This is a genomic window from Comamonas sp. MYb69, assembly GCF_037479315.1.
In the GTDB taxonomy this organism is placed as follows: Bacteria; Pseudomonadota; Gammaproteobacteria; order Burkholderiales; family Burkholderiaceae_C; genus Comamonas.
In genome coordinates this window covers 113,025-224,988 of the sequence record NZ_JBBGZG010000006.1, presented here as the reverse complement: position 1 = coordinate 224,988, position 111,964 = coordinate 113,025, and the positions used below count along the sequence as shown (strand labels likewise).

Annotated in this window: 101 protein-coding genes and 3 tRNA genes (1 of these 104 running past the window's edge); 39 read left to right on the top strand and 65 right to left on the bottom strand. The window is 65.3% G+C overall.

Annotated features, from left to right (window positions below):
• Positions 1-63 precede the first annotated feature (63 nt).
• The 7 genes from WH303_RS10870 to WH303_RS10840 all read left to right on the top strand — a co-directional run bounded on the left by WH303_RS10870 (position 64) and on the right by WH303_RS10840 (position 5,861).
• On the top strand, positions 64-897 hold the full coding sequence (locus WH303_RS10870; protein WP_339518425.1) for a CsgG/HfaB family protein: 834 nt from the start codon (positions 64-66) through the stop codon (positions 895-897).
• A gap of 2 nt (positions 898-899) precedes the next feature.
• Complete coding sequence (gene nudB / locus WH303_RS10865) at positions 900-1,385, top strand: dihydroneopterin triphosphate diphosphatase (RefSeq protein ID WP_339518423.1); 486 nt, start codon at positions 900-902, stop codon at positions 1,383-1,385.
• Entirely contained in the window at positions 1,382-2,137 is a 756-nt protein-coding gene (locus WH303_RS10860; RefSeq protein ID WP_021027846.1) for an endonuclease/exonuclease/phosphatase family protein, read from the top strand. The genes nudB and WH303_RS10860 overlap by 4 nt, the downstream gene beginning before the upstream one ends.
• A gap of 416 nt (positions 2,138-2,553) precedes the next feature.
• Complete coding sequence (gene folE / locus WH303_RS10855) at positions 2,554-3,285, top strand: GTP cyclohydrolase I (RefSeq protein WP_021027847.1); 732 nt, start codon at positions 2,554-2,556, stop codon at positions 3,283-3,285.
• A 77-nt stretch (positions 3,286-3,362) separates the two neighbouring features.
• Positions 3,363-4,253 (top strand): DMT family transporter, encoded by an 891-nt coding sequence (locus WH303_RS10850; RefSeq protein WP_339518421.1) that lies wholly within the window; start codon positions 3,363-3,365, stop codon positions 4,251-4,253.
• Between the two features lie 3 nt (positions 4,254-4,256).
• Positions 4,257-5,114 carry a DUF429 domain-containing protein gene (locus tag WH303_RS10845; protein WP_339518419.1) on the top strand — a complete coding sequence of 286 codons (858 nt, stop codon included), beginning with the start codon at positions 4,257-4,259 and terminating at the stop codon, positions 5,112-5,114.
• 87 nt (positions 5,115-5,201) lie between these two features.
• Positions 5,202-5,861 (top strand): LysE family translocator, encoded by a 660-nt coding sequence (locus tag WH303_RS10840; RefSeq protein WP_339518417.1) that lies wholly within the window; start codon positions 5,202-5,204, stop codon positions 5,859-5,861.
• A gap of 41 nt (positions 5,862-5,902) precedes the next feature.
• Here WH303_RS10840 and WH303_RS10835 read toward each other — a convergent pair whose 3' ends face one another.
• The gene (locus WH303_RS10835) at positions 5,903-6,295 is read right to left on the bottom strand and encodes a tautomerase family protein (RefSeq protein ID WP_339518415.1); all 393 of its coding nucleotides are present in this window, start codon (positions 6,293-6,295) and stop codon (positions 5,903-5,905) included.
• Positions 6,296-6,399: 104 nt separating this feature from the next.
• Here WH303_RS10835 and WH303_RS10830 point away from each other — a divergent pair, with 104 nt between their 5' ends.
• Positions 6,400-7,257: a LysR substrate-binding domain-containing protein gene (locus tag WH303_RS10830; protein ID WP_339518413.1), complete on the top strand. Its 858-nt coding sequence runs from the start codon at positions 6,400-6,402 to the stop codon at positions 7,255-7,257.
• Positions 7,258-7,260: 3 nt separating this feature from the next.
• Here the strand turns inward: WH303_RS10830 and WH303_RS10825 are convergent, their stop codons facing one another.
• The 7 genes from WH303_RS10825 to WH303_RS10795 form a co-directional block, all read right to left on the bottom strand.
• The gene (locus tag WH303_RS10825) at positions 7,261-8,601 is read right to left on the bottom strand and encodes a tetratricopeptide repeat protein (protein WP_339518412.1); all 1,341 of its coding nucleotides are present in this window, start codon (positions 8,599-8,601) and stop codon (positions 7,261-7,263) included.
• Between the two features lie 17 nt (positions 8,602-8,618).
• The gene (locus WH303_RS10820) at positions 8,619-10,025 is read right to left on the bottom strand and encodes an amidase (RefSeq protein WP_339518411.1); all 1,407 of its coding nucleotides are present in this window, start codon (positions 10,023-10,025) and stop codon (positions 8,619-8,621) included.
• 107 nt (positions 10,026-10,132) lie between these two features.
• On the bottom strand, positions 10,133-11,623 hold the full coding sequence (locus WH303_RS10815; RefSeq protein ID WP_182343431.1) for an ABC transporter substrate-binding protein: 1,491 nt from the start codon (positions 11,621-11,623) through the stop codon (positions 10,133-10,135).
• Between the two features lie 95 nt (positions 11,624-11,718).
• Positions 11,719-12,570 carry an ATP-binding cassette domain-containing protein gene (locus WH303_RS10810; protein ID WP_339518410.1) on the bottom strand — a complete coding sequence of 284 codons (852 nt, stop codon included), beginning with the start codon at positions 12,568-12,570 and terminating at the stop codon, positions 11,719-11,721.
• Positions 12,567-13,592, bottom strand: a complete 1,026-nt coding sequence (locus WH303_RS10805; protein ID WP_339518408.1) for an ABC transporter ATP-binding protein — start codon at positions 13,590-13,592, stop codon at positions 12,567-12,569. Before WH303_RS10805 ends, WH303_RS10810 begins: the two co-directional genes overlap by 4 nt.
• A gap of 9 nt (positions 13,593-13,601) precedes the next feature.
• The gene (locus WH303_RS10800; protein ID WP_339518406.1) at positions 13,602-14,513 is read right to left on the bottom strand and encodes an ABC transporter permease; all 912 of its coding nucleotides are present in this window, start codon (positions 14,511-14,513) and stop codon (positions 13,602-13,604) included.
• A gap of 7 nt (positions 14,514-14,520) precedes the next feature.
• Positions 14,521-15,483, bottom strand: a complete 963-nt coding sequence (locus tag WH303_RS10795) for an ABC transporter permease (RefSeq protein WP_021025012.1) — start codon at positions 15,481-15,483, stop codon at positions 14,521-14,523.
• Positions 15,484-15,683: 200 nt separating this feature from the next.
• On the opposite strand from WH303_RS10795, the gene WH303_RS10790 reads away from it, so the two are divergent.
• Positions 15,684-15,941, top strand: a complete 258-nt coding sequence (locus WH303_RS10790; RefSeq protein ID WP_021025013.1) for a YfhL family 4Fe-4S dicluster ferredoxin — start codon at positions 15,684-15,686, stop codon at positions 15,939-15,941.
• Positions 15,942-15,984: 43 nt separating this feature from the next.
• Here WH303_RS10790 and pth read toward each other — a convergent pair whose 3' ends face one another.
• The 7 genes from pth to WH303_RS10755 form a co-directional block, all read right to left on the bottom strand.
• Positions 15,985-16,593: an aminoacyl-tRNA hydrolase gene (pth, locus tag WH303_RS10785; RefSeq protein WP_339518405.1), complete on the bottom strand. Its 609-nt coding sequence runs from the start codon at positions 16,591-16,593 to the stop codon at positions 15,985-15,987.
• Positions 16,594-16,698: 105 nt separating this feature from the next.
• Positions 16,699-17,289, bottom strand: coding sequence for a 50S ribosomal protein L25/general stress protein Ctc (locus WH303_RS10780; protein ID WP_339518404.1), 591 nt, complete (start codon positions 17,287-17,289; stop codon positions 16,699-16,701).
• A 129-nt stretch (positions 17,290-17,418) separates the two neighbouring features.
• Positions 17,419-18,384, bottom strand: a complete 966-nt coding sequence (locus tag WH303_RS10775; RefSeq protein ID WP_021025016.1) for a ribose-phosphate pyrophosphokinase — start codon at positions 18,382-18,384, stop codon at positions 17,419-17,421.
• Between the two features lie 56 nt (positions 18,385-18,440).
• Positions 18,441-18,517 (bottom strand) — tRNA-Gln (locus WH303_RS10770).
• A 40-nt stretch (positions 18,518-18,557) separates the two neighbouring features.
• The gene (gene ispE, locus WH303_RS10765) at positions 18,558-19,415 is read right to left on the bottom strand and encodes a 4-(cytidine 5'-diphospho)-2-C-methyl-D-erythritol kinase (RefSeq protein WP_339518403.1); all 858 of its coding nucleotides are present in this window, start codon (positions 19,413-19,415) and stop codon (positions 18,558-18,560) included.
• Positions 19,416-19,437: 22 nt separating this feature from the next.
• Entirely contained in the window at positions 19,438-19,944 is a 507-nt protein-coding gene (locus WH303_RS10760; protein ID WP_312988828.1) for an outer membrane lipoprotein LolB, read from the bottom strand.
• Positions 19,941-21,716 (bottom strand): tetratricopeptide repeat protein, encoded by a 1,776-nt coding sequence (locus tag WH303_RS10755; protein WP_339518401.1) that lies wholly within the window; start codon positions 21,714-21,716, stop codon positions 19,941-19,943. The genes WH303_RS10760 and WH303_RS10755 overlap by 4 nt, the downstream gene beginning before the upstream one ends.
• A gap of 45 nt (positions 21,717-21,761) precedes the next feature.
• On the opposite strand from WH303_RS10755, the gene mutM reads away from it, so the two are divergent.
• From mutM to WH303_RS10740, 3 genes are all read left to right on the top strand, one after another.
• A complete protein-coding gene (mutM, locus tag WH303_RS10750) occupies positions 21,762-22,574 on the top strand; it encodes a bifunctional DNA-formamidopyrimidine glycosylase/DNA-(apurinic or apyrimidinic site) lyase (protein ID WP_339518399.1) in 813 nt (270 codons plus the stop codon).
• Between the two features lie 67 nt (positions 22,575-22,641).
• On the top strand, positions 22,642-23,682 hold the full coding sequence (mutY, locus tag WH303_RS10745) for an A/G-specific adenine glycosylase (RefSeq protein WP_339518476.1): 1,041 nt from the start codon (positions 22,642-22,644) through the stop codon (positions 23,680-23,682).
• Between the two features lie 107 nt (positions 23,683-23,789).
• Positions 23,790-24,026: a DUF2789 domain-containing protein gene (locus WH303_RS10740; RefSeq protein WP_312988825.1), complete on the top strand. Its 237-nt coding sequence runs from the start codon at positions 23,790-23,792 to the stop codon at positions 24,024-24,026.
• A gap of 12 nt (positions 24,027-24,038) precedes the next feature.
• Here the strand turns inward: WH303_RS10740 and rapZ are convergent, their stop codons facing one another.
• The 3 genes from rapZ to WH303_RS10725 are packed head-to-tail and all read right to left on the bottom strand — an operon-like array spanning position 24,039 to position 27,479.
• Positions 24,039-24,932, bottom strand: coding sequence for an RNase adapter RapZ (gene rapZ, locus WH303_RS10735; RefSeq protein ID WP_021025023.1), 894 nt, complete (start codon positions 24,930-24,932; stop codon positions 24,039-24,041).
• Entirely contained in the window at positions 24,922-26,580 is a 1,659-nt protein-coding gene (gene recN, locus WH303_RS10730) for a DNA repair protein RecN (protein ID WP_339518394.1), read from the bottom strand. Before recN ends, rapZ begins: the two co-directional genes overlap by 11 nt.
• Entirely contained in the window at positions 26,577-27,479 is a 903-nt protein-coding gene (locus WH303_RS10725; RefSeq protein WP_021025025.1) for an NAD kinase, read from the bottom strand. The genes recN and WH303_RS10725 overlap by 4 nt, the downstream gene beginning before the upstream one ends.
• Before the next feature lie 300 nt (positions 27,480-27,779).
• On the opposite strand from WH303_RS10725, the gene hrcA reads away from it, so the two are divergent.
• Together hrcA and WH303_RS10715 are read left to right on the top strand one after the other, a co-directional pair.
• On the top strand, positions 27,780-28,781 hold the full coding sequence (gene hrcA, locus WH303_RS10720) for a heat-inducible transcriptional repressor HrcA (RefSeq protein ID WP_260720237.1): 1,002 nt from the start codon (positions 27,780-27,782) through the stop codon (positions 28,779-28,781).
• 52 nt (positions 28,782-28,833) lie between these two features.
• Positions 28,834-28,910: transfer RNA gene (locus WH303_RS10715), tRNA-Ile, on the top strand.
• 21 nt (positions 28,911-28,931) lie between these two features.
• On the opposite strand, the gene WH303_RS10710 is transcribed toward WH303_RS10715, so the two are convergent.
• A complete protein-coding gene (locus tag WH303_RS10710) occupies positions 28,932-29,135 on the bottom strand; it encodes a hypothetical protein (RefSeq protein WP_339518391.1) in 204 nt (67 codons plus the stop codon).
• A gap of 1 nt (position 29,136) precedes the next feature.
• On the opposite strand from WH303_RS10710, the gene WH303_RS10705 reads away from it, so the two are divergent.
• Entirely contained in the window at positions 29,137-29,619 is a 483-nt protein-coding gene (locus WH303_RS10705; protein WP_339518475.1) for a GreA/GreB family elongation factor, read from the top strand.
• On the opposite strand, the gene WH303_RS10700 is transcribed toward WH303_RS10705, so the two are convergent.
• Entirely contained in the window at positions 29,616-30,413 is a 798-nt protein-coding gene (locus WH303_RS10700) for a hypothetical protein (RefSeq protein WP_339518390.1), read from the bottom strand. The two genes, WH303_RS10705 and WH303_RS10700, sit on opposite strands and share 4 nt — an antisense overlap.
• 651 nt (positions 30,414-31,064) lie before the next feature.
• Here WH303_RS10700 and WH303_RS10695 point away from each other — a divergent pair.
• Both WH303_RS10695 and ygiD read left to right on the top strand, forming a co-directional pair.
• A complete protein-coding gene (locus tag WH303_RS10695; RefSeq protein WP_021025031.1) occupies positions 31,065-32,108 on the top strand; it encodes an NAD(P)-dependent alcohol dehydrogenase in 1,044 nt (347 codons plus the stop codon).
• Positions 32,109-32,242: 134 nt separating this feature from the next.
• Positions 32,243-33,130: a 4,5-DOPA dioxygenase extradiol gene (gene ygiD / locus WH303_RS10690; RefSeq protein ID WP_339518388.1), complete on the top strand. Its 888-nt coding sequence runs from the start codon at positions 32,243-32,245 to the stop codon at positions 33,128-33,130.
• On the opposite strand, the gene pdxR is transcribed toward ygiD, so the two are convergent.
• Positions 33,131-34,609, bottom strand: a complete 1,479-nt coding sequence (pdxR, locus tag WH303_RS10685; RefSeq protein WP_339518386.1) for a MocR-like pyridoxine biosynthesis transcription factor PdxR — start codon at positions 34,607-34,609, stop codon at positions 33,131-33,133.
• Between the two features lie 126 nt (positions 34,610-34,735).
• Here pdxR and WH303_RS10680 point away from each other — a divergent pair, with 126 nt between their 5' ends.
• Positions 34,736-35,629 (top strand): dihydrodipicolinate synthase family protein, encoded by an 894-nt coding sequence (locus tag WH303_RS10680; RefSeq protein ID WP_339518385.1) that lies wholly within the window; start codon positions 34,736-34,738, stop codon positions 35,627-35,629.
• Between the two features lie 13 nt (positions 35,630-35,642).
• Here the strand turns inward: WH303_RS10680 and WH303_RS10675 are convergent, their stop codons facing one another.
• Entirely contained in the window at positions 35,643-36,611 is a 969-nt protein-coding gene (locus tag WH303_RS10675) for a LysR family transcriptional regulator (RefSeq protein ID WP_445228276.1), read from the bottom strand.
• 272 nt (positions 36,612-36,883) lie between these two features.
• Here WH303_RS10675 and WH303_RS10670 point away from each other — a divergent pair, with 272 nt between their 5' ends.
• From WH303_RS10670 to aldA, 4 genes are read left to right on the top strand one after another with little or no spacing between them, the layout of a single operon-like run.
• On the top strand, positions 36,884-38,182 hold the full coding sequence (locus tag WH303_RS10670; protein ID WP_339518383.1) for an MFS transporter: 1,299 nt from the start codon (positions 36,884-36,886) through the stop codon (positions 38,180-38,182).
• A gap of 24 nt (positions 38,183-38,206) precedes the next feature.
• Positions 38,207-39,394, top strand: a complete 1,188-nt coding sequence (gene rhmD, locus WH303_RS10665) for an L-rhamnonate dehydratase (RefSeq protein WP_312416280.1) — start codon at positions 38,207-38,209, stop codon at positions 39,392-39,394.
• Positions 39,395-39,440: 46 nt separating this feature from the next.
• Positions 39,441-40,241, top strand: a complete 801-nt coding sequence (locus tag WH303_RS10660) for an HpcH/HpaI aldolase family protein (protein WP_339518378.1) — start codon at positions 39,441-39,443, stop codon at positions 40,239-40,241.
• A 9-nt stretch (positions 40,242-40,250) separates the two neighbouring features.
• Complete coding sequence (gene aldA, locus WH303_RS10655; protein ID WP_339518377.1) at positions 40,251-41,684, top strand: aldehyde dehydrogenase; 1,434 nt, start codon at positions 40,251-40,253, stop codon at positions 41,682-41,684.
• A 111-nt stretch (positions 41,685-41,795) separates the two neighbouring features.
• Here aldA and WH303_RS10650 read toward each other — a convergent pair whose 3' ends face one another.
• Positions 41,796-42,383, bottom strand: a complete 588-nt coding sequence (locus WH303_RS10650) for a TetR/AcrR family transcriptional regulator (protein ID WP_339518376.1) — start codon at positions 42,381-42,383, stop codon at positions 41,796-41,798.
• An 88-nt stretch (positions 42,384-42,471) separates the two neighbouring features.
• Here WH303_RS10650 and WH303_RS10645 point away from each other — a divergent pair, with 88 nt between their 5' ends.
• Positions 42,472-43,755 (top strand): MFS transporter, encoded by a 1,284-nt coding sequence (locus WH303_RS10645; RefSeq protein ID WP_339518374.1) that lies wholly within the window; start codon positions 42,472-42,474, stop codon positions 43,753-43,755.
• A gap of 25 nt (positions 43,756-43,780) precedes the next feature.
• On the opposite strand, the gene WH303_RS10640 is transcribed toward WH303_RS10645, so the two are convergent.
• From WH303_RS10640 to WH303_RS10630, 3 genes are read right to left on the bottom strand one after another with little or no spacing between them, the layout of a single operon-like run.
• Positions 43,781-44,794: a Bug family tripartite tricarboxylate transporter substrate binding protein gene (locus WH303_RS10640; protein WP_339518372.1), complete on the bottom strand. Its 1,014-nt coding sequence runs from the start codon at positions 44,792-44,794 to the stop codon at positions 43,781-43,783.
• Positions 44,791-45,807, bottom strand: a complete 1,017-nt coding sequence (locus tag WH303_RS10635; protein ID WP_339518370.1) for an NADPH:quinone oxidoreductase family protein — start codon at positions 45,805-45,807, stop codon at positions 44,791-44,793. The genes WH303_RS10640 and WH303_RS10635 overlap by 4 nt, the downstream gene beginning before the upstream one ends.
• A gap of 14 nt (positions 45,808-45,821) precedes the next feature.
• A complete protein-coding gene (locus WH303_RS10630) occupies positions 45,822-47,006 on the bottom strand; it encodes a CaiB/BaiF CoA transferase family protein (RefSeq protein WP_339518369.1) in 1,185 nt (394 codons plus the stop codon).
• A gap of 151 nt (positions 47,007-47,157) precedes the next feature.
• Here WH303_RS10630 and WH303_RS10625 point away from each other — a divergent pair, with 151 nt between their 5' ends.
• The gene (locus tag WH303_RS10625) at positions 47,158-48,081 is read left to right on the top strand and encodes a LysR family transcriptional regulator (RefSeq protein WP_021025196.1); all 924 of its coding nucleotides are present in this window, start codon (positions 47,158-47,160) and stop codon (positions 48,079-48,081) included.
• A 1-nt stretch (position 48,082) separates the two neighbouring features.
• Here WH303_RS10625 and WH303_RS10620 read toward each other — a convergent pair whose 3' ends face one another.
• The 14 genes from WH303_RS10620 to WH303_RS10555 all read right to left on the bottom strand — a co-directional run bounded on the left by WH303_RS10620 (position 48,083) and on the right by WH303_RS10555 (position 64,566).
• Positions 48,083-49,225 (bottom strand): ABC transporter substrate-binding protein, encoded by a 1,143-nt coding sequence (locus tag WH303_RS10620; protein WP_339518367.1) that lies wholly within the window; start codon positions 49,223-49,225, stop codon positions 48,083-48,085.
• Positions 49,222-50,034, bottom strand: a complete 813-nt coding sequence (locus WH303_RS10615) for an ABC transporter ATP-binding protein (RefSeq protein ID WP_339518365.1) — start codon at positions 50,032-50,034, stop codon at positions 49,222-49,224. The genes WH303_RS10620 and WH303_RS10615 overlap by 4 nt, the downstream gene beginning before the upstream one ends.
• On the bottom strand, positions 50,031-51,080 hold the full coding sequence (locus WH303_RS10610; protein WP_339518363.1) for a FecCD family ABC transporter permease: 1,050 nt from the start codon (positions 51,078-51,080) through the stop codon (positions 50,031-50,033). Before WH303_RS10610 ends, WH303_RS10615 begins: the two co-directional genes overlap by 4 nt.
• A gap of 59 nt (positions 51,081-51,139) precedes the next feature.
• On the bottom strand, positions 51,140-53,575 hold the full coding sequence (locus tag WH303_RS10605) for a TonB-dependent siderophore receptor (protein ID WP_339518362.1): 2,436 nt from the start codon (positions 53,573-53,575) through the stop codon (positions 51,140-51,142).
• Positions 53,576-53,662: 87 nt separating this feature from the next.
• Complete coding sequence (locus WH303_RS10600) at positions 53,663-54,628, bottom strand: FecR family protein (RefSeq protein WP_339518361.1); 966 nt, start codon at positions 54,626-54,628, stop codon at positions 53,663-53,665.
• Positions 54,628-55,131: a sigma-70 family RNA polymerase sigma factor gene (locus tag WH303_RS10595; RefSeq protein ID WP_339518359.1), complete on the bottom strand. Its 504-nt coding sequence runs from the start codon at positions 55,129-55,131 to the stop codon at positions 54,628-54,630. The genes WH303_RS10600 and WH303_RS10595 overlap by 1 nt, the downstream gene beginning before the upstream one ends.
• Positions 55,132-55,265: 134 nt before the next feature.
• Entirely contained in the window at positions 55,266-55,571 is a 306-nt protein-coding gene (locus tag WH303_RS10590; RefSeq protein WP_339518358.1) for a transcriptional repressor, read from the bottom strand.
• Positions 55,572-55,691: 120 nt separating this feature from the next.
• Positions 55,692-56,063: a DUF3325 domain-containing protein gene (locus WH303_RS10585; protein WP_021027621.1), complete on the bottom strand. Its 372-nt coding sequence runs from the start codon at positions 56,061-56,063 to the stop codon at positions 55,692-55,694.
• The gene (locus WH303_RS10580; RefSeq protein WP_339518357.1) at positions 56,060-56,383 is read right to left on the bottom strand and encodes a hypothetical protein; all 324 of its coding nucleotides are present in this window, start codon (positions 56,381-56,383) and stop codon (positions 56,060-56,062) included. The genes WH303_RS10585 and WH303_RS10580 overlap by 4 nt, the downstream gene beginning before the upstream one ends.
• Positions 56,380-58,020 (bottom strand): PepSY-associated TM helix domain-containing protein, encoded by a 1,641-nt coding sequence (locus WH303_RS10575; RefSeq protein ID WP_339518355.1) that lies wholly within the window; start codon positions 58,018-58,020, stop codon positions 56,380-56,382. The genes WH303_RS10580 and WH303_RS10575 overlap by 4 nt, the downstream gene beginning before the upstream one ends.
• A complete protein-coding gene (locus tag WH303_RS10570) occupies positions 58,021-60,609 on the bottom strand; it encodes a TonB-dependent siderophore receptor (RefSeq protein ID WP_339518354.1) in 2,589 nt (862 codons plus the stop codon).
• 125 nt (positions 60,610-60,734) lie between these two features.
• Positions 60,735-61,730 carry a FecR family protein gene (locus WH303_RS10565; RefSeq protein ID WP_339518353.1) on the bottom strand — a complete coding sequence of 332 codons (996 nt, stop codon included), beginning with the start codon at positions 61,728-61,730 and terminating at the stop codon, positions 60,735-60,737.
• Positions 61,730-62,197, bottom strand: a complete 468-nt coding sequence (locus WH303_RS10560) for a sigma-70 family RNA polymerase sigma factor (RefSeq protein WP_312990171.1) — start codon at positions 62,195-62,197, stop codon at positions 61,730-61,732. Before WH303_RS10560 ends, WH303_RS10565 begins: the two co-directional genes overlap by 1 nt.
• Positions 62,198-62,463: 266 nt before the next feature.
• Complete coding sequence (locus WH303_RS10555; RefSeq protein WP_339518352.1) at positions 62,464-64,566, bottom strand: IPTL-CTERM sorting domain-containing protein; 2,103 nt, start codon at positions 64,564-64,566, stop codon at positions 62,464-62,466.
• Between the two features lie 323 nt (positions 64,567-64,889).
• Between WH303_RS10555 and WH303_RS10550 the strand changes: the two genes are divergently transcribed.
• The 3 genes from WH303_RS10550 (at position 64,890) to WH303_RS10540 (ending at position 69,051) form a co-directional block, all read left to right on the top strand.
• Positions 64,890-65,405: a sigma-70 family RNA polymerase sigma factor gene (locus WH303_RS10550; protein WP_021028732.1), complete on the top strand. Its 516-nt coding sequence runs from the start codon at positions 64,890-64,892 to the stop codon at positions 65,403-65,405.
• Positions 65,402-66,376, top strand: coding sequence for a FecR domain-containing protein (locus WH303_RS10545; RefSeq protein ID WP_339518351.1), 975 nt, complete (start codon positions 65,402-65,404; stop codon positions 66,374-66,376). Before WH303_RS10550 ends, WH303_RS10545 begins: the two co-directional genes overlap by 4 nt.
• Positions 66,377-66,492: 116 nt before the next feature.
• Complete coding sequence (locus tag WH303_RS10540; RefSeq protein WP_339518350.1) at positions 66,493-69,051, top strand: TonB-dependent receptor; 2,559 nt, start codon at positions 66,493-66,495, stop codon at positions 69,049-69,051.
• Between the two features lie 60 nt (positions 69,052-69,111).
• Here the strand turns inward: WH303_RS10540 and WH303_RS10535 are convergent.
• From WH303_RS10535 to WH303_RS10515, 5 genes are all read right to left on the bottom strand, one after another.
• Positions 69,112-69,199, bottom strand: a tRNA-Ser gene (locus WH303_RS10535).
• Positions 69,200-69,267: 68 nt separating this feature from the next.
• On the bottom strand, positions 69,268-70,926 hold the full coding sequence (locus WH303_RS10530) for a Na/Pi cotransporter family protein (protein WP_021025300.1): 1,659 nt from the start codon (positions 70,924-70,926) through the stop codon (positions 69,268-69,270).
• A gap of 203 nt (positions 70,927-71,129) precedes the next feature.
• Positions 71,130-71,648 carry a signal peptidase II gene (lspA, locus tag WH303_RS10525; RefSeq protein ID WP_339518349.1) on the bottom strand — a complete coding sequence of 173 codons (519 nt, stop codon included), beginning with the start codon at positions 71,646-71,648 and terminating at the stop codon, positions 71,130-71,132.
• The gene (gene ileS, locus WH303_RS10520) at positions 71,648-74,503 is read right to left on the bottom strand and encodes an isoleucine--tRNA ligase (RefSeq protein ID WP_339518348.1); all 2,856 of its coding nucleotides are present in this window, start codon (positions 74,501-74,503) and stop codon (positions 71,648-71,650) included. The genes lspA and ileS overlap by 1 nt, the downstream gene beginning before the upstream one ends.
• Before the next feature lie 149 nt (positions 74,504-74,652).
• On the bottom strand, positions 74,653-75,693 hold the full coding sequence (locus WH303_RS10515; RefSeq protein WP_339518347.1) for a bifunctional riboflavin kinase/FAD synthetase: 1,041 nt from the start codon (positions 75,691-75,693) through the stop codon (positions 74,653-74,655).
• A gap of 202 nt (positions 75,694-75,895) precedes the next feature.
• Between WH303_RS10515 and WH303_RS10510 the strand changes: the two genes are divergently transcribed.
• Positions 75,896-76,453 (top strand): HNH endonuclease, encoded by a 558-nt coding sequence (locus WH303_RS10510; protein ID WP_027010515.1) that lies wholly within the window; start codon positions 75,896-75,898, stop codon positions 76,451-76,453.
• An 83-nt stretch (positions 76,454-76,536) separates the two neighbouring features.
• On the opposite strand, the gene WH303_RS10505 is transcribed toward WH303_RS10510, so the two are convergent.
• Positions 76,537-77,856 (bottom strand): methyltransferase, encoded by a 1,320-nt coding sequence (locus tag WH303_RS10505; protein WP_339518346.1) that lies wholly within the window; start codon positions 77,854-77,856, stop codon positions 76,537-76,539.
• Positions 77,857-77,976: 120 nt separating this feature from the next.
• On the opposite strand from WH303_RS10505, the gene purN reads away from it, so the two are divergent.
• Positions 77,977-78,558, top strand: coding sequence for a phosphoribosylglycinamide formyltransferase (gene purN / locus WH303_RS10500; protein ID WP_021025294.1), 582 nt, complete (start codon positions 77,977-77,979; stop codon positions 78,556-78,558).
• A gap of 16 nt (positions 78,559-78,574) precedes the next feature.
• Here purN and WH303_RS10495 read toward each other — a convergent pair whose 3' ends face one another.
• Entirely contained in the window at positions 78,575-78,820 is a 246-nt protein-coding gene (locus WH303_RS10495; RefSeq protein ID WP_043338519.1) for a DUF1653 domain-containing protein, read from the bottom strand.
• 125 nt (positions 78,821-78,945) lie between these two features.
• On the opposite strand from WH303_RS10495, the gene WH303_RS10490 reads away from it, so the two are divergent.
• Positions 78,946-80,910, top strand: coding sequence for a M48 family metallopeptidase (locus WH303_RS10490; protein WP_339518344.1), 1,965 nt, complete (start codon positions 78,946-78,948; stop codon positions 80,908-80,910).
• A gap of 45 nt (positions 80,911-80,955) precedes the next feature.
• A complete protein-coding gene (locus tag WH303_RS10485) occupies positions 80,956-82,227 on the top strand; it encodes an RsmB/NOP family class I SAM-dependent RNA methyltransferase (protein ID WP_339518343.1) in 1,272 nt (423 codons plus the stop codon).
• A 64-nt stretch (positions 82,228-82,291) separates the two neighbouring features.
• Here WH303_RS10485 and WH303_RS10480 read toward each other — a convergent pair whose 3' ends face one another.
• Positions 82,292-82,672 (bottom strand): hypothetical protein, encoded by a 381-nt coding sequence (locus WH303_RS10480; RefSeq protein ID WP_339518342.1) that lies wholly within the window; start codon positions 82,670-82,672, stop codon positions 82,292-82,294.
• Positions 82,673-82,930: 258 nt separating this feature from the next.
• Between WH303_RS10480 and WH303_RS10475 the strand changes: the two genes are divergently transcribed.
• Entirely contained in the window at positions 82,931-84,466 is a 1,536-nt protein-coding gene (locus tag WH303_RS10475; RefSeq protein ID WP_445228275.1) for an aminotransferase-like domain-containing protein, read from the top strand.
• Between the two features lie 106 nt (positions 84,467-84,572).
• Here WH303_RS10475 and rpmG read toward each other — a convergent pair whose 3' ends face one another.
• From rpmG to trxB, 3 genes are all read right to left on the bottom strand, one after another.
• Complete coding sequence (gene rpmG / locus WH303_RS10470) at positions 84,573-84,743, bottom strand: 50S ribosomal protein L33 (protein ID WP_021026858.1); 171 nt, start codon at positions 84,741-84,743, stop codon at positions 84,573-84,575.
• Between the two features lie 11 nt (positions 84,744-84,754).
• On the bottom strand, positions 84,755-84,988 hold the full coding sequence (gene rpmB / locus WH303_RS10465) for a 50S ribosomal protein L28 (protein ID WP_021026859.1): 234 nt from the start codon (positions 84,986-84,988) through the stop codon (positions 84,755-84,757).
• Between the two features lie 265 nt (positions 84,989-85,253).
• Complete coding sequence (gene trxB / locus WH303_RS10460; RefSeq protein ID WP_339518341.1) at positions 85,254-86,207, bottom strand: thioredoxin-disulfide reductase; 954 nt, start codon at positions 86,205-86,207, stop codon at positions 85,254-85,256.
• 515 nt (positions 86,208-86,722) lie between these two features.
• On the opposite strand from trxB, the gene WH303_RS10455 reads away from it, so the two are divergent.
• Complete coding sequence (locus WH303_RS10455) at positions 86,723-89,131, top strand: DNA translocase FtsK (RefSeq protein WP_445228274.1); 2,409 nt, start codon at positions 86,723-86,725, stop codon at positions 89,129-89,131.
• 145 nt (positions 89,132-89,276) lie between these two features.
• Entirely contained in the window at positions 89,277-89,909 is a 633-nt protein-coding gene (lolA, locus tag WH303_RS10450; RefSeq protein WP_021026862.1) for an outer membrane lipoprotein chaperone LolA, read from the top strand.
• Between the two features lie 119 nt (positions 89,910-90,028).
• On the opposite strand, the gene WH303_RS10445 is transcribed toward lolA, so the two are convergent.
• The 9 genes from WH303_RS10445 to brnQ form a co-directional block, all read right to left on the bottom strand.
• On the bottom strand, positions 90,029-91,351 hold the full coding sequence (locus WH303_RS10445; RefSeq protein WP_339518340.1) for an LLM class flavin-dependent oxidoreductase: 1,323 nt from the start codon (positions 91,349-91,351) through the stop codon (positions 90,029-90,031).
• A complete protein-coding gene (locus WH303_RS10440; protein WP_339518339.1) occupies positions 91,348-92,685 on the bottom strand; it encodes an MmgE/PrpD family protein in 1,338 nt (445 codons plus the stop codon). The genes WH303_RS10445 and WH303_RS10440 overlap by 4 nt, the downstream gene beginning before the upstream one ends.
• 2 nt (positions 92,686-92,687) lie before the next feature.
• Positions 92,688-93,536, bottom strand: coding sequence for an amino acid ABC transporter ATP-binding protein (locus WH303_RS10435; protein WP_339518338.1), 849 nt, complete (start codon positions 93,534-93,536; stop codon positions 92,688-92,690).
• Positions 93,523-94,335: an amino acid ABC transporter permease gene (locus WH303_RS10430; RefSeq protein ID WP_339518337.1), complete on the bottom strand. Its 813-nt coding sequence runs from the start codon at positions 94,333-94,335 to the stop codon at positions 93,523-93,525. Before WH303_RS10430 ends, WH303_RS10435 begins: the two co-directional genes overlap by 14 nt.
• On the bottom strand, positions 94,325-95,074 hold the full coding sequence (locus tag WH303_RS10425; protein ID WP_339518336.1) for an amino acid ABC transporter permease: 750 nt from the start codon (positions 95,072-95,074) through the stop codon (positions 94,325-94,327). The genes WH303_RS10430 and WH303_RS10425 overlap by 11 nt, the downstream gene beginning before the upstream one ends.
• A gap of 10 nt (positions 95,075-95,084) precedes the next feature.
• Positions 95,085-95,909, bottom strand: a complete 825-nt coding sequence (locus tag WH303_RS10420) for a transporter substrate-binding domain-containing protein (RefSeq protein WP_339518335.1) — start codon at positions 95,907-95,909, stop codon at positions 95,085-95,087.
• 66 nt (positions 95,910-95,975) lie between these two features.
• Positions 95,976-96,830: a transporter substrate-binding domain-containing protein gene (locus WH303_RS10415; protein ID WP_339518334.1), complete on the bottom strand. Its 855-nt coding sequence runs from the start codon at positions 96,828-96,830 to the stop codon at positions 95,976-95,978.
• Between the two features lie 477 nt (positions 96,831-97,307).
• On the bottom strand, positions 97,308-99,035 hold the full coding sequence (mqo, locus tag WH303_RS10410; RefSeq protein WP_339518333.1) for a malate dehydrogenase (quinone): 1,728 nt from the start codon (positions 99,033-99,035) through the stop codon (positions 97,308-97,310).
• A 225-nt stretch (positions 99,036-99,260) separates the two neighbouring features.
• On the bottom strand, positions 99,261-100,580 hold the full coding sequence (brnQ, locus tag WH303_RS10405) for a branched-chain amino acid transport system II carrier protein (RefSeq protein ID WP_339518332.1): 1,320 nt from the start codon (positions 100,578-100,580) through the stop codon (positions 99,261-99,263).
• Positions 100,581-100,972: 392 nt separating this feature from the next.
• On the opposite strand from brnQ, the gene WH303_RS10400 reads away from it, so the two are divergent.
• The 5 genes from WH303_RS10400 to WH303_RS10380 all read left to right on the top strand — a co-directional run bounded on the left by WH303_RS10400 (position 100,973) and on the right by WH303_RS10380 (position 107,306).
• The gene (locus WH303_RS10400) at positions 100,973-102,280 is read left to right on the top strand and encodes a replication-associated recombination protein A (protein WP_339518331.1); all 1,308 of its coding nucleotides are present in this window, start codon (positions 100,973-100,975) and stop codon (positions 102,278-102,280) included.
• A gap of 380 nt (positions 102,281-102,660) precedes the next feature.
• Positions 102,661-104,079 (top strand): cytochrome c, encoded by a 1,419-nt coding sequence (locus tag WH303_RS10395; protein ID WP_339518330.1) that lies wholly within the window; start codon positions 102,661-102,663, stop codon positions 104,077-104,079.
• Positions 104,080-104,084: 5 nt separating this feature from the next.
• A complete protein-coding gene (locus tag WH303_RS10390) occupies positions 104,085-104,678 on the top strand; it encodes a sugar dehydrogenase complex small subunit (RefSeq protein ID WP_339518329.1) in 594 nt (197 codons plus the stop codon).
• The gene (locus WH303_RS10385; RefSeq protein ID WP_339518328.1) at positions 104,675-106,315 is read left to right on the top strand and encodes a GMC family oxidoreductase; all 1,641 of its coding nucleotides are present in this window, start codon (positions 104,675-104,677) and stop codon (positions 106,313-106,315) included. Before WH303_RS10390 ends, WH303_RS10385 begins: the two co-directional genes overlap by 4 nt.
• A gap of 79 nt (positions 106,316-106,394) precedes the next feature.
• Complete coding sequence (locus WH303_RS10380; RefSeq protein WP_339518327.1) at positions 106,395-107,306, top strand: bestrophin family protein; 912 nt, start codon at positions 106,395-106,397, stop codon at positions 107,304-107,306.
• On the opposite strand, the gene WH303_RS10375 is transcribed toward WH303_RS10380, so the two are convergent.
• From WH303_RS10375 to WH303_RS10355, 5 genes are all read right to left on the bottom strand, one after another.
• Complete coding sequence (locus tag WH303_RS10375; protein WP_339518326.1) at positions 107,269-108,717, bottom strand: sensor histidine kinase; 1,449 nt, start codon at positions 108,715-108,717, stop codon at positions 107,269-107,271. The two genes, WH303_RS10380 and WH303_RS10375, sit on opposite strands and share 38 nt — an antisense overlap.
• Positions 108,714-109,415 carry a response regulator transcription factor gene (locus WH303_RS10370; protein WP_339518325.1) on the bottom strand — a complete coding sequence of 234 codons (702 nt, stop codon included), beginning with the start codon at positions 109,413-109,415 and terminating at the stop codon, positions 108,714-108,716. Before WH303_RS10370 ends, WH303_RS10375 begins: the two co-directional genes overlap by 4 nt.
• A gap of 92 nt (positions 109,416-109,507) precedes the next feature.
• On the bottom strand, positions 109,508-111,052 hold the full coding sequence (locus WH303_RS10365) for a tripartite tricarboxylate transporter permease (protein ID WP_027010902.1): 1,545 nt from the start codon (positions 111,050-111,052) through the stop codon (positions 109,508-109,510).
• 24 nt (positions 111,053-111,076) lie between these two features.
• Positions 111,077-111,514: a tripartite tricarboxylate transporter TctB family protein gene (locus tag WH303_RS10360; protein ID WP_043339957.1), complete on the bottom strand. Its 438-nt coding sequence runs from the start codon at positions 111,512-111,514 to the stop codon at positions 111,077-111,079.
• 183 nt (positions 111,515-111,697) lie between these two features.
• Positions 111,698-111,964 carry the 3' portion of a LysR family transcriptional regulator gene (locus tag WH303_RS10355; RefSeq protein ID WP_312987105.1) on the bottom strand. Its footprint extends 645 nt past the window's final position, so only the last 267 of its 912 coding nucleotides appear in the window; its start codon lies beyond the right edge, outside the window; its stop codon occupies positions 111,698-111,700.

Here is a 111,964-nt window from a genome sequence, read left to right as displayed (position 1 = left end):
TGTCATTCTGGGGCGCTATGCTCTGGCCTGACTGACAGATTGCAAAGGGTACGCATGCACGCGATGACTGCGACTTCCAACCGAACCGGGCGCTGGGCATGCGCCATGGCCTGGGCCGCCATCGCGCTGGCCTTGGCCGGCTGCGGCGAGAAAAAGACCGAGCTGGGCGAGGGCGGCTCGGAGGTCTCCGGCTCGGCCGGGCCGGCAGGCGGCCAGGGTGCGCATGCCAGCCTGGAGCGCTGCGATGAGCCGATCGCCACGGTGGCCCTGCTGGAGAACCCCCGCGGCTATGTGATGCCCAGCAGCGTCAACCTGCCGCCCAGCCCCGTGCCGCTGGTGCGTTTGCTGATGCAGCAAAGCGGCTGCTTTCGCGTAGTGGACCGGGCCGGTGGCCTGCAGGGCACCATCCGCGAAGGCGAGCTGCAGGATGCCGGCGTGCTGCGCCCTAACGGCACGGTGCAAAAGCGCAAGGGCTATGAGGCCCAGTACACGATGGTGCCCAACCTGACCTTCAGCGAGCAGGATGCCGGCCGGGGCCTGGCGGGCATCATCGCGATGATCCCGGTGCTGCGTGATATCGCGGGCCTGGCCGGTGTGGCCGAGCAGGTCAAGTTCAAGGAGGCGCAGACCGCCTTGTTCCTTACCGACAACGAAACCACCGAGCAGGTCGCCGCCGCCACCGGCTCGGCCCGCGCCACCGACCTGGGCGTGGGCGGCGTGCTGCTGGGCCGCCTGGGCGCCGGCGCCGGCATGGGCTGGAGCAATACCAATGAGGGCAAGGTGATTGCCGCCGCCTTCCTGAACGCCCACAACCTGATGGTGCAGCAGGTGCGGCTGCTGCAGGCCAAGGCCTTGCCGCCGGCCGTGGCCACCCGCAAGCCCGAGGCCCAGCGTTGACGATGCAAGAGACTAGAGGCGCCAGCCTGCCCTACAAGCTGCCCCGCTCGGTGCTGGTCATCATCCACACGGCCGATCTGCAGGTGCTGCTGCTGCGCCGTGTCAGCCAGATGGAGGGCCAGGACTACTGGCAGCCGGTGACCGGCAGCCAGGACAGCGATAGCGAAACCTGGCAGCAGACGGCAATCCGCGAGGTCTTTGAAGAAACCGGCATCGATGCCCAGCAGCCTGGCTGCGTGCTGCGCGACTGGGATTTGGAGAACACCTACCCGATCTACCCGGCCTGGCGCCACCGCTATGCGCCCGATGTCTGCATGAACACCGAGCATGTGTTCAGCCTGCAGGTGCCGTCCTACACCAAGATCGTGCTCAGCCCGAGGGAGCACACCGCCCATGCGTGGCATGATTGGCAAGAGGCAGCACAGCGCTGCTATTCCATATCGAACAGCGAAGCCATTCTCTGGCTGCCGAGGTTCATAGCTTCATGACCGATACTCACGACGATTTACCGATACTGCGGGTGGCCACCTACAACATCCACAAAGGTGTGCAAGGCCTGGGACCCGTGCGCAGGTTGGAGATCCACAACCTGGGGCTGGCGGTCGAGCAGATGGATGCCGACATCATCTGCCTGCAGGAAGTGCGCAAGGACAACCGCAAGGAAGAGAGCTTCTTCAACAACTGGCCCGAGCAGAACCAGGCGGATTTTCTGACCCCGCTGGGCTACACCGCTGCCTACCGCACCAATGCCACGACGCGCTGGGGCGAGCACGGCAACGCCTTGCTCACCCGCTGGCCGATTCTGGAATCGAACCACCGTGATATCTCCGACCACCGCTTTGAGCAGCGCGGGCTCTTGCATGTGGCGATGGCGATTGCCGGCCAGCGCATCCACACCATCGTGGTGCACCTGGGCCTGGTGCATGGCAGCCGCCTGCGCCAGACCGCGCTGATCCATGAGTTCATCAAGGCCCATGTGCCCGATGATGAGCCGGTGATTGTCGCGGGCGACTTCAATGACTGGGGCTTTCAGGTCAAGCGCATGCTGGCCGGTTTTGGCCTGTTCGAGTACGACGAGCAGCCGCTGATGACCTACCCCTCGCGCCTGCCCGTTGTGCAGCTGGACCATGTCTATGCCCGGGGTCTGACGCCCTGCGGCCTGTTTGTGCCCCGGGGCCGCATCTGGTGGCGCATGTCCGACCATCTGCCCTTGATTGCCGAGTTCCGGCTGCGCGACTGAGGCAAAAACCGCTTTTCGGCTTTTGGGCGCCGAATGCTATCGAATCCATAGCTTTTACCCTTTTCTTGCGCTGGCCTAAGAACCTGTTCAAAGTCTCCTCGCGCCGCGACAGTGTCTTTGCGAGATGGGATGCTAGGCGCAATACCGCAGCAATAGCCGCGCTATTGCGAGGATTTGCAACAACGCAGACCGCTCCCTTCCCGGACAGCGCAAAGCCACTGTCCCTACGGGTTGGAGTGAAATCGGGCGATTTCTGCGCGCTGGCCCTTGCTTGCACCCTGGTGCAAGCTGCGTTCCATCCCTTCGAACTCATCCCGATTGCACTCCAACGCGGCTGCGTAGAGACTCTGAACAGGTTCTAAGGGGGAGAAACACCGTATGCTTGCGGGTCTGCAATCGCTGCTACCATCCCCGCTATGTTTACAGAACTATCCGATCCGAATAAAGCACCCGCCAGCGACGAAGGCACGCCGGTGTCCGTCAAGATCCGTGAGCGGATAGTGGCAGCCCAGCAGCGCTTCCATGCCAATGACAACATCTCCGAGTTCATCGAGCCCGGTGAGCTCGAGCAGCTCCTTGACGAAGTCGAGCACAAGATGCAGGGCGTGCTCGACAGCATGGTCATCGACACCAAGGACGACCACAACACCCGCAACACCGCGCGCCGTGTTGCCAAGATGTACCTGACCGAGGTGTTCAAGGGCCGCTATGTGCCCCAGCCCGAGGTGACGGCCTTCCCTAATGCCGAGCACCTGAACGAGCTGATGATCGTCGGCCCGATCACCGTGCGCAGCGCCTGCAGCCACCACCTCTGCCCGGTCATCGGCAAGGTCTGGATCGGCGTACTGCCCAACAAGAACACCAATGTGATCGGCCTGTCCAAATATGCGCGCCTGGTCGACTGGGTGCTGGGCCGCCCCCAGATCCAGGAAGAGGCCATCGTGCAGCTGGCCGATCTGATCATGAAGAAGACCCAGCCCGATGGCCTGGCCGTGGTGTTGGAGGCCTCGCACTTTTGCATGTCCTGGCGCGGTGTGCGCGAGATGGACTCCAAGATGCTCAACTCGGTCATGCGGGGCGAGTTTCTGACCAACCCCAATCTGCGGCGCGAGTTCCTGTCGCTGATTCCGCAGCGCGCAGGCAACTGATCCGCACCCTGACTGTGTGACACCCGGGCCCGACCCGGGTTATTTTTTTCCGTCTCGCTTCCACCGTTCCTCCAGCCATGACGCTCCACGCTTTCACGCTCATCATCGCGGCCGGCATCATCCACGCTTTCTGGAACATCGTCGCCAAGAAAGCCGGGGGTGACGCCCGCTTCTCGCTGTTCACCTCGGTGCTCAATGCGCTGGTGTGGCTGCCGGTGGGCTGGTGGGTGGGCAAGGATGTGGTGCCCCAGTGGGGCCTGACCGAATGGGCCTTTGTCTCGGCCAGCGCCTTGCTGCATATCTTTTACTTTGTCACCTTGCTACGCGGCTACCGGGTGGCCGATCTCACCGTGGTCTACCCGCTGGCACGCGGCAGCGGGCCGCTGCTCTCGTCGATGGTGGCGGTGCTGTTTCTGGGCGAGCATCTGTCGAGCCTCGGCGCGGTGGGCATCGCGGCCGTGGTGGCGGGCGTATTTTTGATTGCTGGCGGCCCGGCCATGCTGCGTGCCGCCACCCGGCCGGGCCCCGGAGAGGCCCGCGATCGCACCATCAAGGGCCTGTACTACGGGCTGCTCACGGGCCTGTTCATTGCCGCCTATACGGTGGTGGACAGCTATGCCGTCAAGGTGATGCTGCTCTCGCCCATCCTGCTCGACTACATGGGCAACCTGGTGCGCGTGGTGATGCTGGCGCCGCTGGGCATGATGAACTGGGCTGAGACCCGGCGTCTGTGGCTGCAGCAATGGCGCTTTGCGCTGGTCGTCGCCATCTTCAGCCCCATGGCCTATGTGCTGGTGCTGTATGCGGTGCAGACTGCGCCGATCTCGCATGTGGCGCCTGCGCGCGAGGTCTCGATGCTGTTTGCCGCGCTGATTGGCGGCAAGCTGCTGGGCGAGGGCGACCGCCTGCTGCGCATTGCCGGCGCGTTGCTGATCGGCGTGGGCGTGGTCGCGCTGGGATTGGGCTGAGCGATGCCAGGCGCTGCGCTGCCACCGGTGCTGGGCTGCGATTTCAGCAGCAGCCCCAGCCGGCGCAAACCCGTGGTCGTGGCCTGGGGACAACTGGATACCGAGGTGGGCACGGTGGCGCTGCAGGGCTTTGAGCGCTTTGCCAGCTTGGCGCAGTGGCAGGATTTTTTGCAGCAGCAGCCGGCCTGGGTCGGCGGCTTTGACCTGCCGTTTGCGCTGCCGCGCGAGCTGATCACGCAACTGGGCTGGCCCCGCGATTGGCAGGCCTGCATGCAGCACTATGCTGGCCTGGAGCGCAGCGAGATCCGCACCCTGTTCAAAGCCTTTTGCGATGCCCGGCCCGCCGGCGGCAAGTTTGCCCACCGCGCCACCGATGGGCCCGCAGGCTCCAGCCCGTCGATGAAATGGGTCAACCCGCCTGTCGCCTGGATGCTGCATGCGGGCCTGCCCCGGCTGCTGGATGTGGGCGCGGATTTTCCGGGCCTGCTGCGCCGAGAAAGTAAGCGCGTCGCGCTGGAGGCCTACCCCGGCATGCTGGTGCGCGAGTTGATTGGCCGGCGCAGCTACAAAAGCGATGACCGCCAGCGCCAGACGCCCGAGCGTGCCCAGGCCAGGGCAGAGTTGCTGGAGGCCTTGCTGCATGGCCAGCACCATTTGGGGCTGCGCCTGCTGGCCGATGCTGCGCAGCTGCAGACCATGGCAGCCGATGCCAGTGGCGACCACCTCGATGCCGCCATTTGCATGTTGCAGGCCGGCTGGGCGCTGGCCCAGCATGCGGCGGGCCATGCGCTGTATGGCTTGCCGCCCGGCATTGACCCGCTGGAAGGCTGGATCGTCACTGCGCCGCTGTCACGCCCGTAAGCGCTGGCAGATCTGGTCGGCTGGGCCGCAGGCCATAATGTGCCGGTTCTTCGCCGCTGGTCTGCGGCGCTTCCCCGAGACATTCCTATGCCTACCTTTCAATCCCTGCTGGCCTTTTTTGGTGTTGCCGTGTTGCTGGCGCTGTCGCCCGGGCCGGACAACCTGTTTGTGCTGATGCAGTCGATCCAGCGCGGCTGGCGCGTGGGCATTGCCGTGGTGGTGGGCCTGTGCCTGGGTGTGGTAGTGCATACCACGGCGGTGGCGCTGGGGCTGGCAGCGGTGTTTGCGGCGTCCAGCATGGCATTCACGCTGCTCAAGTGGTGTGGTGCGGCCTACCTGGCCTACCTCGCCTGGGGCGCCTGGCGGGCACCGGTGGCTGCAGATGCATCGGCTGGCGGAGCGGCTGCCAGCGGAAACGGTCGAGCGGACATCGCGGGCAAGGACCTGCTGGTGATGGTGCGCCGTGGCGTGGTGATGAACCTCACCAACCCCAAGGTGCTGATCTTCTTCCTGGCCTTTTTGCCGCAGTTTGCCGACCCCGCCATCGGCCCGGTCGGCCCGCAGATCTTTGTCTTTGGCGCCGTGTTCATCCTGGCGGCCTTCCTGGTGTTTGGCGCCATTGCGCTGTTCTCCGGCGCCTTTGGCAACCTGCTGCTGCGCTCGCCGCGTGCGCAGTTCTGGCTCAACAAGATCACCGCCGTGGTGTTTGTCGGCCTGGCAGTCAAGCTGGCCACCGCGCAGCGCTGAGGCGCTGTAAAGTCCCCGGCTGCTGCGCTGGGCGGGATGGGTTAACCGTGGTGGTAGCGGTATTCCTGCGTCTTGCCACCATAGCCATAGGCGGCGGCGCGGGCATCGATCAGATGCACATAGGACACCGGATGGAGCTTGGGCATCAGGCCGGCCATCGTGTCGTAGACCGCTTGCAGGTAGCGCGCCTTTTCGGCCTTGGTATTGGTCTCGTCGGTGATGCTGATATCGAGCTGAAAGGCCGACTGTCCCAGCTCCTCCAGCGTCTGGCCGGCAATCCACCAGTCCTGCGCAGCGACCTGGGTGAAGGCGATGGCAATCACCTCGGGGCGCTTGCCCAGAATGTCTTGGGTGAGTTGGGCGATGGCCTGGCTGATCTGTTGCTGGCGCTCGGCATGGCGGGAGCCGGAGAGTTGGATGGCGATATGGGGCATGAAAGGCTCCTGGGGTGGTTGATGGGTCTATTGTGCGAGCCCTCTATGCATTTGAAAAACGGGAAGATATGATGGAATCCATCTGTTAAACCGTTGGATAGAACATGGCCCATCTGGACCTCGCCCAGCTCCGCACCCTGATCGCCGTGGTCGAGGCCGGCAGCCTGACGGCCGCAGCGCCACAGCTGTTTCTGTCGCAGTCGGCAGTGAGCGAGCAGATCAAGAAGCTGGAGGAATGCATTGGCAAGCCGCTGCTGCTGCGCAGCAAGACTGGCGTGCTGCCCACGGCGGCGGGCAGCCAGCTGCTGGGCCATGCGCGGGCGCTGGTGGGCATGGCCGACCATGCCTTGCGCGACATGCGCGGCCTGGCGCTGCAAGGGGCGCTCAAGCTGGCGGTCACCGATTACTTCAAACCCGATGCGCTGGCGCGCATGCTCAAGGCCCTGGCTGAATGCCACCCTGCCGTGCGGCTGGAGGTCAGCGTGCTGCGCAGCGCCGAGGTAGAGGCCGCCTATGCCCAGGGCCAGTGCGATCTGGGTGTGGTGATGGCGCTGCCCCCTTTCAAACAGCGCCTGCAGTTGCTGGGGCCCGAAGAGCCGCTGGTCTGGGCCCGTGCCCGCCAATGGGCCGCCGAGCCCGGCCAGCCGCTGCCCTTGCTGGTGCTGCCCGACAGCTGCGCGCTGCGCCACTATGCCGAGACGCGCTTGCGCCAGCAGGGCCTGGACTATGTGGTGGCCCACCAGGCCTCGGGCGTCGCCGGTCTGCAGTCGGCCATTGCGGCGGGTCTGGGCGTGGCATGCATCAATGCAGCGGTGCTGACCGAGGCGATGGCGCCTGTGCTGCCCGGCGCGGGCTTGCCGCGCCTGAGCCGCGTGCGCTTTGGCCTGCTGCCGGTGCAGGGGGCTGAGCCGGCCCTGGTGCAGCAGGTGCGGGCCTTGCTGCAATCGGATTGGGTGGCCTGACTGTCAAGCCGCCAGGGAGGGTGGCAAGCCCAGGCCCTGGTAAATGCGCCGCATCTGCGCGGCCAGCCGTTTGGATTGGGGCTGCTGGTTGTACCAGGGCTGCACCAGGTTTTGCAAGGCCGTCCATTGGCCGCTGTGCCGCAGGGCGCTCCAGTAGAGCTGGCTGAACAGGTCGCGCTGGGCATGGCTGCCGCCGACCTCGACCAGGCGCGCAATCAAGGGCCCCAGCTGCTGGGCGGCCTGGCCGTACTGGCCTTGGGCATGGGCCAGCAGGCCGCGCGCGGCGGGCAGGCAGACATCCTGCCAGGCCGTGCGCAGGCGGGGCTGCACTTGCGCATTGGCATGGCCCTGCATGCTGGCCAGCAGCTGCTGCGCGGCCTGCCATTGCCCGGCGCGTGCCAGGCCGTAGAGGTACTGCAGGTCCAGAAACGGCAGCACATGGTCATGCTGGCGCTGCAGCAGATAGGGGCTGAGCTGCTGCCAGCGCTGGCCGACATCGACGCCTTCGAGCTCCAGCCGCGCCAGCAGTGAGATGGAGCCGATCTGGTCCTGCGAATAGGCCGGCACCACGCCCCAGACCTGGCTGTCATGCAGCTGCAGGGCCTCGTCGTGGCGCGCATCCTCCATCAGGAACAGCGCCAGGTGCCACCAGTTGTGCGTCTGCATGAAGGAGTTGAGCCCCGTCCAGCTGCTGCTCGCGTTTTGCATAAAGGCCAGGCCCTCGTCCACGCGGCCTTGGGTCAGCAGTACATGGGCCAGCGCATGGTGGGCCCAGGGCTCCTTGAAGCGCAGCTGCAGCGCATGGCGCGCCGCGTGCTCGGCCTGGCCCAGCAGATGGCATTGCTCATAGGCAAAGGCCAGCATGCCGTGGAAGTAGGGGATATCGGCGCAGTGCGGCTGGGCCGCCAGCGCCATGCGCAGCATGGCCGGGGAATCGCCCAGGTTGAAGGCATGGTAGTGCGCGAGCTTGAGCGCGGCCAGATCGCGCGGGTAGTGGTGGACCAGTGCTTCGAGCCTTTGCGCGGCCAAGGGCGTGTCGCCATCGGCCCAGGCCTCGATGGCGGCCAGCCACTGCGTCTCGCGGTCATGGGCCTGCGCCAGCTGGGTGCGGGCGCGCTGCAAAAAGGGCCGCGCCTGCTGGGCGGCCTGGGCATCTTCGGCAAACAGATGGAGCGCGGCGCACCAGGTTTGCACCAGTGGGCTGGGGTCCTGCGCTGCGATGTCCAGGATGCGCAGCACGCGCATCTCGCAGGCGGCAAAGCCTTCGGCAAAATCGTTCAGGTAGGGCAGGGCGGCCGCATCGCTGCTGACCGGGTTGCCATACAGGTCCTGCTGCGTGCCCATGCGCTGCGCTCCTTGGCTCAGGCCTGGGGCGGCTGGGGCCAGGGCTTTTGCGGGCCACGGATCTGCTCGAAAGCCCGCGACAGCTGCAGCACGCCCAGGTCGTCAAAACGTGCGCCGGCAATCTGCAGGCCAATGGGCAGGCCAGCGGCGGTGTAGCCGCAGTTGATGGACGCAGCCGGCTGCTCCGACATGTTGTAGGGCACGGTAAAGCCGATGTGCTCCAGCGGGCGCAAGGGGTCGTTGGTGGGCGATGCCCATTCGGCATTAAAGGCAGCGTGTGGCGCTACCGGCGAGATCACAAAGTCAAAGGCGCTGCAGGCTTTGACGGTGGCCAGGCGCACCTGGTGGAACTGCTGGCTGGCCTGGAAGACCGCGCTGCCGCTCATGCCCTCGGCGCTCTCGGCCCAGGCGCGGATATAGGGCAGCACCTTGTCGCGCTGCGCGCTGCTGAGCGCCTGCAGATCGCTCAGCGAGCGCATGCGCCAGAAGCGGTCCATGCCGTCCAGCATCGCAGGCGTCATGAAGGGCTGCATCGGCGTGATCTGCGCGCCAGCGGCTTCCAGCAGCGCAGCGGCCTGCTCGATGGCCGCGCGCACCTCGGGCTGCAGCGGCAGGCCGCAGCCGGCATCGAGCAAGAGGCCAATGCGCTTGCCCCGGATAAAGTCCGCGCCGGTGCTGGCCACCGTGCTCCAGGCGATGTCCTGCGGCGGCAGGCTCATCGTGTCGCGCGCATCGGGGGCCGACAGCACCTGCATCATCAGTGCCGAGTCATCCACGCTGCGGGTCATCGGGCCTGCGGCGCGGCCTTGGTAGGGCGGGTCGATGGGGATGCGGCCCAGGCTGGGCTTGAGGCTGTAGATACCGCACCAGCTGGCCGGCAGGCGCAAGGAGCCGCCGATGTCGGTGCCGATGTGCAGCGGCCCGTAGCCTGCGGCGGCTGCGGCACCGCCACCTGCACTGGAGCCGCCCGGGCCCTTGCTCAGGTCCCAGGGGTTGCGCGCCAGCGGGTGAAAGCTCGACAGCCCCGATGACAGCATGCCGTAGTCGGGCATCGTGGTCTTGCTGAAGCAGATGGCATGGGCCTCGCGCAGGCGGGCTGCGGGCGGTGCATCGGCGGCTGCGGGCACCAGCGTGACGGCGGCTGTGCCGGCGGGCAGGGGGTCGCCCTGGGTGGCAATGTTTTCCTTGATCGTCACCGGCAGGCCATCGAGCAGGCCGGCAGGCGCGCCCTTGTGCCAGCGCGCCTCGCTGGCCCGTGCCTGGGCCAGTGCCTCTTCCGGCCGGTAGAGGTAGGTGGCGCAGAGGTGCGGCTCCCACTGCGCGACATGGTCGATGACGGATTGCATGACATCGACAGGGGAGAGTTCTTGCTTTTGGTAGGCGGCCAGCAGCGCTGTGGCGGGCCAATCGTGCAACGCGGTCATATCGGGCAGAAGTCGTGTAAAGAGTAGGGGAACAAAATAAAAAACGCCCATCTCGGCAGGCCGTAGATGGGCGGTGTGCTGGTTTGAAGCCTAGCGCAAGACCGGGTTCAAGCCCAGTACATGGATGACAGGTCGTTGATGAAGATCGGCATGTCCTTCCAGAGACCTCGCACGTTCTTGGCGGCAATGGTCACCCACTGCGGCTGGTACAGGTAGACGTTGGCGGCATCTTCGGCCAGCAGGCGTTGGGCCTCGCCCAGCAGGCGCGAGCGGTCAGCAGGACGGGCTTCGAGCTTGATCTGTTCGAACAGCTTGTTGAACTTCTCGGACTTGTAGCCCCAGTAGTAATCGGGACGGGTGTAGTTCTCCAGGTCGAAAGGCTCGACATGCGAGATCAGCGACAGGTCGTAGTTCTTGTTGGTGTAGGTGCCCGAGAGCCACTGCGCCCATTCCACGTTCTGCAGCTTGACCTCGACACCGATCTTGGCCAGCTGCGCGGCAATGATCTCGCCGCCCTGGCGCGCATACGGCGTGGGGGGCAGGGTCATGCTCAGGCTCAGCGGCGTCTTCACGCCGGCCTCGGCCAACAGCTTCTTGGCCTTTTCCACATCAAAGGGATTGATGCCGGTGGTGTCCACATAGCCATAGGCGCCGGGCACATAGTGGCTGCCGATGGGCACGCCCAGGCCTTCGGCCGCGCCGGCGATGACGGCCTTGCGGTCGATGGCCGCGGACAGCGCACGGCGCACACGCACATCGTCGAGCGGCTTGCGGCGCTCATTGATGGCGACGATGGTCTTGGCGCGCGAGCCGGAGATGACCACCTGGTAGCGCGGGTTGGTCTTGAACTGGTCGATGCCACGGGCCGAGACGCGCGGGAAGATGTCCACATCACCGGCCAGCAAGGCGGCGACTTGCGCAGCCGCATCCGAGATGAAGCGGAAGGTGGCGCGGCGGATGCGGATGCTGCCGGGGTTGCGGTACTGCGGCCAGGCCTCCAAGGTGATGGACGCGCCCTTGCTCCAGTTGCCCAGCTTGTAGGGGCCGGTGCCGATGGGCTTGGTGGCGTTGCTGTCGGCGCTCTTGGGCTCGACGATGATCGAGGTGGCCTGGCCCAGCACAAACAGCAGGTCCGGGTCGATTTCCTTGTTCAGGATCACCACCGTGTGCTCGTCCACCACCTGGGCCGTCAGGTTGGCGAAGGTGCGCTTGTCCTTGTTGGTGCTTTTCTCGCCGGCTGCGCGGTCAAAGGAGAACTTCACGCTGTTGGCGTTGAAGGGCTCGCCGTTGTGAAAAGTCACCCCCTTGCGCAGCTTGAAGGTGTAGCTCTTGAGATCGGGCGAGACTTCCCAGCTTTCGGCCAGCAGCGGTGAGACACTGCCGTCCGAGTTGATCTTGGTCAGCGTCTCGTAGAGGTTGTAGTGCGTGATCTCGGCAATCGACGAGGCGGCGCCAGCGGTGGGGTCGAGCCCTGGCGGCTCCAGGGTCATGCCCAGCACAACGGTGTCTTTCTTGGCCTGTGCCTGGGCGATGCCAGGCAGCCACAGCGGCAGCGGTGCCAGGGTGCCTGCGGCAAGCAGGTGTCTACGGTTCAGCATCCGGGTACTCCTTGGATAGGGTTTTATTCAATTTATGGGGGAAAGCTGTGGAGTGGCGACGCCCTGGCCGGGCGCGCCGAGAAGCTCAAACACGGTTATACAGGACTTGCGCCAATCCCTGCTGGCATGCGGTGTCGCCGCGGTCTGACCTGGGGCACGGCCTGCACCAGTTTTTGCGTATAGGGATGCTGGGCATGCTGGAACAGCTCGCTGGGCGCGCCGCGCTCGACGATCTCACCCTGGTACAGCACCACCACGGCATCGCAGAGGTGGTTGATGACGGCCAGGTCGTGGCTGATGAGCAGGTAGGTGATGCCGTGCTCGCGCTGCAGGTCCTGCATCAGGTTGAGCACCTGGGCCTGCACCGACACATCCAGCGCGCTGACCGGCTCGTCGGCGATGATCAGCCGGGGCTTGGTGATCAGCGCACGGGCGATGGCGATGCGCTGGCGCTGGCCGCCGGAGAACTCATGCGGGTACTTGTCCACATCCTGTGCGCGCAGGCCCACCTGCTGCAGCACCTGGCTGGCGCGCTCACGCTGCTCGGCCCGCGAGGCGGTGTTTTGCGCCTGCAGCGGCTCGCTGACGATGCGCTCGACGGTCTGGCGCGGGTCGAGCGAGCCATAAGGGTCCTGGAAGACCATCTGGAAATCCTTGCGCGCGCGCTGCAGCGCGGCCGCTTCCATGCGGTGCAGGTCCTGGCCTTCCAGCAACACCTGGCCGGAGGTCGGCTGGTCCAGCGCCATCACCAGGCGCGCCAAGGTGGACTTGCCCGAGCCCGACTCGCCGACGATGCCCAGGCTCTGGCCGGCATGCAGCTCAAAGCTCACGCCCTTGAGGGCCTGCACCGTTGGGGGCGCGGAAAACAGCTTTTCGCGGGGCAGGGTGTAGGTGCGCACCAGGTCGCGCACCTGCAGCAAGGGGGTGTCGTGGGGGGCTGCCGTCATGCGGGGGTCTCGTCAGGGGTCTCGGTGGCGATGGCGTAGGCCTCGGGGCGCAGGCAGTGCACCTGGTGCGTCTCCTGCGGATGGGTCGATGGCAGCGCCACGCTGGGCGGCCTTTGCACAAAGCAGGGGGCCTGGGTAAAGCTGCAGCGCCCGGCAAAGGTGCAGCCTGCGGGCAGGTCCACCAGCTCGGGCACCGAGCCGGCAATGGTGTGCAGGCGCTGGGGCTGACCCTGGATGCGCGGCTGCATGCTGGGGCGCGCGGCCAGCAGGCCCCGGGTGTAGGGGTGGGCCATGTGCTCGAACACGGCCTCGGTGCTGCCCGATTCGACGACGGTGCCGCCATACATCACGACCATCTTGTCTACGTTCTGCGAGATCACGCCCAGGTCGTGCGAGATCAGCAGCAAGGCCATCTGGCGCTCCTGCACCAGCCCATTGATCAGGTCCAGGATCTGCTGCTGGATGGTGACGTCCAGCGCCGTCGTGGGCTCGTCGGCGATCAGCAGATCCGGGCCACAGGCCAGCGCCATCGCAATCGTGATGCGCTGGCGCTGCCCGCCCGAGAACTGGTGTGGGTAGGCGTCAAAGCGCTGCGCCGGCTGGGCGATGCCGACGCGGTCGAGCAGCGCAATCGCCTCTTCACGGGCCTGGCGCGCGCTCCAGCCCTTGTGCAGGCGCAGCGGTTCGCTGATCTGGCGGCCAATGGTGTGCACCGGGTTGAGGGCCGTCATCGGCTCCTGGAAGATCATCGCAATGCGGTTGCCGCGCACGCTGCGCCACCAGTGGTCGGGCTGCTGCACCAGGCTTTGGCCATCCAGCGTAGCGCTGCCGTTGACCTGGGCCGATTCGGGCAGCAGGCCCATCAAGGCCATGGCCGTGATGGACTTGCCGCAGCCCGACTCGCCAATCAGGCCCAGGGCCTGGCCGCGCTCGATCTGGAAGCTGACATCGCGCACGGCGCGGGCGGGGCCCCGGTGGGTTTGCAGCACGATTTCCAGGTGCTGTACATCGATCAATGCCATGGCGACTCCTTAGCGCTTGCGGGCCAGACGCGGGTCAAGCAGGTCGCGCAGACCGTCGCCCAGCAGGTTGAGGCCCAGCACCGACAAGGCAATCGCCACGCCTGGGAAGACGGCCAGCAGCGGCGCCTGGAACATCAAGGTCTGTGCCTCGCTCAGCATGCGGCCCCAGGACGGCTGCGGCGGCTGCGTGCCCAGGCCCAGGTAGGACAGTGCGGCCTCGGCCAGGATCGCAATCGCAAAGCGGATGGTGCTCTGCACGATCAAGGTGGCCGAGATATTGGGCAGCACATGCTGCCAGGTGATGGCCCAGGCGCCCTTGCCGCAGGCGCGCGCGGCGGTGACGTATTCGCGCCCCCAGATGGTGTTGGCCGAGCCGCGGGCGATGCGGGCGAACATCGGTATGTTGTAGATGCCGATGGCCACGATGGCATTGATGATGCCCGGGCCGAACACGGCCGTCAGCATGATGGCCGAGAGAATGGCGGGGAATGCCAGCGAGAAATCGGCCAGGCGCATGATGGCCTCTTCGACCCAGCCGCGTTTGGCAGCGGCCAGCAGGCCCAGCGCCGTGCCAACCACCACGCCGATGCCCACGGCAATGACGCCCACCAAAATGGAAGCGCGCGCGCCCAGCAGCAGTTGTGAGGCGACATCGCGCCCATAGGCATCGGTGCCCAGCCAGTGGGCGAGCGATGGCCCTTGCAGCTTGGCCTCCATGTTCATCTCGAAGGCCGAGTGCGGCGTCCAGACATAGGACAGGCCAGCGGCGAGCAGGAGCAGGGCCGTGAGCACCAGGCCAATCATGAAGCTGGGGTTGCGCAGCGCGCGGCGCCACAGCGTGTTGCGGGATGCCGTGTGGCCAGGCGCTGGGCTGGCAGCGGGCGTGGGCAGGATGGGGGCGACGGAGGTAGGCGGTTGCATGGCGTGCTCAGATATCGCTGGCTTTGGTGCGGGGGTCGATCCAGGCATAGAGCAGGTCCACCACGAAATTGACGATCACCACCATGGCGGCCAGCAGCATCACGCAGTTACGCACCACCATCAGGTCCCGGTTGGCAATGGCCTGAAAGATCAGCCGGCCCATGCCGGGCAGGTAGAACACGTTCTCGACCACGATCGTGCCGGCCATCAGCTCGGCAAACTGCAGCCCCATCACGGTGACGACGGGCACCAGTGCATTGCGCAGCACATGGCCGTAGAGCGCTGCGCGTTGCGACAGGCCCTTGGCCCGGGCGGTGCGCACAAAGTCTTCACGCAGCACTTCGAGCACCGAGGACCGCGTGATGCGCGCCAGAATGGCCGCCTGCACCACGGCCAGCGACAGCGCCGGCAGCATCAGCGATTTGAGCGCCGCCCAGGGCGAGCCGCCCGAGGCCTCGGTCCAGCCCGGAAAACCGCCGGCCGAGAACCATTTGAGGTGCACCGAAAACAGCAGGATCAGCAAGATGGCGAACCAGAAATTGGGGATGGCAATGCCCAGCTGCGCCATGCCCATGACGCTGACATCGCCGAGCTTGTTGTGGCGGCTGGCGGCATAGATGCCGGCGGCCAGTGCCACCACGGTGGTGATGGCCATCGCCATCAAGGCCAGCGGCAAGGTGAGTGCCATGCGCTCGGCAATCAGTTCGATGACCGGGGTGCCGTAGCTGTAGCTGTTGCCCAGGTCCAGGTGCACGAGGCCCGAGATCCAGTGCACATAGCGCTCCCAGGCGGGCTGGTTGAGCCCGAGCTGTTCGGCCAGCTCAGCGACTGCTTCGGGCGCGGCATCGGGCCCCATCAGCATCTGGGCGGCGTTGCCGGGCAGGATCTCCAGAACGAGGAAGACGACAATCGAGGTGCCCAACAAGGTGAGCAGCAAGGTGAGTGTGCGCTTGAGAATGAAAAGACCCATGGGTAGCCGTCGTGGTTAGGAAAGGCGCGCAGACCTGCTGGTGCTTGTTGTATTTTTTCGCAGCGGCAAGCATAACGCGAACAATTCCGACACACCATACATGCTTACTCGCAGTGCCACGAGTATGGCTAAGGAGGTCGCGGGATAATGTCGCTCATGTCACACTTCTTCCCCCGTGCTGGAATCTTGGAGACGCATCCATGGCCTTGATGATTACCGATGAGTGCATCAACTGCGATGTCTGTGAGCCCGAGTGCCCCAACGATGCCATCTCGATGGGGGAGGACTACTACGAGATCGATCCGCACCGCTGCACCGAATGCGTGGGCCACTTCGATGAGCCCCAGTGCGTGCAGATCTGCCCGGTCGCCTGCATTCCGGTGCACCCCGATTTTCAGGAAGACAAGCCTACCTTGATGCAGCGCTATGTGCGCCTGCAGGCCGACAAGGGCCTGTGACTGCGGGGTGATCGGGTGGTGATGGGCCGGTAGCCCGGCGCGCTCAGAGGGCCTCTGGGCGCGGCGGCTTGGGCCGCTGGGGCTTGGTGGTGTGGATCTTGAGCGTGGCCTTTTCCATGTCGCCGGCCAGCAGCTCGCGCGATGCCTGCAGCGCATGGATGATGCTGTCCTCGATCAGCTTGCGCTGGTCGGGTGCGGGCTTGCGCAGCACCCAGTTGGGTACCTCCTGCTTGTCCCCGGGGTGGCCGATGCCGATGCGCAGGCGCCAGTAATCGGACGATCCCAGCTGCGCATGGATATCGCGCAGGCCATTGTGGCCGCCGTGACCTCCGCCGCGCTTGAGCTTGACCTGGCCGGGCGGCAGATCGAGCTCATCGTGCACCACCAAAATCTCTTCGGGCTTGATCTTGAAAAAACGTGCAAGGGCGCCGACCGACTTGCCCGACAGATTCATGAAGGTCTGGGGCTCGAGCAGCCAGACCGACTCGCCCTGCACCGAAGTACGTGCGACCAGGCCATAGTAATTGCGGTCGGGCACCAGCTGCAGGCGCAAGTCCTGGGCCAGCGCATCAATCCACCAGAAGCCGGCGTTGTGGCGCGTGCCTTCGTATTCAGGGCCGGGGTTGCCGAGGCCAACAAACAGCTTGATCATGGGCGGATGGAATGGGGTGGTGGGAAGAATGAAAAAAGGCTGCATTGACCAGCAATGCAGCCTCTGGCTTGCAGACGCCAGGGGCGTCAGCAGCTTGCTGTGCGATTAAGCAGCAGGCGCTTCGCCTTCTGCAGGTTCAACAGCGGCAGGAGCGGCCACGGACACCAGCGCAGGGTTGGTTTGTGCAGCCAGCTTCACGCCCTTGGGCAGAGCGATGTCCTTCAGGTGGATGGTCGAGCCCTTTTCCAGCTTGCTCAGGTCCACCGCGATGAATTCGGGCAGGTCCTTGGGCATGCAGATCACTTGGATTTCGGTCACAACCGGGGTCACCAGGTACTTGTCGATCTTCACTGCTGGGGATTCTTCAGCACCGCTGAAGTGCACTGGCACCTTCATGGTCAGCGCGGTGTTGGCATCGACGCGTTGGAAGTCGATGTGCAGCACCAGCTGCTTGTAGGGGTGGTATTGCACGTCGCGCAACAGCACTTGGCTCTTGGCGCCGTCCAGGTCCAGTTCCAGCACGGATGCGTGGAAGGCTTCCTTCTTGAGGGCGTACCACAGGCTGTTGTGGTCCACTTCGATCAACTGAGGCTCAGCAGCAGCACCGTAGATGATGCCAGGCGTACGGCCAGAATTACGCAGGCGGCGGCTCGCACCCGTACCTTGCTTAGCGCGCGCAAAAGCGACAACGTTCATTTTATTACTCCAATGTGGGATGAACCGCGACCAGTTCACCCGGTTAAAAAGGCCGCTACAAATTGCAGCGGCCAGCGAAAACTATCTATTTTAGCAGAAAGCAGAAAAAGGGCCTTGCGGGCCCTTTGATCAGTCGGCTTCCTGGAACAGGCTCATCACCGATTCGCCGGTGGCGATGCGGTGGATGGTCTCACCGATCAGCGGTGCCACCGACAACTGGCGGATCTTGCTGCAGTTGCGTGCTTCGGCCGACAGCGGGATGGTGTTGGTCACCACGACTTCGTCCAGCGCCGCGCCGTTGCCGATACGCTCGATGGCCGGGCCCGAGAAAATGGGGTGCGTGCAATAGGCGTAGACCTTCTTGGCGCCACGTTCCTTCAGCACTTCCGCCGCCTTCACCAAGGTGCCTGCGGTGTCGATCATGTCGTCCATGATCACGCAGTTGCGGCCGTCGATGTCACCGATCACATGCATGACTTCGGAGACATTGGCCTTGGGGCGACGCTTGTCGATGATGGCCAGATCGCAATGGAGTTGCTTGGCCAGTGCGCGTGCACGCACCACACCGCCAACGTCCGGCGACACAACGATCAGGTCTTCGTAGTTCTTCTGGCGCAGATCGCCCAGCAGCACAGGCGATGCATAGATGTTGTCCACCGGAATATCGAAGAAGCCCTGGATCTGGTCGGCGTGCAGGTCCATGGTCAGCACGCGGCTCACGCCAGCGGCTTGCAGCATGTTGGCCACCACCTTGGCCGTGATAGGCACGCGGGTCGAGCGAACACGGCGGTCCTGGCGGGCGTAGCCGAAATAGGGGATCACCGCGCAGATATGCTCAGCCGATGCACGCTTCAGGGCGTCGACCATCACCAGCAGTTCCATCAGATGGTCGTTGGTGGGCGCGCAGGTAGGTTGCACCACGAACACATCGCGGGTACGGACGTTTTGCTTGATCTCGACGGTGACTTCACCGTCAGAGAAACGGCCTACGTCGGCGTTACCCAAAGAGGTATGGAGGTGTTGTGCAATTTCAGAGGCAAGTTCGCGGTTGGCGTTGCCAGTGAAAACCATGAAGTCTGGATGATGGTCTTGCATAGCGTCCCAGTGGGTATGGGTTAGCTGTGTGCGTTGCTTGTACGCGGTAAGAAATATGGCAGGGGAAGAAGGATTCGAACCTTCGCATGCCGGAATCAAAATCCGGTGCCTTAACCAGCTTGGCGACTCCCCTACAAGAATTGGTGCTAAGCATCACCAATCCTTTGAAACTTTCAGTCTTGGGTCCAGCCTCTGAGAGGATGTTCCATCAGACTTGTGCAATCTTTCACTGTCCAGTCTTGTGAAAAACTGCTCTGGCAGCTATTAGCTTGCATTTTCTTCACTGCGAAAACTGCGCTACCTGAGCCCGTCATTCTAGCATGTAATCCTTGTGATTTCAAAAAGTCAGAAACTTTTTTTATCGAAGGGCACAGGCTTTCTGCGACCGGCTGCAAGTCGTTTCGACCGAAGTCAAAGTTCTCTGCAGCGAAGCTCGTCATTGTAGCAGCTTCTGAATCGCGTTTTAGGCTCGGACTTGAAAAAATAAGTTTCGTATCCAGACCCTCTTGCGGCTTCACAACTACCAGCGCGGTGTCTGCTAGTTGCTGCTCGTTTTCGAGTGGACGTATTATGTCACCGATTCCTTCGACCCAAGCCGATTTTCCAAAAATAAAAAACGGAACATCGGCGCCCAGCGTCAAGCCGATGCGCTGCAGTTCGCTGCGCGAGAGCTTCAAATCCCAGAGCTGGTTCAGGGCCAGCAAGGTGCTAGCTGCATCGGAGGAACCGCCGCCCATGCCCGCCTGGGCCGGCAGGTTTTTATGCACGCCGATGTGCACGCCCTGCTTGCAGCCGGTGGCCTGCTGCAAGGCCCGCGCGGCGCGGGTGATCAGGTCATCGGCGGGCAGCGGGGTGTTCAGGTCTTCGCGGCTGATCTGGCCGCCGCTGCGCAGCTCAAAGTGCAGCGTGTCGGCCCAGTCGATGAGCATGAAGACCGACTGCAGCAGATGGTAGCCATCGGCGCGTCTGCCGGTGATGTGCAGGAAGAGGTTGAGCTTGGCAGGCGCGGGAACGTCGTACAGCGTACGCATGGATCAGGGTCTCACAAAAAAATCATGGCGCATCGAGCACGATGCGCAGGCTGGCTTCAGGCAGGGGATCGAGACGGCGGGCCAGAATCTTGCCTTCGCTGCGCGCCTCCAGATCGGCCTGCCAGCCGGCCGCCTCCGTGGGCTTGCCCTGCAGCCAGTCAAACAGCGCAGCAATCGGCAAGCTGGTGCCCAGCAAGGTCTGCGTCAACCCATCGAGCGAGCTGGCCTGGCGGGTTTGCGTGCCTTGCTGCGCGCTCGCCTGGCCGGGTGACCATTGCACGCGCGCCACGATATTGCCCAGCGGGTTGAGCAGTACCAGCTCGCCCGAGTCGGGGCTGCCCGACAGCTCAAAGCTGCCGCTGGTGGTTTGCGGGGGGCTGTCCAGCACCTGCACCGACATGCGGCCCGACCAGTAGGTCTTGCCGGGTGCGGCCTCCAGCTGGCGCGCTGCCGTGCTGCAGGCCGAGAGGAGGGGGAGCAAGCCGGTGCCGATGGCAGCCAGGCAGAGCTGCCTGCGCTGCAGCATCATGGCTTGATTCCCAGGCGCTCGAAGGTCTTCTTGACCATGTCGTTGTTGGGCGCGGTCTTCAGAACCGTGCGCAGCAGCTCTTCGGCAGGCCGTGTCTTGCCCTGTTTCCACCAGACTTCGGCCAGGTGGGCGCCAATCTCGGCATCGGGCTGCTTGGTGTAGGCCTGCTCCAGCAGCTCGGCGGCGCGCTCGAGGTTGCCCAGCTTGAACTCGACCCAGCCGAGGCTGTCGGTGATGAAGGGGTCACCGGGCGACATGCTCAGCGCCTTTTCGATCAGGCTCTTGGCCTCATCGAGCTTGAGGCCGCGATCGGCCAGCGAGTAGCCCAGCGCGTTATAGGCATGGTGAAAATCGGGCTGCAGCTCGATCAGCCGGCGCAGCTGGGTCTCGGCCAGTTCCATGTTGTTCATGCGCTCGGCCAGCATGGCCTGCTCGTACAGCGCATCCGGGTCTTGCGGCTGCAGCGCGACCAGGCGCCCTTGCAGCTCCAGCGCCTTGGCATAGTTCTTGGCGGTCTTTTGCAGCTGCACCTGCGCGGCCAGCTTGGCGCGCGCCTCGCCGGCGTTGCCTTCGGGCAACTGATCCAGCAAGACCGCGGCAGCATCGTAGTTGCCTTGCTGCATCTGGATGGAGGCCTTGCGCAAGGTGGCCAGCGCGGTGTTGCCAGCCTTGGCGATCTCATCGGCCCAGCGGTCGGCTTCGGCCCATTTCTGCTGGGCCTCGGCCATCTGCTCGCGCAGCATCAGGCTTTGGATGCGCACTTCGCGCTGCAGCACGGCCGAGGGGAATTTGTCGATCAGGGTATCGAGCTTGAGCAGGGAGACATCGGCCTCGGTGTACTGCTTGAGCTGGGCTTCCAGCGCGGCCTTTAGCATCCAGGCGTCGGCAGATTCGGGGCTCAGGCGCGTGGCGTTTTCCAGCTGGGTTTTGGCCTCGGCAAAGCGCTCAGCGTTCATCAGGCTGCGCGCATAGGCCAGGTGGGCTTCACCGCTCTTGGACTTGTCCAAAAAGTCCACCACCAGCGCCTCCGCCCCGGGCACGCCGGCGTTGACCAGGTCCGCAGCCAGCTTGGCTGCACTTTCGTTGTCGGGGTTGAGTTGCAGCGACCGGCGGGCGGACGCGAGCGCCTCGGTCTTCTGGTCGGCGGCCAGCTCCATGCGGCCAATGGCGGCCCAGGATTCGGGGCCGGTGGCGGGATTTTCCAGCTCGGGGGTCAGCGCCTCGCGCACAATGCGGGCGGCCAGCACCTGGTCGCTCAGGCGCCGGTAGATGCTGGGGATGGCGCGGATCCAGTCGAGCTTTTCATCGGGCTTGGCCAGCGCGATCTCTTGCTTGAGCAGAGGGCCGGTTTCCTCGCCATGGTTGGTCGAGAGCATCACCTGCAGCATGTAGCGGCTGGCTGCGCGCGATTGCGGAAAGGCGCTTTTCCAGGCCTGGGCCACCTCGGTGGCACGGCTGGCAGAGCGCGACAGCAGCGCCAGCTGCGCGCTGCGCTGGTAGACCTTTTCGTCACCCGAGCGGCGGGCGGCATCGAGCAGCAACTCCACGCTGGTGGCCGCATCACCGCGGTAGGCATACATTTCGCCCAAAAGCAGCTCGTAAAAAAGCTCCGCATCCAGCTCGACTCTGGCATCATCGGCGCGCTCGGCCGCCGCCAAGGCCAGTTGCCGCTGGGCAGCGCCATGCTGCGGTGCTTGGGCAGGCGCTGCAAACGCGGGTGCCATCAGGCCGGAGGCCAGAAAATAAGCCAGTAAACGAAGTTTTTGCGTCATCGGCCCATAATAAACGATGCCCAAGGGCCTTGCAGAAGGAAGAAAGTGCCAGAGTTACCAGAAGTGGAAGTCACGCGGCGGGGATTGGTTGCGCCGCTGCAAGGCGCGCGCATTGCCGCCGTGCGCATGGGCAAGCCTTTGCGCTGGCCGCTGGGCATCGACACCGCCGCGCTGGCCGGGCGCACCATCACCGAGGTGCAGCGCCGGGGCAAATACATCGTGCTCGTGCTGGACCAGGGCGTGGTGCTGATCCACCTGGGCATGTCCGGCAGCCTGCAGGTCAGCCCCAGGGATGCGCCCGCCGGCCCGCATGACCATTTCGACCTGTTCACCGACCAGCATCTGCTGCGCCTGCATGACCCGCGCCGTTTTGGTGCGGTGGTCTGGTCGCCCGATGCCGATTCCGGCATGGCCGCCAAGCTGTTGGCCAACCTGGGCGTGGAGCCCCTGGGTGCCGGCTTCAGCGTGGAGCACCTCTGGGCCGGGCTGCAAAAATCGCGCACGCCGATCAAGCAGCTGCTGCTGGGCGGCCAGGTGGTCGTGGGTGTGGGCAATATCTACGCCAGCGAGGTGCTGTTCCTGGCCGGCATCTCGCCGACCAAACCGGCCAACCAGACCACGCGGCCCCAGGCGAAACGCCTGCATGCCGCGATTGTGGAGGTGCTGACCCGCTCGATTGCGCTGGGCGGCAGCACCTTGCGCGATTTTGTCCAGGTCAATGGCTATGCCGGTGCCTTCCAGGCGCAGGCCAGCGTCTATGGCCGGGCCGGAGAGCCCTGCCCGCAATGCGGCCAGCCGGTGCAGCTCATCAAGCAAGGGCAGCGCAGCACCTATTACTGCAAGCGCTGCCAGAAATAAACGCGGGCCTGGCAGGCCGCCCCAGAGCGGCCAGGCCCACCGATAACTACTCCCCCCGAGAACAGCGATTGTGAGTCGATTTTCTGAACAGATCGTGGCCTGGCAGACAGTCCACGGAAGACACCATCTGCCGTGGCAGAACACCCAGGATGCCTACCGCGTCTGGCTGTCCGAGATCATGCTGCAGCAAACCCAGGTCAGCACCGTGCTGGGCTACTACGAGCGCTTTTTGCAGCGCTGCCCCACGGTGGCCGACCTGGCAGCGGCCAGCGATGAAGAGGTGATGGCGCTGTGGAGCGGCCTGGGCTACTACAGCCGCGCGCGCAACCTGCACCGCTGCGCCAAAGAGGTGATGGAGCGCTTTGGCGGCGCGTTTCCGCACACGGTCGACGAGCTCTCGTCCTTGCCCGGCATTGGCCGCTCGACTGCCGGCGCGATTGCCTCGTTCTGCTTTGCGCAGCGCGCTGCCATTCTGGACGCCAACGTCAAACGGGTGCTCACACGCGTGCTGGGCTTTGAGGACGACCTGGCCAGCAGCGCCGCTGAGAAAAAGCTCTGGGCGCTGGCCGAAGATCTGCTGCCCACCAACGACCTGGCGCGCAATATGCCGCGCTACACCCAAGGCATGATGGACATGGGCGCCACCATCTGCACCGCCAAGAAGCCCAGCTGCCTGCTGTGCCCGGTGCACGGCGATTGCGTGGCCCACCGCCAAGGCCAGCCCGAGCGCTATCCCGTCAAGACCAAGAAATTGAAGCGCAGCGCCGCTAGCTGGTGGCTGCTGTGCTGGCAGCGGCCCGATGGCGCCATCTGGCTGGAAAAGCGCCCCGCGCCCGGCATCTGGGCCGGCCTGTTCTGCCTGCCGGTCTACGACAGTGAAGAGGCGCTGCTTGCGCAGTCGGCACAGCACGGTGATGCCTCGGAGGCGGTGCATGCCCGGCCTTTTCTGCATGTGCTCACGCACAAGGATCTGCATCTGCACCCGGTGCGGATACCCGTTGCCAGCGATGGTGTGCCCACGCCCTCGGGCCAGTGGTGCCTGCCTGCGCAATGGCCCGATCTGGGACTGCCCGCGCCGATTCGCAGCCTGCTGCAGCGCGGGTTTTGAGGCGGGCTCGGCTGCCGGCACTGGCGTCCTTTACCGGGCTTGTCCTGCAAAGGGCGCCGCTGCCCGGTGCTTAGACTGCAGCCATCTTCTTGTTTTGAAAGTACGCCATGGAACCCACTGTCCACCCCTTCTCGTCGCTGTTCCAGCAACTGGGCCTGCCCGATGATGATGCCTCGATCCGCCAGTTCATCGAATCGCACCGCCCGCTGCCCGACAAGGTGCTGCTGGCAGATGCGGCATTCTGGTCGCCAGCGCAAGCGCGTTTCCTGCGCGAGAGCATCAGCGCCGATGCCGATTGGGCCACGGTAGTTGACCAGCTCAGCGTCGCCTTGCGCGCCGAGTAAGCAGCGCGGGCATCAGCTTTTTTTGGCGCCCAGCTCGCGGTGGCGCTGCAAGGTGGTCCAGCGGCCTTGAAAGTGCTGGGCCAGCGCATTGACCAGGTAGACCGAGCGGTGCTGGCCGCCGGTGCAGCCCACCGACACGGTGGCGTAGCTGCGGTGGTTCTTCACCAGTTCGGGCAGCCAGTTGTCCAGAAAACGGATGATATCGGCCTGCATCTGCAGCACCTTGGGCTGCTGCGCCAGGAAGTTGGCAACCGGTGCTTCCAGCCCGGTGTGGGGCCGCAACTCGGGCTCGTAGTAGGGGTTGGGCAGCATGCGCACATCGAACATGTAGTCGCTGTCGATGGGGATGCCATGCTTGAAACCAAAGGACTGGAACAGCAAGGTCAGGCTCGATTGCGGTGCCTGGATCCACTCCTTGATATAGGCCTGCAGCTGGGAGCCGCGCATATTGCTGGTGTCGATCACATGGGCCTGCTCGCGCAGATCGGACAGCAGCGCACGCTCCTCTTCAATCATCTGCACCAGCGCACGCGGGCCTTCCTGCAGCTTTTCGTTGGTCAGCGGGTGGCGCCTGCGGGTTTCGGAGAAGCGGCGCATCAGCGTGTCGCGCTGCGCATCCATGTAGATCAGCCGTACCTGCGCGCCCGCTTCGCGCAGCCGCTCGAGTTGCTCGGGCACCAGGTACAGGCCCTTGGCGCTGCGCGCATCCATTGCAATGGCCACGCGGCTGCCGTGCTGCCAGTGCTCCAGCGACACCAGCGCCTGCATCAGCTCGGGCGGAAAGTTGTCCACACAGTAGTAGCCCACGTCTTCGAGCGCATGCAGTGCCACGGACTTGCCCGAGCCGGCCATGCCGGTGATGACCACCACTTCCAGCGGCTGCGGGGCAGATGTCTTATCGGTCATTCATTCCTCCGGCAATCATCTCTTGGGCATGCGCCCGGCTGGTGGCCGAGAGGTTTTCGCCGCCCAGCATGCGGGCAATTTCATTGACCCGCTCGTCATCGGCCACGGTACGGATATGGCTGGTGCTGCCGCCCTTGCTGCGCTGCTTGGCCACCAGCAGGTGGTGGTCGCCGCGCGCAGCCACCTGGGCCAGGTGGGTGACGGCCAGCACCTGGCGGTCACGGCCCAGCGCCCGCATCACACGGCCCACCGCATCGGCCACCGCGCCACCAATGCCCGAATCGATCTCGTCAAAAATCAGGGTGGGCGCCTGGCCGAGCTGGCTGGTCGATATTGCAATGGCCAGCGAGATGCGCGAGAGCTCGCCGCCCGAGGCTACCTTGGCAATCGGCTTGGGATCGATGCCGGGGTGGCCGGCGACCAGCAGTTCCACATCGTCGATGCCATCGCTGCGCGGCTCGCGTGCGGGGCTGACCTGGGCGACAAAACGGCCGCCGGCCATGCCCAGGTCCTGCATCGCAGCGGTGATGGCCTTGGACAGGCGCTTGGCCGCCTGCTGGCGCGCCTGGCTCAGCGTAGCGGCCACTTTTTGGTAGGCCTCCTGTGCCTGCTGGGCGTTCTTGCTGAGTTGCACCATGTCGGAGGAGGCTTCGAGCGCCAGCAGCTCGGCATGCCAGCCCTGCAGCAGCGCGGGCAGGTCTTCGGGCGCACGCTTGTAGCGCCGCGCCAGCGATATCCAGCTGCCCAGGCGCTGGTCCAGCTGTTCGAGCTTGTCCGGGTCCAGCTCGGCATGGCGCAGGTAGCCGTTGAGCGAGCGTATCACATCCTCGAGCTGGGCCAGGCACGACTCCAGCGATTCGGCCATCGCCGAAAAACCCGGCTCCACATGGGCCTGGTCCTGCAGCGCATGCAGGCTGCGGTTGACCTGGGTGAGCGCGCCGCCGTCTTCGCCTTCCAGGCTGGCCATCGCGTTGTTGGCCGCGTCCATCAAAGCCTGGGCATTGGACAGGCGCCCATGCTGGGTGTTGAGCTCTTCCCATTCCTGCGGGCCGGGCGCGAGCTTGTCGATTTCGGCGATCTGCCAGAGCAGGCGTTCGCGCTCGCGCTGGTGGGTTTCTTCCATGCTGCGCGCTTGCTGCAAGGCCTTGTCGGCACTGCGCCACAGCGCATAGGCGCGTTGCGTGGGGGTGCTGTCGCCACCGGCATAGGCATCGAGCAGCTGGCGCACCGATTCGGGCTGGGTCAGCCCCTGCCAGGCATGCTGGCCATGGATATCGACCAGCGCGCCGGCAATGCTGCGCAGCTGCGTGGCGGTGGCGGGCACGCCATTGATCCAGAACTTGCTCTTGCCCTGCGCATCGATCACGCGGCGCAGCAGCAAGGTTTCCTCACCCGGCATGTCGTTGTCGGCCAGAAAGCCTTCGAGCGTGGCGGGCGTATCGAACTCGGCCATCAGCTCGGCGCGGCTCGCGCCCTGGCGCACAAAGCCGGTGTCGGCGCGGTGGCCGAGCACCAGCTGCAAGGCATCGATCAGGATCGATTTGCCGGCACCTGTCTCGCCCGTCAGCGCCGTGAAGCCGGGCTGGAAATCCACCTCCAGCTGCTCGACGATGACGAAATCACGCAAGCCAATGCGTCTGAGGCTCATGGCGTGATGCCTCCTTCGTTCCAGCCCAGCTTTTTGCGCAGGGTGGCGTAGTAGTTCCAGCCCCGGGGGTGCAGAAAGCGCGCCTTGTGCGGCGCGCTGCGCACCAAAATCTTGTCACCGCGCAGGATGGAGGCGAGCGACTGCATGTCGAAATTGGCGGCCACATCGCGCCCGCCAATCACCTCGATCGAAATCTCCTGCGTGTCCGGAATCACGCTGGGCCGGTTGGACAGCATATGCGGCGCAATCGGTGCCATCACCCAGCAGGGCACCGTCGGGTGCACGATGGGGCCGCCGACCGACAGCGCATAGGCCGTCGAGCCGGTCGGGGTGGCAATGATCAAGCCGTCCGCGCGCTGGTTGGCCACCAGCTGGCCATCGACCTCGACCCGCAGCTCGACCATGCCCGAGGTTCCGCCCCGGTTCACCACCACATCGTTGAAGGCCAGGGCCTCGAAGACGCATTGGCCTTCGCGCATCACGCGGGCATGGATCATCGAGCGCACTTCTTCTTCGTACTCGCCAGCCAGAATCGCCGACAGCGGGCCCATGAAGGTCTGCAGCGGCACATCGGTCACAAAGCCGAGGCGCCCCTGGTTGATACCGACCAGCGGCGTGTTGTACTGGGCCAGCTCGCGCCCCACGCCCAGCATGGTGCCATCACCGCCCAGCACAATGACCAGGTCGCAGCGTTCACCGATCTGCTGCATGCTGAGCGTCGGGTAGTGTTCCATGCCGGTGAAGGCGGCGGTTTCCTGCTCCAGGAATGCAGTGCCGCCCTGGGCCTCGATATAGCAGGCGATCTGGCTGAAAGCCGCATAGGACTGCTGGCGCACCTCGGCAGTGGGCGGTGCATGGTGTTTGCCGATCAGGGCAATGTGTTGGAAGCGAGACTGCATACGCAAATTACATCACCAAAGTGGCGTAATCTTTTTGAATTTCTTGAGCAGCCCCAGGTGGCGGCTGCCGCCTGCCCTGCAAAGGCGGGCCGCGCCGGTGGCCGGGGCTGGGCCTGGAGCTGCGCTGGCGCCTGCAGGCAGGCACGCGGGGCAGCTACGGCTTCATTGTTGCATGGGCGCCATAAGTCGGGTGCGTGGTAGCCATCTCTGGGGTCCGGCTGCTGGCTGGCGTGCTCCGGGTATCCCTGGTTCTGGCCCGAACGCGCCTGCTGGTGCCAAGGACACGGATAAAATGCGCCCATGCTCGATGACCGCGCCCGGCTGCTGCTCAAAACCTTGGTGGAACGCTATATAGCGGATGGCCACCCAGTGGGCTCCCGCGCGCTCACGCAGGCGCCGGGGCTGGACTTTTCGCCGGCCACGATCCGCAATGTGATGGCCGACCTCGAAGGCCTGGGCCTGATTGCCAGCCCCTACACCTCCGCCGGCCGCATCCCCACGGCCAAGGGCTACCGCCTGTTTGTAGACACCATGCTGACCGTAGACCCGGACCAGGTCGTGTCGGCCGAGATTGCGCCCGAGCAGCCGCAAAAGGTCATCACCAGCGCTGCTGGCGTGCTGTCGGAGCTGTCGCAGTACGTAGGCGTGGTGCAGGCGCCGCGCAAAAGCTCGTCGTTCCGCCATATCGAGTTCTTGCGCCTGTCGGAAAAGCGCATCCTGCTGATCCTGGTCTCACCCGAGGGCGATGTGCAAAACCGGGTGATCTTTACCGAGTCGGACTATTCCCAAAGCCAGCTGATCGAGACGGCCAACTACCTCAACGCCCATTACGCCGGTTTGGCGATGGAGCAGGTGCGCCAGCTGCTGCGCAAGGAAGTGGACAGCCTGCGCGACGAGATCGCCGCACTGATGCTGGCGGCGGTGAATGTCGATGAAGACGCCCAGGAGGCGCCGCATGAGCTGGTGATTGCCGGCGAGCGCAACCTGCTGGCCGTCAGCGATTTCAGCAACGACATGACCAACCTGCGCCGGGCCTTTGACCTGTTCGAGCAAAAGACCCAGATCCTGCACCTGCTGGAGAACTCCAACCGCGCCGAAGGGGTGCAAATCTACATCGGTGGCGAGAGCCAGCTGCTGTCCGTCGAGGAGCTGTCGGTCGTCAGCACCCCCTACCAGGTCAATGGCAAAGTCGTCGGCACCTTGGGCGTCATCGGCCCCAAACGCATGCCCTACGAGAAGATGATCCAGATCGTTGGAATCACCTCCAAGCTCGTATCCAACGCGCTGAGCCATCCGAAATAAACGCTAGAATGCAAAGCTTCACTCGCCGGGCATCCCGGCAAGTGGTGGTGCCGGGGCGTTAGCTCAGTTGGTTAGAGCAGAGGACTCATAATCCTTTGGTCGCGGGTTCAAGTCCCTCACGCCCTACCAGATTCATTGGCTGCACAGCTATCATTTTTGATGCTGTGTGGCTTTTTTATTGGCGCTGGTGCGCGCGGCGTTTGCTGTATTGCCGAATGTACCCATGACAAAACGGTCATTCTGGGCTGCAGCAGCACCCTCTGCCCAGCGGCTCCCACAGCCCCTGAGTCTGGCAATGACCAACCCATGCCGGTTCATAATCATCCCCCAACTTGTTCCAGAGGCCTCTTTCATGGTGGATAAATCCTTGCTGCAGCAGCTGGTGCTGGAGCGGCTGGCCGATGACCTGCGGCAGGTCGAGCAGGCGGTGAGCGCTGCGCATGAGGCCGCGACCCACGAGGAGAATATTGCCGAGAACAAGTACGACACCTTGGGCCTGGAGGCGGCCTATCTGGCGACGGGCCAGGCGCGTCGCGCTGAGGCCATACGACAGGCGCTGGTCCATTGGCGGATTTTTTGCCCGCAGCCCTATAGCGCCGGCAGGGGCATACAGCTGGGCGCGCTGATTTGCCTGCTGGATGCGGACGAGAGACAGCAGCAGATCTTTCTCGGCCCTGAAGGGGGCAACATGAAGCTGGTCATTGGCACTGAGTCCATCCAGGTCATCAGCAGCCAAGCGCCCTTGGGCCAGGCGCTGCTGGGCAAGGCGGAGGGCGATGAGGTGACGCTGGAGGTGGCGCAGGTCAGGCAGCAGTTGGAGGTGCTGTGGGTTCGTTAAGCTGGCTGAACCCTGCGCCGCGTTTGCACCAGCACCATGGCCACCGCCACCAAGCTGGACAGCAGCACCGCCCCCCAGGCTCCCAGTGCGGGGACTGGGGTGGGTGTGCCCGGGTTGGCCGTCGGGCCGGCTGTCACCGCAAAGCTTTGCTGCTGCTGCGGGGCGGCGAAATAGGCGCCATTGCCTGCCTGGTTGGCATTGACCACACAGGTGCCCACGCTGAGAAAGCTCACCGTATTGCCCGTGACCGAACAAATCGCAGCCGCTGAGGGATCGATGGAAAAAACCACCGGCTCGCCCGATTCACCGCCAGTGGCTGCAATGTCGTAGCTGCCTCCCACAGGGGCAGGACTGGGCGGGGTGGAGCTGAAGGTGATGGACTGGGGCGTGGCGCCATCCGAGGAGCCGTTCAGGGTGATGGACTGGGTGCCAAGATTGTCGACTTCAAAACGGAAGGCATCTGTGACGGGGCCCGCAGCAGCCGGCGCAGTGAACGTAAAGCTGATCGTACAGGGCGTGAATTGCGGATAGGGGCCTGCAGCGCAGCTGCTGTCCACGACTGTAAAGGCGGAGTTTGCAGGCGGCGTGACGCTGCTGACATTCAGTATGAATGGCGTGGGGCCTTGGTACTCCACCGTAACGCTCTGCGCTGCCGATACGCTGCCCGCCGCCGTGTTGCTGAAGTTGATGCTGCCTGGCGTGAACAGCAGACCCTGTGCCTGCGCGGCCTGCAAGCCCAGCGCGGCAGCCACAGCGATCAGTGACTTAGTAATCCATGAAATGAATATTCTCATACCAACTCCAGATGATTGGAGTGGATGTTAGCACTCGCCTACTTTTTATGTCATCGGGTATAGCCTGACGGCGTCAGCAGCACCGGGCAACAGGAAAGCGCTGCACAAGGAGGCGCTGGACAGCGCATTAGCTGAGCAATAAACAAGACAGGGGAGAGGATCGCCATGCCGCGAGGGCCTATGCCTGTTTCCGGAACACAGACCTGGCAAGGTCCGCTGGAAGGACTTGGGCGGAGCGCGTCGCAAAGACGGCGAGAGCGCTTCAACGTGAAAAAAATGCCTGGCTACATGGAGAACCGCTGGCTAGCAAAAACGACCACTGGAGTAAAAACCCAGTAGGTCGCCCCACGATGAAACAAGGAACGGCGGCAATCGCTGAACCTTGGGGCCTATGATATTCGCAAATGAGAATTATTCTCATAAAACCATTTGATGAAAAGGGCGATCAGCGTTTGGCGGCAGCGCCAGCGGTTCGCAAGCCGTCGCCCGCCCCCAGCAGAACTGCCATACAAGGGGCGTAAGATGAACCTGCCTTCATGCGGGCATGGCTGCCCATGCCTCTGCATGGCGGCTGCACCCCGTGCATCAGTGGCTGGCGTGGCCTAGCCTGCGCCATGCGCTGACCTCCACGAACGGAATAGGACCTTCATCATGACCGTCAAAGCCTATGGCGCCCACGCGGGTGACCAACCCCTGCAAGCCCTGAACATCGAGCGCCGCACGCCCGGCGCCCAGGACGTGCAGATCCGCATTGCCTATTGCGGCGTCTGCCACTCGGACATCCACCAGGTGCGCTCCGAATGGGCGGGCACGCTCTACCCCTGTGTGCCCGGGCATGAGATTGTCGGCGAGGTGGCGGCAGTTGGCTCCGAGGTGAGCGATTTCAAGCCCGGGGATCTGGTAGGCGTGGGCTGTATTGTGGACAGCTGCCAGCACTGCGTGGACTGCGGCATGGGGCTGGAGAACTACTGCAACCACATGGTGGGCACCTACAACGGGCCCACGGCCGATGCGCCGGGCCATACCTTGGGTGGTTATGCGCAAAGCATCGTCGTGCACCAGCGCTATGTGCTGCGCGTCAGCCACCCACCGGCCCAGCTGGCTGCCGTGGCGCCGCTGCTCTGCGCCGGCATCACCACCTACTCGCCACTGCGCCACTGGCGCGTGGGGCCGGGCCACAAGGTCGGGGTGGTGGGCATTGGCGGCCTGGGCCATATGGGCATCAAGCTGGCGCATGCCATGGGCGCGCATGTGGTGGCCTTTACCACCTCCGAATCCAAACGCGATGCCGCCAAGGCGCTGGGTGCTGCCGAGGTGGTGGTCTCGCGAAATGCCGATGAGATGGCCGCCCATGCCCAGAGCCTGGACTTTATCTTGAACACCGTGGCCGCCCCGCATGACCTGGACCCGTTCTTCAACCTGCTCAAGCGCGATGGCACGATGACCCTGGTCGGTGCGCCTTCTACCCCGCACCCATCGCCCGGTGTGTTTGGACTGATCATGAAGCGGCGCAGCCTGGCCGGATCGCTGATCGGCGGTATCCCCGAGACGCAGGAGATGCTCGATTTCTGCGCCGAGCACGGCATTGTGGCGGACATCGAGCTGATCCAGGCCGAGCACATCAACGAGGCCTATGAGCGCATGCTGCGCGGCGATGTGGCCTACCGCTTTGTGATCGACAACGCCAGCATCTGATGCCTTGAGTGCCTGACGCTCCAAATGCAGTGCATGCCCTGGGCAAGCACTGCATTTTTCTTTGGGGGCTGCGGCGGAACTTGTGCCCCTCGGCCGCCTCAGACAGCGGCCCTTTGTTTTTTGCTCCACGCCCCATGTTGTCACGTCGCTCCCTGGTCCTGTCCGGCAGTCTGTCTGCGGTGATGGCCGCTCTTTTGCCGATGGGCCACGCCCTGGCCCGCAGCCCGCAGCCGCCGCGCAAAATGCCGGTGCTGTTCATCGGCCATGGCAGCCCGATGAATGCCATCAGCGTCAACCCCTTTACCCAGCATCTGCAACGCTGGGGTGCCAGCCTGCCCCGGCCCACCGCCATCCTGGTGGTGTCGGCCCATTGGCTCACGCGCGGCAGCACCGGCGTGACGGTCAACGACAAGCCCGCCACCATCCATGATTTCTCCGGCTTTCCGGCCGAGCTGCATGCAATGCAGTACCCGGCCGCAGGCCACCCGGCGCTTGCTGCCAAGGCGGCCGCGCTGGTGCGCAGTGGCCAGGCGCAGCTGACGGACCAGTGGGGGCTGGACCATGGCACCTGGACCGTCTTGCACCACCTCTACCCCCAGGTCGATGTGCCGGTGTTCCAGGTCTCGATCGACTACAACCAGCCTGCCCCTTACCACTATGCAGTGGGCAAGGAACTGGCCGCCTTGCGCGAGCAGGGCGTGCTGGTCATTGGCAGCGGCAATATCGTGCACAACCTGCGCGCCACCGTGCGCGGCGCACCCGAAGGGCTGATGGCCGCCCGCGACTGGGCGCAGCAGTTTGATGAAGCAGCCAAGCAGGCCTTGCTGGCGGGCAACCACGAGGCCCTGGTGGCCTACCAGCAGCTGCATGCCTCGGCCAGGATGGCCGTGCCCACACCTGACCACTACTGGCCTTTGCTCTACGCCCTGGGCGCTGCCCACGGCAGTGGCCCGGCGCGCCAGGTGTTTGAGGGCTTTCAGTCGGGCACCATCAGCATGCGCTGCCTGCAGTGGGATGCCTGATCAGCGCAGGCTCCTGAGCGCCTGGGCAAGCTGCTGCACGCCCCGCTCAATCTCGGACAGATCCAGCAAGGCATAACCCATCACCACGCCGGCTTCCGCATGCCTGGCCTGCTCCAGGTACAGCGGGCTGATCGGGTAGACGCGCACGCCGCGCTGCGCCGCCGCCTGCACCAGCTGCGCCTCGCAGCTGGCGGGAAGCGCCGGAAACCACACGGCCAGATGCAGGCCGCTGGCCGCACCCTGGATGCGCACTTGCGTGCCCAGATGCTGCTCCAGCGCCTGCAGCAAGGCCTGCTGGCGCGCCTGCTGTTTGCGCCGCATGCGCCGCACATGGCGGGCATAGCTGCCGTCGTCGATCAGCTGGGCCAGCGCGCGCTGGGGGCCGGTGGCACTGTGGCGGTCGGTCAGCAGCTTGGCCTGGGCAAACAGGCTGGCGAGCGCCGGGGGCAGCACCATATAGCCCAGGCGCAGCTGGGGCGACAAGGTCTTGGAGAAGGTGCCTACATGGATCACGCAGTCCGCGCTGTCGAGCGACCACAGGCTGGGCTCGGGCCGAACGGTGTAGCGGTAGTCGCTGTCGTAGTCGTCCTCGATCAGCCAGCAGCGCTGCGCACGCGCCCAATCGAGCAGGGCATGGCGGCGGGCAATCGGCAAAAAGCCGCCCAGCGGAAACTGGTGGCCGGGCGTGACATAGGCCAGCTTTGCGGATGCCTCTGCGGTCAGCGTCGCCAGCTGCGAGGTCTGCAGGCCATCGTCATCCACCTCGGCGCAGACCAGCTGCGCGCCATAGGCCGCAAACACCTGGTGCGCCATGCGGTAGCCGGGGTTCTCGACGACGACCGGGTCGCCCGGGTTGAGCAGCAGCCGGGCGCAGAGATCAAGCGCATGCTGCGAGCCGTTGACGACCAGGATCTGCTCCGTGCTGCAGCGTATGTCCCGGGTCTGGAGCAGGTGCTTTTGCAGCGCCTGGCGCAGCTCGGGCGCGCCCAAGGCAGACGCATATTCCAGGCGCTGGCTGCGCTGGCCTTCGGCCCGGCGCAAGGCCTTGAGCCAGTGCAGGGTCGGGAAATCGCTGCCCGCCAGCGGCCCGTAGACAAAGTCGATCATCCCGGCCGGATCGGGCGCAGGCGGGCGCAGCGGCATGGCCTGCAGGCGCTGGGCAAAGGCGGACAGGCGATCGTTGTCGGGCAGCTGGCGCCGGGGCTCGGAGGCAGCTGCCGCCTGGCCCTGGGCGCGGATGCGGTCAGCAGCCCCTGCGGCCACGCGCGTGGCCGCCCCGGGCCGGGTATCGACAAAGCCGTCCGAGGCCAGTTGCTCATAGACCAGGCTCACCGTGCCGCGCGACAGGCCCCGCTCAGCGGCCAGCGCCCGAGTCGAGGGCAGGGCGGTGCCGGCCGCGTAGCTGCCGTCACCGATGCGCGCGCGGAGGTCGCGGTACAGGCTGCGGCTGCCGGGACGGGTGGACGGGTGGGCTGGCATGGCGGGCAACTGGACCAGTGATTTTGTTGAAAACTGGCTATTTTTAACCAGAAGCGGCAGCCGCACAATCCGGGCTTGGCCGCAACCCAGCCCGGGCGCGGCAGCAGTTTTGACAGGGAAAGAAGAATGTTCAAAGGTTTGAGTGCGTTTCCGCTGACCCCGATGGATGAGAGCGGCATCGATATGCCGGCATTTGCGCAGCTGGTGCAGCGCCTGGTGGCGGCCGGTGTCGATTCCATCGGCGCGCTGGGCTCTACCGGCAGCTATGCCTATCTCTCGCGCGCCGAGCGGGCCCAGGTGGCGGCGCTGGCGGTGGAGCAGGCCCAGGGCGTGCCCGTGGTCGTGGGCATTGGCGCGCTGCGCAGCCGCGATGTGCTGGACCTGGCCGATGACGCCCAAAAGGCTGGCGCCAGCGGCCTGTTGCTGGCACCGGTCTCGTACCAAAAACTGTCCGATGACGAGGTCTATGGCCTCTACCAGGCCGTCTCGCGTGCGGTGTCGGTGCCCATCGTCGTGTACGACAACCCCGGCACCACGCGCTTTGAGTTCAGCGATGCGCTGCATGGCCGCATTGCGCAGTTGCCCCATATCGCCTCGATCAAGATCCCCGGTGTGCCGGCCGATGCGGCCGAGGCCAAGGCGCGTGTGCAGCGCCTGCGCGCTGTCGTGCCCGCCCATGTCAGCATCGGCGTCAGTGGCGACGCCTTGGGGGCCAAGGGCATGGTCGCGGGTTGCGATGCCTGGTACTCGGTCATCGGCGGCCTCTGGCCCCAGACCACGTTGGCCATCACCCGTGCTGCACTGGCGGGCCAAGCGGAGCAGGCGTTGGAACTGTCCCACCGCCTCGCGCCGCTGTGGTCCTGGTTCCAGCAAAAGGGCGGCAGCCTGCGCTCGGTCGCCACCGCTGCCGAGCTGATGGGCCTGGCCCGCTCGCCTTGCCTGCCGCTGCCGTTGCACACCTTGCAGGGGGCGGATCGCGCGGCATTTGCAGCGCTGTTGCAAACGCTGGACCTGGCCTGAGCTCCAGCAGCGTTCAAGCCGCTAGGCGCATGGCCTGCGCGCGCAGCAGATCCATAAAGTTCTGCTGCTCCTGCGAGGCCTCCTGGTCCTTGCGCGTCAGCATGCCAAACGGGGCCATCGGCACATCGATCTGCACCGGCAAGGTCTTGACCAGGCCCATGCGCAGATAGTCCTTCAAGGCCGAATCCGACAGCAGCATCACCGCGTCCGTCAACTGCACCAGTTGCTGCATCGAGTAGACGGAGCTGCACTCGGTGATATCGGCCGGCACCGGCAGCTCCAGGCTTTGCAGCAGCTGGTCCAGCGCGATGCGTGCCGGCGTGCTGGCCGGCTGCAAGATCCAGGGCCAGTCACGCACCAATTCCTCCCAACTCAGCTTGCGGCGCCGCGCCAGAACATGGCCGCTGCGCACCACCACCAGCAGGCGCTCATTGCCCAGCGCTTCAAAGTCATAGGCCTCGCTGTCGCCAGCAATGCGGCGGCGCGCAATGGCCAGGTCAATGCGGCGCTGGTCCAGCAGGCGCAGCACCTGGTCGCTGGTGTCGCCCATGATGCGCAAGCGCAGCTGCGGGCTCTGCGCTTTCATCTGGGCCACGGCCGTCATCACCAGGTCGGGCGCTGCGCCCATGATGGTGCCGATCGCCAGGTAGCCATAACCGCCTTGGCGGCGCACCGCCAGGTCCTCGGCGCAGCGGTCCAGGCTGTTGAGCGAGGCCTCGGCAAAGCGCACCAGCTGCAGGCCCAGCGCGGTGGGGCGCATGCCGCGCGGCAGGCGCTCAAACAGCTGGCAGCCAAACATGTCTTCGATCTCGCGCAGCATGCGCGTGGCAGCCGGTTGCGACATCGCCAGGCTGATCGATGCGCGGTGCAGATTCAGGCTCGACCCCAGCGCCACCAGCATGTGCAGATGCTTGTAGCGCAGGCGGTTGAGCAGGCTGCGCTGCAGCGGTGGTGCGGCCGATAAAGCGGGTTTTGCTGGCATAAATAAAAGGTATCGGATATGACTGAAATTTGATTTGTTAGGCATCAATCATGCGCGTACATTCAGCTCCACACAAGAACGAATGACCTTTTAGGAGACAAACATGAACGCCATCGCGCACACTTTTTTCAGACCTCCCGCCTCACGACGGCGCTAGCGCAAGCCGCGCCCCATCGGTGCTGGCTTGCCAGCGCCGCCTTCTCCTTTCTCGCTCCCGCAGCGCCCGCCATTTGGCAGGCGCGCAGGCCGCGCATTGTCTTTAAGGATTTGTCGTGAAAAAACTCCCCGCTCCCTTGCTCGCCAAGATCTCCTGGCGCCTGCTGCCCTTCTTGCTGCTGATGTACATCATGGCCTTTCTGGACCGGGCCAATGTGGGCTTTGCCAAGGTGGCCTTCCAGGCCGATACCGGCATCAGTGACGCCGCCTTTGCGTTTGGCGCCGGTGTGTTCTTTGTCGGTTATGCACTCCTGGAAGTGCCCAGCAATCTGATCATGCACCGCATCGGCGCGCGCATCTGGATGTGCCGCATCATGGTCACCTGGGGCCTTGTGTCGGCCGCGATGATGTTTGCCCATAACGAGACCACCTTCTATGTGCTGCGCTTCCTGCTGGGCGTGGCCGAGGCGGGCTTCTTCCCCGGCGTCATCCTGTACCTCACCTACTGGTTCCCAGCCGCGCACCGGGCGCAGGCCATGGGCTTTTTCTACTTCGGCGCGCCGCTGGCCTTTATCTTTGGCAGCCCCTTGTCGGGCCTGCTGCTGGAGCTCGATGGCATGGGCGGCTGGCATGGCTGGCAGTGGCTGTTTGCGGTCGAAGGCCTGATGGCTGTGGCCGTCGGTATCTGGTCGTATTTCTACCTCACCAACCGCCCGGCTGATGCCCAGTGGCTGAGCGCCGACGAGCGCCGCCAGGTGCAGGACATCATCGACAGCGAAGAGCGCGCCAAGGGCGGCCACCAGCACAGCCTGCTCGCTGCCATGTGCCAGCCGCGCGTGCTGTACCTGGCCCTCGTTTATCTGCTGATCCAGGCCAGCGTCTACGGCGTGGTGTTCTACCTGCCCAGCCAGGTGGCGGGCCTCTTGGGCACCAAGGTGGGTCTGCAAGTCGGCCTGGTCTCGGCCATCCCCTGGCTCTGCGCACTGCTGGCGGCCTGGTGGGTGCCCGGCTTTGCCCAGCGCAGCCAAAAGCCCCGCAGCGTGGCCAGCGCAACCCTGGTCGTCGCAGCCATCGGCATGGCCGCATCGGTGAGCTTTTCCAGCCCGCTGCTGGGCGTCGCAGCCCTGTGCTTTGCGGCGGCAGGTTTTATCGCGGTGCAGCCGGTGTTCTGGACCTTTCCTGCCAACACGCTGGCTGGTGCCGCTGCTGCGGGTGGCATTGCGCTGATCAATTCGCTGGGCGCCGTGGGCGGCTTTGTCGCCCCCATCGTCAAGAACTGGGCCGAAGGCCATTTCCACTCACCCGCCGCAGGCCTGTACCTGCTGGCAGGCACAACGGTACTGGCAGCGCTGCTGGTGCTGGGCATCCGGGCCCGCATGGCGCCCGCTGCGCTGCAGCCCCAGACCGCTGCCTAAATTGCATAAGGAGCAAACACCACCATGAGCCAGATCCCCACCATCAAGCAAGTGCGCGCCTATACCCTCAAAGGGGGCGGTGCCGACTACCACGACCAGGCCGATGGCCACTGGATCGACGACCACATCGCCACGCCCATGGCCAAGTACCCCGAGTACCGCCAGAGCCGCCGCAGCTTTGGCATCAATGTGCTGGGCACCCTGGTGGTCGAGATCGAGGACAGCGCAGGCAATGTCGGCTTTGCCGTCACCACTGGCGGCGAGCCGGCCGCCTATATCGTCGAGAAGCACCTGGCGCGTTTTCTGGAAGGCGCCAAGGTCACCGACATCGAACGCATCTGGGACCAGATGTACTGGTCCACCCTGTACTACGGCCGCAAGGGCATCGTGATCAACACCATCTCCGGGGTAGACCTGGCGCTCTGGGATTTGCTGGGCAAGGTGCGCGGCGAGCCGGTGCACCAGCTGCTGGGCGGCGCGGTGCGCGATGAGCTGCAGTTCTACGCCACCGGCGCGCGCCCCGATCTGGCGCAGAAGATGGGCTTTATCGGCGGCAAGATGCCCCTGCACCATGGCCCGGCCGAAGGCGAAGAAGGCCTGCGCCGCAACCTGGAGGAGCTGGCCACGATGCGCGAGCGCGTGGGGCCGGACTTTTGGCTGATGCTGGACTGCTGGATGAGCCTGGACCTCAACTACGCCACGCGCCTGGCCCAGGGTGCGAAGGAGTATGGCCTCAAGTGGATCGAAGAGGCACTGCCGCCCGATGACTACTGGGGCTATGCGGCCCTCAAGAAGAACGTGCCTACCGGCATGCTGGTGACCACCGGCGAGCATGAGGCCACGCGCTGGGGCTTTCGCCAGCTGCTGGAGATGGGTTGCTGCGACATCATCCAGCCCGATGTCGGCTGGTGCGGTGGCATCACCGAGCTCTTGAAGATATCGGCGCTGGCCGATGCCCACCAGGCGCTGGTGATTCCGCATGGCTCCAGCGTCTACAGCTACCACTTTGTGGCCACGCGCCACAACAGTCCCTTTGCCGAGTTCCTGATGATGGCGCCCAAGGCCGACGAGGTCGTGCCGATGTTCCATCCGCAGCTGCTGGGCGAGCCGGTGCCGGTGCAAGGCCGCATGCGCCTGTCGGCGCTGGACAAGCCCGGTTTTGGCGTGGAGCTGAACCCGGCTTGCGAACTGCACCGCCCCTACACCCATTGATAACCATTGCTGGGCCCGCGCTGACGGCCCACCCAGGAGACAGTTTATGGATTTGCCATTGAACCCTTTCAAGGCCGCGCTGCGCCGCAGCGAGCCGCTCTACGGTATCTGGGCCGGTTTTGCCACGCCCTATGCGGCCGAGATCATCGCCACTACCGGCTACGACTGGATGCTGGTGGATGGCGAGCATGCGCCCAATACCGTGCCGACGCTGCTGGCGCAGCTGCAGGCGGCGGCGCCCTATGCCACGCACCCGGTGGTGCGGGCGGTGCATGGCGATGCGGTGCTGATCAAGCAGTTGCTGGACGCTGGCGTGCAGACCCTGATGGTGCCGATGGTCGAGACGGCCGAGCAGGCCCGCGCGCTGGTGCAGGCCATGCGCTACCCGCCGCATGGCATCCGGGGTGTGGGCGGGGGCCTCACCCGCGCCACGCGCTGGGATGCGGTGCCCGACTACATCCGCACTGCGCATGAGCAGCTCTGCCTCATCGTGCAGATCGAGTCGCGCCTGGGCGTGGAGAACGCTGCCGAAATTGCGAGTGTCGACGGTGTCGATGCCGTCTTTATCGGCCCGGCAGACCTGTCCACCGGCATGGGCCATGCGGGGGATGCCAGCCAGCCCGAGGTGCAGGACTGCATACGCCGCACCATCGAGACCACCTTGGCCCATGGCAAGGCCTGCGGCATTCTGGCGCCGCGCGAGGAAGATGCGCGCCGCTACACCGACTGGGGCTGCCGCTTTGTGGCCGTCGCCATCGATATCAGCCTGATGCGCCAGGCCGCTGTGGCCAACCTGGCGCGCTACCGCGCGCCCACCCAGCCCGCCATTGTCTCTACCACCTACTGAGGACGACCCATGCCCACAACCCCTGTTTTGCGCAACTACATTGCTGGCGCTTTCACGGACAGCGCCGAGCTGCACGAGGTGCGCAACCCCGCCACGGGCGCGCTGCTGGCGCAGTCGCCGCTGTCAGCCCAAGCCGAGGTGGACCGCGCCATTGCAGCGGCACGCGGCGCGCAAAAAGCCTGGGGCCGCCGCCCGGCGATCGAGCGCGCGCAGTTCCTGCGCCGCATTGCCGCCCGCCTGCGCGAGAACGTCGCGCGCATCGCGCGCACCATCACCGAGGAGCAAGGCAAGGTGCTGGGCCTGGCCGAGGTGGAGGTGAACTTCACGGCCGACTACCTGGACTACATGGCCGAATGGGCGCGCCGCATCGAGGGCGAAGTTATCAGCAGCGACCGGGCCAACGAGCAGATCTTTCTGCTGCGCAAGCCGATGGGTGTGGTCGCTGGCATCCTGCCCTGGAACTTCCCTTTCTTCCTGATCGCGCGCAAGATGGCGCCGGCGCTGCTGACGGGCAACACCATCGTCATCAAGCCCAGCGAAGAGACCCCCATCAACTGCCATGCCTTTACCGAGCTGCTGGCCCAGTGCGAGCTGCCCGCTGGCGTGTTCAATGTGGTCTATGGCCAGGGCGGCACCGGTGGTGCACTGTCGGCCCATGCCGGGGTGGACATGATCAGCTTTACCGGCAGCGTGGGCACCGGCGAGCGCATTGCTGCCGCTGCTGCGCCGCACATCACCAAGCTCAACCTGGAGCTGGGTGGCAAGGCGCCCGCCATTGTGCTGGCCGACGCCGACCTGGACCTGGCCGTCAAGGCCATCCGCGATTCGCGCATCATCAACACCGGCCAGGTCTGCAACTGTGCCGAGCGCGTCTATGTGCAGCGCCAGGTGGCCGATGAGTTCACTGCACGCATCGCCCAGGCGATGGCCGCCACCCGCTATGGCGACCCGATCGCGCAGACCGATGTGGAGATGGGCCCGCTGATCAACCAGAAGGGCCTGGACAGTGTCGATGCGAAGGTGCGCCGTGCGCTGGCCGATGGTGCGCAGCTGGTCACTGGCGGCCAGGTGGCCGATCTGGGTGCCGGCTTTCACTACCAGCCCACCGTGCTGGCAGGCTGCCGCGCCGACATGGAGATCATGCGCAAGGAAATCTTTGGCCCGGTGCTGCCGATCCAGGTAGTCGAGGACCTGGATGAGGCGATTGCGCTGGCCAACGACTGCGAATATGGCCTCACGTCCTCGCTCTACACCCGCGACCTGTCCAAGGCCATGCAGGCCATGCGCGAGATCGACTTTGGCGAGACCTACATCAACCGCGAGAACTTCGAGGCGATGCAAGGCTTCCATGCCGGCGTGCGCAAGTCGGGCGTGGGCGGCGCCGATGGCAAGCATGGGCTCTACGAGTACACCCATAGCCATGTGGTGTACCTGCAGTCCTGATGGGGCTCTGCCGCTGAGGTGATGCAGCCTCCGCGATCTGCCGTAAAAGAAGGCCGCCAACCCAGGTTACCCGGGTTGGCGGCCTTTTGTTGTGGGCGTTGCGGCGATCAATCAGCGCTTGGCGCTCAGCCCTTCGACCACCGCGCGCACCTGCTGCAGTACCTCATCGGCCAGCGCGGGATCGGCCTTGACGACGCCGCGCGAGATGGCCATGGCGCCCACCAGTGCGGCCACCAGCGTGCTGGCCAGCGCCTGGCGCTGCTGCGGGTCGGTGCTGGCCGGCAAGGCGGCCTCGATGCCGGCGCGCAGCTCGGTAAAGCCGTCGCTGAAGCTGCGGCTGACGGCCTCGCTCTGGCGGCCGGCATCGCAGGCGGTGGAGACCAGCGGGCAGCCCCGCGTCATGTCATCGCGCACCTGGGGGTTCAGGTAATTGTCCAGGTAGGTGGCCATCGCGTGGTCGCTTCGCTCGCTGGCTTGCTTGACCCGGCCAAAGCCTTGCTCAAAACCATGTGCCAGTGCTTGGGCTGCCAGGTCTTGCTTGTCGCTGAAATGCTTGTACAGCGCGCCCTGCGTCAGGCCCGCCTGCTGGCAGATATCGGCCACGCCGGTGCCGTCGATGCCGCGTTCCTTGAACAGGGCAGTGGCGGCATCGAGCAGTGCCTGGCGGTTCTGTTGCGCTTGTTCCTTGGTGACTTTCATCGCAAATACCCTGCTTGAAGCTGTGCTTGACAGTTTTTGATTGTGATCGCTATCATTGTAACTCCTCCGTCGATAACCTCCAAATAACATGCTCGCTTCCCGACTCGCCGTGCTGCTCCAGCGCCATGGCATCCATTACGCCTGGGTGATTGCCGCCATCACCTTTTTGGCCATGCTGGTCACCTCGGCGGCCCTGGGCCTGCCGGGGGTGCTGATGCAGCCGCTGGCCGTCGAGTTTGGCTGGAGTGTGCGTGATCTGTCCTCGGTGTTTGCGACCCGCTTTGCGCTGTATGGCCTGCTGGGGCCCTTTGCTGCCGTCATTTTGCTGCGCTATGGCGTATCGCGCGTGGTGGCGCTGGCCGCAGCGGTGATTGCCAGTGCCTTGCTGCTGGGCCTCATCATGCGCAACCTGGGCCAGGCCTTTGTGCTCTGGGGCATTGTGCTGGGCATGGGCACGGGCCTCACCGCGATGGTGCTGGGCGCGACAGTAGCCAACCGCTGGTTTGTGCAGCGCAAGGGCCTGGTCATGGGGTTGCTGGCCGGCAGCAGTGCCACCGGCCAGCTGCTGTTTTTGCCTGCCGCTGCCTGGCTGATTGCGCAGTACGGCTGGCGCTGGGCGCTGCTGCCAGTCGTCGCGGCCTCGGCCATCGTGCTGGTGCTGGTGCTGCTGTTCATGCGCGACAGCCCGGCGCAGATGCAACTGAGCGCCTATGGCGCGGACCCCGCTGCCGCGCCCGCCGCCCCTGCGCTCCGCGCCAGCTGGAGCCTGCCGTTCAGCACCTTGGCTGCGGCATCCAAAGTGCCGGCGTTCTGGATTCTGGCGGGCACCTTCTTTATCTGCGGGCTCAGCACCAATGGGCTGATCCAGACCCACTTTGTCTCGCTCTGCGGTGACTATGGCCTGGGGCCCGTGCCAGCGGCCTCGGTGCTGGCGATGATGGGCATTTTTGACCTGGTGGGCACGACCTTGTCGGGCTATCTGTCGGACCGCTATGACAGCCGCAAGCTGCTGTTCTGGTACTACGGGCTGCGCGGTCTGTCGCTGTTCTGGCTGCCGTACTCCGAGTTCACGATCGCCGGCCTGTCGCTGTTTGCGGTGTTCTATGGCCTGGACTGGATTGCGACGGTGCCGCCCACCGTCAAGCTGGTGGCCAGCGAGTTTGGCCCCGAGCGCGCAGCCCTGGTGTTTGGCTGGGTGTTTGCCGCCCACCAGCTGGGCGCGGCTGTCGCTGCCTACGGTGCAGGTCTGGCACGCTCGGTGCTCTCGTCGTACTCGCCCGCATTGTTTGTCGCAGGCGCCGCCTGCCTGGTGGCGGCAGCGGCGGTGCTGTGGGTGCGCAAGCCGGTGGTGGTCATGCGCGCTGTGGGCTGACCGGTCCAGCGCCGGGCGCCTTGGCTCAATCGGCCCTTGCACCCGAGCGTTTCACAATCTCGGCCCATTTCTTTTCCTCGCTGCGCATATAGGCCAAAAACTCCTGCGGGCTTGATCCGACTGGCTCGGCGCCCATGCGCTGGTACTGCGCGGCCACCTCGGGCTTGCGCAAGGCCTGCTGCGCCGCTTGGGCCAGTTTGCCCACGATCTCGGGCGGCGTGTTCTTCGGGGCCCAGAGGCCATACCAGGTGCTGGTGGCGTAGTCGGCAATGCCCGATTCCTGCATGGTCGGGATCTGCGGCAGCGAGCTCGAGCGCTTGGCGGTGGTGACGGCCAGCGCCTTGAGCTTGCCCGAGGTGATAAAGGGCATGGCCGAGGGCATGGAGTCGAACATCAGCTGGATCTGGCCGCCCATCAAATCGGTGAGCGCCGGTGAGCTGCCCTTGTAGGGCACATGCTGCATCGCGATGCCGGTCTTGAGCTTGAACAGCTCGCCCGACAGGTGCTGCGACGAGGCATTGCCGGCCGAGCCAAAATTGATGCTGGCCTTGCTCTTTTTCAGGTAGGCCACCAGCTCCTGCACGTTCGACACCGGCAGCTCGCTGTTGACCACCAGCACCAGCGGCACATCGACGATCTGCGTGATCGGCGCAAAGTCGTTGAACGAGTCATACGGCACCTTGTCGTAGACCGAGGGGTTGATCACCTGCAGCGAGGCATTGGCCAGCAAGGTGTAGCCATCGGGCTGGGCCTTGGCGACCTGGGCCGCGCCCACCATGCCGCTGGCGCCGGGCTTGTTGTCGATGAAGATGGTCTGCTTGAGGCTCTCGCCCATCGAGATGGCGACGAGGCGCCCGACCAGGTCGGTGGGCCCGCCGGGCGGGTAGGGGATCACCAGCTTGATGGTGGAGGCCGGGTAATCGGCCGCCGATGCCGCATGGGCGGCGGGCAAGCCGCTGCCCAACAGGGCCAGCCCTAAGCCGGTCTGCAGCAGCGATTGCAGGGCCTGGCGGCGCTGCGCTGAGTGGCGTTGTGTCATGTCTTGTCTCCTTGTATTTGTAGGGCGACCTTGCCCAGCACCTCGCGGCTGTGCAGCGCGTCCAGCGCCTCGCACAGCTCGCCCATGGCATAGACCCGCGAGATGTCGGGATGGATGGCGTCGCGCTGGGCCATCTCCAGCAGTGCGGCCATCATGGCCTGCATGGCAGCGGCATGGCGCTGGCGCTCGTTGGCGGGCGTCCAGCCGATGTACTGGCCATAGAAAAAGCCGTGGATCGTCAGGTTCTTGACCAGTGCGATATTCATCGGCACCTTGGGGATCGTGCCGCTGGCAAAGCCGATGATGACGATGCGCCCGTTCTGGGCCGTGCAGCGCAGCGCCTGCAGCAGCAGGTCACCGCCCACCGGGTCAAACACCAGGGTTGCGCCTTTGCCCCCCGTCACCGCTTTGACCTGCTCGATCAGGTGCTGCGGATCGACCGCATGCTGCGCGCCATGGCGCAAGGCGGCCTGGCGCTTGTCTTCGCTGCTGGCGCAGGCAATCACCTGCACACCGGGCACCTGGGCCGCCAGCTCCACGGCGGCCGCGCCCACGCCCGAGCCCGCGCCCAGCACCAGCAGGCTGTCGCCCGCCTGCAGCGCAGCGCGCCAGTGCAAGGCGGTGTAGGCCGTGCCGTAGGAGATCGGCAGCGCCAGTGCGCGCAGTGGATCGAGCCCCGCCGGCACCGCATACACGGTGCTGGCATGCACCTTGGCCTGCTGCGAATAGGCGCCCCAGTCGCAGATAAACACGACCTGGTCGCCTACCTTTACATGGCTCACAGCGCTGCCGCATTGCAGCACCTGGCCCACACCTTCGGTGCCGGGCACAAAGGGCAGCGGCGGGGTCTTTTGGTACTTGCCTTCAATCAAAAGGCCGGTGGCATGGCTGACGGTGGCATGGCGCACGTCGATCAGCACCTCGTCATCGGCCAGGGCAGTCGGGGGCTCGGTGGTTTGGACGGCAATCACATCGCGGGGCTGGCCGAAGCTGCGGCAGACAATGGCTTTCATGGGCGCGGCTCCTTTCACAGGCCTACGACCTGGCGGTCCGCCAGCGCGTCGATCTCATCGGGCGCCAGGCCCAGGCTGCGCAGAATCTGCTGGCTGTGCGCACCAATGCGCGGTGCGGGCAATGGTGCATCGGGCTTGGCCGGCCAGGGGGTGGCGGCCATCAGCACTTCGCCAAAATCGGGCTGCTGCACGGTCTTGAAGGTGGCCAGGTGCTGCGCCTGGGGGTGCTGCACCACATCGGCGGCGGTGTGCACTACGGCATGCAGCACGCTGTGCTGGTTGAACAGCGCGCGCAGCTCGGCCAGCGATCGATCTGCCACAGCGCGGGCCAGGTCGGCATGCAGCACCGCCTTGTGCTGCAGCCGCAGCGCATTGCTGGCAAAGCGCGGGTCGCTGTCCCAGCCGGCCAGGTCCAGCGCCTTGCCAATGCGCAGAAACTGCTCGTTGTTCAGCGCCAGAATCGTCAAACGGCCATCGGCCGCATCAAAGATGCCATTGGGCGCGCTGACGGCCGCCTTGACGGTCTGGCCGCCCAGCACCTCTTCCGACAGCGCGGTTGACTGCAGCGCGCAGCAGACATTGAACAGGTTCAGCTCCACATGCTGGCCCTTGCCGGTCTTCATGCGCTGCAGCAGCGCCGCCGTGCAGGCCTGCGCGGCGTAGACGCCGGTGGCAATGTCGGCCAGCAAAAATCCGATGCGCTGCGGCGCGCCCTGCGCATCGCGGTTGCTGTTCATCAGCCCGGTGTCGGCCTGCATCACCGAATCGGTGGCGGGATTGTCGGCAAAGGGGCCGTCCGGGCCATAGCCGCTGATGGATACATAGACGGGCTCCAGCCCCAGCGCCTGGAGCGCGGCAAAGTCCAGGCCCAGGCGTTCGACCACTTGCGGGCGAAAGTTCTGCACCACCACATCGGCATCACGCGCCAGCTGCAGGATCAGCGCCTTGCCCTCGGGGTGCTTGGCATCGACCGCCAGGCTTTGCTTGCCGGCGTTGTAGGTGCTGGACAAGGTGCTGTGGCCATGGCGGGCCACCCCTACATGGCGGCCCCAGTCGCCCTGGGCGGGCTCGATCTTGATGACCTCGGCCCCCTGGTGGGCGAGCAGTTGGGCGCAGTAGGGGCCGGCCACGCCCTGGCTCAAATCCAGGACCTTGAAACCGGCGAGCGGGGTAAACCCCAGTGTTGACTCTGGCGTCACGTATTTGTCTCCATGCTTTGCCCGGGCTATGCGACAGGATGCCGGGCGTTTGTTGTGAGACCCATGGTAGAAACAGGAGGCCGCTTTGGGAACTGCCAAAGCACAGCCATCAGTGGTGATTCAGAATCAACAATCAAAAGGGAAGCCGGCCATGGACCTGAACCTGGTGCGTTTGTTTGTGGCGATTGCCGAGTCGCGCAACCTGAGCGATGCGGCCCAGCGCTCGGGCGTCACGCGCTCGAACGTGTCGCGCCGGCTGGCGCTGCTGGAGCGGCAGTTTGGCGCGCAGCTGCTGCGCCGCACCACGCGGCATATGGAGCTGACCCAGGCCGGCCGCATCCTGCATGGCCAGTGCCTGCAGGCCCTCAATGCGCTGCAAAGCGCCCAGCTGCAGATCGACCAGATCCACCAGACCATCAGTGGCGAGATCCGCGTGCGCATCCCCACCGGGCTGGGGCATTTCCACCTCAAGCCGCTGATCCTGGATTTTTGCCAGGCACACCCCGATCTGCTGCTGCGCCTCGTCATCAACGACCAGATCCATGACCTGGTGGCCTCCAAGGTGGACCTGGCAATCCACATCACCTCGGCGCCGCTGGAAGACCATGTGGCCACCCGCGTCTGCGGCATTGAGTGGGGCCTGTTTGCCACCCCGGCCTATCTGCGGGCCCTGGGCCTGGCGCTGCAAACCCCGCAGGACATCAAGCACGCCCGGCTGCTGGCGCCCCTCAACATCCACCACCGGCTGGAGTTTTGGCGGCACAGCGATGGCCTGCATGAACAGGTGCAGAGCACGCCGTCGATCCAATCGGGCGACTACCAGTTCCTGTTCAATGCCGCGATGGCCGACCTGGGCGTGGTGCTGCTGCCGTATTACGCGGTGCGGGATGCCATCGCCCAAGGCAGCCTGGTGCAGGTGCTGGGGGGCTTTGGCGTCAAAGGCGTGGGCGATGCGCTCTACATCGTGCGTGCACCCAACCGCCAGCCCTCAGCGGCGACCCTGGCGCTGATCGAGCTGCTGGTCTCATCGATCCAGAAGATGGCGCCGGGCTGGCGGCTGGGCACGGCGCTTTGAGCTAGCAAGGCTCGCCGGCATGGTTGCGGCTGATGTGGAATACAAATTCCGCATCGGGCAGGGTGGTGAAGCGCTGCAGCAACTCGCGGTAGGTCTGGTCCGGGTCCAGCGCTGCCAGGCGCTCGGGGTAGAGCATCTTGGCCAGGTGCTCCAGCGCGGCGATATGGAAGGCGCTGTCGTAGAACTGGTGGTAGAGCGCCTGCACACAGCCACCGGCCCCTGCAGTGGCCAGCGCCAGGCCCTTGCGCTGCATCAGCCGGGCCATGGCCTGCTCCGCCTCGCTGACGGAGATGTCGTAGCCAAAGGGTATGGTGCGCGCACCCTTACGCTGGCGCTGGGTGCCGGTCATCAGGTAGACATCGGGCTGCAGGCCGATCAAGGTCTCCAGCGCGATATCGCCCGTCATACCGGGCAGCAATTGCTTGGCGATATTGCGCCCACCCACCGCCTCAATGAGATAACCCCAGGCGGTATTGCCCTGCGAGAAGCAGCACTGCGCCAGCCCCAGCCGACCGGCCCGGATCTCGACAAATACGCGCGGCGGGCGTGGCGCGGTAGCTGCCACCTGCTGGATGGCGTTCAGGCGCGCCTGGTAGAACTCCAGATAGGCCTGGGCCTCGGCCTCGCGGCCCAGCACCTGGCCCAGCATCTGCAGCATGGCGGGCAGGTGTGCCACCGGGTTGCGTGAGCTGTCCACATAGAGGATCGGAATGTTCAGCGCCGCCAGCAGCGCGGCAATGCGTCCGCCCTCCACCGCCGGGCGGCTCTCTAGGCTCAGCAGCACCAGGTCGGGGCGCAGGCGCAGCAGTGCTTCCAGGTCGACATGGCCTGCGCTGTCAAACGGCAGCAGCGGCAGCTGCGCAGCATGGGGCCAGCGCTGCTGCATCAGCCGCCACAGGCTGGGGTCGGAGTCGCCCAGCGAGTTGTTCCAGCCGGCAAGGCGGGCAAACGGGTCCTCGCGCTCGAGCAGCGCCAGCGCGGTCATCGTATTGCCGTTTTGCACATAGATGCGCTGGGGCGGCGCGGCGATGCGGACCAGGCGGCCGGCGACATCGCGCACCTGCAGCGGGTAGGCTGCCAGCACGCCGGTGCTGGTGGCCAGCAAAAGCGCAAGGACGGTGAGTAGCTGCTGCAGGCCCTTCATGGCGGGTCTCCTGCGGTGGTGCCATCCACCACGATCTGCAGCCAGCCTTGCGCACAGCTTTGCACCCGGGCCTGCACGCCATAGACCTCGGCGAGCATCGCCGGTGTCAAGGTCTGCGCCGGGCTGCCGCTGGTGTAGAGGCTGCCGCGCCGCAGCACGATGAGCGCATCGGCCCAGCGTGCAGCCAGGTTCAAATCATGCAGCACGGCGATGACAATGCGGCCTTGCTGGGCGAGCATGCGCGCCGTGCCCATGACGAGCGCCTGGTGGCGCAGGTCCAGCGCACTGGTGGGCTCGTCCAGCAGCAGGATGGCCGGCTCGCGGATCACCGATTGCGCCAGGCTCACCAGCTGGCGCTGGCCGCCCGAGAGGCTGTCGAGCGGCAGCAGCGCCAGGTGGGCAATGCCTAGCTGCTGCAGCAAGGCATGCACCCGTTCGATGGGCGTGGCGCTGGCCGGTGCATCGCTGGGGCTGTGCTGGCTGCGTTGGCTGCGCAAGGCGGCCAGCAGGCTCTCCAGCACCGTCAGCGCCACGCCTTCCGCGGCGAACTGCGGCATATAGCCGACATACTGCGCGCGCTGCGCGGGCCGCAGCGCATGCAAGGCGGTGCTGCCCAGCTGCAGGCTGCCACGGGCGGGCACCAGGCCCGCCAGTGCCTTGAGCAGGCTGGACTTGCCCGCGCCATTGGGGCCCACCAGCGCGGTCACCTGGCCGGGCTGCAGCGGCGGCAGTTGCAGCTGGTCGATGACCTGGCGCTGGCGGTAGCCCACGCTCAGGCCGGTTACCTGCAAGGGGGAGGGCGGGTTCATGCGCGTGCTCCGCTGCGGAAGATCAGCCACACAAACAGCGGAACACCGACCAGCGCGGTGACGATGCCCACCGGCAGCAAGGTACCGGGCACCAGGGTCTTGCTGGCGATGGAGGCCAGCGACATGATGAGCCCACCCATCAGCGCACTGGCGGGCAGAAAGATGCGGTGGTCCTCGCCCACCAGCATGCGCGCAATATGCGGCCCCACCAGGCCGACAAAGCCGATGGTGCCGGTAAAGGCCACGGCCGTGGCGGCCAGCAGGCTCACGCGCAGCAGCGATGCCAGGCGCAGGCGGTTCAGATCGATGCCAAAGCTCAAGGTGCGCTCTTCGCCCAGGCGCAGCACATTGAGCTGCCAGGCCGCGCGCAGCGAAAAAGGCAGCACGCAGGCAATGACCAGGGCCAGCAGCTGCAGCTTGGTCCCGTTGGCGCGCGCCAGGCTGCCCATGCTCCAGAACACCAGCTGCTGCAGCGCATCGGGCGAGGCCACATACTGCAGCAGCGCCACCAGCGCGTTGCAGCTGAACACCAGCGCAATGCCGAACAGCACCAGAATCTGGCGCGAGCCGGGCCGGGCCCGGGCGGTGGCCTGCAGCAGCAGCACCGAGGCAAAGGCAAACACAAAGGTGTTGACCGGCACCATGGCCTCTTCCGGCAGGCCCGGAATGCCCAGGCCCAGCACCAAGGCCAGCGCGGCGCCCAGCGCAGCGGCAGACGATACCCCCAGGGTAAAGGGGCTGGCCAGCGGGTTGTTCAGGATGGTCTGCATCTCGGCGCCGGCCAGCGACAGCGCCACGCCCACCAGCACCGCCATCAGGGCATAGGGCAGGCGCAGGTCCTGTACGATCAGCGACGTCTCCAATGGCACCTGGCTGGGCAGAAAGACTGCGGTGGCCAGGGTGGCCCAGTCCAGATCGGTGGAGCCCACCGACAGATCGGCCGCCACACTGAGCAGCAGGCCGATGGCCATCGCCAGCAGCAGGCAAAGGCGCTTGCGCATGAGCTGGGCATAGCCTTGCGCCAGGGCCTGTGCAGAGCCAGGCATGGCGGCAGACGCTGCGCCCGGCGGCGCTTCAGGCAGCGCCGGGGTGGAGGGGCGCGCCATCAGAACGCGGCGCGCAGTGCGACGGTGATATTGCGTGGATCGCCGTAGTAGGTCTGGCGGTAGCGGCCACCGGCAAGGCGGTCGAAATAAGTCCGGTCAAACATGTTGTTCACCGTCAGCGTGGCCTGCAGGTGGCGGTTGATCTCATAGCCGGCCTGCAGCGCATAGACGGCATAGCCGCCCTGGCGCCAGGTGGTGTTGCCATAGGTTGTGGCATTGCTGCTGTAGGCCTGCATGCCGCCGCCGATCCACAGACGGCGCAGTGGCTCGGCGGCAAAGCGGTACTTGGTCCACAGCGAGAAGTTGTGGCGCGGGAAGGAGCTGTTGAACGGCTGGCCTTCGGTATCCACACTGCCGCTGACATGGCGCGTGTCGGTGTAGGCATAGCCGGCCGTCATGTCCCACTGTGGGCTCAGCTTGCCCGATACCTCGGCCTCAAAGCCCTGGCTGCGCACCACACCGGAGGGCAGCGAATAGCCTTCGTTGAGCGGGTCGGTCACCGCGCGGTTTTCATCCTGGATGCGGAACACCGCCAAGTGCGCGTTGAGGCGCTTGTCCATGAACTCGCCTTTGATGCCCATCTCCAGCTGGTTGCCAGTGCGGGCAGGCAGGAAGGCGCCGCTCACCACCGTATCGGTCTGCGGCGCAAACACCTGGTTGGCGCTGGCGTAGACGGACAGCTGCGTGTTCAGGTCATAGACCAGGCCCAGGCTGGGCACGAACTTGGCGCGGATGGACTGGTCATTGGCCGGTTGCTCGGGGTCTTGCGTCTCCCACCAGGCCAGGCGGCCGCCCACCAGCACGGTCAGCGGCTGCACGGGCTTGATGCGGGCATGGGCATAGACGCCATGGTTGGTCACCCGGGTCTTGGGCAGGGTGCCAATGCGCTGCGGCGGCATCAGCAGGTCATGGTCGGGGTGGTCGGCATTTTGCTGAAAGCTGCTGGGGCTGCCTTGCACCTGGCCGCCCTGGTAGGTCTGGTAGTTGGCGCCGATGACCAGGGTCTGCTCCAGGCCATTCCAATCCATCGGCAGCGACAGGTAGGCGTCGATGCCCCGGTCGCGCTCGCGCGACTTCTGGTGGGTGGACAGGATGGTCACCTCGCGGCTGACCGGGTTCAGGTAGCTGTTGGACCAGTAGCGGTCAAACTCGGTACCGCGCAGAAACTGGTTGGCGCTCAGCTTGAACTTGCCGCCACCGTCCAGCTGGTGCTCCAGCTCGGCAAAGTAGCGCGTTGCGTAGTCGTCCTTCTTGCCATGGATGGAGCCCAGAAAGGTTGAGCGATCCAGGTCCGGGTTGCGGCCGTCGGCCAGCAGCGGCAGGCCGGCAAAGGACAGCGAGCTGCCGCGCTGCTCGGTCGCTCCAATGGACAAGGTGGTGCTGGGGCTGAAGTCGTACTCCAAGGTGCCATAGACTGTGTTGCGGCGCAGATAGACCTCGTCGACAAAGCTGTCGCGGTCGTCATAGATGCCCACCAGGCGCCCACGCAGCGTGCCCGAGGCATTGAGCGCGCCAGTCACATCCAGCTCTTGGCGGCGCTGGCCCCAGGAGCCCAGCACGGTGGCCGATTGCACCAGAAAATCCGCATGCGCGCGCTTGCGCACCAGGTTGATGGTGCCCGAGGGCTCGCCCGCGCCTTCGAGCAGGCCGGTGGGGCCGCGCCATATCTCCACCCGGTCGTACAGGCCCACATCCATCAAGGTGTTGCCCCAGATGCCCTGGCCGCCCTTGGCCGGCAGGCCATCGATCAGGTAGTTGCCCATCAAAAAGCCCCGGGCCTCGATGTTGACGATGCCGGTGCCCGTGGGCTTGGTGCGCATGCCGGTGACATAGCGCATGGAGTCGGCCAAGGTGGTGGCATTCTGGTCTTCGATCTGCTGGCGCGTCAGCACCGAGATGGACTGCGGAATCTCGCGCAGCGCATGCTCGCCCTTGCCAATGCTGACCGCCCGCGTGGTGTAGGACTGGCTGTGCTCGGTGGTGGCGCCGGCATAGCTGTCGCGCACCACCGTGGTGGGCAGCGAGATGGTGGCAGCGGCCCCGGCTGCGGCATCGGCCGGGGCCGCTGGGGATGCGGCGGCCGGTTGCACACTGATCGCACCGCTGGCGGTGATGGCCAGTGCCAGGCCGCTGCCGCGCAGCGCTTGCGCCAAGGCCTGCTCCACCGTCAGCCGGGCGCTGATAGCCGGGGCCTGGCGGCCTGCGAGCAGGGCCGGGTCCATCGAAGCGACCAGCCCCGCCTGGCTGGCAATGCGGTTCAAGGTCTGGGCCAGCGGCCCGATGGCGATGTCGATCCCCAGCGCCGACTGCATGGCGGCGGGTGTGCTGCGGGTAGCGGCCGAAGGCAAGGTTTGTGCCTGGCTGGCCGAGGCGCCGGCCAGTGCCAGCGAGGCCGCTAGAACCGAGCGGCGAAAGAGAGCTGTGCTGCGAAACATATGGAACTTCCCTGTGCTTTTGTGGTGCATCTGGAAGGCTTGTGTATCGAGCACGCGAAACCGGACAGTGTTTTTGAAAATTATTTTCTAGCGCACATCAATGCGGGTGAGCCAGCTGCCAAAACGCTGCACCCGGATCGGCAAGGTCTCGGCCAGACCGGTCAGCGCGCGCTCAATGTCGTCCAGCGGGAAGACGCCCTGCACCTGGATCTGCGCTGCCTCGGGCGAGACGCGCAGCAGGCCATGGCGGTAGCGCTGCAGCTGGGCAATGACCTCGTGCAAGGGGCGCTGCTGCACCACCAGCCAGCCGCGCTGCCACTCGGTGCTGGGCATCTGGTCGGCGGCCAGGCGCTGCAGCCCTGCCGCATCGACCTGGGCTGCCTCGCCACTGCCCAGCACGGCGCTTTCGCCGCTGAGGCTGCGCAGCTCGACCCGGCTTTCCAGCACGCGCACCTGGGTGCGCTCGGCCAGCTGCTCGACGGCGAACTGCGTGCCCAGCGCGCGGATATCGGCCTGCGCGGTGGAGACCACCAGAGGTCGCTGCACATCGGGTGCGACCTGCACGACGATATCGCCTTCGAGCAGGCGCAGGCGCCGCAGGCCTTCGTCAAATGCCAGGTTGACGCGGCTGCGGGCATTGAGGACCAGGGTGCTGCCATCGGGCAGCGCAAAGCGGGCACGCTGGCCGGTGCCGGTGCTGTAATCCGCCAGCACGGCGCCCAGCGGTTGCCATCGGTCGAGCAGCAGCAGGCCCACGCCGGCGCTGGCCACCACGGCCAGGCCCTTGAGGGCGGTGCGGCGCCGGGGCTGGAGCAAGAGCTGCCGCGCCTGCTGGGCCTGGCCGGGTTGGCGGCTATCGACGGCGCGCAGTGCGCCCACCGGCCGGCCCACGGTGCTTTGCAGGCGTTGCCAGGCCTGGGCATGGGCGGGGTCTGCGGCCTGCCAGCGTTCAAAGGCTTGGCGCTCGGCTGGCTGCACGCGGCCGGAGCTGAGGCGGACCATCCAGTCAATCGCCTGCTGGGTGGCCGCATCCAATGGGGGTTGCGAGGCCATCAGCGCAGCTGGGCCCGCATGCAGTGCTGCAATGCCTGGGTCAGGTAGCGCGAGACGGTGCGCACGGACACCTGCAGCCGCGCTGCGATCTCTTCATGTGGCATGTCGTTGAGCTGGCTGTAGACAAAGGCGGTACGCACCGGCAGAGGCAGGCCGTGCAGGATGCGGTCGATCTCGGCAATGGCCTCGATCACCAGCGCCTGGTCCTCCACCGACGGCACGCAGGGCATGGGCAGCGCGGCCATGCTCTCCAGGTACTGGCGCTCCAGCAGCTGGCGGCGCTGGAAGTGGAACAGGATGCGCTTGGCAATCGTCGTGAGAAAGGCCCGTGGCTCCTGGAAGCTGCGCGGATCCAGGCTGGAGTCCACCACCTGCAGGAAAGTCTCTGAGGTGATGTCCTGCGCATCGCTGCGGTTGCGCATGCGGCGGTTCAGCATGCCCAGCAGCCAGGAATGGTGCGAGGTGTAGAGCGTATGCAGGGCTTGGTCGCGAGAGGGGTCCACCACGGAAAGAGATGTGAATGATAGTTATTATCATTCTAGCCTTGGCGTGATTAGCCCTTGCTGCAGGGCAGCATTCGCGGCGGATCGCCTGCGTCCGCGTTCAGACCCCGGCAGGGAGTTTTTGCAGCGTGTACTTAGACGCCAGCCGCCAGGCTGTACACCGTCAAGCCGCCATCTTCGCGGTCGCGCATCAGCAGGCCAGCCTGGGCCATTTCCTTGGCAACGCAGTAGATCGTCGCTGCAGGCAGCGGAGCCCCGCTTTGCTCCAGGTGCAGGGAGATGTCTGCGCACTTGACCTTGGAGCGGCCCAGCTGGACGATGGCCTCCAGCACCCGCAGCCGCGCGGGCGTGGGCCGTATGCGCACTTGGCGGCTGCGCTTGAACCAGTGGGCAGCGGGCAGGGCGGGCGCTGCCTTGCGGGGTGCGTGGTCATCATTCATCTGCGCATCCTGGCATGGGACTATGGAGCCGGTTTGTCGGACTGTGGCAGTTTGTGTCAAGCTGCGTAAAGTTTTGGCGGTGGCCAGGGCAGCCACTTCGGGTTGACAGCGGGGCAGGCATCATGCGGCCAGGCCTGCTGCAGACACGGCTGTGTGTGACAGGACCATGGTGCTGGCTGACAGCGCCAGTGCCGTGCCCCGGCGCGGGGCGTAGGTCAGGATGAGTACCTGCAACCATGCCGCGACGCTGAGCCAGCCCAGCCAGGCAACGGCGCCCACCGCGGGGCCCCAGGTATGCATGCAGCACCGCAGTGCCAGCACCAGCAGCAGGGCCGCACCCAGGCGCAAGCCCCAGCGCAGGCGGCGCCCAGGTTCGCCCCGGCGCAGGATCTGCTCGCAGTGGCGGTCCATGGCCTGGCTCAGCAGTAGCATCGCGGGCAGGCACAGCGCCAGCGGCAAGGCGGCGGTAGTGGTGGGGGTGAGGGCGTTCATAACCAGCACTCCAGCAGTGCGCGCAGGCTGGCCAGTAGCAGTGCGGCAGCGGCAAACTGCAACGCCAGCCGGGCCAGCTGCTGCACATGGAAGGCCCAGAGCAGCAGCGCTGTGTACAGCACAAAACCCAGCAGCGTGCTGAGCAGCACCGCATGCGCCGGTGAGAAGAGGCCCGCCAGCACCAGTGCCTGCGCCATCACCGCGCAGCCCAGCCCGGTGAGCAGGTAGCCGGCCACGGCTGCCAGGCAGACGCGCAAGCCCACCAGCATGGCATGGCGCCAGGGGTGCGCGGCAGTTGCTGCTTTGGCAAGGGCGTTCATGCGCGCGCTCCATGGCGGCGCCCGGGCTGGGCGGCGCGGGTTGGGGTAGAGGTTGGTGTCGAGAGTCGGTGGCGCCAGGCGGCCCAGGCGGCGAGCAAGCCCAGCGCGATGCTGGTCAGCTCCACCCCGGCGCGCACGCCATCGCCCTGGGCCAGGTAGAGCAGCAAATGCTGGCCGGTGGTGGCGGCGTTGAGCAGCGGCAGGGCCAGGCACAGCAAAGCCAGGGCGCAGAGCTGCTCCTGCCAGGCCCGGCGCACGGGACGCAGCAGCGCATGCAAGAGGCTGAGGGCCCACAGCACAAAGAACAGCCGTATCTCGGCACTGGCCCGGGCCTCCATGGCCAGTGGCAGCAGGCGGTTGCCGTAGAGGTAGCCGATGGAGGCCAGCGAGGTGCCGGCCAGCGCTGCGATGTTCAGCGCATCGATGCAGCGGTAGATGGCTGGCGTGGCCCGGCCCCAGCCATGGTCGCTGCGCGTTCGGCGCTTGCTGGCAAACAGCAGCAGGCCGGTGGCCACCATGGCCGTGCCGGCCAGCCCGCAGACAAAGTACAGCCATTTCATGGTCCAGCCACCAAAGCGGGCCATGTGCAGCGACTCGATGACCGGGTGCACATCGCGCGCGCTGGCGGCTGGCTCGGACCGGGGCGGTGCCTGCAGTACCTCACCGGTGTCGGCGGCGATGCGGACCTGCTCGGCGACGTTGTGCATGCGCCTGGAATAGGCGCTGTCGGGCTGCTGCGCCGTAAAGCGGTGGCTGGCCGGGCCCTGCGGCGGGCGCTGCAGCGCGATGGATGCCACCGGCTGGCGCAGCAGCGACTGCGCCAGTTGCAGCTGCTGGGCCAACTGCGGGCCGGCTGGCGGCAGACCGGGCCGGGCTGCCTCTGTGCCCGCGTTCAGATCGGCCTGGTAGCGGCTGTAGGCCTGGCGGTCTTCGCCATAGAGCGCCTGCAGCGCATGGGGCATGTAGCTGGTGTAGAAGTAGGCCAGCCCGGTGTAGACGATCATGAACAAAAAGGGCAGGGTGAGCACGGCCGAGGCGTTGTGCGCATCCAGCCAGGATCGTTGGCCCTTGCCGGGGCGAAAGCAGAAAAAATCCTGAAAGATGCGCCGGTGCACGATGAGGCCCGAGACCAGCGCCGCCATCATGCCCATCGACACCACACCCACCACCCAAAAGCCCGCCAGGCCGCCTTGCAGCGAGTAGTGGAAGGACATGAAGTGCCGGCCGCCCTCGGTCTGGCGGATGGGCGGCAGCGCCTGGGGCAGGCCAGTGGCCGGGTTCAGCGCCGCCTGCAGCACGCCGTCCGGGCCGCGCGCAGACAGCTGCACGGCCTCGCCCGCGCGGGCGGGCAGATCGATCTGCCACTGGCTGGCTTGCGCTGCCCTCTGCTGCAGATAGTCCTCAGCCCGGTGCAAGGCCTGCAGCCGGTCCTGCAAGCCCAGCGCGGCGCCGGGTGGCCCGCTGGCAGGCGCCGCCTGCATCCAGCGCGTGATGGGCTCGCGGAACACGCTCAGGGTGCCGGTCACAAAGATGGCGCAGAGCAGCCAGCCGCAGACCAGGCCGCCCCAGGTGTGCAGCCAGGACATGGTCTGGCGCCAACCTGGCTGGCGCGCCGCACCGGGGACGGTACGGGGCATTTAGAAGCTGCCGCGCAAGCTCAGCTTGACGCTGCGGGGCTCGCCATACCAGTTGCCACTGCCCGAGCTGCCCACGGTCTTGTAGTAGGTCTTGTCAAACAGGTTGTTCAGGTTGAGCGTGGCCGACCAGTGGCGGTCGATGCGGTACTGCAGGCTGGCGTTCCAGACCGCGTAGCCCGCCTGGGTGAACTTGTAGGGGACGCCCTCGCCATCGAACTTGCCGGTGGCCGGGTTGTAGGGGTAGGCGGTGCCGCTGGCATAGGTGGTGCTTTGCACGGTCACGCCGCTGCCCACCGTCCAGGGCGAGAGGTCGCCGGGCAGCTGGTAGCTGCTCCAGAGCTTGAGCAGGTGCTTGGGGGTGATGGTGCTGTAGACCAGCTGCGCGGCATCGCTCTTGTTGCGGTTGTGGTTGTAGGTATAGCCGGCAAACAGCTGCCAGCCGCGCGCCAGCTGGCCCGAGATCTCCATGTCCACCCCTTGGCTCACGATCTTGCCCTGGGCGATGTAGCAGCAGCTCAGGCCCAGGTCGCCCACATCGGTGTCGGGGTAGCGCGGGTCGCGTGCGGCCTCGCCGGTGCGCTCGATGCGGTAGAGCGCAAAGGCGGTGTTGAGCTTGCCGCCGGCCAGCTCGCCTTTGACGCCCAGCTCGACATTGCGCCCCTTGATGGGATCGAGCGGCGTGCCGGGCAGCGGGCCTTGCAGGCTGCTGGCCTGGGATTTGTGGATCTCGGAGACGCTGCCATACGCCGTCCAGCGGTTGTCCAGGTCATAGACCAGGCCGGCATAGGGCGTGAGGATGCCGCTCTCCTGGTAGTAGCTTTTGCCGCTGGAGCGCAGTGAGCCATCGGCGTTGTAGTTGAAGTAGGGCGTGACGTTGGAGTAGCTGGCATAGCGCCCGCCCACGATGGCGGTGAGCTTGTCGCTCAGGCTCAGGTTGACGCGGCCATACAGGCCTTTTTGCGTGGCGCCATAGCCGGGGTAGCTGCGGGTCTTGCGCTCGCTGACCGCATGCGGAATCTTGTCGGGATCAAAGCCATAGACATTGGTGAGCGACTCGTTCGTCTCCATCTCGGAGTAGTAGGTGTCCTGGTCATCGCGGATCTTGGCCCAGTCGGCGCCCAGCAGCAGCTGGTGGCTGCGGCCCAGCAGCGAGAAGGGTCCGCTGATATTCAGGTCGAGGCTTTTCTTGTCCGAGCGGAAGTCGTTGGAGAAGCCGGTCCAGCTCGCGCCCAGGCCGGTGGCGGGGTCCACGGCGCCACTCAGACTGGCCAGGCGGCTGTCGCTGTCCACCTTCTGGTAGTTGAGCTGGGCCTTGGCCTTCCAGCCGCCGGCCAGTTGCTGGTCGAGCTGGGCAAACAGCTCCTTGGCGCTTTTGTCGTAGTGGCTCCAACCGGCCATCAGCGCGGTGTTGCGCGGCAGGTGCAGATCGTCGCCATTGGGGGCGCGCGGAATGCCTTCGCGCCAGGGCGTGGCACTGAGCTTGTCGTAGCTGGCACCCAAGCTGAGCTTGGTGTCGCGGCTGAGATCGGCTTCGACAATGCCGTAGAGCAGGCTGTTCTTGGAGTCGGCACTGCGGTAGAAGAAATCCTTGTCGGTGTGGGCCAGCACCGCACGGCCGCGCACGCTGCCATCGCTGTTCAAGGGGCCGGCCACATCCAGCTCCAGCTGTTTGCGGCTCCAGCTGCCCAGGCTGGCCGAGGCCTGGATCTGGCGCTGCGCCGTGGGGCGCTTGCGCACCAGGTTGATGGCGCCACCGGGCTCGCCATTGCCGCTGAACAGGCCGTTGGCGCCGCGCACGATCTGCACGCTGTCGTACATCGCCAGGTTGGGGTCAAACAGCTGCTGGCTGAAGGCATCGACGCTGGCGCCATCGATCTGCACATTGCCAATCTCAAAGCCACGCGAGAGAAAGCGCGTGGCCTGACCGCCCAGACCACCTGCACCGGCGTAGTCCACCGTCACACCGGTCGCCTGCTGCATCACCTCGCCCACGGTGCTGAGCGCCTGGTCCTCGATCAGCTGGTGGGTCATCACGGTGATGGACTGCGGTGTCTCGCGCACATCCTGGCCCTTGCCCAGCGACACGCGCCCGCTGGTGTAAGAGCCGCTGCCTTCGGTGGCCTCGGTGCGCTCGGCCTGGGCGGTGACCAGCACTTCCGGCAAGGTCTGGCTGGCCGTAGTGCGCCGCTGTACGCTGATGGCTGCGCCGCTGGCCATGGCCTCCAGATCGCTGCCAGCCAGCACCTGGCTCAGCGCCGCCTGCAGGCTGAGGCTGCCTTGCAGCGCCGGTGCCTGGCGCCCTTGCACCAGGGCGGCATCCACCGAGATGGCCACGCCCCAGGCGCGCGCCAATGCGTTGAGGGCCTGGCCCAGCGGTTGTGCCGGCAGGTTCAGGCTCTGGGTGGTCGCCATGGCCGTCTGGGCGGCTGCCGGCTGCGCATGCACCGGGCCGGGCAGGGACAGCAGTGCCAGCGTGCCGGCACAGGCGAGGCTGCAGGCCCAGGCGATGACAGGCTGGCGGCGCTTGGCCGTGGCTGGCGCTGCGCGGCGGCGGGACGGGCTGCAAGAAGGTGGCAGATCTCGGTACATGCGAATGCTCTCTAGGGTGTTGTCCCTGTGAAGACGTCGCAGCGGCGATATACCGGACAAAAATTTTTGCTGGGCTTGGGGGCAGCGGATCGACGCCGTTGTTCCGGGCGCGCAGGGGCCAGGATTTAGCGCCGGCGAACCAGGCTGCTGCCGTCGGGCAAGCGCTCCACACGCACCGGCAGCGAGCGCGGCAGGCTGGCGACAAAGGTGGCCGGGTCGCGCAATTGGAAGCTGCCCGTCAGGTGCAGGGACTGCAGGGCTCCCGCTGGATCGAGCTGCAGCGGGCGCTCCAGGTAGTCGTTCCAGCGGCTGAGTACCTCGGGCAGTGGCGTGTGGTCAAACACCAGCCAGCCGTCGCGCCAGGCGCCCACATCCTGGCGGTTGACGCTGCCGGTATGCAGCCCGCCTTGCGCATCCAGGCGCGCGGCCTCACCGGCGGCCAGCACCACATCGGCAGCCTGGGCGGCATCGCTGTGCAGGCCCCATACCGCAACGCGGCCCTGGGCCACACTCACCTGCAGGCCCGATGCGCGCAGCGCCACCGAGAACACGGTGCCCAGGACCCGCACGCGGCCCAGCGGTGTTTGCACCTCCAAGGGGCGCTGGGCATCGTGGACCACATCCAGGCGTATCTCGCCCCGCGCCAGCTGCAGCACGCGGCGGTCGCGGTACAGCACGGCCTCTACGGACGTAGAGGGCGCCAGATCCAGGTGTGAGCCATCGGGCAGGTTCTGGGCCAGCATCTGGCCATGGCCGGTGTGCAGCGCCATGCGTGCCAGCGGCTGCTGCCAGTACCAGCGCCCGCCCAGGCCCAGCAGGCTGGCCAGCCCCGCCGTGCCCAGCAGTGACAAGCTGCGGCGGCGCTGTTGGCGGCTGCGCTCGGCCTGGCTGGTGGGCAGTGCAAAATCCGCCTGCAGCGCCTGCGCCTCGGTCGCCTGCCAGCCCTGCAGCGCCTGCTGGGCGGCCGCCTCGTTGTCGGGCGACTGCGCACGCCAGCGGGCCAAAGTCTGTGTCGCAGCCTTGGCGCTGGCTGCGTCCCCCGCGTGCTGCCGGGCGATCAGCAGCACGGCATATTCCAGGCGTTTGCGCGGGCTGTCTGCCCCAGTGCCGGCCGCTGCCATCAGGCCTCCAGCCCCATGCAGTCGCAAACGGCGCGCACTACATGCTTTTCCACCGAGGCGATGCTGATGTCCATGTGCGCGGCCGCTTCGGCATGGCTAAAGCCATAGATGCGCACCAGCACAAACACCTCGCGGCGCTTGCGCGGCATGGCCGAGAGGCGGCGTACCAAGCGCTCCAGCTGCTGGCGGCTGGCGATGACGCGCTCGGTCGATGGGGCTTCATCAGCGGTAACCAGGGCCAGGGTCTGCAGCAGCTGGGCATCGGCCTGGCGGCGGCGGGCGTCGTCGATGACGATGTTCTTGCCGGTGCGAAACAGCAGCGCCCGCAGGTCCCTGACTGCGACTTCGCGCGCCTGCAGTGCCAAAACACGGGCATAGCTCTCCTGCACGACATCGGCCGCCGCTTGCCGGTCATTGAGCGAGCGGGAGAAGAAGTTCAGCAGTTCTGCGTAATAGCTCGCGAGCACGAGAGGACACCTTGGCCATGGGGCTGCAAAAGGGGCCCCAAAATGCGCCCGGCAGCGACGCGGGACAGGGGCTGGTTGGCAGCGAAGGCGCGATCTTATCAAAAAATAGAAATGAATCTCATTTCTGATATGACGGCCAAGGATGTTGCGGCTACCGATAGCAGGCAGGGGAGGGGATGGCAGAACGCTGGCCATCTGCTGGCGCAAAGGTTAGACCCCGGGGCGCTGCGCCTGCGCCCCGGGGTCTGGATCAAGCGATCAAATGCTTAGCCAATGCGCTGGCCGCGCAGGCGCATGCGCCAGGCGCCGATGCCTGCGGTCAACAGCGTCAGCAGTACCAGGCTCCATTGCTGCAGGCTGGGGACGGGTGTCGCGCTGCTGGGCACCGGAGGCGGAACGGGCGGGGTGCTGGTCGCGACAGTGGCCGTGGCCATGCAGGGCTGCGCGGTGCTGCCCGTGCATTGCGCATTGGCTTCGCTCACCGCCAACGATGCCGTGTTGACCAGGCTGGCGGGGGGCTGCGCGCTGACGGTGGTGCTCAGTTGGATCACCACACTGTCACCGGCGGCCAGCGAGGCGACGGTCACATCCACCGCGCCGCTGCCGCTGGCGGGCACGCAGGGTGCAGCGCCGCTGTTGCTGCAGGTCCAGCTGGCGTTTTCCAGGCCGGCAGGCAAGGGGTCGGTGATATGGGCCTGGGTGACGGGCACCTGGCCGGCGTTGAGGGCGGTGATGGTGTAGTTCATCGTCTGGCCGGCATAGACCGCTGCGCTGGCCTGCGCCGTCTTGCTCAGTTGCAGCAAGGGGTTAGGCCACAGATCGACCGCCACCGAGGCATTGCAGGGCTTGTCCTGGGTCTGCGCAGTGGCCGGGTTGTAGCACAGCCATTCGGCATTGCTGGCTGTCACGCTCGCGGTGTTGCTGACCTGGTCCATGCGGGTGGCGATGCTGTCCACCGTGGCGACCACGGTGTAGACCAGGCTGGCACTGGCGCGCATGCTGGCGATGGTCTGGCTCAGCACCCCGCCTGCGGCGAGGCTGCCACTGGCTTGCGGGCAGACTGCGAGACTGCCAACGGGCGACTGGCAGCTCCAGGTGGCCGAGGCAAAGCCGGCGGGAAGCGTGTCCGACAGGGCCACGCCGGTCAGTTCGGCCGCGCCTTCATTCTTGACGGTGACGGTATAGGTGGCGGTTTGCCCGGCATAGAGCGGGCCGGTCGCGTCCACCGTCTTGGTCACGCTGAGCAGCGGGCTGGTGGCCACCGATGCCGAGGCGCTGCAAGGCGTGGGAAAGCCATCTCGGGCAGCGCAGCTGAGCGTGCTGGTGGCAGGCGGCTCGATGGTGGCCGTGTTGGTGATGACGGTGGCACCTGAGGGCAGCGGGCTGCTGAAGCGCGTATTGACGCGGAACACCAGGGCGCTGCCAGCGGGCAGGGTGGGCAGCAGGGCGTCGAGCGGAAAGCTACCCGTGGCTGGCGTGGGGCAGGCCGCTGCGCTGCCGGCGGGGCGGCTGCAGACCCAGGTGCTGCCGGCCGTTTGCAGGCCATCGGGCAGGGTATCGCGCAGGCGCGTGCCGCTGGCGTCGCGCGTGCTGGCATTGGTGACCGTGATGTCATAGAACACGGCGGCGTTGGCGCTGGCCAGGCCGGTGTAGGCGCTGCCATCGCTGTTGACCGCTTGCTTGGCCACGGACAGCGGCGGCGAGCACGAGGCTGTGCCGCTGGACTGCACCAGCAGGCCCGAGGGGTCGCCCTGGTTGCCGACGACGACATAGATCGTGTTGGCACCGGTCTTGAAACCCTGGTTGAGCAGCACCGGGACATTGCCGCCGGCCCCAAAGCCACCCACGCCGGCAATGGCGCCGCCGTTGGTGTAATCAAATACCGCATCGTTGACCAGGATGCGCTTGACCTGGTTATCCACATACAGGCTCAGGCTCAGATTGAAACTGTCGGGGTCAACGGACGGGTCCAGCGTGAATTGGTATTGGTAGACGTAGTAGTCCCTGCCATATTGCACGCCGATCCATTGGGCATTGCCAAAGGGCGACTGCACCCAGGCGCCATTGCCAGCGCCTGGCCGGTCTACCGGGCCTGGGGCATAGGTCAACGCGGCAGCGGCTGCCGGTGTGGTGATATCGCCCAAGGCCGAGGCAATGGTCCAATGCGCATCGACGCTGCCCAGGGCTAGTTTGGGGCTGGTGATGCTGTAGCCATTGCTGCCGTCAATGCCGGTATTGAAGATGGCCGGGTCCGTGCTGCATGAAATAACAGGCGCAGTTTGGGCCTGGACCACCAGGGGGTGCAGAAGTGCTGCCACCGCACATCCCAGGCCCACATAATGGGCCATCGCTATTCTGAAGCCTTTCATTGCATTCCTTTGTAAATAAGTTTATTCAATCCTGTTATGCATGGTAGTAGGATGAACAAGCGGCAGGAATGCGGCAATGTCAAACATCTTCAGGCTGGAGATTGTTTGACAATCTTTATGAATGCGGGCGATGCAGTTGATGCAGTGCAATGCTTGATGCGCATCAAGCCAGCGGGTGCCGGGAGTGGGGTGGCGCGGGGGGCGCCGGTCGGTGCAGGGCGTACGCCGCAGACCGTTGCACAAGGGTCTCCGCCCTTTGTGAAAAAAGAATCATTATCAATTATGATCTTGCGGTTGTTCGTGTTTCCTCAACGGCCCCGCCCATGCCACAGCACCCGCTCCACCCTGAGGTGGAGACCATTTTTCGCCAGCACCATGCATGGCTGCGTGGGCGCCTGATGCTGCGCGCATCCAGCCACAGCGAGGCGGAAGATGTGGCATCGGAGACCTTTTTGCAGTTGACCGAAAAGGGCACTTCTACGGAAGGCGAACTGCTGGATATCCGGCACCCGCGCGCCTTTTTGTCGACGGTGGCCAAACGCATCCTCATCAAGCTCTGGCAGCGCCAGGATCTGGAGGCGGCCTACCAGGACACGCTGCGCCATATGCCCGAGGCGGTGGCGCTGTCGCCCGAGACGCATGCGATGCTGGTCGAAGCCATCTGCCAGATCGACCGGGCGCTGGCCGCGCTGCCGCTGCCGGTCAAAACGGTGTTTCTGCTGTCGCGGCTGGAAGGCATGCGCTACCCGCAGATTGCAGAGCAGATGGGCATCTCGCTGGCCACCGTCGAGCGCCATATGCGGCGCGCGCTGCTGCAGTGCCTCAGCTGCGCGCCATGAGCGATGCAGCCCTGCCCTGCGCCACGTTGCGCGCCGCCGTGGATTGGCTGGTGCGCCACGAGGCGGAAACGATGAGCGCAGCCGACCACCAGGCTTTTGCGCTCTGGCTGCAGCAGGATGCGCAGCACCAGGCGGCCTGGGCGCGCGTGCGCTCGGCGCTGGCTGAGCCGCTGACGGCGGTGCGCAGCCTGCAGGCCCATACCGAGGGCCTGCATGCCCAGGCCGCCATGCAGGCGCTGTTCCACAACCGCCGCCGGCGCGTGCTGCGCGGCGCGCTGGCGCTGGGCGGTATCGGTGTGGCCACCGCGCTGGTCGCAGACCGGCTGACGCCGCTGGGCCAGTTGATGGCCGATTGGCACACCGGCACCGGCGAGCGGCGCGAGTTCAGGCTGGCCGATGGCACCACCGTGCTGCTCGATGCCCGCTCTGCGGTGGATGTGCGCGATGCCGCGGGCAGGCCCGCGCTGCAGCTGCGCGCCGGGGCCTTGATCGCCACACGCCGCTATGCCGGAGCCGCTCCATTGCAGATCCACACCCGCGATGGGGTGGCGCTCTTCGGCGCCGGCCGCATGATGGCGCGGGTGCATGCGGAGCGCACGGACATGGTGGCGCTGGAGCAAAGCCTGAGGCTGCAGCCCCGTGAGGCGGGGCAGACCTTGCTGCCTGCAGGCCAAGGCGCGCGCTTCAGCGCCCGGCAGCTCCAGCCCCTTGCGGGCAACGCGGTGCAGCGCGCGGCATGGCAGCAAGGCATGCTCGCCGTCGATGACTGGCCGCTGGCCGATGTGGCCCAGGCGCTGCAGGCCTATTTTTCTGGCTATATCCGCGTGGCCCCTTCGGTGGCGGATCTGCGGGTGTTTGGCATCTTCAGGCTGGACGTGGAGGAGCTGCTGGGCACGCTGGGCCAGATGCTGCCGCTGCAGATCCAGCGTTGGGGGCCGTTGATCACGATTGGCGCGCAAGGTGGGCGCTGAGGGCACAACACCCTCTGTTGCGCGACCACATGCGCGCGACCCTATGCAAATAGATGAGGGGTTTTTCGGTTTCGGCGCACTGGTTAAGCAGTACCCAACGAAAAGGAACTTCTGCCGTGACCACTTCCCGCCTCCAGCGCCGCCATGCCGGTGCCCCATCAATCGTGCGCAGCTGTGCTGAACGCTCGCCCCTCCATGTGCTGGCCTTGGCCGCCTTGCTGAGCTCTGCGCTGGCTCCTGCCACAAGCCGGGCCGCCGATACGCCCCCAGCCGCTGCCGTGCAGCTCGACATTCCGGCGGGCAGCCTGGCTGATACCCTGACCCGCATTGGCCAGCAGACCGGGCGCAGCATCGTCGCTGACCCCGCTGTGCTGCAAGGCCAGCGCAGTGCCGCGATCCAGGGCCATTGGACGGCAGAGCAGGCGGTGCGCAAGGCGCTGGAGGGGTCGGCGCTGCAGCTGCAGACCTTGAACGGTGGCGCGCTGCAGATCCGCAAGCCAATGGCTGCCGAGCAACCGGTGGCGGAGGCCGCGCCTGCAGCAGCGGCTACAACGTCTGCTGAGGCGCCTGCGTCACCTGCAGAGCCCAGCCACCAGCTGCCCACCGTGGTGGTGACCGACCAGCGCTCCGACAGCTCATTGATGCAGCCCACCCGCCAGGTCACGGTGATCGAGGGTGAGGAGCTCGATGACCTGCGCGCCACCTCGGCCAATCTGAACAGCTTGCTGGCCAAGAGCGTGCCGGGCATGTCCGATTCGAGCCGCAACATGAGCGATTTCGGCATGACCTTGCGCGGCCGCAACGTGTTGGTGCTGGTCGATGGCATTCCGCTCAATACCAACCGCGACACGGCGCGCAACCTGGTCAATGTGGAGATGAGCCGCATTGAGCGGGTCGAGGTGTTGCGCGGCAGCAATGCGATCTACGGCAGCGGTGCGACCGGGGGGGTTATCTCGGTCACCACGCGCCCGGTGGGTGGCAAGCCGGTGGCGCGTACCACGGTGGGTTTTGACAGCGCGCTCTCGCGCCTGAGCGGCGACGGCCTGGGCGGCCAGGTGCAGCACTACCTGTCGGGGGCCGGTGATGTGGTCGATTACGAGGTCGATATTTCGGCCCGCCGCATCGGCGGAGCCTTTGACGGCCACGGCGACCGTATCGCGCCGGACGCCAGCCAGGGCGATCTGTTCGACTCGAACACCTACAGCCTGGGCGGCAAGATCGGCTTTCGCATTGATGGCAACCAGCGCATCCAGCTGGCGGCCAGCCACTTGCGCGCGCACCAGAAGACCGACTACGCCAACGACCCCAGCGTCAACCAGGCGCCATTAGGATCGGTGGCGGCCCGCGCGATCCGGGGCCTGAAGCTGGCCGAGCAGAACCAGGTGGAGAACAGCCTGCTGAGCGCCAGCTACGAGCACAAGGACCTGGGCGGCAGCCTGCTGAGCGCGATGGTCTACGGCCGCGACAATTTCGTGCGCTTTGTGCCCTTTGATGCGCGCAGCAACAGCAACCGGGGCAACTTTGTCGACCAGGTGATGCAAAACAACAAGGTGTTTGGCGGGCGCCTGACCATCACCACACCGATTGGCGACGACAAGCGCACCAAGCTGGTCTGGGGTGCGGACTATATCCAGGAGCGCAGCAATATGCCGCTGGATACCTTTGATGCTGCCGTCTATGACGCGAGCGGCGGCCTGGTGTTCCAGCCCACGGGGCAGCGCATCTACATGCCCTGGGTCACCGTCAAGAGCGCTGGCGCCTTTGGCCAGCTGCAGCACAGGTTCAACGACCGGTGGTCGGCCGAAGGCGGCTTGCGCTATGAGAAATCGCAGGCCAGCTTTGCAGATTTCCAGCCGCTGTCGCAGTCGCGCCTGCCCAACCCGGCCACCGTGGCCGGTGGCAAGGTCGCGTACGACGCGGTGCTCTACAACCTGGGCCTGGCCTTCAAGCCCTGGAAGGACCACGAGTTCTACACCTCGTTCAGCCAGGGCTTTGACCTGCCCGATGTGGGCCTGCAGCTGCGCAATGCGGGTGCCAAGTTCGACATCAATGCGTCCGAGCTGGAGCCGGTCAAAACCGACAACTATGAAATCGGCTGGCGCGGCACCTTCGGCAACACCATGGCCACGCTGGCGCTGTTCCAGTCACGCTCGGACCTGGGCGCTGTCCAATCTTTCAACAATGGCCTGCACCTGACCCGCACGCGCGAGCGCATCCGAGGCGTGGAGCTGACCGCCGACCACTATGCCGACCACTGGTCCACCGGCGGCACCGTCACCTGGATGCAGGGGCGCGAGACGCCGCCCGGCGCCAGCAGTGACCAGCCGATGACGGGCTACCGCATCCCGCCGCTCAAGATCACTGGCTATCTGCAGTACAGCCCCAGCAGCCGCTGGAGCCTGCGCAGCCAGTTCAACTGGTTTGGCGCACGCGACTACCGCCTGGCCGATGGCAAGACCCAGTTCGCCCGGGCTGATGTGAAAAGCTACTACAGCGTCGATGTGGTGGGCCGCTACCAGTTCGACAACAAGAACCAGGTCACCGTCGGCGTGCAGAACCTGCTCAACCGCTACTACCTGCCGCTCTACAGCCAGCTGATGCGCAGCGGCAAGAACGACAGCCGCCTGCCGGCTGCCGGTGCGACCTTGACGGCGAGCTATACGCATAACTGGTGATCGGGGCGTGGCAGAAGCCGCCAACGAAAAAGCACCCTCGGTGGGGTGCTTTTGCTGTTCTGGCGGAAGCTCAGGGATTCGAACCCTGGAACCCTTTCGGGTTGCCGGTTTTCAAGACCGGTGCAATCGACCACTCTGCCAAACTTCCTGCTGGCTGCTGGGCGGAGTGGTCGCCTCGCAGCATCAGGGATTGTATGCGAATTCCGGCCCGCTGCCTCAGTGGCGGGCGGGCTCCGGGTCGTCTTTGAGGCGGCTATGGGCCAGCGCGCCAGCGGCTTCCAGGATCGGGTAGGCAACCGAGCACAGCAGAGAATTGATGCGTTTGAGGTCGCTGATCAGGTCGATGTGCAGCGAGCTGGTCTCGATGCTGGGGACGGTGTTGTGCGACAGGCGCTCCAGGTGCGAGGCGGAATAAGCCAGCTCCAGGTCGCGGAAGCGCGCTTTTTCTTCGAGCAGCTTTTGTGCATCGCGCACATTGCCCGAGAGGAACACGCTCATCGCCAGGCGCAGGTTGTCCAGCAGATGGGCATGCAGCTCGTTGATTTCTTCCATGCCCTGCTTGCTGAACTGGCGGCGCTTCTTGATCTTCTTGTTCTCCACATCGGTGAGCACGCGCTCGATGATGTCGCCAATCTGCTCCATGTTGATCGTGAAGTTGATCACTTCGGTCCAGCGCTGGCTCTCGCGCTCGTCCAGTTCGGCGCGCGAGATCTTGGTCATGTAGTACTTGATGGCCGAGTACAGCTCATCGACCGTGTCATCGAGCTTGCGCAGGTCTTGCGACAGCTGCTGGTTGTCGGTCTGCACAACGTTGTGCAGGCCAATCAGCATGGATTCGACCACATCGGCCTGGTGCAGCGCTTCACGCGCGGCGCAGGAGATGGCCAGCGACGGGGTGGACAGGGCTGAGGCGTCGAGGTGGCGCGGGCGCTGGGGGCCCTTGTTGGCTTCCTCCTTGGGCAGCAGTTTGCGCATCCAGTCGCCGATCACGCCGGTGAACCAGATAAAGCCCAGCGTGTTGAGGATGTTGAAGGCCAGGTGGAACAGCACAGCCGAGCGGCCCGCATCGTTGATGTAGGGCATTGCATAGGTGACCCACAAGCCGACAAACGGCGAGACGATGGCCACGCCCATGATCTTGAAGATCAGGTTGCCGATGGTGACCTGGCGCACTTCGATGCTGGACTTGGCCGTTTGCAGCACGGCCAGCACACCGCTGCCCAGGTTGGCACCCAGCACCAGGCCCAGGGCCATATCGCCGGTGATGGCGCCCGACGCGGCCATGGCCGCGATCAGCAGCACGATGGCGAGGCTCGAGTAGGCAATGACAGCCAGGATCGCGCCCAGCAGCAGCTCCATGAAGAAGTCGCTCTTGACGCTGACCAGCAGGGTGCGCACGGCTTCGGATGCGAGCAGGGGCTCGGTGGCCTCGACGATCAGGCGCAGCGCCAGCAGCATGAGGCCCAGGCCGATAAAGACGCGGCCCACGCGGCCGGGCGTGGAATCCTGCTTGGAGATGAACAGCACGACGCCCGAGAAAATCAGCAGCGGCGAGAGCCAGGAGAGGTCGGTGGAGAACAGCACCGCCATCAAGGCGGTGCCCACGTCGGCGCCGCGCATGACCGACAAGGCGGCGGTGAGCGGTATCAGGCCCTGGCCGACGAAGGACGCGGTCATCAGGGAGGTGGCACTGCTGGACTGGACGAGGGCCGTGACCCCGATGCCCGAGAGCATCGCGGTAAAACGGTTGCTCATACTGCGCGCCAGCAGGTTGCGGAGGTTGGCGCCAAAGACGCGCAGCACCCCTGTGCGCACCATATGAGAGCCCCACACCAGCAGCGCAATGGCGGCAAGAAGATTGAGCAAGTGTTTCATAAGGCGAACCGGACACTATACCCCTGATAAGCGCGCCGCGCTGTAGGGCGAATGCCAATGTGTCTCTTTTTATGCAGGCCAGGCGGCGATGGGCGCCTGGCAGCGGCTGTTGTGGAGGAAGGGGAGCCACCGATAAAAAACACCGCCGTCGCATGGCGAGGGCGGTGCCTGGGTATTGGCTATAAACGCGGCAGAAAGCCTGATCAGCCTTTTTCGCCCCGGCGCATGCGCAGCAGCTCGTCCAGAATCAGCAGGAAGGCGCCCAGGCAAATGGCCGAATCGGCCAGGTTGAAGGCCGGGAAATGGCTGCCCGTCCAGTGGAAGTCGAGCATGTCGACCACATAGCCGTGGCGCATGCGGTCGACCACATTGCCAATCGCCCCGCCCATGATGCAGCTGAGTGCCAGGCAAAACAGGGACTTGTGGCTGTGGCGGTAGAGCTGCCAGACGATGACGGCCGTCACCACCACCCCAATGCCGGTGAACAGCCAGCGCTGCCAGCCGCCGGCGCTGGCCAGGAACGAGAAGGCCGCGCCGGGGTTGTGCGCCCGCACGATGTTGAAAAAGCCGGTGATCGTGGTGTAGTCGCCCAGCTGGTAGTGGGCCAGGATCCATTCCTTGCTCCACTGGTCCAGCCAGAAAATCACCGCAGCAATCACCAGCCACAGCACAAACCGGCCTTTGCCGGCGCTGCCCACGGCAGGGGTGGCGGCGGCGTTCATCAGGCCATCAGGCGGGTTTCACCCGCGCCATGGAGGTTGCTGTCGCAGCGGCCGCACAGGGTGGGGTGGGCCGGGTTCTGGCCCACATCGTCGCGGTAGTGCCAGCAGCGCTCGCACTTGGCCTTGTCCGATGGGTTGACGGCCACGCTCAGCGCATCACCGGCAGCCACCGTGGCGGCCGAGGTGATCAGCACGAACTTCAGGTCGTCAGCCAGGGTCTGCAGCAGCGCCAGGTCCTCGGGCTGGGCGCTGATGGCTACCTCGGCCTGCAGCGACGCGCCCACCTTGCCATCGGCACGCAGGGTCTCGATGTCCTTGTTGACCACATCGCGGATCTCGCGGATGCGCGCCCACTTGGCCAGCAGGGCCTCGTCGCCGGCGGGCAGGTCGCAGAATTTCTCCAGGAAGATGGTTTCGCTGTTGCCGACGATCTTCCAGGCCTCTTCGGCGGTGAAGGACAGGAAGGGCGCCATCCAGCGCAGCATGGCCTGGGTGATCTGGTGCAGCGCGGTCTGGGCCGAGCGGCGTGCCAGGCTGCCTTCGGCGCTGGTGTAGAGCCGGTCCTTGAGGACATCCAGGTAGAAGCCGCCCAGGTCCTCGGAGCAGAACAGCTGCAGCTTGGCCACCACGGGATGGAACTCATAGACCTTGTAGTGCGCCAGCAGCTCGGCCTGGAACTGGGCCGAGCGGGCCAGGGCCCAGCGGTCGATCTCGAGCAGGTCCTCATAGGCCACCGCATCATTGGCCACGTCGAAGTCGCTGATGTTGGCCATCAGGAAGCGCAGGGTGTTGCGGATGCGGCGGTAGGCATCCACCACGCGGGCGAGGATCTTGTCGTCGATGCCCAGGTCGCCCGAGTAGTCGGTCGAGGCCACCCACAGGCGGATGATCTCGGCGCCCATCTTGTTGCTCACATCCTGCGGCGCGACGGTGTTGCCCACCGACTTGGACATCTTCTTGCCCTGGCCGTCGACGGTGAAGCCGTGGGTCAGCAGGCCCTTGTAGGGCGCGCGGCCAAAGATGGCCGAGGCCAGCAGCAAGGAGCTGTGGAACCAGCCACGGTGCTGGTCATGGCCTTCCAGGTACAGGTCGGCCTCGGGGCCGCTGTCATGGTGGTGCTCGGCGTGGGTGCCGCGCAGCACATGCCAGAAGGTCGAGCCCGAGTCGAACCAGACTTCGAGGATGTCGGTGCTCTTGGTGTAGAGCTTGGCCTCGTCGGCGCCCAGGATCTCTTCACCGGTCACACGGCTCCAGGCCTCGATACCGCCTTCTGCGACGATGCCCACGGCCTGGTCGAGGATCTCCATCGTGCGCGGGTGCAGCGCGCCGGTGTCCACATGCAGGAAGAAGGGGATGGGCACGCCCCAGCTGCGCTGGCGCGAGATGCACCAGTCGGGCCGGCCGGCGATCATCGCGCGCAGGCGCTCCTGGCCGTTTTCCGGGTAGAAGCTGGTGTGCTCGATGGCGTCCAGCGCGATCTGGCGCAGGGTCTGGGCAGGCTTTTGGGCCGGGTCGGTGAACACGCCTTCGCCTTCATCCATGCGGATGAACCACTGGGCGGCGGCGCGGTAGATCACCGGCGTCTTGTGGCGCCAGCAATGCGGGTAGCTGTGGGTGATGGTCTTGGTGTCCATCAGGCGGCCGGCAACCTTGAGCGCGTCCAGGATGACGGGCACGGCCTTCCAGATGTGCTGGCCACCAAACAGCGGCAGCTCGGGCTCATAGACACCATTGCCCTGCACCGGGTTGAGGATGTCCTTGTAGTCCATGCCATTGCTGACGCAGGAGTTGAAGTCGTCCAGACCGTAGGCCGGCGCCGAGTGCACGATACCGGTACCGTCGTCGGCCGTGGCGTAGTCGGCCAGGTAGACGGGCGAGATGCGGTCATAGCCCTTGTCCACATGGGCCAGCGGGTGCTTGAAGGGCATGTGGTCCAGCACCTTGCCGGGGGCCGATGCGATCACCTTGCCTTCGATGCCCCAGCGCTCCATGCACTTGTCCACCAGCGCGCTGGCCAGCACCAGCAGGCCGCGCTCGGTATCGACCAGGCTGTATTCCAGCTCGGGGTTGACGTTCAAGGCCTGGTTGGCCGGGATGGTCCAGGCGGTGGTCGTCCAGATGACGATGAAGGCTTCCTTGTCCAGTTTGGCGAGGCCAAAGGCGGCTGCCAGCTTGGCCGGATCGGCCGCCGGGAACATCACATCCAGCGTCTGGCTTTGCTTGTCGGCGTATTCGATCTCGAACTCGGCCAGCGACGAGGCGCAGTCAAAGCACCAGTAGACGGGCTTGAGGCCCCGGTAGACAAAACCCCGCTCCATGACCTTCTTGAGCGCGCGCAGCTCGCCCGCCTCATTGGCATAGTTCATGGTCTTGTAGGGATGGTCCCAGTCGCCCAGCACGCCCAGGCGCTTGAAGTCCGCCATCTGCTGGCCGATCTGCTCGGTCGCAAATGCGCGGCTCTTGGCCTGCATCTCGTCGCGGGGCAGGTTGCGGCCGTGGAGCTTTTCGATCGCGTTCTCGATCGGCAGGCCGTGGCAGTCCCAGCCTGGCGCGTACAGCGCGTCATAGCCTTCCAGTTGGCGGCTCTTGACGATCATGTCCTTGAGGATCTTGTTGACGGCGTGGCCGATGTGGATCTTGCCGTTGGCGTAGGGCGGGCCGTCGTGAAGGATAAACTTGGGCGCGCCGCTGCGGGCATCACGCAGGCGCTTGTAGATGCCTTGGTCCTCCCAGTCCTTGACCCAGCCCGGCTCGCGCTTGGGCAGATCGCCGCGCATCGGAAACGGGGTGTCGGGCATGTTCAAGGTGGCGCGGTACGCAGAGGCCTTTTCTGCGGGGGACGATTTGTCGGACATAAATACCTTCAAAGCAAAACATGGTCCTGATCCGGGCGGGGTGATCATGCCGGTCAGTGGAAAAATGTATAGCGCAGAAGCGTTGTCTGACGTGCACGTGGTGCAGGCGAGTGCGGACTTCTGCGCGGCACGGCGCAGTCAAGTCAGCGTCAAATTCGGTCGCGCGTGGTCTGGCGACGGGTTTCGGCGTGGCTGGCCGTATGAAAGAAGGCACGGGCATCCGCGCAGTCCTTGGCAATCCCTGTGGTCAGGGCGTCCAGACTGTCGTATTTGAGCTCGTCGTGCAGTTTGTGTAGAAGTTCCACTCGGATGATTTTACCGTATGCCCCGTCTCCACCCAGTTCCGCGGGCCATTGCAGGCAATGGGTCTCCAGCAGCACGCGGCCGCCGTTGACGTCGTTCGGGTCCAGCGAGGGGCGCACACCCAGGTTGGCCACGCCCGGCAGCGGCTGGGCCGACAGGCCGTGCACCAGCACGACAAAGATGCCGCTGGCAGCGGGTTTCCAATGGTCAAAGCGCAGGTTCAAGGTGCGAAAGCCGTCGCCCGCGCCCGCGCGGCTTTCGGCCAGCTGGCGGCCCAGCTTGCGGCCATGCACCACATGGCCCGATATCGCATAGGGGTAGCCCAGCAGCTTGGCCGCTGCTGGCATATCGCCCTGGCCCAGCGCCTGGCGCACAGCCGTGCTGGACACGCGCAGGCCATCGGACTCGTAGCTGTTCATGCGCGCCACATCAAAGCCCTGCTTGCGGCCGGCCTCGACCAGCATCGCGTAATCGCCCGCGCGCTGGTGGCCAAAGCGGAAGTCATCGCCCACCAGCAGGTAGCCGGTGCCCAGCCCCTTGAGCAGCACATCGTCGATAAAGGCCTGTGGGGCTTGCGCAGCCAGCCGCGCATTGAAGGGCAGCACAATCGCCTGGTCAATGCCGCACTGGGCGAGCTGGTCGAGCTTGTCGCGCAGGGTGGAGATGCGGGCAGGCGCCAGGTCGGGCTTGTTCAGCACCTGGGCAAAGTAGTCGCGCGGATGGGGCTCGAAGGTGAGCGCGCAACTGGCCAGACCCCGGCGCTGCGCTTCGCTGCGCAACAGCGCCAGCATGGCCTGGTGGCCCCGGTGCACCCCGTCAAAATTGCCAATGGTCAGGGCGCAGTGCCGGGTGACCTCGGGGTGGTCAAGTCCTCTGAAGATTTTCATCTTTGCTTTGTTTTTTGTAGCGGCTTGCGCTTTCGAGCCGAGCGCTGGTGTGCAATTTCACAATAAAAGTGTATATTGACCATTATGACTTGGTGCCCGGGTCTGCGTGCAGCATGTGCGTGGGTCGCGGCATTTTTCGTGGCCAGGCGCCGCGCGGGTCAACGGTATTTCGGTTCAATTCCCAATGCGCAGGAGGCCCATTGTGAAGGTGTTGAAGTTATCGGCAAGTGGCGTTCCGCAATCCTGGATCACGTTGCAGGAGGCGGTGACGCACTACGCAGCAGGTGATGTGCGCTGGGAGGCGGGCTCGAGCGTCGCCTGCTTCCGCGGCGGGCATAACGCCATCACCGGCCTGCAGTCACGCATCGAGGTGGCCAGCATCATCGGCACCCGTGGCAAGCCTGGTATCGACCCCTTTGCGATGCGCATGACCCTCACCAACAGCAAGCTGTTTGGCCGTGACCGCCATATCTGCGCCTACTGCGGCGAGCATTTTGACGAAGAGCACCTGACCCGCGAGCATGTCATTCCGGTGTCCCAAAAGGGGCCCGATACCTGGATGAATGTGGTGACGGCCTGCGCCTCCTGCAACCACCACAAGGCAGGCCGCACGCCCGAGCAGGCGCATATGCCGCTGCTCTATGCGCCCTACACCCCCAGCCTCTGGGAAGACTTCATTCTGCGCAACCGCCGCATCCTGACCGACCAGATGGAGTTCTTGATGGCCCATGTGCCCAAGAGCTCGCGTCTGACGGCTTGAGCGCTGCCTTGCCATCCCCAGCAAAAAGGCCTTGTCGCAAGACAAGGCCTTTTCCGTTGGCGGGCTCTCAGAGCGGTGGGCTATCAGGCCTCCTTGGGCTTGGAGGCGGTGACCACAAAGCCATCGACGGCCTGGCCCGCTTCCATGCGCAGCTCCACATCGCGGGTGTCAACACGGTCAAAGCCGGCAGCCTTGGCCAGGCGCACGGTGCTGCTCAAGGTGTGGGTGTAGCGGCCAAAGGGCTGCAGCTGGCTGTCCGGGCCGGTGACATCACCGTGCTCGCAGGAGAAGATCAGTACGCCGCCGGGGGTCAGCACGCGGTAGGCATCGGCCAGGGTTTGCTGCAGGTCGCCGACATAAATCAGCACATCCAGCGCGGTGATGGCCTCGAAGGTGTTGGCCGGGGTGGCCGCCAGCGCTTCGAGCAGGTTGACCTGGTGGAACTTGTAGTAGACCTTGTGCTTGGCCGCTTGCTCGAGCATCTTGGCCGACATGTCCACACCCAGGATATAGCCGTCGATGGCGCCCAGCGTCGCACCCAGCAGGCCGGTGCCGCAGCCCAGGTCCAGCAGGTTGAAGCGGCGGTCCGGGAAGATCTGCAGCAGCTGGTCGGCCACCTGCTTGGGCAGGCTATAGGCCAGATGGCGCACCATGTGCATGTCATAGACCGAGGCCATGCCATCGAACATGTGGGTGGTCAGCTCGACCGGCACATGCGCGGGCACCTGGCCCTGGGCCAGCTGGTGGTAGTACTGGTAGATCTTGTCTTCGGGCTGCAGCGCCAGCAGTGCCGTGGTATCGGGCAGGGCCTCTTGCATGGTGCCACGCGCTTGCAGCATCTGCACACGGCCAATGCGCGAGAGGTGGTCGCCCGGCTCCTCGTCGATCAGCGGACCAAACACGGCCAGCGCATCGTCGTACTGGCGCACGGTGCCCAGGTCAACCGCCAGATGGCGACGCAGCGTACGGTCGCCAGGAATCAGCTCCAGTGCGCGTCGCAGGTGGCGGATGGCCATCTCGGTATTGCCGATGCGGTGGGCGATATCAACGACGCCGGCAATCACGCGGGCATTGTTGGGCTCCAGCGCAATCACTTTCTCGGCGGCAGCCATGGCATCGTGCTCGCGGTTATGGCGCGCGTACAGCAGGGCTTGCTCCAGCAGGCCGGGCGCCCAGTCGGGGGCCAAGGTCACACTGCGCTGCATCGCATCAAAGGCACCTTGGAGGTTGCCGGATTTCTCTGCCATCAAACTGGCGAGCACGAACAGGCGTGCATCGCGTGGTGCGCGCTGGCGTGCATCGTTGAGGGTTTGGGCGGCACCCGTGAGGTTGCCCACAGAAATCTGGTGGCGGGCGGTTTCGAGGAATTTGCGAATCGGATCGACAGGTGCTTTTGCGCTCATGGAGTAACTGCGGGCGAGCCCGTAAACGTGGCTGTGAATTCAGTAAAGCCTTTGATTATCCGCCATTTGAGGCCGCGGCGTGTTTCGGGACGTTCGCCGCCCTGCGATAATGCCGCCTCCATGAAAAACATCGTCATCCTGATCTCCGGCAGCGGCTCCAATATGGCGGCCATCGTGCGAACCGCGCAGCAAGAGCGCTGGCAGGAGACACTGGGGGCGAGGGTGGCGGCCGTGGTCAGCAACAAGGCCCAGGCCGGCGGACTGCAGTTTGCCCAGCAGCAGGGCATTGCCACCGCCGTGGTGGACCACAAGGCCTACGACAGCCGCGAGAGCTTTGACGCAGCGCTGATGCAGTGCATCGATGCCCATGCCCCGTCGCTGGTGGTACTGGCTGGTTTCATGCGCATTCTGACCCCCGGCTTTGTCGCGCACTACAGCGGCCGGCTCATCAACATCCACCCCTCGCTGCTACCAGCCTTTGCCGGGCTGCACACGCACCAGCGCGCGATCGATGCCGGTTGCAGGTTTGCCGGCTGCTCGGTGCACCAGGTCACGGCCGATCTGGATGCCGGCCCCATCCTGGAGCAGGGCCTGGTGCCCGTGCTGCCGGGCGACACGGCCGAGCTGCTGGCCGCGCGCGTGCTGGTGCAAGAGCACCAGATCTACCCCAAGGCGGTGCGCGCGTTGTTGCAGGCGCGCTGAGCGCTGCGCAACGCGGTCACACCTGGTCAGGCGTCTCGGTCTGTGGCGTATAAGCCGCAAACCGGGGCTGGCGCTGGCCGTTCACTTCCACGTCCTCGCTGAACATGGCCGCTGGCCGCACCCACCAGCCGTAATCGCCATACAGCGCCTGGTAGACCACCAGCCACTCGCGTGTCTCGCTGTGCTGGGCCAGCTGCCAGACCTGGTAGAGCCGGCCTTTGTAGTGGCGGTAGAGTCCGGGCGAAATAGCTGGTGCTGGCATCGGGTGCTGTTCCATAATCTGAAAAAATAACCAAGCCTAGCAGATGCGCCCGCCTGCACATGCCGACATGGCCCGTGCGCGCCAGGCACCAGCGCTGCGCGGCCAGAACCTGTTCGGAGGGTGGGGTGGAGCAGATAGATTTTGTGCAGCGGGTCGATGCCTATACGCGCGCCGCTGCATCAGAGCCGGCGGTTTTCCGCCGCCATGTCTTTGGCATGCTGCTGCTGGCGGGGCTGTGGATCTGGGGCGGTCTGCTGCTGGGCCTGGTCTTGCTGGCCTGGTCAGTGCTGTCCTTGGTCTACCTTGGATTCCATGGATTGCAGATCTTTGGGCTGTTTGCCGGCTTGGCACTGCTGCTGAGCGTATTGCGGTTGACGCGCTCGGACTGGGTCGCGCCCGAGGGAATCGCCGTGCCCGCTGCCGAATGCCCGCGCCTCTTTGAGGCGCTCGAGCGCGTGCGCCAGAAGGTGCGCGGCCCCCGTATCTCCCAGCTGGTGATCACCGAAGACTATGGCCTGCGCATTGCGCAGCAGATGCGGCTGGGCGGCTTGCTGCCCGCGCGCTACCACCTGCTGCTGGGCCTGCCGCTGGCGATGGCGATTGACCGGCCGCGCCTGGTGGCCCTGATTGCCCAGGAATACAGCCATCTGCGCCGCCGCCAGGGCTGGCTGCAGGCCGCGGTCTACCGCGCCCGCCGCCGCCTGCAGGGGCTGCATGAGCGCCTCGCCGATGCGCGCCAGATGACGCACCTGGGCTGGGCCAATGAGCGCTTCATGCGCTGGTATTTGCCGCGCTGGTGGGCGGCCAGCTTTGTGCTGGCGCGGCAGGACGAGGCCGTTGCCGACCGCATGGCAGCCCGCTGGGTCAGCAAGCCGCTGATGGGCGAGGCGCTCTCTGAGGTGGCGGTGCGCGGGCGCTGGTTCCGCGAGCAGTTCTGGACCATGCACTGGCTGCGCGCCCGCGAGCTGGCCTCGCCGATAGGGCCCTTCAGCCTGATGGCCGGGGTGATGAACCACAGCATGGATGTGAACTGGGTCTACCAGGGCTGGAAGCAGGAATACCATGCACCCGCAAGCTACCAGGACACGCCCCCCAGCCTGCGCGAGCGCCTGCGGGGCCTGGATGTGCCCCCAGGCCTTACGCCCATGTCCAGCAGCAACTGCCTGGCCTGGCTGGGCAAGCGCTCGGAGCGCTGGATCGAGCTGCTCGACCAGCGCTGGTGTGTGCGCCATGGCCATGACTGGGTGGCCTACCGCCAGATCCTGAGCGCCTCGGCCGCGCGCGTGGCCGCGCTGATGCCGCGCGAGCCCTACCTGGATGCCGACCAGCTGGTGGAGCTGGGTTGGCAACTGCAAAGCACCGCCGTGCAGCACCAGGATGCTCCGTTGCCGATCTACCAGCGCGCGCTGGAGCTGGAGCCGGGCAACGCCCGTGCGCTGGCCGCCTGCGCCAGCCTGCACATGGGCATGGATTGGGAGGCGCAGCTGCAGTACCTGGCGCAGGCTTTTGCGCAGCTGCCGGCGATGGGCGCGGCCTGGTGCCGGCTGGCCTCGGGCGTGCTCGATGTGCTGGAGGATGAGGATTTTGACGAGGCCTCGGTGCGCCAGCTGCGCAGCGACTGGCGCGCGCGCGAGGCGCTGGCCCGCACGCAGCTGCAGGCGCTGCGCGATGAGCGCCTGGTGCAGGGCAGCCTGCTGGGTGCGCGCGCCTGTACCGCGCTGGCGCATCCGCTGTGGGCTTCCGAGCTTGCAGCACTGCAGCTGCATCTGCAGCACTGCCCGCGCTTGCGCCGTGCCTGGCTGCTGGCGCGGCCACTGCGCAGCTTGCCGGGGGCCTATGCGCTGGTGCTGGTGCTCGACCGGCCCGGCGTGCATTACCAGGACAACAAGCGGCTGGAGCTGCAGTGGCGCGGCTACCTGGAGCGCGAGCTGCTGCTGTGCAAGCTGATGCCGCTATGGATCGTCCATGTCGAGGAGCTGGGCCCCACCGCGCTGCGCCAGCTGGCGGCCATGCCCTGGGGCCTGGTCTATGACCGCACCGAGCAGCCCGGTGGCGCGCGCAGCAGCGGCACAGCGCCGCTCACCGGTTAGCCGGGCCTGGCGCCCGGATACTGGCGCAATGGGACAATAGCGGCTATGCACCCCAAAGCCCTCTTAGATGCCTGCGCCGAGTTGGTCGCGCAGGCCCTCACCTTTGAACACCCGGCCGACGCCGTGGTGTCGCGTTATTTCCGTGAACACCGCAACCTGGGCCCGCGCGAGCGTGGCACGCTGGCCGAGACGGTGTACACCGTGCTGCGCAAGAAAACGTTGTTTGAATCGCTGGCCCGCTCGGGCAGCGGTGCGCGCGAGCGCCGCCTGGCCATCCTGGGCTTTGCCGGCCCGCGCAGCTTTGTCAAAAGCGCGCTCAGCGACCAGGAAGTGCAATGGCTCGACGACTGCGACGCGATTGCGCCGGCCAGCCTCATGCCCCAGCACCGCCACAACCTGCCCGAGTGGCTGGTCGAGCCGCTGCAGGCCCAGGTGGGTGAGCAGTTCGAGCAGCTGGCCGCCAGCATGCTGGAGACGGCCCCGCTGGATCTGCGCGCCAATGCGCTGCTGACCAAGCGCAGCGAGCTGCAGAAAGAGCTCAAGGAAGCGGGCATCAAGGCCGAACCCACCCCGTACTCCCCCTGGGGCCTGCGCGTGGCCGACAAGCCTGCGCTGTCGCGCCTGGAGGCCTTTGTCAAAGGCCGGGTCGAGGTGCAGGATGAGGGCTCGCAGCTGCTGGCCTTGTTGCTGGATGCCAAGCGCGGCGAGATGGTGACCGATTTTTGCGCCGGCGCCGGCGGCAAGACCCTGGCCATTGGCGCCACCATGCGCAGCACCGGCCGCCTCTACGCCTTTGATGTGTCGGCCCACCGTCTGGAGGCGCTCAAGCCGCGCCTGGCCCGCTCGGGCCTGTCGAATGTGCACCCGGCTGCGATTGCGCATGAGCGCGATGAGCGGGTCAAGCGCCTGGCCGGCAAGATGGACCGCGTGCTGGTCGATGCCCCCTGCTCGGGCCTGGGCACCTTGCGCCGCAATCCCGATCTGAAATGGCGCCAAAGCCCCAAGGCGATTGAAGAGCTGACGGCCAAGCAGGCCGCCATTCTGGCCAGCAGTGCCCGCATGGTGAAGTCCGGCGGCCGCCTAGTCTATGCCACCTGCAGCATCCTGCCCGCTGAGAACGAGGCGATTGCCGAGGCCTTTGCCGCCGCCCACCCGGACTTTGTGCCGATGGATGCCGGCGAGCTGCTGGCGGGCCTGAAGGTCGAGCAGGCCGCCAGCCTCTGCAGCGGCGGTGACAGCGGCAGCCAGTACCTGCGCCTGTGGCCCCACCTGCACCAGACCGACGGCTTCTTTGCCGCCGTCTGGCAGCGCAAGTAAGGCAGTCAGTCCAATAAGGCATTGGCCACCAAGGCGATTGCGCCTTGGCAGGCGGCCTCTGCTGTCAGCCTTTCCAGCCCAGCCAGTCGGCCACACTGCGCCAACCGGCGCGCCAGCCCGCATAGGCCTGCACCTGCACCAGCAATTGGGCGGGCTGCAGGCCTTGTGCTTGCAGCCAGTACCAGCCCGCATGCGCGCCATTGCAGTGCGGGGCCTCTTCGGCCACCAGGCGCAGCGCGCTGTGCCAGGGCGAGCTGATCTGCAGCTGCCCGGCGCGGCAGTACAGGCTGCTGCCCGCCTCCAAATACAACCATTGGCCCTGGCCTGCACGCAAGGCCAGGCTGCTGCTGTGGATGGCGGGCTGCGCCGGGGCGCTGGTCTGGGCCTTGGGGCTGGCGCTGCCTGGCAGGGCGGTGGCGAGGCGGGCGGTGGTGCTGGTGGTCATTTTTGCGCTTTCCTGAGCATTGCAGAACAGGGCTCTAGCGTAAAAAAACGCGCTGCAACGCAACAGACACAGTCCGCACCAGGGTCGGGCAGAACAGCGCAAGCACAAAGCGGCTGTTCTGGTTCAAAATCACAGTTTCTGTATCTGTTCTGTCAGGGTTGAACCTGAGACCATAGCGCTGCGAATGGGAACCTGGCCCTGGCCACTGCGGTGGCGCACAAGGGTGAAGGACAGGTTCCCGGAACCAGGAGTCCTGCTGTGCCGCTGTTAGAAGAGAGTCTGTGTGACATCCCCGAAAGCCATGCCCTAGACGCGGCAGGCAGCCCGCCTGCGGACGATGCGTTTCTGTACGAGCGCATCGCCGCGCATTTTGAGCAGGCCATTGCCCAGCAGACCCTGGGTGTGGGCGCGCGCATGCCCTCGGTGCGCGATATCCGGCGCCAGCACCATGTCAGCCACAGCACGGCGCTGCAGGTGCTGCGCGTGCTCGAGTCGCGCGGCCTGATCGAGGCGCGGCCCCGGGTGGGCTACTTTGTCAGCGATACGGCCCTGCAGATGCCCGCGGCGCGCGAGCCGCTGCAGCTGGGCCCTTTTCCGATGCAGGACCACCGCTTTGAAGGCATTGGCGAGCGGGCGGCCGAGTACCTGAACAAGGCGCGCCTCAAGGGGCCGCTCAAGGTGGATCTGGGCAGCGCGATGCCGGCGCCCGAGCTGTTCGATGCCAAACTGCTCAACCAGCTGGCCGTGGCCTTGCTGCGCGAGCAGCCGCAGATTCTGGTGCATGGGCCTTCGGCGCCGTTCACCCATCCGGATTTTCAGGCCTCGATGGCGCGCTATGCGCTGGGCTTTGGTGTGCGCCTGGCGCCGATGGACATTGCGGCGACCTTTGGCAATTCCGAGGCGGTGAATCTGGCGCTCGATGCGCTGACCCAGCCGGGCGACATGGTGGCGATTGAGTCGCCGACCTTCTACGGCATCCTGCAGGCGATCGAGGCCAAGAAGCTGCAGGCGCTGGAGATCCCGTCGAGCCCGCACACCGGCATGTCGATCGAGGCGCTGGAGCTGGCCTTGCGCACCCACCCCCACCTCAAGGCCGTTGTGGTCGTGCCCCATCTGCAGATGCCCCAGGGCGCCACCATGCCCGACAGCCACAAGCGGCGCCTGGTGGCCCTGTGCCGCGAGTACCGGGTGGCGTTGATCGAGGACGATATCTACCGCGAATTTGTCGAATCCGACGAGGTGCTCAAGCCCTGCAAGGCCTGGGACACCGATGGCTCGGTGATCTATTGCTCCTCGCTGTCCAAAAGCTATGCGCCGGGCCTGCGCCTGGGCTGGATGAATGCCGGGCGCTGGCAGGAGCGGGTGCAGATGATCAAGTTTGCCCGCTCGCGCAACCTGCCGGTCTGGCCCCAGCTGCTGGGGGCGCGCACGGTGGGGTCACCGTCGTACATGCGGCACCTGGTGCGCCTGCGCCAGCAGCTGCGCGTGCAGCGCCAGGCCGCTGCGCAGGCCGTCGCACGCTATTTTCCGATCGGCACGCGCCTGAGCCTGCCCGCCGGTGGCCTGAGCATCTGGCTGGAGCTGCCCGAGCAAATCTCGTCCAGCCGCCTGTACGACGAGGCGCTGGCCGTGGGCATCCGCGTGGCGCCGGGCGACATGTTCAGCAACACCGGCCATTACGACCACTTTCTGCGGCTGAGCTGCGGCATGCCGTTTACCGACGCAGTGGACGAGGCCTACCGCAGCCTGGGGCGCATGATGCATGCGCAGCTGGGCCTGCCGCCCAGGGCTTGATGCGAGCGCCGGTCACCGAAAACCGGACGCAGAAAAGCACAAAGGACACCGAGGTGTCCTTTGTGGTGTTTGCATGCCACCAGGTGAATGGTGGCGTACAGGCTGATTACTTCAGCTTCACTTCCTTGTAATCCACATGCTTGCGAGCCTTGGGATCGAACTTCGTGATCAACATCTTTTCAGGCATTGTCTTTTTGTTCTTGGTGGTCGTGTAGAAGTGACCGGTGCCGGCTGTCGATTCCAGCTTGATTTTTTCGCGTCCGCCTTTGGATGCCATGGTGATACTCCTTAAGCTTGGCCACGTGCGCGCAGGTCTGCGAGCACAGAATCAATACCGTTCTTGTCGATCAGACGCAGAGCGGCGCTGGAAACACGCAGGCGAACCCAGCGGTTTTCAGTTTCCACCCAGAAACGGCGATATTGCAGGTTCGGCAGGAACCGGCGCTTGGTTTTGTTGTTGGCGTGGGAAACGTTGTTTCCCACCATGGGCTTCTTGCCCGTTACTTCGCAAACGCGTGCCATCAGGACACTCCGAAAGTTTTAACAGCTGCTTGCCCTGTCTGCCTCGTTAAAGACAGCGCGGCTTGCAGCCTCACCTCGCCAATCAAAGGGTGGCGGTAGCCCATGTTCACGGCCGGGCCTGTTCAGTGGTGCAAGACCGCTGGCAAACCTGCCGTAGTTTCCTGTTCACGCGCCGAAGATTGCGAAATAGCAAAAGGCGGCAAGCAGCAAAGCCAAGGATTATAACCCGAAAGCAAAATTCGGGCTAGGCCCTTTGCTCTGTGGTTTATTCCTGCTCGAGGAAACGCTGGGCATCCAGCGCGGCCATGCAGCCGGTACCCGCGCTGGTAATGGCTTGGCGGTAGATGTGGTCTTGCACGTCGCCGGCGGCAAAGATGCCGGGCACGCTGGTTTGTGTGGCAAAGCCGCCACGGCCCATCTGGGTCACCAGGTAGCCGTTTTCCATCTCCAGCTGGCCTTGGAAGATGTCGGTATTGGGGTGGTGGCCAATGGCGATAAAGCAGCCTTGCAGCGCGATGTCTTCGGTGTGGCCGTCCTGCGTGCTCTTGATGCGGATGCCGTTGACGCCCGACTGGTCGCCCAGCACTTCATCGAGCGTGAAGTAGGTCTTGAGCTCGATCTTGCCTTCCTGGACCTTCTCCATCAGCTTGTCGACCAGGATGGGCTCGGCCTTGAACTTGTCGCGGCGGTGCACCAGGGTCACCTTGCTGGCGATGTTGGACAGGTAGAGCGCCTCTTCCACGGCAGTGTTGCCGCCGCCGATCACGCAGACGGGCTGCTCGCGGTAGAAGAAACCGTCACAGGTCGCACAGGCCGACACGCCACGGCCCATGAAGGCCTCTTCGGTGGGCAGGCCCAGGTACTTGGCCGATGCGCCGGTGGCGATGATCAGGCTGTCGCAGGTGTAGGTCCCGCTGTCGCCCTTCAAGGTAAAGGGGCGCTTGCTGAAATCGACCTGGTTGATGTGGTCAAAGATGATCTGGGTCTTGAAGCGCTCGGCATGCTCCAAAAAGCGCTGCATCAACGCCGGGCCTTGCACGCCCATCACATCGGCGGGCCAGTTGTCCACTTCGGTGGTGGTCGTCAGCTGGCCGCCCTGGGCCATGCCGGTGATCAGGACGGGATCGAGGTTGGCACGCGCCGCATAGATGGCGGCCGTGTAGCCCGCAGGGCCCGAGCCCAGAATCAGTACTTTGGCATGTTGGTGGATGGCGGACATAGAACTCCTATCGCATTCATGGGGAGCAGATGCGGGGCATCTGCGAATCAATCAAGGGGGCTGGCTCGCGCGCAGCAAAACATGAAAGAGTATCAAACACTAGCCACCCTCTGTGGATGGCTTGTGTCAATGTCCTTGATTGTCGCAAGCCATCGCAGCACCTGAGGACGCCCGGCGCTGCCTTTGCGCACCAATGACAACAATCGTTGCGGCGTGCTGGCGCAAGGGGTGGGCTTGTAGGAAGATAGGTAGATTACAAAATGTTGCGTATTGCCAGGTGACAGGGGGCCAGGGCCGGTGGCGAGCCATGCTTTTCGTGCATCAGACTAATGTTTTTATTGGGTATTTGTGCTGATGGCCAGCGCCTGTCGCGGCCTTGGCGGCCCGTTCTGTGCCGCAGGGCGGCCCGCACTTTGCCTGAAGCACCGCGTCGCACCGGGGCATCACCCAGCCCCAGGCGCCTGGCCTGCTATCGAATTTGCAATCCGCTTAGGGTAAGCTCTGGCTCCTAGGTTATGGCTTACTCATCAAAGAAATCAAAGACAGCACCCCAGACCGGCCATTCGCTGGTGATGGGGGTTCGCCGTTTTGGGCACGAGCTGGTGCTCATCGTCAGTTTTGTGCTGATGGCGTTTTGCGTGGCGGCCATGGTCAGCTACTCGCCCAAGGACCCGGCCTGGTCCACCTCGGGCACCCAAATTGCCGGCCATGTCAGCAACTGGATGGGGCGCCTGGGCGCGATGGTGTCTGACGGCGGCTATTTCATGGTGGGTTTTTCGGTCTGGTGGCTGGTGGTCGCGGCCGTGCTGGCCTGGTTCTCGTCGCTGGCACGCTGGCTGCGCGCCGGGGAGGCACCCCCCAATGATCCGCGCCCGCTGTGGCTGCGCCGCATGGTGTTCTGGGGGGGGCTCGTGGTCTTGCTGCTGGCCAGCGCGGCGCTGGAATGGTCGCGCCTCTACCGTTTTGAGGCCAGCCTGCCCGGCGCTGCCGGCGGTGTGCTGGGCTTTTTGCTCGGCCCGCTGGCCGAGCGCTGGATGGGTTTTACCGGCTCGGGCATTGTCGGCGTCATGCTGCTGCTGCTGGGCCTGTCCTGGATTTTGGGCTTCTCCTGGGGCCAGATCGCCGAGAAGGTCGGCGCCGGGATTGAACGCACTTTGCAAAAGCTGATGCTGCGCCGCGAAGCCGCTGCCGACAAGGCCGTGGGCAAGAAGGCGGCGCAGGCGCGTGAGGCCGAGGTCAGCAGTGCGGCACCCGCACCGATGGCCTCGCGCATGGATCCGACCGGTGATGGCCTGGACAGCATGCTGCCCGCTGCACCGCGCAGCGCAGCTGTCGATTCGGGCCTGCATATCGCCCAGCCGCTCAAGCCCCAGGCGCAGCCCAGCGCCCGTGTGGTCAAGGAGCGGCAAAAGCCGCTGTTCAACGAGCTGCGCGACACACGCCTGCCCCAGGTCGACCTGCTCGATGCGGCGCCCAAGTCGCAGGAGAGCGTCTCCTACGAAACCCTGGAGATGACCAGCCGCCTGATCGAGAAAAAGCTCAAGGACTTTGGCGTCGAAGTCCGCGTGGTCGAGGCGGCGCCCGGCCCGGTGATCACCCGCTATGAGATCGAGCCGGCCACCGGCGTCAAGGGCTCGCAGATCGTCAACCTGGCCAAGGACCTGGCGCGTTCGCTGTCGCTGGTGTCGATCCGCGTGGTCGAGACCATCCCCGGCAAGACCTATATGGCACTGGAGCTGCCCAATGCCAAGCGCCAGACCATCCGCCTGACCGAAATCCTGGGCTCGCACGAGTACCACGATGCCAAGAGCCTGCTGACCATGGGCCTGGGCAAGGACATCATCGGCAAGCCGGTGGTGGCCGACCTGGCCAAGATGCCGCATGTGCTGGTCGCCGGTACCACCGGTTCCGGTAAGTCCGTGGGTATCAACGCGATGATCCTGTCCGTGCTCTACAAGGCCGAGGCCAAGGATGTGCGGCTGATGATGATCGACCCCAAGATGCTGGAAATGTCGGTCTACGAAGGCATTCCGCACCTGCTGTGCCCGGTGGTGACCGACATGAAGCAGGCGGCCAACGGCCTGAACTGGTGCGTGGCCGAGATGGAGCGCCGCTACAAGCTGATGAGCAAGCTGGGCGTGCGCAATCTGGCGGGCTACAACACCAAGATCGACGAGGCCAAGGCGCGCGAGGAAAGCATCCCCAACCCCTTCAGCCTGACGCCCGAGTCGCCCGAGCCCCTGCAGCGCCTGCCGCATATCGTTGTGGTGATCGACGAGCTGGCCGACCTGATGATGGTGGTCGGCAAGAAGATCGAAGAGCTGATTGCACGCCTGGCGCAAAAGGCGCGCGCTGCCGGTATTCACCTGATCCTGGCCACCCAGCGCCCCAGCGTCGATGTGATCACCGGCCTCATCAAGGCCAATATCCCCTCGCGTATCGCGTTCTCGGTGGGCTCCAAGATCGACAGCCGCACTATCTTGGACCAGATGGGCGCCGAGGCGCTGCTGGGCATGGGTGACATGCTCTACATGGCCAGCGGCACGGGCTTCCCGGTGCGGGTGCATGGCGCCTTTGTGTCCGACGAGGAAGTGCACCGCGTCGTCAGCTACCTCAAGGAGCAGGGCGAGCCCGACTATATCGACGGCGTGCTCGAAGGCAGCACCGGTGAGGGCGATTCCGGCTTTGGCGATGAAGAGGGCGGCGGCAGTGGCGAGAAGGACCCGATGTACGACCAGGCGGTCGAGATCGTGCTCAAGGACCGCAAGGCCAGCATCTCCTACGTGCAGCGCAAGCTGCGCATTGGCTACAACCGCTCGGCCAACCTGCTCGAAGAGATGGAGCGCGCCGGCCTGGTGAGCGCCTTGACCGGCAGCGGCCAGCGCGAAGTGCTGGTGGCCCACCGTCCCGGCGGTGAAGAATAGCGCAGCGGCGGGTAAACATTCGCAAAGCCAGCGCCTTGGCGGCCCACAGCTGGCACTTGTGGCCCGCTGCCGCACTCCAAACCCCTTGTTGGCCCGAAAGTGGCCCATGCATTGGCTTTGTTCGCAAAGCACGAAAGGATTCACGATGAAACAATGGATCGCAGCAGCCGCCCTGGTCAGCCTGGCCGGTTGGGCACAGGCCGATGGCCTGCAAAGCCTGGAAAAGTTCATGACCAGCTCGCAGGCCGGTGAAGCCCAGTTCACGCAGACGGTCACCTCGCCCGCCAAGCAGGGCCAGGCAGGCAGGGTCAAGACTTCCAGCGGCAGCTTTGCATTCCAGCGGCCGGGCAAGTTCAAGTTCATCTACCAAAAGCCGTTTGACCAGACCATCGTCGCCGATGGCACGGTGTTGACCGTCTATGACGCCGACCTGAACCAGGTCACCCAGCGCCAGCAGAGCAAGGCCCTGGGCCAGACGCCTGCGGCCCTGCTGGCGTCCGCGTCGAGCCTGCAGGCGCTGAAGGCCGAGTTTGACGTGAGCAGCCTGCCCGAGGCCGATGGCCAGCAATGGGCCCAGGCCATCCCGAAGAACAAGGACGGCCAGATCAAGCAGGTCAAGGTCGGCTTCAAGGGCGATGAGCTGCAGACCCTGGAGATCGAGGATGGCTTTGGCCAGCGCTCGGTGCTGCGCTTTGTCGGCTTCAAGGCCCTGCCTTCGCTGCCGGGCTCGGCGTTCGAGTTTGCGATTCCGTCCGGTGCGGAAGTGATTCGCCAGTAAGCGCCTGTTCAAAGGCAGAAGAGCATTGCAACAAAGCCCTGGCTGTCAGGTACGGCCAGGGCTTTGTTTTGGGCTGAGCAGCGCTGGGCGGCTTCAGTCTCCCGTGTCGTGACTGCTGCCTATCGTGCAGCGTAGCGGCTGGCCGGGCGGCTCAGGCCCAGGTGGTCGCGCAAGGTACGGCCGCTGTACTCGGTACGGAACAGGCCTCGGCGGCGCAGCTCGGGCAGGACCAGGGCCACAAAGTCATTCAGCCCGCCGGGGAAGTAGGGCGGCATGATGTTGAAGCCGTCGGCGGCCTCGCCCTCAAACCATTCCTGCAGCGCGTCGGCAATCTGCGCCGGCGTGCCAACGACGATGCGGTGTCCGCGTGAGCCGGCGACCAGGTGGTAGAGCTGGCGCAGGCTCAGGTTATCGCGGCGGGCCAGGTCGGTCAGCAGCTTGGCGCGGCTCTTGAGCTGGTCGGACTCGGGCAGATCGGGCAGCGGGCCGTCCAGCGGGTAGCCGGAGATATCGTGGCCCAGCCGCTCGGACAGCATGGACAGTGCACCCGAGGTGTCCACCCATTGCTGCAATTGCTCGTAGCGGTCCTTGGCCTCTTGCGCCGTACGGCCGATGACGGGGAACACACCGGGCATCAGGTGCACCTGCGATGGGTCGCGGTTCCACTGGCCCAGCTGGCTTTTCAGACCCCGGTAGAAAACGCTGGCCTCCTCCAGCGTCTGCTGGGCGGTGAAGACGACATCGGCCGTGCGGGCTGCCAGCGCCTGGCCGGGCTCGGACGAGCCCGCCTGGATCACGATGGGGTGGCCCTGCGGCGGGCGCGGTGCATTCAGCGGGCCTTTGATGCGGAAATGCGCGCCCTCGTAGTCCAGCGTGTGCAGCTTGGCGGGGTCGAAGTACACACCGCTGTCCTTGTTGCGCACGATGGCATCGTCCTCCCAGCTGTCCCACAGGCCTTTGACCACATCGACAACCTCGCCGGCCATCGCATAGCGCTCGGCATGGTTGGGGTGGTTGCCACGGGTGAAATTGGCGGCCGTGCGGTCGTACGAGGTGGTGACCACGTTCCAGGCGGCCCGGCCCTGCGAGAGCAGATCCAGCGAGGCGAACGAGCGGGCAATGTGGTAGGGCTCGCTGTAGGTTGTCGAGGCCGTGGCTGCCAGGCCAATGTGGCTGGTGGTCATGGACAGGGCCGACAGCAGCGTCAGCGGCTCAAAGCGCAGTGCGGCCGAAGGGTGCATGTCGGGTGTGGCGCTCAGGCCATCGGCCAGGAAGACCATGTCGAACTTGGCGTCTTCAGCGGTCTTGGCCAAGCGCTGGATCAGGCCCAGGTTTTCGCTGCCAGACTCGGCATCGGGGTGGCGCCAGCCAGCCACGTGGTGGCCGGCGCCTTGCAGGAACAGGCCCAGGCGCATCTGGCGGGGAGTGGAGGTAGAGGTCATGCTTGCACCAAAGAGAACAAAGCGGTCAGTTGAATCAGGTCGTCACGGCTGAGCATGCGGCCAACCAGTGCAGGCACGGCGCGCAGTGCCTCTGGCTGCTGCTGCGTGGTGTCGGCAAACTTGGCGGCCAGGTCCTTGGCACGGCTGAGGCCTTGCACGTGCTGCGTGTACTGGCGGCCGTCGTGCAGCGTCACTTCCACGGTGGAGAAACGGGTCTTGGGGTCGGTGGAGGCACGCGCTGCATGCGGGTCATGGGCGCGGCTGACACGGCGGCCAAAGGCCCGCAGGTCTTCGCGGGCAGGGCGCTCGTCAAACAGCGACAGGCCCAGCGCGCCATCGACCAAGGCAGCGGCCAGCACATATTCGACGCTGAAGCGGCCTTCCAGACCGGTGGCTGGGTCGGTCACGGTCAGTGGCGTATCCCCGGCGGGCGGGAAGACCACACGCACTGCGGCAATGTCCTCGGCACGCAGCTGGTGCGTGGCGCGCAGCGCCAGCGCGGCGTCGGCCGCATAGTGCGTGGCTGTGCAGCAGGCATAGGGCTTGAAGTACAGGCCGGGCGTGACGATCTGCCAGGGCGCGCCCCAGTCGGCCAGCGCGCGTCCTGCATCGGCTGCGCCAAAGCCATAGGCGTCCAGAAAGCCGATGGGTGCTTCCAGCACGCCGGGTGCGCCTTGCAGGCCGGCCTGTGCCAGCTGCGCCGCAAACAGGCCAGCGCGTGCGGCCAGACCGGCGTGCAGCGGCTTGGCCTCGCTGCCAAACTGCAGGCGCAGACCACCGGCCTGCGTGGCGGCCAGACCCAGTGCGTTTTCGGTGGCGGCGGCATCCAGCGTCAGCAGGCGGGCGCAGGCAGCGGCTGCCCCCAGAGGCCCCAGCGTGGCGGTGTTGTGAAAGCCGTTTTCGTAGTGCTTGCTGCCCAGGGCCAGGCCCAGGCGGGCCATGGCTTCGACGCCGACGATATAGGCATCCAGCAGGTCGAGGGCGCTGGCTGCGGGCAGGGTATCGGCCAGCGCAAACAGGGCCGGCAGCAGCACGGTGCCAGGGTGGCCACGCACGCTGGAGTGCACATCGTCAAAGTCCAAAGCATGGCCGGCATAGCCGTTGAGCAAGGCGGCACTCGCGGCATCGGCCGTGGTGGCTTGGCCGATCACACGGGCCGCGCCGCCAGCTTGCGGCAGTACGCCACGCAGCTTGTGCCAGGCCGGGTCGGCTGCGCCGGGAAAGGCCGAAGCCAGAAAATCCAGCACGCCTTCGCGTGCGGCCTGCACGGCGGCGGCATCTTCCAGCGGGCGGGCATCGGCAATGCGCCGCGCAAAGTCCTGGCTGAGGGTCATGGTCAGAAAGCCAGTGGGGTGACTGGCGTAAAAGGGGTCGATGGATGCTGCGCTGCAGGCGGCAGGCGGGCGCTGCGGTCACCGCCCAGCGCCCGGTGCAGAAAGCTGCGGGTGCGTTCGTTGCTTGGCTGGCCAAAGATTTGCGCGGGCGTGCCGTGTTCGACGATGCGGCCTGCCTCGGTGAAGTAGACGTGGTCGCTGATCTCCTCGGCAAAGCGCATCTCGTGCGTCACCAGCGCGCAGGTCATGCCGTCGCGCACCAGTTCGCGGATCACGGTGAGCACCTCGCCGACGGTTTCGGGGTCCAGCGCCGAGGTCACTTCGTCGAACAGCATCAGCTCGGGCCGCATGGCCAGTGCACGGGCAATGGCCACGCGCTGCTGCTGGCCGCCGGACAGCTCGCCAGGGTAGGCATGGGCCTTGTGCGACAGGCGAACCTTGTCCAGCAGCACGCGCGCCTCGCGCTCGGCTTCGCCACGCTCGCGGCCCAGCACGCGGGTGGGCGCGATCACCAGGTTCTGCAACACGGTCAGGTGCGGGAACAGGTTGTACTGCTGAAAGACAAAGCCCACGCGCTGGCGCAGGGCGATCAGTTCGGCCTCGGTGCGCAGCTCCTGCACCTCGGTCTCGCCCACGCGGATCTGGCCTTGTTGCGGGCGCAGCAGGCCAGTGATGCAGCGCAGGATGGTGGACTTGCCCGAGCCCGAGGGGCCGATGATGGTGACGGCCTGGCCGCGTGGAATATCGACATCAATGCCCTTGAGCACTTCGTTGGCGCCAAAGGCCAGATGGATATCGCGCAGCTGCACCAGCGGCGCGGTCTGGGTGGAGGGAGTTTCAGCGGAAGGCATGGCGTTTTTCCAGGCGCCGTGTGGTGCGCGCAATGGGGTAGCAATAGGCAAAGAACAGCGCCAGCAGCGTGACATACACCAGGATGGTGAAGTCGGTACGGGCGACGGTGTTGCTGGCAATCTGGGCCGTGTCCACAATGTCATGCACACCGACCAGCGAGGCCAGCGAGGTGCTCATCGTGATGCTGGCGTAGAGGTTCATCCAGGGCGGCAGCATGCGGCGTACGCACTGCGGCAGGATGATCCAGCCAAAGATCTGCCAGCGCTTGAAGGCCAGCGACTGCGCCGCCTCCCACTGGGCCGTCGGAATGGACTGGATGGCCCCGCGAAAGATCTCGGCCACCACGGCCGAGGTCGGCAAGGCCAGGCCCAGCACGACCTTGATCCAGTCTGGAAAGGGCAGGCGCCAGTGCAGCAGCTGCAGCTCGAACGGGAAGACATAGGTGGTGAAATAGATCAGCACCAGGATGGGCGCATTGCGAAAGGCCTGTACATACCAGCGCGTCGCGCTGCGCAGCGCGGCCCATTGCGAGAGCGCCAGTGCCCCCACGAACAGACCCGCCACCGTGCCGATGGCCATGGCCAGCATGCTGATGTAGATATTGGTCCACATGCCGCGCACCAAGGCGGGTGACCATTGCCACAAATGGGCCAGCGCAGGCGGAAAGCGGCCCTCGGCATGCCACCAAACGGCCAGCAGCGCGGCGGCCACCAGCAGTCCCAGCAGCCAGGGGTTCAGCAGCAGCGCGGACCAGCGCAGGGCCGGTGCGGGCTGTGGAGATGTCAGTTCACTGGCCATAGCCGGGCATCCTCAGGCGGTGTTCGAGCCAGCGGCCCGCGCGGCTGACCAGCCAGGTCAAGCCCCAGAAATACAGCAAGATCAGCAGCAGCAGCTCCAGCACGTTGTCACGCTGCGTCCAGATCATCACGGACTCGTAGGTCACATCGCCCACCGCAATGGCCGATGCCACGGCCGTCATCTTCACCAGATCGACCATGTTGTTCACCAGGGCCGGCAGCGCAAAGCGCAGGGCCAGTGGCAGCTCTACGCGCCACAGCAGCTGGCGGCGGCTGAAGCCCAGCGACTGTCCTGCCTCCAAGGTTGCATGGGGCACGGCCTCGATACCGGCGCGCAGTGCCTCGGCATGGAATACGCCCTTGTGCAGCGAGACCACGATAAAGACCCAGACAAAGGGCGTGAGCGGGTTCACGCCGCCATGCGCTTGCAGGCTTTGCGTGATCAGCATGTTCAGCACCAGAAAGGCGCAGTACAACTGAACCAAGGTGGGCGTGTTGCGGGTGAGCTCGACAAAGGCGCGCGTCGTTCCACGCAGCCAGCGCTGGCCTGAAGTCAGTCCGGCAGCCAGCAATACACCTGCCACCAGGCTGCCTGGAATCACCAGCAGGCACAGCTGCAAGGTGACGCCCAGGCCACGGATGAAGGCATCGCGTTCATAGGCTTCCAGCAGAAATGCGAAGTTCAGGCCGAGCGGCTTGGCGGCCTGCACCAGCCATGGGTAGAAGCTGTGCTCCAACATGGCGATTCCGTCAGGCAGGCGTCTTGCGGTACTTGGCCTGCAGGTCGAACAAGCTTTGCGATGGGCTGAGCCCGCTTTTTTTCACGGTCTCAATCAGCCAGCCGCTGCGGTGCCACTGCTGAATGATGCGGTCGATGGCGGCACTGGCATCGCTCTCGCCCTTGCGCACCCAGATCACTTGGGGCGAGGGAATCAGGTCCTGGGCCAGTGGCAGTTCGTAGTCCCTCCAGTCACTGCCGCTGGCGACCATGAGCCGCAAGGTGGGGCTGACATGGACGGCGGCATCGCAGCCGCCGCCGCGCAGTGCCAACAGCGATTCGGGCTGACCACGAAAGGCCTTGATCTTGGCACCGTATTCCTCGATCAGCGGCTTGGTGTAGTTGGAACCTTGCGAGACGCAGATGGTCTTGCCGCGAACGTCGTCCCATTGTTTGAAGCTGCCGCCCTTGCGGGTCAGCAGCGCGCCGCCGATTTCCTCAAACGGGGTGGGGGCGAAGTCCAGGATCTCGGAGCGCTCCTGTGTCCAGGACATGTTGGCGATCAGCACATCCACCTTGCCCGATTGCAGAAACTGCACGCGATTGGAAGGTTGGACCTGCACGGCCTCCAGCTTCACACCCAGACCGGTAGCCACGGCCTGGGCGAGATCGACGTTGAAACCTTCGGGTTTTTGGGTCGCTGGGTTGATCGTGCCAAACGGCGGGCCCGACAAAATGACGCCGATGGTGACCTGGCCACGCTGCTTGATTTTGTCGAGCGTGGCATCGGCATGGGCCAGGTGGGCGGTCAGCGCCAGGGCGCTGACGGCGGCAGTGGAGAAAAAGCGAGAGGTCATGGCGAATGGGCAATGGCGGCCTGCCGCAGAGGGCGGGCCGCTTGGTGGCGCAAGAGCGGAGCGGACTTACTTGGACTTGGCGGCCTGCAAGGCCTGTTGCTGCAGTTCCACGAGCGCCGGCAGCGGTGGCGTGATGCCCAGGCGTTTTTCTGTGTCGATCAACCAGCCCGTGCGGTGCCAGTTCTGGATGACCCGGTCGACTGCTGCAATGGTGTCGTTCTCGCCTTTGCGGGTCCAGACGACGGAAGGCGCCTCGCCCAAGGCCAGGGTGATCGGTGCATCAAAGTCTTTCCAATCGGCATTGGTTTTGAGCAGGGGGTAGATCAGCGTGGTGTCGTGCACGGAGGCCACGCAGTTGCCACCGCGCAGTGCCAGCAAGGCCTCTGCCGAGCCTTTGAAGCCCTTGACCTGTACGCCATAGTCGGCCCCCAAAATGCGGGCATAGCTGCCGCCTTGCGAGGCGCAGACGGGTTTGCCGCGCAAGTCCTCCCACTTGGTCAGGCCACTGCCCTTGCGGGCGATGGCGGTGCCGCCCACCTTGTAGAACGGGGTGGGCGCAAAGCCCATTACCTCGGCACGCTCGGGGTTCCAGTCGATGGAGGCGATCAGCAAATCGACCTTGCCCGACTGCAGAAACTGCACCCGATTGGAGGGCTGCACCTGAATCAGCGTGGCGTCCGCGCCCAGGTCACGCGCCAGCTGGCGTGCGAGTTCGGGGTTCCAGCCAATGAAGCGCTGGTTGGAGGGGTCAATCGAGCCTGTGGGGCCGCCGTTGAGCAACACGCCAATGGTGACGGACTTGTTGGCCTTGATCTTGTCCAGCGTGGCATCCGCATGGGCGCTAGCGGCACACAGCGCCAGCGCAGCAGCGAAGGCCAGGGTCGAGAGTGGGGGGGAGGGGAAAGAGACCGTCGAACGCATATCAAATGGGCTGCCTAGGCGCAGAAAAAGAGAGAGAAATGACCGCAGATAACCCCCATTGTTCGGGCTGCGTGCTGGAGGTGACAACGAAGTTTTTCGTGCTTGGGTATGCGTAAGACTTATATGGGGCGGCCAGCGGAGGGCGCCTGGACGGACGGCTCCCTGTGCTGGCGGACCAGGTCCGGTGGATGCTGAAAGCGGCGCTGCTGTGCCACCGGGCCAGCGATCGGCTGCAGCGCCGGCAGGTGGTGGCCACGGCCAGGCAAAATAAAAACGCCCGATGCATGGCATCGGGCGTTTGGGGCCGAATGGCTTAGGCAGGTGCCGGCAGTCCCACCGACGACCTCAGCAAGGGCGGGTCACGGCGCTTGTCTTGCCGGACGCGGATTGCAAGCGTTTGGGCCTGCGCATCGTATGCGCCGCTCGCAGTCTAAGGTAGGGCCCATGGCTGAGGGGTGGTATGGCAGCTTGTGCCTATCACAGCGCCATGTCCGGCACTTTCTTGACTGCACCCTTGTCTTCCTGGGGCTGCACACCGGCTTCCACGCCGTGCAGGCTGGGCGAGGCAATCGCCAGGTTCAGCGCCTGCTCGGTGGCCTGCCATTCCTGCTGCAGCATGGCGGGGTTTTCGTTGAGCTTGATGCCGTAGCTCGGCACGATCTGGCGGATCTTGGCTTGCCATTCGGCGCTCTTGACCTTCTCGGGGAAGGCCTTTTCCAGCAGGGTCAGCATGATCGCTGGCGAGGTCGAGCCGCCGGGCGACGCGCCCAGCAGTGCGGTGAGCGAACGGTCCTGGGCCACGACGACCTCGGTGCCGAGCTTGAGGATGCCACCCTTTTCGGGGTCGTTCTTGATGATCTGCACACGCTGGCCCGCTTCCCACAGGCGCCAGTCGGCATCCTTGGCCTCGGGCATGTAATGGCGCAGCGCGTCCATCTTCTGCTCCTTGTTCAGGCTCAGCTGCTGGGCCAGGTACTTGACCAGCGCAAACTCATTGACGCCGACCTGCAGCTGCGGGATCACGTTGGCAAAGGTCGTGGCCTTGGCCAGGTCAAAGTAGGAGCCGTTCTTCAGGAACTTGCTCGACCAGGTCGCGAACGGCCCGAACAGCAGCACACGCTTGCCGTCCAGCACGCGGGTGTCCAGGTGAGGCACCGACATCGGAGGCGAGCCGGTATCGGCCAGGCCATAGACCTTGGCCAGGTGGCGCTCGGTGATCGCGGGGTTCTCGGTGACCAGGAACTCGCCGCCCACGGGGAAGCCGCCATAGACCTTGGACTCGGGGATGCCCGACAGCTGCAGCAGCGGCAGCGCCGCGCCACCGGCGCCGATGAAGATAAAGCGCGCATCCACCGTCTGGATCTTGCTGCTGTCCTTCATGTCGAAGGCCGACACGCGCCAGGAGCCGTCGCTGTTGCGCGTGATGGAGCGCACTTCCTGGCCGGTGCTCAGCTTGAAGTTGGGCTTGGACGACAGGTTCTTGTAGAACTGGCGCGTGATCTCGCCCAGGTTCACGTCGGTGCCCAGCGGCGAGCGGGTGGCGGTCACCACTTCGGCCGGGTCGCGGCCTTCCATCATCAGCGGGATCCATTCCTTGATCTGCGCCGGGTCGATGGAGGATTCCATGCCGGTGAACAGCGGCGAGGCTTCCAGGGCCTTCAAGCGCTTTTGGATGAAGGAGCGGTTTTCCTCGCCGAACACCAGGTTCATGTGTGGCGTGGAGTTGATGAACTCGCGGGGATTGCCCAGTACACCGGCGCGCACCTGGTGCGACCAGAACTGGCGCGAGACCTGGAAGTTTTCATTAATGTTAATGGCAGAAGAAATCTGCACATTGCCATTTTTATCCATCGGTGTGTAATTGAGCTCGCACAGCGCCGAGTGGCCGGTGCCAGCATTATTCCAGCCGTTCGAGCTTTCTTCGGCAACCTGGTCGAGGCGCTCGAACAATTCATAGCTCCAGCCGGGTTCGAGCTCCTGCAGATAAACGCCCAAGGTGGCACTCATGATGCCGCCGCCAATCAGCAGCACATCGACCTGGCGGTCCGCTTTTTCTGCGCGGTATTGGCTGCCAAAGAAATACTGGTAACCCACCACGCCCGCACCGACCGCTGCCGCCGAGGCGACGAACTTGCGACGGGTGAAGCCCTTCTTGGGCGCTTTGGCAGCGGAGGCCGCTTGGGGATTTTCTGTTGGATTCGTCATTGCTGAAACTCCACAAATTTTTGGATTTTGACAGTGTTGTCGTAAAAGACCATGAATAACCATGGTTTAAGCAGGCTCAATGTCTCTCCGATTCTGGGGTGCCTGTTCTGACGGTATTGAGCTGCTTGGCTTAGGCGGTTCTAAATAAGGGTGCCAATGAATATCTGAGGCCGATAGTAACGGTGGCTTTGAATATCCATAAAACGGAAAGTGGTTAATCAGTGATCACGAGCGCACCGGTATTTGGCGGCGCGCCAAAAACCAGTCGGCCAGGCCGGCGCAGACCACGGTGGCCGCTACCGGGGTGACCCAGCCCAGGCCCAGTGCGGCGCCGGGCAGGTGGTCCAGCCAGGTGGGCAAAGCGCTGGTCCATTGCAGCGCCTTGGCGCCATCGACCAGGCCAAACACCAGGGCCACCAGCATCACCGGGATGTAGACCCGAGCGGGCTGCTGCCAGCGCTGCAGCAGGCTGAGCGAGACCAGCGCAATCGCGGGGGGGTAGAGGGCGACCAGCACCGGGCCGGCGATCTCGATCAGCTGCGCCAGGCCCTGGTTGGCCACGGCGGCGCTGAAGATGCACAAGGACAGCGCGACACTGCGGTAGGAGAAGCCCGTCAGCTGGCTGAAAAAGCTGCTGCAGGCGCTGACCAAGCCCACGCCGGTGGTCAGGCAGGCCAGCAGGATCACGGCGGCGATCAGCCAGATGCCGGTGCTGCCAAAGCGGTGCTGCACAAAGGCGCTGAGGATCTGCACGCCGGTCACGGTGTTCTGCGCCAGCTCGCCACTGGTGGCGCCCAGGTAGCACAGCGAGATGTAGACCAGGCTCAGGCACACTGCGGCAATCAGCCCGGCATAGATGGCGTAGCGGGTGTGCAGGCGCGCATCGGTCACGCCCGCATCCTTGATCGCGTTGACGATGACAATGCCGAACACCAGCGAGGCGAGGGCGTCCATGGTCTGGTAGCCCTGCACAAAGCCCTGGGCAAAGGCGGCCAGCTGGGTGCCATAGTCGGGGTTGGCCGTGCTGTAGCCGCCCACGGGGGCCAGCACTGCCATGCCGCCCAGCGCCAGCAGCGCGGCAATCAGCAGCGGGGTGATGAGCTTGCCCAGCAGGTCCATCAGCTTGCCGGGGAACAGCGACAGCAGCAGCACCAGCGAGAAATAGACAATGCTGAACACCAGCAGCGCAATCGAGGTGTTGCCGACAAAGGGGGCAATGCCCATCTCGAACGAGACGGTGGCGGTGCGCGGCGTGGCAAAGAAGGGGCCGATCGTCAGGTAGATCGTGGTGGCCAGCAGCAGGCCGGCCATGCGGCCAATCGGATGCGTCAGCTGGTCCAGACCACCGCCCACGCGGGCCAGCGCCACCACGCCCAGCAGCGGCAGGCCTACGCCTGTCAGCAAAAAGCCGGTTGTCGCGCCCAGCAGGTTCTCGCCAGCGGCCAGGCCGACCAGTGGCGGGAAAATGATGTTTCCCGCGCCCAGGAACAGGGCAAAGGTCATGAAGCCGAGGGCGATAATGTCCCTGGTTTTCAGTGATTTCATAAAGGCTCTTGGTTCTTGCTGGTTGGCGCCCACTTAAGGGGGCTGCACCTGGCGAATGGAGTCACGGAGACGGGCATCAGAAAAAATAGCCCCATGGGACATGTGCTGTGGAGCGTTGGCTGCTGGCTCGGCGCGATGGCCGTGAGCGTGTGGCGTCCATGCCGGGGCTGTTGTTATAGGCTGGGCCAATAAGGGCCCTTTGGTATCTGGTGCGACGCGAATCCGTATAAACCCTTATTTTCTGCGAAAAGTTGTGACCCAGATCATCAAAGGCATATTCATCCCGGGGATAACCTGGGGCATGTTGCATAAAAGTAGTAAGCACCTGCCCCGCCCAGAGTCGCGGCCAGCGGGCGCCTTCTCTGTGGTGGGTCTTTTGGCAGGAGGCCTGCATGGCTGATCTGTTTAGCCAGGAACCGGCCGCGCCGCTGGCCGAAGCGCTGCGCCCCAAGACCTTGGACGAGGTCGTGGGCCAGTCCCATCTGCTGGGAGAAGGCAAGCCGCTGCGCCTGGCCTTCCAGTCCGGCAAACCGCATTCGATGATCTTCTGGGGCCCGCCCGGCGTGGGCAAGACCACGTTGGCGCGGCTGACGGCGACGGCGTTCCAGTGCGAGTTCATCGCCCTGTCTGCGGTCTTGTCGGGGGTGAAGGACATCCGCGAGGCCATGGAGCAGGCCAGGCAATATCTTGCGCAGGGCAAGAACACCATCTTGTTCGTAGACGAAATCCATCGGTTCAACAAGTCGCAGCAAGATGCCCTGCTGCCGCACGTGGAGTCAGGGCTGTTCACCTTCATCGGCGCCACTACCGAGAATCCCTCCTTTGAGGTCAACTCGGCGCTGCTGTCGCGGGCCCAGGTCTATGTCCTCAAGTCGCTGACAGAGGCGGAGCTCAAGCGGTTGCTCCAGCGGGCCCAGGAAGAACATGCGCTTGACGATCTGGCGTTTGACGACCTGGCCGTCGATACCCTCGTGGGGTATGCAGATGGTGACGCCAGAAGGTTTTTGAACCTGCTGGAACAAACGAGCACTGCAGCCAAGGCTTCAGGCGTTGCGGAGGTCACGGCCGAGTTCCTGCAGAACGCGCTGACCTTGAACAGCCGCCGTTTTGACAAGGGCGGCGACAATTTCTACGACCAGATCTCGGCCTTGCACAAGTCGGTGCGCGGCTCGCACCCCGATGCCGCGCTCTACTGGCTCACGCGCATGCTCGACGGCGGCGCCGATGCGCGCTACCTGTCCCGGCGCATTGTGCGCATGGCCTGGGAGGACATTGGCCTGGCTGACCCGCGCGCGATGCAGATTGCCAACGATGCCGCGCTGACCTATGAGCGCCTGGGCAGCCCCGAAGGTGAGCTGGCGCTGGGCCAGGCCGTCATCTACCTGGCCATGGCCGCCAAGAGCAATGCCGGCTACAACGCCTACAACCAGGCCAAGGCCTTTGTGAAGCAGGACAAGAGCCGCGAAGTGCCCGTGCATTTGCGCAACGCCCCGACCAAGCTGATGAAGGAGCTGGGCTATGGGCATGAATACCGCTACGCGCATGACGAGCCCAATGCCTATGCGGCCGGGGAAACCTATCTGCCAGATGGCATAGATCCTCCCGGCTGGTACCAGCCCGTGCCCCGGGGACTGGAGCTGAAGATTGGCGAGAAGCTGGCGCAGCTCAAGCGCTGGGATGACGAGGCCGGGCAGGACTGAGCACCTGCTTTTTCCTGCCTATTCAAAGGTTTCCTGCGAGATCCACGCTGCGGCAGAGGGTGCCGCTGCACCCCCTCGCATGCCGTCCTCCATGCGTTTTATTAGTTGCGCATGAAACCGTTACCACATCTTGGCGCAACGCATATTGCGCTGGATGAAGTGTGAGTAAAACACCGGGGTACACCCGGGGGCCTGGGCAGAGGTCGTACAAGTTGTCGAAAATTTGTCGCAGATACGACAAAAGACTCTGGAGAGCATGGCGGGCATGCGCGGGAGTCGTACGACAACAAAGGTCTCTCACGATGCGATTTTGCAAGTCAAAGTCGGGCGGCTCCTGGTCCAGGACTGCCTTCGGCTTGGTGTTTTCTGTGTGGGCAGGGATGCACGCGGCCCAGGCCCAGACGGCAGCGCCCACGCAGCCGGCAGCCGCGCCGGCCGCTACGGCGCCTGCAGCGGCCACGGCTTCTAGCGATGCGCTGCTGGTGGAAAAGGGCCGCAAGCTGGCGGTAGCCGCTGACTGCGCCGCCTGCCACACGGCACCCAAGGGCGGCGCCCGCTTTGCTGGGGGCTACCCCATCGCTTCACCGCTGGGCAGCATCTATGCCACCAATATCACCCCGTCCAAGACGGCCGGCATTGGCAGCTACAGCCTCGAAGACTTCAGCCGCGCGCTGCGCCAAGGGCTGCGCAAGGACGGGGCCCATCTGTACCCGGCCATGCCCTACACGGCCTATGCCCAGATCAGCGATGAAGACACCGAGGCGCTCTACGCCTACTTCATGCATGGCGTCGAGCCGGTGGACCAGGCCGCGCCGCAAACGGCCCTGCCTTTCCCCTTCAACATCCGCCTGTCGATGGCCGTGTGGAATGCGCTCTACCTGAAGGACCAGCGCTTCAAGCCCGATGCCAGCAAGCCGCCCGAGTGGAACCATGGCGCCTACCTGGTCGATGCGCTGGCCCACTGCAGCACCTGCCACACCCCGCGCAATGCGCTGATGGCCGAAGACAGCAGCCGCTACCTGGGTGGCGGCTCGCTGGGTGCCTGGTACGCGCCCAACATCAGCTCGGATGCCATCAACGGCATCGGCGGCTGGACCGAGGCCGAGCTGGTGCAGTACCTCAAGACCGGCCGCGTGCCCGGCAAGGCCCAGGCCGCCGGCCCGATGGCCGAAGCCATCGAGCACAGCCTGCAGCACCTGCCCGACAGCGATATCCAGGCCATGGCGTCCTACCTCAAGCAAACCAAGGCGGTGGCAGGCGGCGAGACCCAGCCGCGCTACCGCTATGGCCAGGCCAGCCTGCAGTCCGAAGACACGCAGCGCGGTCTGGTCGACGGTGCCGATGCCGGCTGGAAGGTGTTCAGCGGCAGCTGCGCCCACTGCCACCAGGCCAATGCCAGCGGCACCGCCAATGGCGAATACCCCTCGCTGTTCCACAACAGCGTGACCGGTGCCGACCGCGCCGACAACCTCATCGCCACCATCCTGCACGGCGTGGACCGCACGGTGCAGGGGCGCGCCCATTTCATGCCTGCATTTGGCGATGCTGCGTCCTTCACCGACCGCTTGAGCGACCAGGAGATCGCCGATGTCAGCAACTATGTGCTCACCCAGTACGGCAACCCGGCCGTCAAGGTGCAGCCTGCTGATGTGGCTGCCGCGCGCGCCGGTGGCAAGCCGCCGCTGATTGCGCAGTTGCCCGGCCTCATCGTGCCGGCCGCTGTGCTGCTGCTGGTCTTGGTGCTGGCCTTCATCGTGATCCGTCAACGCCGCAAGGCCGCTGCCTCGTCTGGAGTCTGACCCGCATGACCTCGTCTTCTTTCCCAAAATCCGCCGTGCTCTGCGCCAAGCCCCTGGTGCCTGCGATGCCTGCGGGTATCTCGCGCCGCAGCCTGCTGGGCGCTGCGGCTGCCAGCGGTGTGGCGCTTGCCGCTGGCGGCTTTGCCGTGCTCGGCTCGAGCAATGCCTTTGCCGCCAGCGTGGCGGCCGATGATTTCCTGCGCCTGTCGGAGTTTGTCACCGGCGGCAGCCCGCTGTCGGCAGCCCTGGCCACGCGCTACCTGGCGGCACTGAGCAAGAGCGATGCCAGCTTTGCCGCCGCTGCACAAGCGCTGCACCAGCACGTGGCCAGCCAGAAGATCAGCCATGTCGATGACCTGCTTGCCGCACCCGATCTGGACCCGGCGCTGCGCGCCACCGCGACCCAGATCGTCTCGGCCTGGTACCTGGGCGTTGTCGGCGAAGACGCTGACGCCGTGCTGATCAGCTATGCCAATGCGCTGATGTACCGCCCCACGGCCGGCATCCTCGATATTCCTACCTATGGCAGTGGCCCTGATTCCTGGGGCGAAAAGCCCGTCGTGCCTGCCAGCCCCAACCAGAAGAGCCCACAAGCATGAGCAGCAAGCAAACGCAATACGACGCCGACCTGATCGTCATCGGCTCCGGGGTCATGGGCGGCATCATCGGTGCCAAGCTGGCGCAGGCTGGCAAGTCCGTCATCATCCTGGAAGCCGGCCCGCGCGTGCGCCGTGCCGACATCGTCGAGACCTTCCGCAATGCGCCGATCAAGCTCTCGCTGGCCAATATGAAGCTGCAGGGCGCCGGCTCGCCGTTTCCCAATCCGCCGCATATCCCGTCGACCTATGGCGACTACCTGCAGCAGACCGGCCCGGTGAAATACCCCACCAAGTACCTGCGTGTGGTGGGCGGCACCACCTGGCACTTTGGCTCGGCGCTGTGGCGCATGATCCCCAATGACTTCAAGCTGCAGACCCTGTATGGACGCGGCCGCGACTGGCCGATTGGCTACGACGAGCTCGAACCCTACTACTGCGAGGCCGAGGCCGAGCTGGGCGTGACCGGCTACGACGGCCAGGACGAGAGTGGCCACGGCGGCGAAGCGCATCCGCCGCGCTCCAAGCCCTTCCCGATGAAGGGCTTCAATGTGCCTTACTTCATGCAGCGCATGGACGAGATGCTCAAGCCCGGTGGCTATAACCCGGTGCTCGAGCCCCATGGCCGCGCCAGCCGCCCCTACGGCAACCGCCCGGTCTGCGCCGGCAACAACAACTGCAACCCGGTCTGCCCCATTGGCGCCAAGTACGACGGCTCCATGCACATCGATGTGGCCGAGCGCGCTGGCGCCAAGCTGCTCGACAACGCCGTGGTCTACAAGATCGAGGCAGGTGACGACGGCAAGATCACCGCCGTGCACTACAAAAAGCCCGATGGCACATCACAGCGTCTCACCGCGCGCCACTTTGTGCTGGCCGCCTATGGCATCGAAAGCCCCAAGCTGCTCCTGATGTCGACCTCGGAGAAATACCCGAACGGCATTGCCAACTCCTCCGACCAGGTGGGCCGCAACCTGATGGGCCACACCGGTATCAGCATGAACATCATGATGAACGAGGATGTCTGGCCGGGCCAGGGCCCCACCGAGCTGCTGGTCTACCTGAACTACCGCGATGGCGCTTTCCGCAAGGACATCCCCAGCTACAAGACCAAGTTCCGCAACACGGTGACCACCTCGCAGATTGCCTCCAGCCTGATCGCCAAGGGCGTGCTGGGCAGCAAGCTGGACGAGGAAATCCGCCGCCAGTCGGCCCGCTCGCTCAACGTGGCGGTGGACTTCGAGACCGAGGCCTTGCCGCAAAACCGCGTGGTGCCGAGCAAGACCAAGACGGACGCGATCGGCATCCCCGTGCCCGAGATTTACTACAGCGTCAACGACTACTGGAATGCTGGCCGCGACTTCGCGGTGAAGGACCTGCAGCGCATGGCCGGCCTGCTCAATGCCGATGTGCTGAAGATGGACACCAACCACCAGGACCGCCAGCACATCATGGGCACCACCATCATGGGCGACGATCCAAGCAACTCCGTCGTGGACCGCGACTGCCGCACCCATGAGCATCCCAACCTGTTCATCGCCGGTACCAGCGTGATGCCATCGGCATCGTGCATGAACCCGACCTTGACCGGGGCCGCCTTGAGCGTGCGTATTGCGCACCAATTGCTCAAGGAAATCTAAGCACCACGGCCTCAGCCGCTGCCCGGCGCTGAGGCCAGTCTTTCCCCTCGGATAAGCCCCGAGCAGGACAATACCGGCCATGATCGTCCGTCCTCCCTTGCATTGGCTGCGCATGCTGTTTGTGTGGCGCGGCTCCATCCTGCCGGCGATCACGCCGCAGCTGATCCTCATCACCATCCTCGCGGTGGTGGCCACGCTGCTGCACGGCTCCATTCTGAGCTGGAAGGTGCCGCTGAACTTTGTGCCGTTCTCGCTGATCGGCCTGACCCTGGCGATCTTTCTGGGTTTCAGAAACAGCACCTCGTATGCGCGCTTTTGGGAGGCGCGCACGCTTTGGGGGGTGTTGCTGGTCGAGAGCCGGCACCTGGCCGCCCAGGCGCTGAGCCTGACCCAGGACCGCGCACAGACGCGCGTGCTGGTGCTGCGCCTCTGCGCCTTTGCCTATGCGCTCAAGCACCAGCTGCGCGGCAGCGATGCGCGTGCCGATCTGGCGCTCTTCCTGCCGCCAGGCGAGGTGCAGCAGATCAGCGAGGCGCGCTTTCCTGCCGCCATGGCCATGCTGCTGGTGCAGCGCTGGGTGGGTGAGCAATGCCTGCAGGGCCGCATTGCGCCGGCCGTGGTGCCCGTTTTCGAGCAGGCGCTCGCGCGCCTGGGCAGTGCGCTGGGCGGCTGCGAGCGCATTGCCAGCACGCCGATTCCGTTCACCTATTCGGTGATCCTGCACCGCAGCATCTATATCTACTGCTTTTTGCTGCCCTTTGGCCTGCTCGACTCCATCGGCACGATGACGCCGGTGATCGTCTGCTTTGTCGCCTACACCTTCTTTGCGCTGGAGGCGCTGGGCGCCGAGCTGGAGCACCCCTTTGGCATGGAGGCCAATGACCTGGCGCTGGATGCGATGGTCTATGGCATTGAGTCCTCGGTGCTGGAGATGCTGGGCGAGGCGCCGCTGGCTAAGGCTCCCCAGGTGCGCGATTTTGTACTGCACTGAAGACCAGGCTGGCACGCAGTCCTGCGCCCTCTGAGCGCGGCGAAAGCCGGAACCGCGCCTGCTGCAGATGGGCCAGCTTGGCCACAATCGCTAGGCCCAGACCTGCGCCCTGGCCCAGTGACTGGCCGCTGGGCCCTTGCTGCCAGCGCTGCATGGCGGCCTGGCATTGCGCCTCGCTCATGCCCGGGCCATCGTCGATGACGGCCAGCTCGGCGCTGCAGCCATCATCGGCGGCCTGCAAGGCCACGGTGACCGACTGGCCGCCGTAGCGCAGCGCATTGAGGATCAGGTTGTCGAGCATGGCCGCGAGCAGGTTGGCATCGGCAGCGATGCGCAGCTGCTCGGCCCAGGCCGTGTCCAGGCCCTCGGCACCCAGGTCGATCTGCGCGCGGCTGGCGGCATCCCAGTGGCGCAGCACCGCCTGCTGCACCTGCTCGGCAGCGGCGACTGGCGCCAGTTGCACGGCGCTGGCCTCATCGCTCAGCGCCAATAGCAGCAGCTGGTCCACCAGGTGGCTGGCACGCGCCACGCTGTCCGAGATGCGCTGCAGTTGCTGCTGCTGCACGGCAGGGTCGGCATGGCCCAGACCATAGTCGGCCAGCGCCTTGATGCCGGCCAGCGGCGTGCGCACCTCATGGGCCACATTGCCGGCAAACTCGCGCTGGGCCTCGACGTTGTCGGCAATGCGGGCGAGCAGTGCGTTGGTGGTCTGGCGCAACTGCTCGATCTCGCGCGTGGTGGCTGGCGCGCTGGATGGGATGGGCGCCAGGTCCTGCGCATCGCGCCGCGACAGCGACCGTTGCAGCGCGGCCAGCGGCGCCATGTCCTGGCCAATGCGGTGGTGCAGCCACCACAGCAGCAGCACCAGCAGGGTGAGCTGCGGTATCGCGGCATAGAGGAACAAATGCTGGATAAGGCTGTCGCGCACCCGCGTGGTGTGCATCATCACGATGCTCAGCTGCTGCTCGCCCACGGCGCTGCGCAGCGCCACGGCCCGCACCAGCTGACCGTTGTAGAGGGTCTCGCGGTAGCTCACTGGCTCGCTCTCGTCCCAGGGCAAGAGCGGCAGCGGCTCGCCGGCCAGCTGGCTGCCGTCGGCGCGGTAGACGGCGTAGTACACATACTCGGCCTGGTCGAAGAGGGCGGCCTTGAGCTCGCTGTCGGTCAGCTGCAGGGCCACCTCGCCCTCGTCATCGGCGCGCAGGTGCGAGGCTATTGCATAGGCGTCATCGAGCAGCGCGCGGTCAAAGGCACTTTGGGTGAAATGGTTGGCCAGCGCCATCATGAACACGGTGCCCAGCAGCCAGGTCCAGACCAGCGGCCAGCGCACATGGCGCAGCACGCGCATGCGCAGCGATGGCAGCGGGCTGGAGCGGGCCGTGGTGGATGTGGTGGTGGCGGTGGTGCTCATGCGGCATCGCCGCTGTCGGCCTCGATCAGGTAGCCAATGCCGCGCAGCGTGCGGATGGCTGCGCCGCTGTGCTGCAGCTTTTTGCGCAACCGCGAGATAAAGGCTTCGAGCGCGTTGTCGCCCAGCGCATCGTCATAGCCCGAAAGCTTGTCCGACAGGCTGCGCTTGCTCACTGCGCGGCCGGGCGGGCTCATCAGCTCCCAGAGCACTTCGAACTCGCGCGCCGGCAGGTCCAGCGGCTGCGCACCCACGCGAAAGCGCCGGTTGTTGCGCTCCAGGCTGAGCTGGCCCACGGTCGATACATCCTGGGTGCCAATCGCGCGGCGCACCAGCGCGCGCAGCCGGGCCTCGACCTCGGCCAGCTCAAAAGGCTTGCCCAGGTAGTCGTCGGCGCCGCTGTCCAGGCCGGCGATGCGGTCCGGGGTCTGGTTGCGGGCGGTGAGCACCAGCACGGGTGTGTTGTCGCCACGCCGCCGCGCCTGCTGCAGCAGGGCCAGGCCGCTGCCCATTGCACTGCCGCGCACGGCGCTGCAGGGCAGGTTCAGGTCGAGCAAGATGGCATCAAAGCGCTGCACCCGCCACCAGTGCTCGGCCGCACCCAGGTCGGCCGCCTGGTCCACATGGTGGCCCGCATCGCGCAGGCTGCTGACCACCACATCGCGCAGCACCGCGTCGTCTTCAATCACAAGAATTCGCATGGCCCAAGACTAGCAAAAGCAAAGTGGCGCAGCCAGAAAAAAGCCTGTTCCGGCCGGAAGGCTGGAACAGGCGCACACTGGAGTGCAAACGGTCAGGACGATGCCGCAGCGGGTACAGCACTGTCTTGCGCCTGGGCAAAGGCCCGGGCTTCCTTGCGCGATTTGCGCACGCCCGACCAGATGGCCCACAGCAGGATCGCCGCCGTCAATGCCAGCAAGGAGGCGCTGATCGGGCGGTTGAAGAACACCGAGGCATCGCCACGCGAGAGCAGCATCGCGCGGCGCAGGTTTTCTTCGAGCATCGGCCCCAGGATATAACCCAGCAGCAGCGGCGCCGCTTCAAAGCGCAGCACCATCAGCACATAGCCGATGATGCCCAGCACGGCCACCATGTAGATGTCGAACAGGTTGTTGTTGACGCTGTAGACGCCCAGCGCGACAAACACCAGGATCGCCGGGTACATCCAGGCAAAGGGAATGCGCAGCAGCGCGACCCACAGCCCGATGGTGGGCAGGTTCAGGATCACCAGGAAGATATTGCCGATTGCAAAGCTGACGATCAGCCCCCAGAACAGCTCAGGCTGCTCGGTCATCAGCATCGGGCCGGGCTGGATACCGTGGATGATCAGCGCGCCCAGCATCACGGCCATCACCGCGTCACCCGGAATACCGATGGACAGCGAGGGCACAAAGGCGGTTTGCGCCGCCGCATTGTTGGCCGACTCGGGCGCGGTGATGCCTTCGATGGCGCCATGGCCAAAGCGGCTCGGGTCCTTGGCGACGCGCTTTTCAATCGCATAGGACATGAAGGACGCAATCGACGGGCCCACGCCTGGCAGCGCACCGAGGAAGGAGCCCAGCGCCGAGCCACGCAGCATCGGCTTGATGGTGGCGCGGAACTCTTCGCGCTCCGGCACCATGGAGCGCAGCGTGACCTTGTCGGGCTTTTGGTTGGCATCGGCCAGGTTGATGCAGCGGATGACTTCTGCCACGCCAAACAGGCCCATTGCCAGTGCCACCAGGTTGACGCCATCCATCAGCTCGGGGATGTCGAACGAGTAGCGCGCCACGCCCGAGTTCACATCGGTGCCAATCATGCCCAGCAGCAGGCCGAAGACCACCATGCACAGGCCCTTGGTGGCCGAGCCGGCGCTCATCGACGAGGCGGCCACCAGGCCCAGCAGCATCATCGAGAAGAACTCGGTGGGGCCAAACTGCAGACCGATCTTGGAGATCGCCGGCGAGAACAGCACCAGCAGGATCAGGCCCGACATCGCGCCGACCAGCGAGGCAATCGTCGTGACAAAGAGCGCCACCCCGGCCTTGCCTTTGCGCGCCATCGGGTAGCCGTCCAGACAGGTGACCGCCGAGGACGGTGAGCCCGGCAGGTTCAGCAAGATGGAGGCGGTGGAGCCGCCATACTGCGCGCCGTAGTAGACCCCGGCCAGCATGATGATGGCCGCCGTGGGCGACATATGGTAGGTAAAGGGCAGCAGCAGCGAGATGGCGGCCAGCGCACCAATGCCGGGCAGCACGCCAACGACGGTGCCCAAAAAGACACCCAGGAAGCAGTACCAGAGCGTCGAGGGATCGGCCACCACATTGAGGCCCATCCAGAGGTTTCCAAGCAAATCCATAGAGATCCTTTGTCAGTGCCGGGCTCAGGGCCAGATGGGCAGCGTCATGCGTAGACCAATGGGAAAGATGACCGTGGTCAGCGCAGCCACGGCCAGGCTCACCAGCAGGCGCGTGCGCAGGCTCATCTTGGTCGCAAGCAGTGCGACCAGGCTGGCCACCAGCGCGGCCAGTGCCACGCCCAGCGGGTAGAGCAGCAGCGCAAAGGCCAGCAGGCTGGCCACCGACCAGAACAGGTTGCCCCACTGCAGCACGATGGGGCTGCCCTGGCGCCACCAGGCGGGTATCGCCAGCAGCAGGCCCAGGCCAAACAGCAGCCAGCCCAGCACGACCGGGAAGTAGCCCGGCCCCATGCGATCGGCACTGCCAAAGTTGTATTCGCGCCCGTAGAGCGCAAAGAACAGGCCTGCTGCTGACATCAGCAGGCCGCCGACGATGTCATGGATGTCTCTTGTCATTTTCATTCGGTTCAATCCTGTGTGGTTCCATGCCGGCGCGCTTCTTGGCCAGGATGGGCACGCACGCAGGCGCCGCCACCTTAAGGGCGCTTACCTGACGGGAACCTGATTGCAAGGCGCAAGTCGCGCACGCAGGCGTGCTGCGGGCGACTCGGCGTTGGTATGCGAATGAAGGGGGTGCTGCGCCGCTCAGCCCAGCGCAGGCAGGCTGCCGGCCTGCTGCGACTGCTCGAGCAAAAAGCTGATCATCGTGCGCACGGCCTTGGTCTGGTGGCGGTTGGGCATCCACAGCAGGTACATGTGGTTGCCAAAAATGCTCAGCCGCCAGTCGCGCAAGGTGGTGACGACCTCGCCGCGCTCGACCTCGGCGCGGATCACATAGTCGGGTACGATGCCCACGCCCAGGCCGGCCATGATGCCCTGGCGCAGAAACGGAAAATGCTCGGAGATAAGGCT

What these genes read in the sequence shown, in the direction of transcription:
- trxB (WP_339518341.1), bottom strand. Translation starts at nt 86,207, where the DNA reads ATGTCCGCCATCCACCAACATGCCAAAGTACTGATTCTGGGCTCGGGC.
- WH303_RS10700 (WP_339518390.1), bottom strand. Translation starts at nt 30,413, where the DNA reads ATGAGAATATTCATTTCATGGATTACTAAGTCACTGATCGCTGTGGCT.
- lspA (WP_339518349.1), bottom strand. Translation starts at nt 71,648, where the DNA reads ATGAACGCCGCCGCCACCCCTGCCGTGGGCAGCGCCGGCAAAGGCCGG.
- ygiD (WP_339518388.1), top strand. Translation starts at nt 32,243, where the DNA reads ATGTTGTCACGTCGCTCCCTGGTCCTGTCCGGCAGTCTGTCTGCGGTG.
- rpmG (WP_021026858.1), bottom strand. Translation starts at nt 84,743, where the DNA reads ATGGCATCCAAAGGCGGACGCGAAAAAATCAAGCTGGAATCGACAGCC.
- WH303_RS10585 (WP_021027621.1), bottom strand. Translation starts at nt 56,063, where the DNA reads ATGAACGCCCTCACCCCCACCACTACCGCCGCCTTGCCGCTGGCGCTG.
- WH303_RS10480 (WP_339518342.1), bottom strand. Translation starts at nt 82,672, where the DNA reads ATGACCACCAGCACCACCGCCCGCCTCGCCACCGCCCTGCCAGGCAGC.
- hrcA (WP_260720237.1), top strand. Translation starts at nt 27,780, where the DNA reads ATGCTCGATGACCGCGCCCGGCTGCTGCTCAAAACCTTGGTGGAACGC.
- WH303_RS10400 (WP_339518331.1), top strand. Translation starts at nt 100,973, where the DNA reads ATGGCTGATCTGTTTAGCCAGGAACCGGCCGCGCCGCTGGCCGAAGCG.
- WH303_RS10385 (WP_339518328.1), top strand. Translation starts at nt 104,675, where the DNA reads ATGAGCAGCAAGCAAACGCAATACGACGCCGACCTGATCGTCATCGGC.
- WH303_RS10620 (WP_339518367.1), bottom strand. Translation starts at nt 49,225, where the DNA reads ATGAAGGGCCTGCAGCAGCTACTCACCGTCCTTGCGCTTTTGCTGGCC.
- WH303_RS10430 (WP_339518337.1), bottom strand. Translation starts at nt 94,335, where the DNA reads ATGGCCAGTGAACTGACATCTCCACAGCCCGCACCGGCCCTGCGCTGG.
- WH303_RS10375 (WP_339518326.1), bottom strand. Translation starts at nt 108,717, where the DNA reads ATGAGCACCACCGCCACCACCACATCCACCACGGCCCGCTCCAGCCCG.
- WH303_RS10760 (WP_312988828.1), bottom strand. Translation starts at nt 19,944, where the DNA reads ATGATGCTGCAGCGCAGGCAGCTCTGCCTGGCTGCCATCGGCACCGGC.
- WH303_RS10725 (WP_021025025.1), bottom strand. Translation starts at nt 27,479, where the DNA reads ATGCAGTCTCGCTTCCAACACATTGCCCTGATCGGCAAACACCATGCA.
- WH303_RS10395 (WP_339518330.1), top strand. Translation starts at nt 102,661, where the DNA reads ATGCACGCGGCCCAGGCCCAGACGGCAGCGCCCACGCAGCCGGCAGCC.
- WH303_RS10790 (WP_021025013.1), top strand. Translation starts at nt 15,684, where the DNA reads ATGGCCTTGATGATTACCGATGAGTGCATCAACTGCGATGTCTGTGAG.
- WH303_RS10610 (WP_339518363.1), bottom strand. Translation starts at nt 51,080, where the DNA reads ATGCCTGGCTCTGCACAGGCCCTGGCGCAAGGCTATGCCCAGCTCATG.
- WH303_RS10580 (WP_339518357.1), bottom strand. Translation starts at nt 56,383, where the DNA reads ATGAACGCCCTTGCCAAAGCAGCAACTGCCGCGCACCCCTGGCGCCAT.
- WH303_RS10710 (WP_339518391.1), bottom strand. Translation starts at nt 29,135, where the DNA reads ATGAAAGAGGCCTCTGGAACAAGTTGGGGGATGATTATGAACCGGCAT.
- WH303_RS10495 (WP_043338519.1), bottom strand. Translation starts at nt 78,820, where the DNA reads ATGCCAGCACCAGCTATTTCGCCCGGACTCTACCGCCACTACAAAGGC.
- brnQ (WP_339518332.1), bottom strand. Translation starts at nt 100,580, where the DNA reads ATGAAATCACTGAAAACCAGGGACATTATCGCCCTCGGCTTCATGACC.
- WH303_RS10755 (WP_339518401.1), bottom strand. Translation starts at nt 21,716, where the DNA reads ATGACGCAAAAACTTCGTTTACTGGCTTATTTTCTGGCCTCCGGCCTG.
- WH303_RS10650 (WP_339518376.1), bottom strand. Translation starts at nt 42,383, where the DNA reads ATGAAAGTCACCAAGGAACAAGCGCAACAGAACCGCCAGGCACTGCTC.
- aldA (WP_339518377.1), top strand. Translation starts at nt 40,251, where the DNA reads ATGCCCACAACCCCTGTTTTGCGCAACTACATTGCTGGCGCTTTCACG.
- WH303_RS10775 (WP_021025016.1), bottom strand. Translation starts at nt 18,384, where the DNA reads ATGCAAGACCATCATCCAGACTTCATGGTTTTCACTGGCAACGCCAAC.
- WH303_RS10505 (WP_339518346.1), bottom strand. Translation starts at nt 77,856, where the DNA reads ATGAGCGCAAAAGCACCTGTCGATCCGATTCGCAAATTCCTCGAAACC.
- WH303_RS10445 (WP_339518340.1), bottom strand. Translation starts at nt 91,351, where the DNA reads ATGACCTCTACCTCCACTCCCCGCCAGATGCGCCTGGGCCTGTTCCTG.
- WH303_RS10600 (WP_339518361.1), bottom strand. Translation starts at nt 54,628, where the DNA reads ATGGCCTCGCAACCCCCATTGGATGCGGCCACCCAGCAGGCGATTGAC.
- WH303_RS10565 (WP_339518353.1), bottom strand. Translation starts at nt 61,730, where the DNA reads ATGGCAGCGGCCGGCACTGGGGCAGACAGCCCGCGCAAACGCCTGGAA.
- WH303_RS10645 (WP_339518374.1), top strand. Translation starts at nt 42,472, where the DNA reads ATGCTCGCTTCCCGACTCGCCGTGCTGCTCCAGCGCCATGGCATCCAT.
- WH303_RS10695 (WP_021025031.1), top strand. Translation starts at nt 31,065, where the DNA reads ATGACCGTCAAAGCCTATGGCGCCCACGCGGGTGACCAACCCCTGCAA.
- WH303_RS10605 (WP_339518362.1), bottom strand. Translation starts at nt 53,575, where the DNA reads ATGTTTCGCAGCACAGCTCTCTTTCGCCGCTCGGTTCTAGCGGCCTCG.
- WH303_RS10415 (WP_339518334.1), bottom strand. Translation starts at nt 96,830, where the DNA reads ATGCGTTCGACGGTCTCTTTCCCCTCCCCCCCACTCTCGACCCTGGCC.
- WH303_RS10815 (WP_182343431.1), bottom strand. Translation starts at nt 11,623, where the DNA reads ATGCTGAACCGTAGACACCTGCTTGCCGCAGGCACCCTGGCACCGCTG.
- WH303_RS10455 (WP_445228274.1), top strand. Translation starts at nt 86,723, where the DNA reads ATGGCTTACTCATCAAAGAAATCAAAGACAGCACCCCAGACCGGCCAT.
- rhmD (WP_312416280.1), top strand. Translation starts at nt 38,207, where the DNA reads ATGAGCCAGATCCCCACCATCAAGCAAGTGCGCGCCTATACCCTCAAA.
- WH303_RS10625 (WP_021025196.1), top strand. Translation starts at nt 47,158, where the DNA reads ATGGACCTGAACCTGGTGCGTTTGTTTGTGGCGATTGCCGAGTCGCGC.
- WH303_RS10800 (WP_339518406.1), bottom strand. Translation starts at nt 14,513, where the DNA reads ATGCAACCGCCTACCTCCGTCGCCCCCATCCTGCCCACGCCCGCTGCC.
- WH303_RS10435 (WP_339518338.1), bottom strand. Translation starts at nt 93,536, where the DNA reads ATGCCTTCCGCTGAAACTCCCTCCACCCAGACCGCGCCGCTGGTGCAG.
- WH303_RS10570 (WP_339518354.1), bottom strand. Translation starts at nt 60,609, where the DNA reads ATGTACCGAGATCTGCCACCTTCTTGCAGCCCGTCCCGCCGCCGCGCA.
- lolA (WP_021026862.1), top strand. Translation starts at nt 89,277, where the DNA reads ATGAAACAATGGATCGCAGCAGCCGCCCTGGTCAGCCTGGCCGGTTGG.
- WH303_RS10615 (WP_339518365.1), bottom strand. Translation starts at nt 50,034, where the DNA reads ATGAACCCGCCCTCCCCCTTGCAGGTAACCGGCCTGAGCGTGGGCTAC.
- ileS (WP_339518348.1), bottom strand. Translation starts at nt 74,503, where the DNA reads ATGTCCGACAAATCGTCCCCCGCAGAAAAGGCCTCTGCGTACCGCGCC.
- recN (WP_339518394.1), bottom strand. Translation starts at nt 26,580, where the DNA reads ATGAGCCTCAGACGCATTGGCTTGCGTGATTTCGTCATCGTCGAGCAG.
- WH303_RS10590 (WP_339518358.1), bottom strand. Translation starts at nt 55,571, where the DNA reads ATGAATGATGACCACGCACCCCGCAAGGCAGCGCCCGCCCTGCCCGCT.
- WH303_RS10840 (WP_339518417.1), top strand. Translation starts at nt 5,202, where the DNA reads ATGCCTACCTTTCAATCCCTGCTGGCCTTTTTTGGTGTTGCCGTGTTG.
- rapZ (WP_021025023.1), bottom strand. Translation starts at nt 24,932, where the DNA reads ATGACCGATAAGACATCTGCCCCGCAGCCGCTGGAAGTGGTGGTCATC.
- WH303_RS10365 (WP_027010902.1), bottom strand. Translation starts at nt 111,052, where the DNA reads ATGGATTTGCTTGGAAACCTCTGGATGGGCCTCAATGTGGTGGCCGAT.
- WH303_RS10870 (WP_339518425.1), top strand. Translation starts at nt 64, where the DNA reads ATGACTGCGACTTCCAACCGAACCGGGCGCTGGGCATGCGCCATGGCC.
- WH303_RS10825 (WP_339518412.1), bottom strand. Translation starts at nt 8,601, where the DNA reads ATGGGCACGCAGCAGGACCTGTATGGCAACCCGGTCAGCAGCGATGCG.
- WH303_RS10545 (WP_339518351.1), top strand. Translation starts at nt 65,402, where the DNA reads ATGAGCGATGCAGCCCTGCCCTGCGCCACGTTGCGCGCCGCCGTGGAT.
- WH303_RS10485 (WP_339518343.1), top strand. Translation starts at nt 80,956, where the DNA reads ATGCACCCCAAAGCCCTCTTAGATGCCTGCGCCGAGTTGGTCGCGCAG.
- pth (WP_339518405.1), bottom strand. Translation starts at nt 16,593, where the DNA reads ATGATCAAGCTGTTTGTTGGCCTCGGCAACCCCGGCCCTGAATACGAA.
- WH303_RS10635 (WP_339518370.1), bottom strand. Translation starts at nt 45,807, where the DNA reads ATGAAAGCCATTGTCTGCCGCAGCTTCGGCCAGCCCCGCGATGTGATT.
- WH303_RS10740 (WP_312988825.1), top strand. Translation starts at nt 23,790, where the DNA reads ATGGAACCCACTGTCCACCCCTTCTCGTCGCTGTTCCAGCAACTGGGC.
- WH303_RS10555 (WP_339518352.1), bottom strand. Translation starts at nt 64,566, where the DNA reads ATGAAAGGCTTCAGAATAGCGATGGCCCATTATGTGGGCCTGGGATGT.
- WH303_RS10390 (WP_339518329.1), top strand. Translation starts at nt 104,085, where the DNA reads ATGACCTCGTCTTCTTTCCCAAAATCCGCCGTGCTCTGCGCCAAGCCC.
- WH303_RS10515 (WP_339518347.1), bottom strand. Translation starts at nt 75,693, where the DNA reads ATGAAAATCTTCAGAGGACTTGACCACCCCGAGGTCACCCGGCACTGC.
- WH303_RS10820 (WP_339518411.1), bottom strand. Translation starts at nt 10,025, where the DNA reads ATGACCGCGTTGCACGATTGGCCCGCCACAGCGCTGCTGGCCGCCTAC.
- WH303_RS10845 (WP_339518419.1), top strand. Translation starts at nt 4,257, where the DNA reads ATGCCAGGCGCTGCGCTGCCACCGGTGCTGGGCTGCGATTTCAGCAGC.
- ispE (WP_339518403.1), bottom strand. Translation starts at nt 19,415, where the DNA reads ATGCGTACGCTGTACGACGTTCCCGCGCCTGCCAAGCTCAACCTCTTC.
- WH303_RS10835 (WP_339518415.1), bottom strand. Translation starts at nt 6,295, where the DNA reads ATGCCCCATATCGCCATCCAACTCTCCGGCTCCCGCCATGCCGAGCGC.
- WH303_RS10425 (WP_339518336.1), bottom strand. Translation starts at nt 95,074, where the DNA reads ATGTTGGAGCACAGCTTCTACCCATGGCTGGTGCAGGCCGCCAAGCCG.
- purN (WP_021025294.1), top strand. Translation starts at nt 77,977, where the DNA reads ATGAAAAACATCGTCATCCTGATCTCCGGCAGCGGCTCCAATATGGCG.
- nudB (WP_339518423.1), top strand. Translation starts at nt 900, where the DNA reads ATGCAAGAGACTAGAGGCGCCAGCCTGCCCTACAAGCTGCCCCGCTCG.
- WH303_RS10795 (WP_021025012.1), bottom strand. Translation starts at nt 15,483, where the DNA reads ATGGGTCTTTTCATTCTCAAGCGCACACTCACCTTGCTGCTCACCTTG.
- WH303_RS10550 (WP_021028732.1), top strand. Translation starts at nt 64,890, where the DNA reads ATGCCACAGCACCCGCTCCACCCTGAGGTGGAGACCATTTTTCGCCAG.
- rpmB (WP_021026859.1), bottom strand. Translation starts at nt 84,988, where the DNA reads ATGGCACGCGTTTGCGAAGTAACGGGCAAGAAGCCCATGGTGGGAAAC.
- WH303_RS10850 (WP_339518421.1), top strand. Translation starts at nt 3,363, where the DNA reads ATGACGCTCCACGCTTTCACGCTCATCATCGCGGCCGGCATCATCCAC.
- WH303_RS10530 (WP_021025300.1), bottom strand. Translation starts at nt 70,926, where the DNA reads ATGAAACACTTGCTCAATCTTCTTGCCGCCATTGCGCTGCTGGTGTGG.
- WH303_RS10420 (WP_339518335.1), bottom strand. Translation starts at nt 95,909, where the DNA reads ATGACCTCTCGCTTTTTCTCCACTGCCGCCGTCAGCGCCCTGGCGCTG.
- WH303_RS10805 (WP_339518408.1), bottom strand. Translation starts at nt 13,592, where the DNA reads ATGGCATTGATCGATGTACAGCACCTGGAAATCGTGCTGCAAACCCAC.
- WH303_RS10675 (WP_445228276.1), bottom strand. Translation starts at nt 36,611, where the DNA reads ATGCCAGCAAAACCCGCTTTATCGGCCGCACCACCGCTGCAGCGCAGC.
- pdxR (WP_339518386.1), bottom strand. Translation starts at nt 34,609, where the DNA reads ATGCCAGCCCACCCGTCCACCCGTCCCGGCAGCCGCAGCCTGTACCGC.
- mqo (WP_339518333.1), bottom strand. Translation starts at nt 99,035, where the DNA reads ATGACGAATCCAACAGAAAATCCCCAAGCGGCCTCCGCTGCCAAAGCG.
- WH303_RS10780 (WP_339518404.1), bottom strand. Translation starts at nt 17,289, where the DNA reads ATGAACGTTGTCGCTTTTGCGCGCGCTAAGCAAGGTACGGGTGCGAGC.
- WH303_RS10680 (WP_339518385.1), top strand. Translation starts at nt 34,736, where the DNA reads ATGTTCAAAGGTTTGAGTGCGTTTCCGCTGACCCCGATGGATGAGAGC.
- WH303_RS10440 (WP_339518339.1), bottom strand. Translation starts at nt 92,685, where the DNA reads ATGACCCTCAGCCAGGACTTTGCGCGGCGCATTGCCGATGCCCGCCCG.
- WH303_RS10640 (WP_339518372.1), bottom strand. Translation starts at nt 44,794, where the DNA reads ATGACACAACGCCACTCAGCGCAGCGCCGCCAGGCCCTGCAATCGCTG.
- WH303_RS10575 (WP_339518355.1), bottom strand. Translation starts at nt 58,020, where the DNA reads ATGCCCCGTACCGTCCCCGGTGCGGCGCGCCAGCCAGGTTGGCGCCAG.
- WH303_RS10860 (WP_021027846.1), top strand. Translation starts at nt 1,382, where the DNA reads ATGACCGATACTCACGACGATTTACCGATACTGCGGGTGGCCACCTAC.
- folE (WP_021027847.1), top strand. Translation starts at nt 2,554, where the DNA reads ATGTTTACAGAACTATCCGATCCGAATAAAGCACCCGCCAGCGACGAA.
- WH303_RS10370 (WP_339518325.1), bottom strand. Translation starts at nt 109,415, where the DNA reads ATGCGAATTCTTGTGATTGAAGACGACGCGGTGCTGCGCGATGTGGTG.
- WH303_RS10660 (WP_339518378.1), top strand. Translation starts at nt 39,441, where the DNA reads ATGGATTTGCCATTGAACCCTTTCAAGGCCGCGCTGCGCCGCAGCGAG.
- WH303_RS10810 (WP_339518410.1), bottom strand. Translation starts at nt 12,570, where the DNA reads ATGACGGCAGCCCCCCACGACACCCCCTTGCTGCAGGTGCGCGACCTG.
- WH303_RS10830 (WP_339518413.1), top strand. Translation starts at nt 6,400, where the DNA reads ATGGCCCATCTGGACCTCGCCCAGCTCCGCACCCTGATCGCCGTGGTC.
- WH303_RS10360 (WP_043339957.1), bottom strand. Translation starts at nt 111,514, where the DNA reads ATGAAAATGACAAGAGACATCCATGACATCGTCGGCGGCCTGCTGATG.
- WH303_RS10380 (WP_339518327.1), top strand. Translation starts at nt 106,395, where the DNA reads ATGATCGTCCGTCCTCCCTTGCATTGGCTGCGCATGCTGTTTGTGTGG.